General features: G+C 60.0%; 108 protein-coding genes and 2 pseudogenes (2 of these 110 running past the window's edge). 57 read left to right on the forward strand and 53 right to left on the reverse strand.

Annotated elements, in window-relative coordinates:
* The 9 genes from AEQ67_RS07290 to AEQ67_RS07330 all read right to left on the reverse strand — a co-directional run.
* A protein-coding gene (locus AEQ67_RS07290; protein WP_059403213.1) for an ABC transporter ATP-binding protein crosses the window boundary here: on the reverse strand, positions 1–158 show its 5' portion. Its footprint begins 811 nt before the window's first position; 158 of the gene's 969 nt are visible here — the first part of the coding sequence; its start codon is at positions 156–158; its stop codon lies off the left edge, out of view.
* A 10-nt stretch (positions 159–168) separates the two neighbouring features.
* Positions 169–1,080: an ABC transporter permease subunit gene (locus AEQ67_RS07295; RefSeq protein ID WP_059403214.1), complete on the reverse strand. Its 912-nt coding sequence runs from the start codon at positions 1,078–1,080 to the stop codon at positions 169–171.
* Positions 1,081–1,090: 10 nt separating this feature from the next.
* Positions 1,091–2,101 carry an ABC transporter permease subunit gene (locus tag AEQ67_RS07300; protein ID WP_059403215.1) on the reverse strand — a complete coding sequence of 337 codons (1,011 nt, stop codon included), beginning with the start codon at positions 2,099–2,101 and terminating at the stop codon, positions 1,091–1,093.
* 72 nt (positions 2,102–2,173) lie between these two features.
* A complete protein-coding gene (locus AEQ67_RS07305) occupies positions 2,174–3,769 on the reverse strand; it encodes an ABC transporter substrate-binding protein (protein ID WP_059403216.1) in 1,596 nt (531 codons plus the stop codon).
* A gap of 79 nt (positions 3,770–3,848) precedes the next feature.
* Complete coding sequence (locus AEQ67_RS07310; protein WP_059403217.1) at positions 3,849–5,282, reverse strand: OprD family porin; 1,434 nt, start codon at positions 5,280–5,282, stop codon at positions 3,849–3,851.
* 174 nt (positions 5,283–5,456) lie between these two features.
* Entirely contained in the window at positions 5,457–7,058 is a 1,602-nt protein-coding gene (locus AEQ67_RS07315) for an ABC transporter substrate-binding protein (RefSeq protein WP_059403218.1), read from the reverse strand.
* Positions 7,059–7,364: 306 nt separating this feature from the next.
* Complete coding sequence (locus tag AEQ67_RS07320; RefSeq protein WP_059403219.1) at positions 7,365–8,990, reverse strand: ABC transporter substrate-binding protein; 1,626 nt, start codon at positions 8,988–8,990, stop codon at positions 7,365–7,367.
* Positions 8,991–9,249: 259 nt separating this feature from the next.
* Complete coding sequence (locus AEQ67_RS07325) at positions 9,250–10,851, reverse strand: ABC transporter substrate-binding protein (RefSeq protein ID WP_059403220.1); 1,602 nt, start codon at positions 10,849–10,851, stop codon at positions 9,250–9,252.
* Positions 10,852–11,431: 580 nt separating this feature from the next.
* Positions 11,432–12,148: an SIMPL domain-containing protein gene (locus AEQ67_RS07330; RefSeq protein ID WP_059403221.1), complete on the reverse strand. Its 717-nt coding sequence runs from the start codon at positions 12,146–12,148 to the stop codon at positions 11,432–11,434.
* 340 nt (positions 12,149–12,488) lie between these two features.
* Between AEQ67_RS07330 and AEQ67_RS07335 the strand changes: the two genes are divergently transcribed.
* From AEQ67_RS07335 to AEQ67_RS07350, 4 genes are all read left to right on the forward strand, one after another.
* Positions 12,489–13,751: an ATP-binding protein gene (locus tag AEQ67_RS07335; protein ID WP_059403222.1), complete on the forward strand. Its 1,263-nt coding sequence runs from the start codon at positions 12,489–12,491 to the stop codon at positions 13,749–13,751.
* Entirely contained in the window at positions 13,744–14,310 is a 567-nt protein-coding gene (locus AEQ67_RS07340) for a response regulator transcription factor (protein ID WP_008148925.1), read from the forward strand. The genes AEQ67_RS07335 and AEQ67_RS07340 overlap by 8 nt, the downstream gene beginning before the upstream one ends.
* Before the next feature lie 97 nt (positions 14,311–14,407).
* Positions 14,408–16,135 (forward strand): ABC transporter ATP-binding protein/permease, encoded by a 1,728-nt coding sequence (locus tag AEQ67_RS07345; RefSeq protein ID WP_059403223.1) that lies wholly within the window; start codon positions 14,408–14,410, stop codon positions 16,133–16,135.
* Between the two features lie 180 nt (positions 16,136–16,315).
* Entirely contained in the window at positions 16,316–17,065 is a 750-nt protein-coding gene (locus AEQ67_RS07350; RefSeq protein ID WP_059403224.1) for a FadR/GntR family transcriptional regulator, read from the forward strand.
* Positions 17,066–17,209: 144 nt separating this feature from the next.
* On the opposite strand, the gene AEQ67_RS07355 is transcribed toward AEQ67_RS07350, so the two are convergent.
* On the reverse strand, positions 17,210–17,401 hold the full coding sequence (locus tag AEQ67_RS07355) for a hypothetical protein (protein ID WP_059403225.1): 192 nt from the start codon (positions 17,399–17,401) through the stop codon (positions 17,210–17,212).
* 14 nt (positions 17,402–17,415) lie between these two features.
* The gene (locus AEQ67_RS07360; protein ID WP_059403226.1) at positions 17,416–18,726 is read right to left on the reverse strand and encodes a hypothetical protein; all 1,311 of its coding nucleotides are present in this window, start codon (positions 18,724–18,726) and stop codon (positions 17,416–17,418) included.
* 234 nt (positions 18,727–18,960) lie between these two features.
* On the opposite strand from AEQ67_RS07360, the gene kdgD reads away from it, so the two are divergent.
* The 5 genes from kdgD (at position 18,961) to AEQ67_RS07385 (ending at position 25,624) form a co-directional block, all read left to right on the forward strand.
* Positions 18,961–19,872 carry a 5-dehydro-4-deoxyglucarate dehydratase gene (gene kdgD / locus AEQ67_RS07365; RefSeq protein WP_046045831.1) on the forward strand — a complete coding sequence of 304 codons (912 nt, stop codon included), beginning with the start codon at positions 18,961–18,963 and terminating at the stop codon, positions 19,870–19,872.
* Positions 19,873–19,932: 60 nt separating this feature from the next.
* The gene (locus tag AEQ67_RS07370; RefSeq protein WP_059403227.1) at positions 19,933–21,378 is read left to right on the forward strand and encodes an aldehyde dehydrogenase family protein; all 1,446 of its coding nucleotides are present in this window, start codon (positions 19,933–19,935) and stop codon (positions 21,376–21,378) included.
* Positions 21,379–21,590: 212 nt separating this feature from the next.
* Positions 21,591–22,958, forward strand: a complete 1,368-nt coding sequence (locus AEQ67_RS07375) for an MFS transporter (protein WP_059403228.1) — start codon at positions 21,591–21,593, stop codon at positions 22,956–22,958.
* Between the two features lie 11 nt (positions 22,959–22,969).
* On the forward strand, positions 22,970–24,523 hold the full coding sequence (gene garD / locus AEQ67_RS07380; protein WP_059403229.1) for a galactarate dehydratase: 1,554 nt from the start codon (positions 22,970–22,972) through the stop codon (positions 24,521–24,523).
* A gap of 159 nt (positions 24,524–24,682) precedes the next feature.
* Positions 24,683–25,624: an AEC family transporter gene (locus AEQ67_RS07385; RefSeq protein ID WP_059403230.1), complete on the forward strand. Its 942-nt coding sequence runs from the start codon at positions 24,683–24,685 to the stop codon at positions 25,622–25,624.
* 156 nt (positions 25,625–25,780) lie between these two features.
* Here the strand turns inward: AEQ67_RS07385 and AEQ67_RS07390 are convergent, their stop codons facing one another.
* The 6 genes from AEQ67_RS07390 to gatC form a co-directional block, all read right to left on the reverse strand.
* The gene (locus AEQ67_RS07390; protein ID WP_059403231.1) at positions 25,781–26,161 is read right to left on the reverse strand and encodes a carboxymuconolactone decarboxylase family protein; all 381 of its coding nucleotides are present in this window, start codon (positions 26,159–26,161) and stop codon (positions 25,781–25,783) included.
* Positions 26,148–27,218, reverse strand: a complete 1,071-nt coding sequence (locus AEQ67_RS07395) for a calcium/sodium antiporter (protein WP_059403232.1) — start codon at positions 27,216–27,218, stop codon at positions 26,148–26,150. Before AEQ67_RS07395 ends, AEQ67_RS07390 begins: the two co-directional genes overlap by 14 nt.
* Before the next feature lie 50 nt (positions 27,219–27,268).
* Positions 27,269–27,643 carry a septal ring lytic transglycosylase RlpA family protein gene (locus AEQ67_RS07400; RefSeq protein ID WP_059403233.1) on the reverse strand — a complete coding sequence of 125 codons (375 nt, stop codon included), beginning with the start codon at positions 27,641–27,643 and terminating at the stop codon, positions 27,269–27,271.
* Positions 27,644–27,780: 137 nt separating this feature from the next.
* On the reverse strand, positions 27,781–29,226 hold the full coding sequence (gene gatB / locus AEQ67_RS07405; protein ID WP_059403234.1) for an Asp-tRNA(Asn)/Glu-tRNA(Gln) amidotransferase subunit GatB: 1,446 nt from the start codon (positions 29,224–29,226) through the stop codon (positions 27,781–27,783).
* Positions 29,227–29,236: 10 nt separating this feature from the next.
* Complete coding sequence (gatA, locus tag AEQ67_RS07410; RefSeq protein WP_059403235.1) at positions 29,237–30,688, reverse strand: Asp-tRNA(Asn)/Glu-tRNA(Gln) amidotransferase subunit GatA; 1,452 nt, start codon at positions 30,686–30,688, stop codon at positions 29,237–29,239.
* Between the two features lie 16 nt (positions 30,689–30,704).
* Positions 30,705–30,992, reverse strand: coding sequence for an Asp-tRNA(Asn)/Glu-tRNA(Gln) amidotransferase subunit GatC (gatC, locus tag AEQ67_RS07415; protein WP_007901429.1), 288 nt, complete (start codon positions 30,990–30,992; stop codon positions 30,705–30,707).
* 210 nt (positions 30,993–31,202) lie between these two features.
* Here gatC and mreB point away from each other — a divergent pair, with 210 nt between their 5' ends.
* The 8 genes from mreB to tldD all read left to right on the forward strand — a co-directional run bounded on the left by mreB (position 31,203) and on the right by tldD (position 42,531).
* The gene (gene mreB, locus AEQ67_RS07420) at positions 31,203–32,240 is read left to right on the forward strand and encodes a rod shape-determining protein MreB (protein WP_002555108.1); all 1,038 of its coding nucleotides are present in this window, start codon (positions 31,203–31,205) and stop codon (positions 32,238–32,240) included.
* A gap of 143 nt (positions 32,241–32,383) precedes the next feature.
* Positions 32,384–33,517: a rod shape-determining protein MreC gene (gene mreC, locus AEQ67_RS07425; protein ID WP_082377789.1), complete on the forward strand. Its 1,134-nt coding sequence runs from the start codon at positions 32,384–32,386 to the stop codon at positions 33,515–33,517.
* The gene (gene mreD, locus AEQ67_RS07430) at positions 33,517–34,008 is read left to right on the forward strand and encodes a rod shape-determining protein MreD (RefSeq protein WP_059403237.1); all 492 of its coding nucleotides are present in this window, start codon (positions 33,517–33,519) and stop codon (positions 34,006–34,008) included. The genes mreC and mreD overlap by 1 nt, the downstream gene beginning before the upstream one ends.
* 44 nt (positions 34,009–34,052) lie before the next feature.
* Positions 34,053–34,649 carry a Maf family protein gene (locus AEQ67_RS07435; protein ID WP_059403238.1) on the forward strand — a complete coding sequence of 199 codons (597 nt, stop codon included), beginning with the start codon at positions 34,053–34,055 and terminating at the stop codon, positions 34,647–34,649.
* Positions 34,650–34,706: 57 nt separating this feature from the next.
* A complete protein-coding gene (gene rng, locus AEQ67_RS07440; RefSeq protein ID WP_059403239.1) occupies positions 34,707–36,164 on the forward strand; it encodes a ribonuclease G in 1,458 nt (485 codons plus the stop codon).
* 75 nt (positions 36,165–36,239) lie between these two features.
* Complete coding sequence (locus AEQ67_RS07445) at positions 36,240–40,043, forward strand: YhdP family protein (RefSeq protein WP_059403240.1); 3,804 nt, start codon at positions 36,240–36,242, stop codon at positions 40,041–40,043.
* 178 nt (positions 40,044–40,221) lie between these two features.
* Positions 40,222–41,076 carry a carbon-nitrogen hydrolase family protein gene (locus AEQ67_RS07450; protein WP_059403241.1) on the forward strand — a complete coding sequence of 285 codons (855 nt, stop codon included), beginning with the start codon at positions 40,222–40,224 and terminating at the stop codon, positions 41,074–41,076.
* Positions 41,077–41,088: 12 nt separating this feature from the next.
* The gene (gene tldD / locus AEQ67_RS07455; RefSeq protein ID WP_059403242.1) at positions 41,089–42,531 is read left to right on the forward strand and encodes a metalloprotease TldD; all 1,443 of its coding nucleotides are present in this window, start codon (positions 41,089–41,091) and stop codon (positions 42,529–42,531) included.
* A 115-nt stretch (positions 42,532–42,646) separates the two neighbouring features.
* Here the strand turns inward: tldD and yjgA are convergent, their stop codons facing one another.
* On the reverse strand, positions 42,647–43,171 hold the full coding sequence (gene yjgA, locus AEQ67_RS07460) for a ribosome biogenesis factor YjgA (RefSeq protein ID WP_059403243.1): 525 nt from the start codon (positions 43,169–43,171) through the stop codon (positions 42,647–42,649).
* A 108-nt stretch (positions 43,172–43,279) separates the two neighbouring features.
* Between yjgA and pmbA the strand changes: the two genes are divergently transcribed.
* The 6 genes from pmbA (at position 43,280) to AEQ67_RS07490 (ending at position 48,600) form a co-directional block, all read left to right on the forward strand.
* Positions 43,280–44,626 carry a metalloprotease PmbA gene (gene pmbA / locus AEQ67_RS07465; protein ID WP_059403244.1) on the forward strand — a complete coding sequence of 449 codons (1,347 nt, stop codon included), beginning with the start codon at positions 43,280–43,282 and terminating at the stop codon, positions 44,624–44,626.
* Between the two features lie 218 nt (positions 44,627–44,844).
* The gene (locus AEQ67_RS07470; RefSeq protein ID WP_059403245.1) at positions 44,845–45,252 is read left to right on the forward strand and encodes a hypothetical protein; all 408 of its coding nucleotides are present in this window, start codon (positions 44,845–44,847) and stop codon (positions 45,250–45,252) included.
* A complete protein-coding gene (locus AEQ67_RS07475) occupies positions 45,233–46,609 on the forward strand; it encodes a class II fumarate hydratase (protein WP_059403246.1) in 1,377 nt (458 codons plus the stop codon). Before AEQ67_RS07470 ends, AEQ67_RS07475 begins: the two co-directional genes overlap by 20 nt.
* A gap of 27 nt (positions 46,610–46,636) precedes the next feature.
* Positions 46,637–47,065: a hypothetical protein gene (locus AEQ67_RS07480; RefSeq protein ID WP_059403247.1), complete on the forward strand. Its 429-nt coding sequence runs from the start codon at positions 46,637–46,639 to the stop codon at positions 47,063–47,065.
* Between the two features lies 1 nt (position 47,066).
* Positions 47,067–47,678: a superoxide dismutase gene (locus AEQ67_RS07485; protein ID WP_059403248.1), complete on the forward strand. Its 612-nt coding sequence runs from the start codon at positions 47,067–47,069 to the stop codon at positions 47,676–47,678.
* Positions 47,679–47,706: 28 nt separating this feature from the next.
* The gene (locus AEQ67_RS07490; protein ID WP_059403249.1) at positions 47,707–48,600 is read left to right on the forward strand and encodes a ZIP family metal transporter; all 894 of its coding nucleotides are present in this window, start codon (positions 47,707–47,709) and stop codon (positions 48,598–48,600) included.
* 148 nt (positions 48,601–48,748) lie between these two features.
* Here AEQ67_RS07490 and AEQ67_RS07495 read toward each other — a convergent pair whose 3' ends face one another.
* The 10 genes from AEQ67_RS07495 to AEQ67_RS07540 all read right to left on the reverse strand — a co-directional run bounded on the left by AEQ67_RS07495 (position 48,749) and on the right by AEQ67_RS07540 (position 55,772).
* Positions 48,749–49,021 carry an HPr family phosphocarrier protein gene (locus tag AEQ67_RS07495; protein WP_059403250.1) on the reverse strand — a complete coding sequence of 91 codons (273 nt, stop codon included), beginning with the start codon at positions 49,019–49,021 and terminating at the stop codon, positions 48,749–48,751.
* 15 nt (positions 49,022–49,036) lie between these two features.
* Complete coding sequence (gene rapZ, locus AEQ67_RS07500; protein ID WP_059403251.1) at positions 49,037–49,894, reverse strand: RNase adapter RapZ; 858 nt, start codon at positions 49,892–49,894, stop codon at positions 49,037–49,039.
* Positions 49,895–49,896: 2 nt separating this feature from the next.
* Positions 49,897–50,361 carry a PTS IIA-like nitrogen regulatory protein PtsN gene (ptsN, locus tag AEQ67_RS07505; RefSeq protein WP_059403252.1) on the reverse strand — a complete coding sequence of 155 codons (465 nt, stop codon included), beginning with the start codon at positions 50,359–50,361 and terminating at the stop codon, positions 49,897–49,899.
* 12 nt (positions 50,362–50,373) lie between these two features.
* Positions 50,374–50,682, reverse strand: a complete 309-nt coding sequence (gene hpf / locus AEQ67_RS07510; RefSeq protein WP_054049907.1) for a ribosome hibernation-promoting factor, HPF/YfiA family — start codon at positions 50,680–50,682, stop codon at positions 50,374–50,376.
* Positions 50,683–50,756: 74 nt separating this feature from the next.
* Positions 50,757–52,250, reverse strand: coding sequence for an RNA polymerase factor sigma-54 (locus AEQ67_RS07515; RefSeq protein WP_032828652.1), 1,494 nt, complete (start codon positions 52,248–52,250; stop codon positions 50,757–50,759).
* Positions 52,251–52,433: 183 nt separating this feature from the next.
* On the reverse strand, positions 52,434–53,159 hold the full coding sequence (gene lptB / locus AEQ67_RS07520) for an LPS export ABC transporter ATP-binding protein (protein ID WP_045061453.1): 726 nt from the start codon (positions 53,157–53,159) through the stop codon (positions 52,434–52,436).
* Positions 53,159–53,707 carry a lipopolysaccharide transport periplasmic protein LptA gene (lptA, locus tag AEQ67_RS07525; RefSeq protein WP_059403253.1) on the reverse strand — a complete coding sequence of 183 codons (549 nt, stop codon included), beginning with the start codon at positions 53,705–53,707 and terminating at the stop codon, positions 53,159–53,161. Before lptA ends, lptB begins: the two co-directional genes overlap by 1 nt.
* Positions 53,694–54,266 carry an LPS export ABC transporter periplasmic protein LptC gene (gene lptC, locus AEQ67_RS07530; protein ID WP_059403254.1) on the reverse strand — a complete coding sequence of 191 codons (573 nt, stop codon included), beginning with the start codon at positions 54,264–54,266 and terminating at the stop codon, positions 53,694–53,696. Before lptC ends, lptA begins: the two co-directional genes overlap by 14 nt.
* A 7-nt stretch (positions 54,267–54,273) precedes the next feature.
* Positions 54,274–54,798 (reverse strand): KdsC family phosphatase, encoded by a 525-nt coding sequence (locus AEQ67_RS07535; protein ID WP_059403255.1) that lies wholly within the window; start codon positions 54,796–54,798, stop codon positions 54,274–54,276.
* Positions 54,798–55,772, reverse strand: coding sequence for a KpsF/GutQ family sugar-phosphate isomerase (locus AEQ67_RS07540; RefSeq protein WP_059403256.1), 975 nt, complete (start codon positions 55,770–55,772; stop codon positions 54,798–54,800). Before AEQ67_RS07540 ends, AEQ67_RS07535 begins: the two co-directional genes overlap by 1 nt.
* A gap of 272 nt (positions 55,773–56,044) precedes the next feature.
* Between AEQ67_RS07540 and AEQ67_RS07545 the strand changes: the two genes are divergently transcribed.
* From AEQ67_RS07545 to hisC, 10 genes are all read left to right on the forward strand, one after another.
* Positions 56,045–56,854, forward strand: coding sequence for an ATP-binding cassette domain-containing protein (locus tag AEQ67_RS07545; protein WP_059403257.1), 810 nt, complete (start codon positions 56,045–56,047; stop codon positions 56,852–56,854).
* The gene (gene mlaE / locus AEQ67_RS07550) at positions 56,854–57,651 is read left to right on the forward strand and encodes a lipid asymmetry maintenance ABC transporter permease subunit MlaE (protein ID WP_059403258.1); all 798 of its coding nucleotides are present in this window, start codon (positions 56,854–56,856) and stop codon (positions 57,649–57,651) included. Before AEQ67_RS07545 ends, mlaE begins: the two co-directional genes overlap by 1 nt.
* Positions 57,651–58,118, forward strand: coding sequence for an outer membrane lipid asymmetry maintenance protein MlaD (gene mlaD, locus AEQ67_RS07555; protein WP_059403259.1), 468 nt, complete (start codon positions 57,651–57,653; stop codon positions 58,116–58,118). Before mlaE ends, mlaD begins: the two co-directional genes overlap by 1 nt.
* A gap of 11 nt (positions 58,119–58,129) precedes the next feature.
* Positions 58,130–58,786 carry an MlaC/ttg2D family ABC transporter substrate-binding protein gene (locus AEQ67_RS07560; protein WP_059403260.1) on the forward strand — a complete coding sequence of 219 codons (657 nt, stop codon included), beginning with the start codon at positions 58,130–58,132 and terminating at the stop codon, positions 58,784–58,786.
* Positions 58,783–59,088 (forward strand): STAS domain-containing protein, encoded by a 306-nt coding sequence (locus AEQ67_RS07565; protein ID WP_059403261.1) that lies wholly within the window; start codon positions 58,783–58,785, stop codon positions 59,086–59,088. The genes AEQ67_RS07560 and AEQ67_RS07565 overlap by 4 nt, the downstream gene beginning before the upstream one ends.
* A 114-nt stretch (positions 59,089–59,202) precedes the next feature.
* A complete protein-coding gene (locus AEQ67_RS07570; protein ID WP_007912386.1) occupies positions 59,203–59,442 on the forward strand; it encodes a BolA family protein in 240 nt (79 codons plus the stop codon).
* 22 nt (positions 59,443–59,464) lie between these two features.
* Positions 59,465–60,730, forward strand: coding sequence for a UDP-N-acetylglucosamine 1-carboxyvinyltransferase (murA, locus tag AEQ67_RS07575; RefSeq protein WP_059403262.1), 1,266 nt, complete (start codon positions 59,465–59,467; stop codon positions 60,728–60,730).
* 129 nt (positions 60,731–60,859) lie between these two features.
* Positions 60,860–61,495 carry an ATP phosphoribosyltransferase gene (gene hisG, locus AEQ67_RS07580; protein ID WP_007901570.1) on the forward strand — a complete coding sequence of 212 codons (636 nt, stop codon included), beginning with the start codon at positions 60,860–60,862 and terminating at the stop codon, positions 61,493–61,495.
* 125 nt (positions 61,496–61,620) lie between these two features.
* On the forward strand, positions 61,621–62,946 hold the full coding sequence (gene hisD / locus AEQ67_RS07585; RefSeq protein WP_059403263.1) for a histidinol dehydrogenase: 1,326 nt from the start codon (positions 61,621–61,623) through the stop codon (positions 62,944–62,946).
* 2 nt (positions 62,947–62,948) lie between these two features.
* The gene (gene hisC / locus AEQ67_RS07590) at positions 62,949–64,001 is read left to right on the forward strand and encodes a histidinol-phosphate transaminase (RefSeq protein ID WP_059403264.1); all 1,053 of its coding nucleotides are present in this window, start codon (positions 62,949–62,951) and stop codon (positions 63,999–64,001) included.
* 123 nt (positions 64,002–64,124) lie between these two features.
* Here hisC and algW read toward each other — a convergent pair whose 3' ends face one another.
* Complete coding sequence (gene algW / locus AEQ67_RS07595) at positions 64,125–65,285, reverse strand: Do family serine endopeptidase AlgW (RefSeq protein ID WP_059403265.1); 1,161 nt, start codon at positions 65,283–65,285, stop codon at positions 64,125–64,127.
* A gap of 102 nt (positions 65,286–65,387) precedes the next feature.
* Here algW and AEQ67_RS07600 point away from each other — a divergent pair, with 102 nt between their 5' ends.
* From AEQ67_RS07600 to cysN, 3 genes are all read left to right on the forward strand, one after another.
* A complete protein-coding gene (locus tag AEQ67_RS07600) occupies positions 65,388–66,146 on the forward strand; it encodes a Nif3-like dinuclear metal center hexameric protein (protein ID WP_059403266.1) in 759 nt (252 codons plus the stop codon).
* A 239-nt stretch (positions 66,147–66,385) separates the two neighbouring features.
* On the forward strand, positions 66,386–67,303 hold the full coding sequence (gene cysD, locus AEQ67_RS07605; RefSeq protein WP_059403267.1) for a sulfate adenylyltransferase subunit CysD: 918 nt from the start codon (positions 66,386–66,388) through the stop codon (positions 67,301–67,303).
* Positions 67,304–67,312: 9 nt separating this feature from the next.
* Positions 67,313–69,211 (forward strand): sulfate adenylyltransferase subunit CysN, encoded by a 1,899-nt coding sequence (gene cysN, locus AEQ67_RS07610; RefSeq protein WP_059403268.1) that lies wholly within the window; start codon positions 67,313–67,315, stop codon positions 69,209–69,211.
* Between the two features lie 178 nt (positions 69,212–69,389).
* On the opposite strand, the gene AEQ67_RS07615 is transcribed toward cysN, so the two are convergent.
* From AEQ67_RS07615 to AEQ67_RS07625, 3 genes are read right to left on the reverse strand one after another with little or no spacing between them, the layout of a single operon-like run.
* Positions 69,390–70,295 carry an acyltransferase gene (locus AEQ67_RS07615; RefSeq protein ID WP_059403269.1) on the reverse strand — a complete coding sequence of 302 codons (906 nt, stop codon included), beginning with the start codon at positions 70,293–70,295 and terminating at the stop codon, positions 69,390–69,392.
* Positions 70,296–72,395 (reverse strand): phosphate acetyltransferase, encoded by a 2,100-nt coding sequence (gene pta / locus AEQ67_RS07620; protein WP_059403270.1) that lies wholly within the window; start codon positions 72,393–72,395, stop codon positions 70,296–70,298.
* 60 nt (positions 72,396–72,455) lie between these two features.
* Positions 72,456–72,782, reverse strand: coding sequence for a DUF3565 domain-containing protein (locus tag AEQ67_RS07625; protein ID WP_059403271.1), 327 nt, complete (start codon positions 72,780–72,782; stop codon positions 72,456–72,458).
* Between AEQ67_RS07625 and AEQ67_RS07630 the strand changes: the two genes are divergently transcribed.
* From AEQ67_RS07630 to AEQ67_RS07640, 3 genes are all read left to right on the forward strand, one after another.
* Positions 72,751–73,236 (forward strand): FKBP-type peptidyl-prolyl cis-trans isomerase, encoded by a 486-nt coding sequence (locus tag AEQ67_RS07630; protein WP_007901600.1) that lies wholly within the window; start codon positions 72,751–72,753, stop codon positions 73,234–73,236. The two genes, AEQ67_RS07625 and AEQ67_RS07630, sit on opposite strands and share 32 nt — an antisense overlap.
* 124 nt (positions 73,237–73,360) lie before the next feature.
* On the forward strand, positions 73,361–73,843 hold the full coding sequence (locus AEQ67_RS07635; protein WP_059403272.1) for a glutathione peroxidase: 483 nt from the start codon (positions 73,361–73,363) through the stop codon (positions 73,841–73,843).
* Positions 73,844–74,049: 206 nt separating this feature from the next.
* Positions 74,050–75,153, forward strand: a complete 1,104-nt coding sequence (locus AEQ67_RS07640; RefSeq protein WP_059403273.1) for an NADH:flavin oxidoreductase — start codon at positions 74,050–74,052, stop codon at positions 75,151–75,153.
* 68 nt (positions 75,154–75,221) lie between these two features.
* Here AEQ67_RS07640 and AEQ67_RS07645 read toward each other — a convergent pair whose 3' ends face one another.
* Together AEQ67_RS07645 and cysZ are read right to left on the reverse strand one after the other, a co-directional pair.
* On the reverse strand, positions 75,222–76,421 hold the full coding sequence (locus AEQ67_RS07645) for a glycosyltransferase family 4 protein (RefSeq protein WP_059403274.1): 1,200 nt from the start codon (positions 76,419–76,421) through the stop codon (positions 75,222–75,224).
* Positions 76,422–76,461: 40 nt separating this feature from the next.
* Positions 76,462–77,217 (reverse strand): sulfate transporter CysZ, encoded by a 756-nt coding sequence (gene cysZ / locus AEQ67_RS07650; protein ID WP_059403275.1) that lies wholly within the window; start codon positions 77,215–77,217, stop codon positions 76,462–76,464.
* Between the two features lie 314 nt (positions 77,218–77,531).
* Between cysZ and trxB the strand changes: the two genes are divergently transcribed.
* Positions 77,532–78,494, forward strand: a complete 963-nt coding sequence (gene trxB, locus AEQ67_RS07655; RefSeq protein ID WP_059403276.1) for a thioredoxin-disulfide reductase — start codon at positions 77,532–77,534, stop codon at positions 78,492–78,494.
* A 177-nt stretch (positions 78,495–78,671) separates the two neighbouring features.
* Here the strand turns inward: trxB and AEQ67_RS07660 are convergent, their stop codons facing one another.
* From AEQ67_RS07660 to AEQ67_RS07710, 11 genes are all read right to left on the reverse strand, one after another.
* On the reverse strand, positions 78,672–79,955 hold the full coding sequence (locus tag AEQ67_RS07660; protein ID WP_059403277.1) for an NAD(P)/FAD-dependent oxidoreductase: 1,284 nt from the start codon (positions 79,953–79,955) through the stop codon (positions 78,672–78,674).
* 148 nt (positions 79,956–80,103) lie between these two features.
* Positions 80,104–80,937 carry a transporter substrate-binding domain-containing protein gene (locus AEQ67_RS07665; protein WP_059403278.1) on the reverse strand — a complete coding sequence of 278 codons (834 nt, stop codon included), beginning with the start codon at positions 80,935–80,937 and terminating at the stop codon, positions 80,104–80,106.
* 40 nt (positions 80,938–80,977) lie between these two features.
* On the reverse strand, positions 80,978–81,706 hold the full coding sequence (locus tag AEQ67_RS07670) for an amino acid ABC transporter ATP-binding protein (RefSeq protein WP_152974815.1): 729 nt from the start codon (positions 81,704–81,706) through the stop codon (positions 80,978–80,980).
* 69 nt (positions 81,707–81,775) lie between these two features.
* Positions 81,776–82,750, reverse strand: coding sequence for an amino acid ABC transporter permease (locus tag AEQ67_RS07675; protein ID WP_059403280.1), 975 nt, complete (start codon positions 82,748–82,750; stop codon positions 81,776–81,778).
* Between the two features lie 249 nt (positions 82,751–82,999).
* Positions 83,000–84,250 (reverse strand): 2-aminoadipate transaminase, encoded by a 1,251-nt coding sequence (locus AEQ67_RS07680; RefSeq protein WP_059403281.1) that lies wholly within the window; start codon positions 84,248–84,250, stop codon positions 83,000–83,002.
* Positions 84,251–84,469: 219 nt separating this feature from the next.
* A complete protein-coding gene (locus AEQ67_RS07685) occupies positions 84,470–84,808 on the reverse strand; it encodes a HopJ type III effector protein (RefSeq protein ID WP_059403282.1) in 339 nt (112 codons plus the stop codon).
* A complete protein-coding gene (locus AEQ67_RS07690; RefSeq protein WP_059403283.1) occupies positions 84,801–85,097 on the reverse strand; it encodes a DUF1244 domain-containing protein in 297 nt (98 codons plus the stop codon). Before AEQ67_RS07690 ends, AEQ67_RS07685 begins: the two co-directional genes overlap by 8 nt.
* A 68-nt stretch (positions 85,098–85,165) precedes the next feature.
* The gene (gene folX, locus AEQ67_RS07695) at positions 85,166–85,537 is read right to left on the reverse strand and encodes a dihydroneopterin triphosphate 2'-epimerase (RefSeq protein ID WP_059403284.1); all 372 of its coding nucleotides are present in this window, start codon (positions 85,535–85,537) and stop codon (positions 85,166–85,168) included.
* Between the two features lie 2 nt (positions 85,538–85,539).
* The gene (folE, locus tag AEQ67_RS07700) at positions 85,540–86,100 is read right to left on the reverse strand and encodes a GTP cyclohydrolase I FolE (RefSeq protein WP_059403285.1); all 561 of its coding nucleotides are present in this window, start codon (positions 86,098–86,100) and stop codon (positions 85,540–85,542) included.
* Between the two features lie 21 nt (positions 86,101–86,121).
* The gene (gene folM / locus AEQ67_RS07705) at positions 86,122–86,832 is read right to left on the reverse strand and encodes a dihydromonapterin reductase (RefSeq protein WP_059403286.1); all 711 of its coding nucleotides are present in this window, start codon (positions 86,830–86,832) and stop codon (positions 86,122–86,124) included.
* Between the two features lie 156 nt (positions 86,833–86,988).
* Complete coding sequence (locus AEQ67_RS07710; RefSeq protein WP_059403287.1) at positions 86,989–87,558, reverse strand: antibiotic biosynthesis monooxygenase; 570 nt, start codon at positions 87,556–87,558, stop codon at positions 86,989–86,991.
* 211 nt (positions 87,559–87,769) lie between these two features.
* Here AEQ67_RS07710 and AEQ67_RS07715 point away from each other — a divergent pair, with 211 nt between their 5' ends.
* Positions 87,770–88,729: a MerR family transcriptional regulator gene (locus AEQ67_RS07715; protein WP_059403288.1), complete on the forward strand. Its 960-nt coding sequence runs from the start codon at positions 87,770–87,772 to the stop codon at positions 88,727–88,729.
* A 3-nt stretch (positions 88,730–88,732) separates the two neighbouring features.
* Here AEQ67_RS07715 and AEQ67_RS07720 read toward each other — a convergent pair whose 3' ends face one another.
* Complete coding sequence (locus tag AEQ67_RS07720) at positions 88,733–89,338, reverse strand: hypothetical protein (RefSeq protein WP_059403289.1); 606 nt, start codon at positions 89,336–89,338, stop codon at positions 88,733–88,735.
* Between the two features lie 54 nt (positions 89,339–89,392).
* A pseudogene (locus AEQ67_RS07725) lies at positions 89,393–89,868 on the reverse strand (PAS domain-containing protein).
* A gap of 144 nt (positions 89,869–90,012) precedes the next feature.
* Here AEQ67_RS07725 and AEQ67_RS07730 point away from each other — a divergent pair.
* A complete protein-coding gene (locus tag AEQ67_RS07730) occupies positions 90,013–90,468 on the forward strand; it encodes a flavodoxin (RefSeq protein WP_059403290.1) in 456 nt (151 codons plus the stop codon).
* On the opposite strand, the gene AEQ67_RS07735 is transcribed toward AEQ67_RS07730, so the two are convergent.
* Positions 90,449–91,345 (reverse strand): LysR family transcriptional regulator, encoded by an 897-nt coding sequence (locus tag AEQ67_RS07735; protein ID WP_059403291.1) that lies wholly within the window; start codon positions 91,343–91,345, stop codon positions 90,449–90,451. The two genes, AEQ67_RS07730 and AEQ67_RS07735, sit on opposite strands and share 20 nt — an antisense overlap.
* A 95-nt stretch (positions 91,346–91,440) precedes the next feature.
* Between AEQ67_RS07735 and AEQ67_RS07740 the strand changes: the two genes are divergently transcribed.
* The 9 genes from AEQ67_RS07740 to AEQ67_RS07780 all read left to right on the forward strand — a co-directional run bounded on the left by AEQ67_RS07740 (position 91,441) and on the right by AEQ67_RS07780 (position 102,517).
* Positions 91,441–91,827 carry a CidA/LrgA family protein gene (locus AEQ67_RS07740; RefSeq protein ID WP_059403292.1) on the forward strand — a complete coding sequence of 129 codons (387 nt, stop codon included), beginning with the start codon at positions 91,441–91,443 and terminating at the stop codon, positions 91,825–91,827.
* Positions 91,817–92,503 carry an LrgB family protein gene (locus AEQ67_RS07745; protein ID WP_059403293.1) on the forward strand — a complete coding sequence of 229 codons (687 nt, stop codon included), beginning with the start codon at positions 91,817–91,819 and terminating at the stop codon, positions 92,501–92,503. Before AEQ67_RS07740 ends, AEQ67_RS07745 begins: the two co-directional genes overlap by 11 nt.
* Positions 92,504–92,634: 131 nt before the next feature.
* The gene (locus tag AEQ67_RS07750) at positions 92,635–93,417 is read left to right on the forward strand and encodes a class II aldolase/adducin family protein (RefSeq protein WP_059403294.1); all 783 of its coding nucleotides are present in this window, start codon (positions 92,635–92,637) and stop codon (positions 93,415–93,417) included.
* Complete coding sequence (locus AEQ67_RS07755; protein ID WP_059403295.1) at positions 93,417–94,319, forward strand: alpha/beta fold hydrolase; 903 nt, start codon at positions 93,417–93,419, stop codon at positions 94,317–94,319. Before AEQ67_RS07750 ends, AEQ67_RS07755 begins: the two co-directional genes overlap by 1 nt.
* Before the next feature lie 239 nt (positions 94,320–94,558).
* Complete coding sequence (locus AEQ67_RS07760; protein ID WP_059403296.1) at positions 94,559–95,470, forward strand: SDR family oxidoreductase; 912 nt, start codon at positions 94,559–94,561, stop codon at positions 95,468–95,470.
* Positions 95,471–96,187: 717 nt separating this feature from the next.
* A complete protein-coding gene (locus AEQ67_RS07765; RefSeq protein WP_059403297.1) occupies positions 96,188–97,981 on the forward strand; it encodes a DUF1302 domain-containing protein in 1,794 nt (597 codons plus the stop codon).
* A 23-nt stretch (positions 97,982–98,004) separates the two neighbouring features.
* Complete coding sequence (locus AEQ67_RS07770) at positions 98,005–99,372, forward strand: DUF1329 domain-containing protein (protein WP_059403298.1); 1,368 nt, start codon at positions 98,005–98,007, stop codon at positions 99,370–99,372.
* Between the two features lie 139 nt (positions 99,373–99,511).
* Positions 99,512–102,064 (forward strand): LuxR C-terminal-related transcriptional regulator, encoded by a 2,553-nt coding sequence (locus AEQ67_RS07775; protein WP_059403299.1) that lies wholly within the window; start codon positions 99,512–99,514, stop codon positions 102,062–102,064.
* Positions 102,065–102,193: 129 nt separating this feature from the next.
* On the forward strand, positions 102,194–102,517 hold the full coding sequence (locus AEQ67_RS07780) for a hypothetical protein (protein ID WP_059403300.1): 324 nt from the start codon (positions 102,194–102,196) through the stop codon (positions 102,515–102,517).
* Positions 102,518–102,562: 45 nt separating this feature from the next.
* Here the strand turns inward: AEQ67_RS07780 and AEQ67_RS07785 are convergent, their stop codons facing one another.
* Positions 102,563–103,357, reverse strand: a complete 795-nt coding sequence (locus tag AEQ67_RS07785) for an IclR family transcriptional regulator (RefSeq protein ID WP_059403301.1) — start codon at positions 103,355–103,357, stop codon at positions 102,563–102,565.
* Positions 103,358–103,522: 165 nt separating this feature from the next.
* Between AEQ67_RS07785 and hmgA the strand changes: the two genes are divergently transcribed.
* The 3 genes from hmgA to maiA are packed head-to-tail and all read left to right on the forward strand — an operon-like array spanning position 103,523 to position 106,783.
* Positions 103,523–104,827 (forward strand): homogentisate 1,2-dioxygenase, encoded by a 1,305-nt coding sequence (gene hmgA / locus AEQ67_RS07790; RefSeq protein ID WP_059403302.1) that lies wholly within the window; start codon positions 103,523–103,525, stop codon positions 104,825–104,827.
* 3 nt (positions 104,828–104,830) lie between these two features.
* Positions 104,831–106,135, forward strand: coding sequence for a fumarylacetoacetase (fahA, locus tag AEQ67_RS07795; protein WP_059403303.1), 1,305 nt, complete (start codon positions 104,831–104,833; stop codon positions 106,133–106,135).
* A 12-nt stretch (positions 106,136–106,147) separates the two neighbouring features.
* A complete protein-coding gene (gene maiA / locus AEQ67_RS07800) occupies positions 106,148–106,783 on the forward strand; it encodes a maleylacetoacetate isomerase (protein ID WP_059403304.1) in 636 nt (211 codons plus the stop codon).
* Between the two features lie 257 nt (positions 106,784–107,040).
* Here the strand turns inward: maiA and AEQ67_RS07805 are convergent, their stop codons facing one another.
* Positions 107,041–107,844 (reverse strand): SirB1 family protein, encoded by an 804-nt coding sequence (locus AEQ67_RS07805; RefSeq protein WP_059403305.1) that lies wholly within the window; start codon positions 107,842–107,844, stop codon positions 107,041–107,043.
* Positions 107,845–108,027: 183 nt separating this feature from the next.
* Here AEQ67_RS07805 and AEQ67_RS07810 point away from each other — a divergent pair, with 183 nt between their 5' ends.
* The gene (locus AEQ67_RS07810) at positions 108,028–109,047 is read left to right on the forward strand and encodes a Glu/Leu/Phe/Val dehydrogenase family protein (RefSeq protein WP_059403306.1); all 1,020 of its coding nucleotides are present in this window, start codon (positions 108,028–108,030) and stop codon (positions 109,045–109,047) included.
* A 229-nt stretch (positions 109,048–109,276) separates the two neighbouring features.
* Here AEQ67_RS07810 and AEQ67_RS07815 read toward each other — a convergent pair.
* Positions 109,277–109,516 (reverse strand): annotated as a pseudogene (locus tag AEQ67_RS07815) (YebG family protein); the annotation flags it as partial.
* A gap of 358 nt (positions 109,517–109,874) precedes the next feature.
* On the opposite strand from AEQ67_RS07815, the gene AEQ67_RS07820 reads away from it, so the two are divergent.
* Entirely contained in the window at positions 109,875–110,375 is a 501-nt protein-coding gene (locus AEQ67_RS07820; protein WP_059403308.1) for a phosphate-starvation-inducible protein PsiE, read from the forward strand.
* On the opposite strand, the gene AEQ67_RS07825 is transcribed toward AEQ67_RS07820, so the two are convergent.
* Positions 110,372–110,689, reverse strand: coding sequence for a DUF3509 domain-containing protein (locus AEQ67_RS07825; RefSeq protein WP_059403309.1), 318 nt, complete (start codon positions 110,687–110,689; stop codon positions 110,372–110,374). The two genes, AEQ67_RS07820 and AEQ67_RS07825, sit on opposite strands and share 4 nt — an antisense overlap.
* Positions 110,690–111,014: 325 nt before the next feature.
* Positions 111,015–112,391 (reverse strand): L-serine ammonia-lyase, encoded by a 1,377-nt coding sequence (locus tag AEQ67_RS07830; protein ID WP_059403310.1) that lies wholly within the window; start codon positions 112,389–112,391, stop codon positions 111,015–111,017.
* A gap of 136 nt (positions 112,392–112,527) precedes the next feature.
* Between AEQ67_RS07830 and AEQ67_RS07835 the strand changes: the two genes are divergently transcribed.
* Positions 112,528–113,322 carry the 5' portion of a LysR substrate-binding domain-containing protein gene (locus AEQ67_RS07835; protein ID WP_059403311.1) on the forward strand. It continues 153 nt past the right edge of the window, so 795 of the gene's 948 nt are visible here — the first part of the coding sequence; the start codon lies at positions 112,528–112,530; the stop codon falls past the right edge of the window.

The following is a 113,322-nucleotide window of genomic DNA, read 5'->3' on the forward strand; positions in this document are numbered from 1 at the left end:
ATCAGCGCCATCATGGTCACGGACTTGCCGGAACCCGATTCGCCAACGATGGCCAGGACTTCGCCCTTGTCCACGGTGATGTCGAGACCGTCGACCACCGGAACGGCGTTCTTGTCGCCGAAGCGAACGTTGAGATTCTTGATTTCTAACAGTGACATTTGAATCTCCTCAGGCGGCGTTCTTGAGTTTCGGGTCCAGCGCATCGCGCAGGCCGTCGCCCATCAAGTTGATTGCCAGCACGCTGAGCAAAATGGTCAAACCAGGCAGGCTGACGACCCACCAGGCGCGTTCGATGTAGTCGCGAGCCGAAGCCAGCATGGTGCCCCACTCAGGGGTTGGCGGTTGTACGCCAAGGCCGAGGAAGCCCAGTGCGGCGGCATCGAGAATCGCCGAGGAGAAGCTCAAGGTCGCCTGAACGATCAGCGGCGCCATGCAGTTAGGCAGCACGGTGACGAACATCAGGCGTGGCAGAGTGGCACCGGCCAGGCGCGCGGCAGTCACGTAGTCGCGGTTCAGTTCGCCCATCACCGCGGCGCGGGTCAGACGGACATAGGACGGCAGGGACACCACGGCGATCGCAATCACGGTGTTGATCAGGCCAGGGCCGAGGATGGCGACAATCGCCACGGCCAGCAGCAGGGACGGCAGGGCCAGCATGATGTCCATCAGACGCATGATGGTCGGGCCGAGCACGCGTGGGAAGAACCCGGCTAACAGACCCAGCAGGATCCCTGGAATCAGCGACATCACCACCGACGACAAGCCGATCATCAAGGACAGCCGCGAGCCAGTGATCAGGCGCGACAGCAGGTCGCGACCCAGTTCATCGGTGCCGAGCAGGAATTGAATCTGCCCGCCTTCCAGCCAGGCCGGCGGGGTCAACAGGAAGTCGCGGAATTGCTCGCTCGGGTTATGCGGCGCAACCCACGGGGCGAAGATCGCGCAGAAAATCACCAGCAGCATGAACATCAGGCCGGCGACGGCACCTTTGTTCTTGGAGAACGCTTGCCAGAATTCTTTGTAAGGGGACGGATATAGCAGGCTTTGATCGACTGCTACCGATGGAATTGGAGTGGTCATGGTCATGATCTCAGCGCTGGTGACGGATGCGTGGGTTGGCAAAGCCGTAGAGGATGTCCACCACGAAATTGACCACAATCACCAGGCAGGCGATTAACAGGATGCCGTTTTGCACCACGGGATAATCCCGTGCGCCAATGGCTTCGATCAGCCATTTGCCGATGCCCGGCCAAGAGAAGATGGTTTCGGTCAGGACTGCACCGGCGAGCAATGTACCGACTTGCAGGCCGACCACGGTCAGTACCGGAATCAGCGCGTTGCGCAGGCCGTGGACGAACACCACGCGCGACGGCGACAGGCCTTTGGCGCGGGCGGTACGGATGTAGTCTTCACGCAGCACTTCGAGCATCGAAGAGCGGGTCATCCGCGCAATCACCGCCAGCGGAATGGTGCCCAGCACAATGGCCGGAAGGATCAGGTGATGCAGGGCGTCGAAGAACGCACCGACGTCATCGGCCAGCAGCGTATCGATGAGCATGAAGCCGGTGCGCGGCTCGATGTCATAGAGCAGGTCGATCCGCCCGGAGACCGGGGTCCAGCCCAGGGACACCGAGAAGAACATGATCAGGATCAGGCCCCACCAGAAGATCGGCATCGAATATCCCGCCAGGGAGATGCCCATCACCCCATGGTCGAACAGGGATCCTCGCTTGAGTGCCGCGATCACCCCGGCCAGGAGGCCCAGGATGCCGGCGAACAACAGGGCGGCCATGGACAGTTCCAGGGTCGCGGGGAATAGAGACGTGAATTCGCTCCACACACTTTCACGGGTACGCAGGGATTCACCGAGGTCGCCGTGGGCCAACTTGCCGATGTAGTCCAGGTATTGGGCATACAACGGTTTGTTAAGGCCAAGGCGTTCCATTGCCTGAGCATGCATTTCGGGGTCGACACGACGTTCGCCCATCATCACTTCCACGGGGTCGCCAGGAATCATGCGAATCAACGCGAAAGTCAGCAAGGTGATGCCGAAGAACGTGGGAATCAATAACCCCAGTCGGCGGGCAATAAAACTAAACATCTTGTGGTGTACCTCATCAGCCGGTTAGGCGTGCCCGGCATTCCTGGGTCAGGAATGCCGGTAGTTTCTTATCTACTTCACCTGGGTGGTGGCGAAGTTATTAGTGGTGAGCGGGCTAATGTGATAGCCCTCTACGTTGTTGCGCATTGCAGTGAACATACGGGTGTGCGCCATGCTGATCCATGGCTGGTCCTGGTTGAAAACCTCCTGGGCTTGCTCATAGAGCGCTGCGCGTTCCGCCGGGTTAACTTTAGCCCGGGCTTCATCGATCAGCGCCTGGAACTTCTCATTGCACCAGCGCGCGTAGTTTTCGCCGTTTTTGGCGGCCTCGCAACTGAGCATAGGCGTCAGGAAGTTATCCGGGTCGCCGTTATCGCCCGCCCATCCGGCGGAAACCATGTCGTGCTCGCCATTTTTCGCGCGTTTGAGCATTTCGCCCCATTCCATGACGCGAATATCGACCTTGATCCCGACCCGTGCCAGGTCCGACTGCATCATCTGCGCGCCGAGCATAGGGTTAGGGTTGGTCGGGCCGCCACCGTTACGGGTGAACAGGGTGAACGTGGTGCCTTCCGGTACGCCGGCTTCCTTGAGCAGGGCGCGCGCCTTGTCCAGGTCGTGGGCCGGGTTCTTCAGGGTGTGGTTGTAACCCAGCAGGGTGTCCGGGTACGGGTTGACCGCTGCCGTTGCATTGCCTTTGCCAAACAGTGCATTGACGTAGGCTTCCTTGTCGAAGGCGATGTCGATGGCTTTGCGCACCCGCACATCACTCATGTACTTGTGAGTGGTGTTCATGGCGACGTACGAAACGGTCATCGCGTTCAGTTCGTCGACTTTCAGGTTGGTGTCTTTCTTGATGCTCGGGATGTCATCCGGTTTCGGATACAGCGCGATCTGGCACTCGTTGGCCTTGAGCTTTTGCAGGCGCACGTTGTTGTCGGTGGCGATGGCCAGGATCAGCGCGTCAGCCGGTGGCTTGCCACGGAAGTAGTCCGGGTTGGCCTTGAAGCGAACCTGGGCGTCCTTGTTGTAGCGCTGGAAGACGAACGGGCCGGTGCCCACCGGTTTGTTGTTCAAGTCGCCGGTCTTGTTGGCCTTGAGCAACTGGTCGGCGTATTCGGCGGAGTAGATCGAGGAGAAGGCCATGGCGATGTCGGCCAGGAACGGCGCTTCACGACGGGTCAGGGTAAACGTGACCGTGTTGTCGTCGATCTTCTCGACACTTTTGAGCAGTTCTTTGAAGCCCATGCTTTCAAAGTACGGGAAGCCCACGCTCGACAGCTTGTGCCATGGATGGTTTGGGTCCAGCTGACGCTGGAAGCTCCAGACCACGTCGTCGGCATTCATGTCGCGGGTCGGCTTGAAGTATTCGGTGGTGTGGAACTTGACGCCTTTACGCAGGTGGAACGTGTAGGTCAAACCGTCTTCGCTGATGTCCCAGGAGTCGGCCAGTGCCGGAATCACTTCAGTGGTGCCGGGCTTGAAATCCGCCAGGCGATTGAAGATGGTTTCGGCCACTGCATCGGCGGTGACTGCAGTCGTGTACTGGACCATGTCGAAGCCTTCCGGACTGGCTTCGGTGCAAACCACCAGGGGTTTGGCCGAGACGCCAACAGCGACACTCAGCAACGCGGCCGCGATGGCCGCACGTAGGGGAAGCATTTTCATCAAGAACCCTCTGCAATCGGTTGAAAGGACAAAAGCCGAACGGCCGATTCATTACTGAATCAGCCGTTCGGCAGGTGCATTACAGGATGTTGAACGGGATGGTGGTCACGAGACGGAACTCGTTGATGCTGCCATCCGCCTGGTTTTCGCTGGCGCGGTGAGCGGTGTAGGTCGCCCGGATCGCGGTGGCTTTGAGCGGGCCACTCTGTACGGCGTACGAAGCACCGATGCCGTATTCATAGTGGTGTTCGCCGTCCTGGGACTGGATACCGTCGTAACCCTTGCCTGCTACACCTTCGTTGCCGGTGTAGTGAGTACCGTCGATGCCCCAGCCGCGAGCCTGGTAGATGTTGAACTTCAGGCCTGGCACGCCGTATTCGGCCATGTTCAGACCGTAGGCAATCTGGAAGGACTTCTCGTTCGGGCCGTTGAAGTCCGACAGCAGGGAGTTGGCCAGGTAGATGCCGTTGGTTTCGTGCAGGTAGTCGAAGTATTCGTTACCGTTCACTTCCTGATACGAGAAGGTCAGGCTGTGGGCCTGGTGGGTCAGGCCGAACGACAGGGAGTAAGTGTCGTTATCGATTTCGCCCAGTTTGGCCGAACCTGAATCGACAGTTTTGTAGTAGTTCAGGCCGGTGGTCAGGCTCAGAACCGAACTGTCACCCAGCACGTGAGTGGCGCCGAAGTAGTACTGGTTCCACAGGTCTTCAGCCTGGGTGCCCCACAGGCTGGTGGTCAGGCTGGCGAACGGGGTGTAGGTAATACCGGCCGTGTTGACGTGATCGGTTTCAGCATCCGAATTGCCGTATTCGGAGCGGAACTTGCTCAGGCTTTCTTCGGTACGCGGCGAAACGCGGTCAAAGGTTCCTGCGTCGAAGGACAGGTTGTTCAGCTCTTCGCTGTGGATCGCCACGCCTTCGAAGCTCGAAGGCAATGGACGGTTGCCGATCACATCGACCTGCGGACTGCTGAAGTTCATGCGGCCGGCGGTCAGGGTGGTGTTGGAGACACGGGCCTTGATGTTGGCCAGGCCGATTTTGCTCCACTGACCTTGAGCGTCGCCGCCTTCTTTGGTCAGGGTACGGTTGTTGCCTGCGCCTGGACGAGTGCCCGGTGCGCCGCCGTTGTTGGACGCCAGGTTCTCGCGGTCACGTTCCAGCGCGATGGCGTTGTAGGCCGCCACTTCAGTGCTGAAACCCACGGTGCCTTCGGTGAAGCCCGAGTTGTACTTGACGATGGTGCCCTGGACCCAGTTGATACGACGATCAGTCGGAGTCGAAACGCCATCTTTTTTATAGGCGAACTTGCCACCACGTTTCAGTTGTTCGTTGGCATACCAGTTACGGGTGCTGCCGGTCACTGTGCTGCCTTCGATAAAGCCGGTTGCATCGGCTTGAGCGCTTTTGGTGTTGACCGTAACCGGGGTGAATTCCTGGCTCTGGGTTTCTGCGTACGCCGAGGCGGTTACGCTGCTGATGGCCAAGGCCAATAACGCGGTGCTGCTCAGTTTCATGGGTGAAGCTCCTTACTTTCTTTTTTTTAATGCCGGTCTTTTTTGGTGATCCGGCTATTTGGTTTAGAACTCATACAAGGCATCGCAAACGTTTGCTGTAGACCGGTTTGGCGATTTACGGCAATACGCTTGCGTGAGGGCGCAAAGCGCCCCCAGCGGTTCTGGGCTAATCGGTTATTTTTCTATGCTGACACCCGAGAAGACGTTACGACCGAAAGGACTCACCTTGAATCCTTCGATTTTGGCGCTCAACGGCTGGTTGACCGTCGAGTGGGCGATTGGCGTGATCGGCACCTGCTGCTTGAGGTACTGCTGCGCCTGTTTGTAGAGCACGGTGCGCTGGTCACGGTCGGTGACGACCTTGGCCTGCTTGATCAATTTGTCGTACGCCGGATCACACCACATGGAGTAGTTGTTGCCACCAATGGCGTCGCAGCTGTACAGCGTGCCGAGCCAGTTGTCCGGGTCCCCATTGTCACCGGTCCAGCCGATCAGGCTGATGTCGTGCTCGCCATTCTTGGTGCGCTTGATGTACTCGCCCCATTCGTAGCTGACGATCTTGACCTTGAGACCGATCTTGGCCCAGTCAGCCTGGAGCATCTCGGCCATCAACTTGGCGTTGGGGTTGTACGGGCGCTGGACCGGCATGGCCCAGAGGGTGATTTCGGTGCCTTCCTTCACGCCCGCAGCCTTGAGCAGCTCCTTGGCTTTTTCCGGGTTGTAGGCGGCGTCTTTAATGGTCTCGTCGTAGGACCATTGGGTCGGCGGCATGGCGTTGACCGCCAGTTGCCCCGCGCCTTGGTAAACGGCGTTGAGAATGCTTTGCTTGTTCACCGCCATGTCCAGCGCCTGGCGCACTTCGAGCTGGTCGAAGGGCTTGTGCCGAACGTTATAGGCGATGTAGCCGAGGTTGAAACCGGGCTTCTCGATGAGCTTCAGGTTCGGGTCGCTTTTCAGCGCGGCCACGTCGGCAGGGCGCGGGCTCAGGGTGATCTGGCACTCGTTGGCCTTGAGCTTCTGCACCCGCACCGACGCGTCGGTGTTGATGGCGAAAATCAGGTTCTCGAGTTTGACCCGGCTCTGGTCCCAGTATTGCGGGTTGCCGGTGTAACGGATGTTGGAATCTTTCTGGTAGCTCTTGAAGGCAAACGGGCCAGTGCCGATCGGCTTCTGGTTGATGTCGCTCGGTTTGCCTTCGGCCAGCAGTTTGTCGGCGTATTCGGCGGACAGGATGGCGGCAAAGCTCATGGCGATATTCTGGATGAACGCGGCGTCGACGTTGTTGAGCGTCATGACCACGGTCAGCGGCCCGGTCTTCTCGACCTTGGCGATGTTCTTGTTCAGGCTCATCCCGTTGAAATACGGGAACTCGGTCGGATAAGCCTTACGGAAAGGTTGCTGTGGATCCAGCATGCGATTAAACGTGAACAGCACGTCATCGGCGTTGAAATCGCGGGTCGGCGTGAAGTATTTGGTCGTGTGGAATTTCACCCCTTCGCGCAGGTGAAAGGTGTACTTGAGACCGTCCTCGGAAATATCCCAGCGAGTGGCCAGGCCTGGTACGACGTTGGTGGCGCCTTTTTCAAACTCTGCCAGTCGGTTGTACAGCGGCTCGGCGGCGTCGTTATCGGTCGCGGTCGTGTACTGCGCGGTATCGAAGCCAGCAGGGCTGCCTTCGGAGCAGAATACCAGGCTGTTGTTGGCGGCCTGGCTGATTGAAGTGGCGGCCAACAGGCCGGTGCCCAGCAATGCGGATAAAACCAAGGTATGGCGCATGACGCTCCCTTTACTCTTTCTTAGTGTTATTCAATGCGCCGCCGTCCCGTCCGGGGACGAGGGGGGCTGCACTGATCTCAAACCATGACATGCAGCAAACCGATGGCCCACGCATGAACTGGTCAGATCCCGACGGTATGAACCGTGGGTCTGGCAGTAAATGCGAAAAGCCTGAAAGACTCGTAGGAAAAGGCAATGCGTCCTAACGCGCTGCTGTGGTACGCAGTGGCTTTGGACGTAGGCGGATTCCTGCTTTCTCGGTAGATAAAGCAACGGCGACGTCAAAAACGTCGCCGTTGCAAAACCTTATTTGCTGACGCTGACGCCGTAGAAGGAGTTCAAGCCGAATGGGCTGATCTTGAAGTCCTGCACGTTGTCGCGCATGGGTTGGAACACCGTCGAGTGAGCGATAGGTGTCATTGGAACGGCGTCTTTGAGGACGTGTTGCGCCTGTTTGTACAGTTCGGTGCGCTTGGCCTGGTCGGTTGTGCGCTTGGCTTCCTTGACGATGCCATCGAACTTTTTGTCGCACCACTTGGAGAAGTTGTTGCCTTGCAGCGAGTCGCAGCCGAACAGCACGTTCAGCCAGTTGTCCGGGTCACCGTTGTCGCCGCTCCAGCCAATCAGCATCGCGCCGTTTTCACCGCCTTTGGAGCGCTTGATGTACTCGCCCCACTCGTAGGTCACGATCTTGGCCTTGATACCGATCTTGGCCCAGTCGGACTGCAGCATTTCAGCCATCAGCTTGGCGTTCGGGTTGTACGGACGCTGTACCGGCATCGCCCACAGGTTGATCTCGGTGCCTTCCTTGATGCCGGCTTCCTTGAGCAGCTCCTTGGCTTTCTCAGGGTTGTACGGCGCATCCTTGATGGTGGTGTCGTAAGACCACTGGGTCGGTGGCATGGCGTTGACGGCCAGTTGACCTGCACCCTGGTAAACCGAGTCGATGATCTGCTGCTTGTTGACGGCCATGTCCAGTGCCTGACGCACTTTCAACTGGGCCATCGGGTTCGGCTGATCGCTGCCCTTGATCTTGTCCATCACGTTGTAGGCGATGTAACCCAGGTTGAAACCAGCCTGGTTAGGTACTTTCAGAGTCTTGTCTTCCTGAAGCGCCTTCAGGTCGGCCGGGCGTGGGAACAGAGTGATCTGGCACTCGTTCTTCTTCAGCTTCTGGATACGTACCGACGGGTCGGTGGTGATGGCGAAGATCAGGTTGTCGATCTTGACGTCGTCAGGCTTCCAGTAGTCCTTGTTCCCGGTGTAGCGGATGTTGGAATCTTTCTGGTAGCTCTTGAACACGAACGGACCCGTGCCGACCGGCTTCTGGTTGATGTCGGCGGCCTTGCCTTCCTTGAGCAGCTGGGCAGCGTACTCAGCGGATTGCACCGAAGCGAAACTCATGGCCATGTTCTGGATGAACGCGGCATCAACTTCTTTCAGGGTGAACTTGACGGTGTGGTCGTCGACTTTATCGATCTTGGTGATGTTGGTGTCCATCCCCATGTCGGTGAAGTACGGGAATTCGGTCGGGTACGCCTTACGGAACGGATCATCCTTGTTAATCATGCGATTAAAGGTGAACAGCACGTCGTCGGCGTTGAACTCACGAGTCGGTTTGAAATACGGGGTGGTGTGGAACTTGACGCCTTCACGCAGGTGGAAGGTGTAAGTCAGGCCATCATCGGAGATGTCCCACTTGGTCGCCAGACCAGGAATAACGGCGGTGCCGCCGCGCTCGAACTGAGTCAGGCGGTTGAACATGGTTTCTGCAGAGGCGTCGAAGTCGGTTCCGGTGGTGTACTGACCAGGATCAAAACCGGCCGGGCTCCCTTCGGAGCAAAACACCAGGTTAGTCGCCGCTTGGGCGAAAGGTGCGCTAGCTAACAAGCCTGCGCCGACTAAAAACGGAATGACCGCGTGTTTAAGCATGGTGGCCTCATGATTTGTTGTCATTTTTGGAATTAGAGGACGACCTCGTGAGTCGTGCCTGCGGATACTTATGCAGGGGCCGTACCCAATGCAAGATGCAGAGCGACCACAAGCCTTAAACAGTGGCACGAACGTACCTTAATGTCGCATATGTATAAATTGGAGCGCATTTGACCGTTTGCGCACGGTTTTTTCGGTGCAAACTGCGCACCCGCAAGGGGCAACCGGGGCGGCGTGCGCACCCGGTTGGGGCGGGGTGTTACTTATTTATACTCACCCCATAGAAGGGTGTGAGGCCGAACGGGCTGATCTTGAAATCAGTGACCTCTTTGCGCAAAGGCTGGAACACCGTCGAGTTCGCAATCGGTGTGATAGGTACTTGTTGTTTAAGGATTTGCTGTGCCTGTTGATACAGTTTGACGCGCTGCTGTCTGTCAGTGGACACCTTGGCTTCCTGCACGAGTTTGTCGTACGCCGGGTCGCACCATTTGGCGTAGTTGCTACCTTTCACCGCGGCGCAGCTGTAGAGCACGCCCAGCCAGTTGTCCGGGTCACCGTTGTCGCCGGTCCAGCCGTAAATCATCGCGTCGTGTTCGCCGTTCTTGGCGCGTTTGATGTACTCGCCCCACTCGTAGCTGACGATGTTGGCGTTGATCCCGACCTTGGCCCAATCCTGCTGGATCATCTGCGCCGACATCCGCGCGTTGGGGTTCGAGGCACGCTGCACGGTCATGGCCCATAAATTGATGGTAGTACCGGGTGCAACCCCTGCTTCTTTCAGTAGCGCCTTGGCTTTCGTCGGGTCGTGGGGCGCGTCCTTGATGCTTGGGTCATAAGACCATTGCGCCGGTGGCAAGGCGTTTTGCGCGAGTTGGCCGGCACTCTGGTAGACGGCTTTGATGATGGCGGGTTTGTCGATGGCCATGTCCAGGGCCTGGCGGACTTTGAGTTGGTCCAGCGGCGGATGGGTCACGTTGTAGGCCAGGAAACCGAGGTTGAAGCCGGCTTGCTTGAGCACGGTCAGGTTCGGGTCTTTCTCCATGATCTCGATATCCGCAGGGCGCGGGTAGCCGCTGACCTGGCATTCGCCGGCCTTGAGTTTTTGCAAACGAACGGCGGCGTCCGGGGTGATCGAGAAGATCAGGTTGTCGAGCTTCACGTCCTCGGGTTTCCAGTAGGCCTTGTTGGCGGCATAGCGGATTTGCGAGTCTTTCTGGTAGCGCTTGAATACGAACGGGCCGGTGCCGACGGGTTTCTGGTTGAGGTCGGCGGCTTTGCCTTCCTTTAGCAGTTGGGCAGCGTATTCGGCGGACTGCACCGAGGCGAAGCTCATGGCGAGGTTTTGCACGAACGCGGCGTCGACGTTGTTCAGGCTGAAACGCACGGTGTGTGGGTCGATTTTGTCGACGCTTTTGATGGTGGTGTTCAGGCCCATGTCGGTGAAGTACGGCGACTCGGCAGGGTAGGCTTTGCGGAAGGTATTCTCGGGGTCGAGCAGGCGTTGGAAGGTGAACAGTACGTCGTCGGCGTTGAAGTCGCGGGTCGGGGTGAAGTAGTCGGTGGTGTGGAATTTCACGCCGTCGCGCAGGTGGAAGGTGTAGCTGAGGCCGTCCTGGCTCACGTCCCAACTCGTCGCCAAACCGGGCTCGACTTCGGTGCCGCCGCGCTTGAATTGGGTGAGGCGGTTGAAGACGGGTTCGGCGGGGGCGTCGAAGTCGGTGCCGCTGGGGGTTTGGGTGGGGTCGAAGCCGGCGGGGCTGGCTTCGGAGCAGTAGACCAATGTCGTGGCCGCTTGGGCGATGGGGGCTGTGGTGGCTAAGGCGAGAGCAAGCAGAAGCGGTTTGACGGTGGTTCTTTCCATGGAATCCCCGGGGGGTTGGGCTGCGGGATTTTCCTGAGCGTAGCGTTGTTGGTGGGGTGTGCCCAAATATCCATTTGTGAGGGCGACCCCTTGGTTCGGGTATACGCCGATGTGCATTTTGATCTTGACGGCCTGATAGCCGACCATGCTCTTTCAGGTGTACATATCCGTTATTTGGTAACGGACGCTATTGGTTCCGCCCTTACGGCGGGTCACTTGGAAGAGCCCCAAGTAACCAAGGGCTTTTGCCCCTTTCGTTCGGTGCCTCGCCTAGGCTCGGCATGCCCTCGCTCCGGTCCTGCTCCGTGGGCCCACTGCGCAGAACCTGCGCTCGGCCTCTCGATGGGGCTGTGCGTCAAAATCAAAAGCGACAGGCGAGCTAACGCTCGACCTTGAGTGGGGGAAAGCAAAAGCGTACGCCGCTCTGCATCTGATTTTCTGTAGGAGCGAGGCTTGCCCGCGAAGGCGGCCTTATAGCCGACCAATCCCTCGCAGATGCACCCGGTTCAACTGTGGGAGCGAGGCTGCTCGCGATGGCGGTAGGCCAGTCAGCACACAACCCGACTGACCCACCCCGACATCAAGGCATCAACACTTCGATCGACCCATCCGCCGTCATGCTGACCTGGCTGGTGCCCGCTTCGACTTCCGGTGTCACCGGGGCGGAATCCATGCTCGCAGCCTTCATCATCATTGGCCCGCGCATGTACGGCTGTGGATAACCGTTGCTGTTCAGGTTCAGGTTGACGATTTTGTAGCCTTTGCCACCGAGGGCGTCGGTGGCCAATTGGGCGCGGGCCTTGAAGGCGGTAACGGCGTCTTTGAGCAGCGCGTCTTCGCTGGCCTTGCGGGTGGGTGTGGCGATGGCGAAGTCCATGCCGCCCATTTTCAGGTCGGTGAGCAGTTCGCCGGTGAGTTTCGACAATGCTGCGAAGTCCGAGCTTTCCAGGCGCAGTTCGGCGCGTTCGCGCCAGCCGGTGATTTTCTGGCCTTTGGTGTCGTAGATCGGGTAGCTGTTGCGGCTGCCCTGGCGCAGGGTGATGTCCTTGACTTGCTTGGCCTGGGCCAGTGCCTTGTTCATGGTGGTGCTGACGTCGGCGGCGAGTTTGGCCGGGTCGGTGTTCTGTTCTTCGGTGTAGAGGGTCACGATCATCAGGTCGCGGGCCACTTCCTGACTGACTTCGGCGCGCAGGGAAATCTGGTTGTAATGAAGCTCGTCGACGGCCAGGGCCGGGAGGCTGGCGACGGTGCCAACGCTGAGGGCAAGAAGGGCGGCGCTGCGGCGGAACGTGTGCATGAAAACTCCTTGGGCGATGCGCAGGGGCTAAAGTCCGAGCCTGCGTGAAACCATCAGACTCTAGCTTTAATGATCCGGTTCGCCCAGTTACAACTTCTATACAGATCGTAGGTGGCCGCTTCGCGACCATTCGCGGGCAAGCCTCGCTCCTACAAGTCCGTGTCGTTCCCACAATATTTAGCCGACGCGATCCTGTAGGAGCGAGGCTTGCCCGCGAAGGCATTTTTGCAGACGCAGCAAACCTCTCCGCCCTGTGGCCGTTTGCCGCACTTTTGCCTGCCAGCCCCTGCGCTTGGTTATACTCCCGGCGATCCGCCTGGAGCGCTCATCAGGAGAGCTCATGCTCGCCGCCGTTCAAATCACTTCCGCCACCCGCCAGAACCTCTGGCGGCTGACGTTCATCCGCACCTTGGTGCTGGCCGCCCAGGCCGGTTCCGTAGGCCTGGCCTACTGGCTCGACTTGCTGCCGCTGCCCTGGTTTCAACTGGCCGCGACCCTCGGTTGCTCGCTGCTGCTGTGCGCGTTCACGGCGATCCGCCTGCGCACCTCGTGGCCCGTCACCGAACTCGAATACGCCGTGCAACTGGCCTGCGACCTGTTTATCCACAGTGCCTTGCTGTATTTCTCCGGCGGTTCGACCAACCCCTTCGTCTCTTATTTCCTGGTGCCGCTGCCCATCGCCGCCGTGACCTTGCCGTGGCGTTATTCTGTGATTCTGTCCGGTATCGCGCTGACGATGTACACCCTGCTGCTGGCGCGCTTCTATCCGCTGCAAACCTTCCCGATCGCTCGGGAAAACCTGCAGGTCTACGGGATGTGGCTGAGTTTCGCCCTGGCCGCGGCGGTGATCACCTTCTTCGCTGCGCGCATGGCTGAAGAACTGCGCCGTCAGGAAGAATTGCGAGCCATTCGTCGAGAAGAAGGCCTGCGCGATCAGCAACTGTTGGCCGTCGCGACCCAGGCGGCCGGCGCCGCCCATGAACTGGGCACGCCGCTGGCGACCATGAGCGTGTTGCTCAAGGAAATGCGTCAGGACCATCATGACCCGCTGTTGCAGGACGACCTGAGCGTGCTGCAGGATCAGGTCAAGTTGTGCAAAGAGACCTTGCAGCAGTTAGTTCGCGCAGCGGAAGCCAATCGCCGTTTGGCGGTGGAGATGCAGGACGTCACCGACTGGCTCGACGAAGCGCTGAACCGCTGGCACCTGATGCGTCCGGAAGCCAGTTACCGCTTCCAGCGCCTCGGCCAAGGCACCGTGCCGCGCATGGCGCCGCCGCCGGACCTGACCCAGGCGCTGCTGAATTTGCTCAACAACGCCGCCGATGCGTGCCCCGAAGGGTTGCAGGGGACGCTGGACTGGAATGCCGAGGACCTGACGATCAGCATTCGCGACCACGGCGCCGGTGTGCCGTTGGCCATCGCCGAGCAGATCGGCAAGCCGTTTTTTACCACCAAGGGCAAAGGTTTCGGCCTGGGCCTGTTTTTGAGCAAGGCCAGCGTGACACGCGCCGGCGGCTCAGTGAAACTCTACAGTCATGAGGAAGGTGGCACGCTCACCGAGCTGCGCCTGCCCCGTGTCGCCCGAGGAGACGAACATGAGTGACGAGATTCAAGTCGAAGGTGAAGGCGAAGAACTGCCGCATTTGCTGCTGGTAGACGACGACGCAACGTTCACCCGCGTCATGGCCCGCGCCATGGCCCGTCGCGGTTTTCGCGTCAGCACCGCCGGTTCCGCCGAAGAAGGCCTGACCATCGCCCAGGCCGACCTGCCGGATTACGCCGCGCTGGACCTGAAAATGGACGGCGATTCCGGCCTGGTGTTGTTGCCCAAGCTGCTGGAGCTGGACCCGGAAATGCGCGTGGTGATCCTCACCGGTTACTCGAGCATCGCCACCGCCGTCGAGGCGATCAAGCGCGGCGCCTGCAATTACCTGTGCAAACCGGCCGACGCCGACGACGTGCTGGCGGCGCTGCTTTCCGAACACGCCGACCTCGACACCCTGGTGCCGGAGAACCCGATGTCGGTAGACCGCCTGCAGTGGGAACACATCCAGCGCGTGCTCACTGAGCACGAAGGCAACATCTCCGCCACTGCCCGCGCCTTGGGCATGCACCGCCGCACGCTGCAGCGCAAGTTGCAGAAGCGTCCCGTTCGTCGCTGAACCTGCGCTGAACGAATGCCGGCCGTTCCTCGCGACAAACCGAACCGATCATCTATGATCGGTTCGTGTGTGTTCTTTTCTTTATCGAGCCTTATCCATGAATCAGAACGCTGAATATTCCGCGGTCAACGATGCTGTGCGCGGGCAGTTTTTTCGCAAAGTCTGGGCGATGACCACGCCGTACTGGCGCAGCGAAGAGAAGGTCAAGGCCTGGACGCTGCTGATCGCCGTGATTGTGCTGTCGCTGGTCAGCGTAGGCATCTCGGTGTGGTTCAACACCTGGTACAAAGATTTTTACAACGCTTTGCAAAAGAAGGATGAAGCTGCGTTTTGGCAGTTGATTCTGTATTTCTGCGCGATTGCGGCAGTGGCGATTGTCGGTGCGGTGTACCGGCTCTATCTGACCCAAATGCTGACCATCCGCTGGCGGGCCTGGCTGACCGAAAAGCATTTCGCCCGTTGGCTCGGCAACAAGAATTACTACCAGCTGGAGCAGGGCGGTTACACCGATAACCCGGACCAGCGGATTTCCGAAGACCTCAACAACTTCACCTCCAACACGCTGGAGCTGGGCATTGGTTTGCTGCGCAACATTGTCAGCCTGGTGTCGTTCTCAATCATTCTGTGGGGCGTGTCGGGCAGTATCGAAGTGCTCGGTTTCACCATTCCCGGCTATATGTTCTGGTGTGTGCTGGTCTACGCCGTGATCGGTAGCTGGCTGACCCATTTGATCGGTCGTCGCCTGATCGGCCTCAACAACCAACAACAACGCTTCGAAGCCGACCTGCGTTTCTCCATGGTTCGTGTTCGCGAAAACGCCGAAAGCATTGCGTTGTACAACGGCGAGCCGAATGAAAACCGGCGCTTGAGCAGCCGTTTCGGCCTGGTCTGGCACAATTTCTGGGACATCATGAAAGTGTCCAAGCGCCTGACTTTCTTTACCGCCGGTTATAGCCAGGCCGCCATCATCTTTCCGTTCATGGTCGCCGCACCGCGTTATTTCGCGGGCAAGATCGAACTGGGTGAGCTGATGCAAATCAGTTCGGCGTTCGGCAACGTGCAAGAGAGTTTCAGCTGGTTTATCAGCGCGTATCAGAACCTCGCCGCGTGGCGTGCCACCTGTGATCGTCTGTTGAGTTTCCATCAGGCCATGCGCGACAACGAAGAGCGGGCGCCAGCGATCGATGTGCAGAACCAAGGGGACGCGCTGAAGGTGCACAACCTCGGGCTCGACCTGGCTGACGGTCGTCACCTGCTGACCAACGCCGACATGACCGTGGAGGAGGGCGAGCGCGTCATGCTCAGTGGTCGTTCCGGCAGCGGCAAGTCAACCTTGCTACGAGCGATGGGGCATTTGTGGCCGACGGGCCACGGCAGCATTCGTTTGCCAGCGGCGCGGTATCTGTTCCTGCCGCAAAAGCCGTATCTGCCGATTGGTACGTTGCGTGAGGCGCTGAGTTATCCACAGCCCGGCGAAACCTACCCGAACGAGCGTTATGTGCACGTGCTGGAAGCCTGTCGCTTGCCGCATTTGGTGGCGCGTCTGGATGAAGCGAATCACTGGCAGCGCATGCTGTCGCCGGGTGAACAACAACGGCTGGCCTTCGCTCGTGCGCTGCTGTATGCGCCGCAATGGCTGTACATGGACGAGGCGACCTCGGCGATGGATGAAGAGGATGAAGCGTCGCTGTATCAGGCGTTGATCGATGAGATCCCGGGGCTGAGCATTGTCAGCGTCGGCCATCGCAGCAGCCTGAAGCGTTTCCATCCACGGCACATTCGTATCGACAACGGCCATCTGGTGGATCAAACCGTAACCGCCTGAACACCACACCTCCTGTAGGAGCGAGGCTTGCCCGCGAAGGCCATCACACGGGTTCCACTAAGGACCGCGTGATCGTTCTTCGCGGGCAAGCCTCGCTCCTACAAGGGCGGTGGGTGATCGTACAACCCGCTTGCGCTATGATGCGGTTTCAGCCGAATTTTTCGAGAAAGAACGTTCACCATGGAAAACCCGATCGACGCACCTCGCCTCCCTCGCAAGCGCCGCAGCCTCGCTCAGGAACTGGTGACCGTGCTGTCCGAGCAGATCCGCGACGGTCACCTCAAACGTGGCGACAAATTGCCCACCGAGTCGGCGATCATGGATGCCCATGGCGTCAGCCGCACCGTGGTGCGCGACGCGATTCCCCGTTTGCGGGCGGCGGGGCAGGTGGAACCCCGCCACGGTATCGGCACCTTCGTGCTCGACACCCCGAGCCCGAGCGGTTTTCGGATCGACCCGGCTACCGTGGTGACCTTGCGTGATGTGTTGGCGATTCTGGAACTGCGCATCAGCCTCGAAGTGGAATCCGCCGGCCTCGCCGCGCAACGCCGCAGCCCTGAGCAGCTGGCGTTGATGCGCGCCGCGCTGGATGCGTTGAATGAAAGTGCATCGCATGCCAGTGATGCGGTGGCTTCGGACTTCCAGTTTCACCTGCAAATTGCCCTGTCGACCGGCAACCGCTACTTCACCGACATCATGACCCACCTGGGCACCAGCATCATTCCGCGCACGCGGCTGAATTCGGCGCGGCTGGCCCATGACGATCAGCAGCACTACATGAGTCGTTTGAGTCGCGAACACGAAGAGATTTACGACGCGATTGCCCGCCAGGATTCCGATGCGGCGCGCGCGGCGATGCGCTTGCACCTGACCAACAGTCGCGAACGGCTGCGGCATGCGCATGAAGAGGCAGAGGCGCAACGGGGCTGAGATTTTCGTTGCCAGAAAGGACGCCATCGCGGGCAAGCCCGGCTCCCACAGTGTTGTGTGTCGATCACAATAGTGCGAACACACATAAAACACTGTGGGAGCCGGGCTTGCCCGCGATGGGGCCAGCAGCCTTCAATTAATCTTTCAGGCGATCTTCAGAATCGAACGATCCACCCGCACCGCCAATTCACCAGCCCCGGGTTTGGCATCAAAAGCCGCCAGCCCCTGAGCATCCACCACCGCCCGAGCAATCGGCACGCCCTTGGCCAACAATTCCAGCGGCGCACCCTTCATCGATTGCCCCGAGGCCAATTCCAGTTTCAATGTGATAGTCATCTTCGATCTCCTTATCAGGCAACGTTGCCGGTCGGTTGATAGTCCTTGAGCAGCAGATACGTGCTCCAGCCCCACCAGTCGTCGACGGTGGCGGTGTCGTTCAGGTTGTTAACGTCCTTGCGCCGCAGCACCTTGCTGCCCTCGACCTTGAACAGCGGCGAGAAATTGCCCGCAGGGTTCAGCGCGGCTTGCAGATCCGGCAGCTTTTGCAGCGCGGCGAAGCTAGGGGGCGCGATACCGCTGAGGTACGCGGCGAAGATCTCATCCGCCGACACCTGCACCGCTTGATTGACCTGGACACGGTTGGCGTCGTCGATGGCATCGAAGTAGCGCTTGTCGCCATACACGCGCCACTGGTCGCCGTTGCCATTGCGCGCATTAAGGCCGAACTTGCTGTCTTCGTCGTGCATGAAACGGGTAATCAACGACCCCAGGTCGCTGGGCGTGACCACCGCCGCCAACTGTTTGCGCGGCACTCGCAGGTGGCCGGCGGAAAACAGGTCGGTCAGGTAATGATCGGCAAACGCGTTCATGGCATAGGCCAGTTCCAACTGCCGCTCATCGCCACTGTTGCGCGCCGCGACTGCTTGTTGCAACGCGGCCGTGTGCCCGGTGATGTACGCCAGCAGCGCCCACTCGCCAAAGTGGTCGGCATTGTTGGCGGCCAGCTTCAGGTAACGCCCCAACGGGAACAGCGCCGAGACGAAACTGCCGCCGCCGGTGATCGTGTTCCACTCTTCCGACAACGTATCACCCAGCGCGTCATAGGCTTCGTGTGCTTGTTTGCCGTCGTTGATCGCTTGCTTCACCGCGGCGATTTCCTTTTGCATCACGCCGAGAATCAACCTGGCCTCGGCATTGGCGGCCGGCAGCACCGCCAGGGAGTTGAAGGCGTTGGTAAACCGCTGGATTCGGTCGGTAGCTGTCGCGCCTTCGCTGACCGGTTGATCGGGGATTCCATAGAAATCACCGCCCAGCGCAACGATTTGGCCATAGGTCAGCGCCAGCCCATTCGGCAGGTGCAGCTCTACCTGCGAAGCCGCCATGGCCGGCGCATCCTTGACGAAACGCAGCAGGGTGTTGTCACCGATAGCGGTGTGTTCGCCACCCTCGAACCTCAGCTGTGGCCTGCCTTTCAAGGCTTTGCCGTGAGCGGTGGAGAGTGATGCGGATTTATTGGGCGCGTGGTTGTGCGGATCAGAGATCAGCAGCACCAGATGATGGTTGTCCGCGGAAATACCGATGCCTTGCTCGGTAAAAAGCTCATCCAGTTCGGCAATGACCGGTTTCGGGTTTTCCTGCGGTTGTGTGTGTAGACCTGACATTTCTAGCTCCTTGATATGTCGTCGGTATGAATCAATTAACTGTATGCATATACAGTCATTCCGAGCATAGAGGAGATTTTTCCTACGTCAAGAAAATACCTTTCCGACATGAAATCTTCAGATCGGCGATGAAATGCAGTTGACGGTTATTATTTAAGTTGTACGATGACCTACAACTTCGGCGCAGGCTGAACGGTTTTCTCACATAACGTCGCTACTCAGGGTGTTCGAATAATGAATCCACAAGAACTGAAGTCCATCCTCTCTTCCGGTCTGCTGTCCTTCCCGGTCACCGACTTCAATGCTCAGGGCGATTTCCATCGCGCCGGCTACATCAAACGTCTCGAATGGCTGGCCCCATACGGCGCCTCGGCATTGTTCGCCGCGGGCGGCACCGGTGAGTTCTTCTCTCTGGCGGCCAGCGAATATTCGGAAATCATCAAGACCGCCGTCGACACCTGCGAAACCAGCGTGCCGATCCTGGCCGGTGTTGGCGGTTCGACTCGTCAAGCCATCGAATATGCACAGGAAGCCGAGCGCCTGGGCGCCAAAGGCCTGTTGCTGCTGCCGCACTACCTGACCGAAGCCAGCCAGGACGGCGTTGCCGCCCACGTTGAAGCCGTGTGCAAGTCGGTAAAAATCGGCGTGGTGGTTTACAACCGTAACGTCTGCCGCCTGACCGCACCGCTGCTGGAACGTCTGGCCGAGCGCTGCCCGAACCTGATCGGCTACAAGGATGGCCTGGGCGATATCGAGTTGATGGTGTCGATCCGTCGCCGCCTCGGTGATCGCTTCAGCTACCTGGGCGGTTTGCCAACCGCCGAAGTGTACGCCGCTGCTTATAAGGCGTTGGGCGTGCCGGTTTACTCCTCGGCGGTGTTCAACTTCATTCCGAAAACCGCGATGGATTTCTACCACGCCATCGCCCGCGAAGATCACGCCACCGTCGGCAAGATCATCGACGACTTCTTCCTGCCGTACCTGGACATCCGTAACCGCAAAGCCGGTTACGCGGTGAGCATCGTCAAGGCCGGGGCAAAAATTGTCGGCTATGACGCAGGTCCTGTGCGTGCACCGCTGACCGATCTGACGGGCGAAGAGTACGAAATGCTCGCCGCGCTGATCGACAAGCAAGGTGCGCAATAACACACCCGATTAAACAAGGCCGCTGAGCAATCAGCGGCCTTTTGCGTGAGGAGAAATCTCGTGGCAGAAGCAAAGCGTTTTGACAACTACATCGGTGGCCAATGGGTTGCCGGCGCCGACTACTCCACCAACATCAACCCTTCGGAGTTGAGCGACACCATCGGTGAATACGCCAAGGCTGATCTGGCCCAGGTTCACGCCGCCATCGACGCCGCACGCGCCGCGTTCCCGGCGTGGTCGACCTCGGGCATCCAGGCTCGTCACGATTCACTGGATAAAGTCGGTACGGAAATCCTCGCCCGTCGCGAAGAACTCGGCACCCTGCTGGCCCGGGAAGAGGGCAAGACCCTGCCCGAAGCCATCGGCGAAGTGACCCGCGCCGGCAATATCTTCAAGTTCTTCGCCGGTGAGTGCCTGCGTTTGTCCGGCGACTACTTGCCGTCGGTACGTCCGGGTGTGAACGTCGAAGTCACTCGCGAAGCGCTGGGTGTGGTCGGCTTGATCACGCCGTGGAACTTCCCGATCGCGATCCCTGCCTGGAAAATCGCCCCGGCCCTGGCCTACGGCAACTGCGTCGTGCTGAAACCGGCTGATCTGGTGCCGGGTTGCGCCTGGGCGCTGGCCGAAATCATCTCCCGCGCAGGCTTCCCGGCTGGCGTGTTCAACCTGGTGATGGGCAGCGGTCGAGTGGTTGGCGATGCGCTGGTGCAGAGCCCGAAAGTCGACGGCATCAGCTTCACCGGTTCTGTCGGTGTCGGTCGTCAGATCGCCGTCAGCTGCGTGTCGCGCCAGGCCAAGGTTCAGTTGGAAATGGGTGGCAAGAACCCGCAGATCATTCTCGACGATGCCGACCTCAAACAAGCGGTCGAGCTGTCGGTGCAGAGCGCGTTCTACTCCACCGGCCAGCGTTGCACCGCTTCCAGCCGCTTCATCGTCACCGCCGGGATTCACGACCAGTTCGTTGAGGCCGTGGCCGAGCGCATGAAGTCGATCAAAGTCGGCCATGCGTTGAAAGCCGGCACCGACATCGGTCCGGTCGTCTCGCAAGCACAGCTTGAACAGGATTTGAAGTACATCGACATCGGCCAGTCCGAAGGTGCACGTCTGGTCAGCGGCGGCGGCTTGGTGACGTGCGATACCGAAGGCTACTTCCTCGCGCCCACCCTGTTTGCCGACAGCGAAGCGGCGATGCGCATCAGCCGTGAAGAGATCTTCGGCCCGGTGGCCAACGTGGTTCGCGTCGCGGATTACGAGGCGGCGCTGGCCATGGCCAACGACACCGAATTCGGTTTGTCGGCGGGCATTGCCACCACCTCGCTGAAGTACGCCAACCACTTCAAGCGCCACTCCCAGGCCGGGATGGTGATGGTCAACCTGCCGACCGCCGGCGTGGATTACCACGTGCCATTCGGTGGGCGTAAAGGTTCATCCTATGGCTCCCGCGAGCAAGGTCGCTACGCGCAAGAGTTCTACACCGTCGTAAAAACCAGCTACATCGGTTCGTAACAGCAACACCGCGGTGCCGGGTCCGACCGAGCACCGTGCCCTCTGTAGGAGCTGTCGAGAGAAACGAGGCTGCGATCTTTTGATCTTGATTTTTGGCGCCCTTAAAGGGGTTAAAGATCAAAAGATCGCAGCCTCGTTTCTCTCGACAGCTCCTACACAGGGAGCAAACCTGTTTCACCCCGCATAAAAATAATCAGTGGGAGTACATCTACATGCAAGCGACCAAGCCGACCCACGTCCGCTATTTGATTTTGCTCATGCTGTTTCTGGTGACCACGATCAACTACGCCGACCGGGCCACTATCGCCATCGCGGGCTCCAGCCTGCAAAAAGACCTCGGCATCGACGCGGTCACCCTCGGTTATATCTTCTCTGCATTCGGTTGGGCCTACGTGGCCGGGCAAATTCCCGGTGGCTGGCTGCTGGACCGTTTTGGCTCGAAAAAAGTCTACGCACTGAGCATCTTCACCTGGTCGCTGTTCACCGTGCTGCAGGGTTACGTCGGCGAATTCGGCATGTCCACGGCGGTCGTTGCGCTGTTCATGCTGCGCTTCCTGGTGGGCCTGGCCGAAGCGCCGTCCTTCCCTGGCAACGCGCGCATTGTCGCGGCCTGGTTCCCGACCGCTGAACGCGGCACGGCCTCGGCGATCTTCAACTCGGCGCAATACTTTGCCACCGTGTTGTTCGCACCCCTGATGGGCTGGATCGTCTACAGCTTCGGCTGGCAGCACGTGTTCATCGTCATGGGCGTGATCGGTATCATCTTCTCGGGCATCTGGCTGAAAGTTATCCACAGTCCGCGCCAGCACCCGATGATCAACGAGGCCGAGTTTCAGCACATCGCCGACAACGGCGGCATGGTCGACATGGACCAGGACAAAGGCAAAGGCAAAAAGGTCGACGGCCCGAAGTGGGACTACATTCGCCAATTGCTGACCAACCGCATGATGCTCGGCGTGTACCTCGGCCAATACTGCATCAACGGCATCACCTATTTCTTCCTGACCTGGTTCCCGGTGTACCTGGTGCAAGAACGCGGCATGACCATCCTCAAGGCCGGTTTCATTGCCTCGTTGCCGGCGATCTGCGGCTTCATCGGTGGCGTGCTCGGCGGGGTGATTTCCGATTACCTGCTGCGCAAGGGCCATTCCCTGACCTTCGCCCGCAAGGCGCCAATCATTGCCGGTTTGCTGGTTTCCAGCAGCATCGTGGCCTGTAATTACGTAGACATCGAATGGATGGTGGTCGGCTTCATGGCCCTTGCGTTCTTCGGCAAAGGCGTGGGCGCACTGGGCTGGGCTGTGGTGTCCGACACCTCGCCAAAACAGATCGCCGGTTTGAGTGGCGGCCTGTTCAACATGTTCGGCAACATCGCTTCGATCACCACGCCGATCGTCATCGGCTACATCATCAGCTCCACCGGTTCGTTCAAATGGGCGCTGGTGTTCGTCGGTTGCAACGCACTGGTCGCGGTATTCAGCTACCTGGTGATCGTTGGCCCGATCAAACGTGTGGTGTTGAAAGAGCCGCCCGTCAGCGGTCCTGAAATAAGCAATAAATTATCTGAAGCGCATTCCTGAGGAGCGGCGTCATGCAGTTGATTGAACATTCCGACTCGCCGCGCTACATCCGTCTGCACGAGCGGGACAATGTGGTGATCGTGGTCAACGACCAGGGCGTGCCGGCCGGCACCGAATTTCCGGACGGCCTGGTCACCGTGGACTTCGTGCCACAGAGCCACAAGGTCACTCTGGAAGACATTCCTGAGGGCGGCCAGGTGATTCGTTACGGCCAGACCATTGGCTACGCGTTGCAGCCGATTCCGCGCGGCAGCTGGGTCAAGGAAGATCAACTGCGCATGCCCACCGCGCCGCCGCTGGACAGCCTGCCGCTGTCCACCGAAGTGCCGGCGGCGCAGGCACCGCTGGAAGGCTTCACGTTCGAGGGTTATCGCAACGCCGACGGCACCGTCGGCACGCGCAATATTCTGGGGATTACCACCACGGTTCAATGCGTCACGGGCGTGCTGGATCATGCCGTCAAGCGCATCAAGGACGAACTGCTGCCGCAGTACCCGAACGTCGATGACGTGGTGGCGCTGACCCACAGTTATGGCTGTGGCGTGGCGATCACCGCCGCTGACGCGTACATCCCGATCCGCACCGTGCGCAACCTGGCACGCAACCCGAACCTCGGCGGCGAAGCGCTAGTGATCAGCCTGGGCTGCGAGAAATTGCAGGCCGGGCAGGTGATGCATGAAAACGACAGTTCGGTGGATCTGAGCGAGCCGTGGTTGTACCGCTTGCAGGATTCGAGTCACGGTTTCACCGAGATGATCGAGCAGATCATGGCGTTGGCCGAGACCCGTTTGAAGAAGCTCGATCAACGTCGCCGGGAAACCGTGCCGGCGTCCGAGTTGATCCTCGGCATGCAGTGCGGCGGCAGCGATGCGTTCTCCGGGATCACCGCCAACCCGGCGCTGGGTTTTGCTTCGGACCTGTTACTGCGGGCCGGTGCGACGGTGATGTTTTCCGAAGTCACCGAAGTGCGCGATGCGATTTACCTGCTGACGTCCCGGGCGGAAACCAAGGAAGTCGCCGAGGAACTGGTGCGCGAAATGGACTGGTACGACCGTTACCTGGCCAAGGGCGAAGCGGATCGTAGCGCCAACACCACGCCGGGGAACAAGAAGGGCGGGTTGTCGAACATTGTCGAGAAGTCGTTGGGCTCGATCGTCAAATCCGGCAGCAGCGCGATCAACGGGGTGCTGGGCCCTGGCGAGCGCTTCAAGCGCAAAGGGCTGATTTTCTGCGCGACGCCGGCCAGCGATTTTGTCTGCGGCACGTTGCAACTGGCGGCGGGGATGAACCTGCATGTGTTCACCACCGGGCGCGGCACGCCGTATGGTTTGGCGATGGCGCCGGTGGTGAAGGCCTCGACCCGTACCGAACTGGCGCAGCGCTGGCCGGACCTGATCGATATCGATGCCGGGCGGATGGCCCCCGGGCGGGCGACGATTGAGGATTTGGGCTGGGAGTTGTTCCACTACTACCTGGACGTCGCCAGCGGCAAGAAACAGACGTGGGCCGAGCGGCACAAGCTGCATAACGACATCACCTTGTTCAACCCGGCGCCGATTACCTGAGACCGCGTTATCGTTCTTCGCGGGCAAGCCTCGCTCCTACAGGTTTAGCGCAATCCTTGTAGGAGCTGGCTTGCCAGCGAAAGCGGTCTACCAGACGCCAACGTCCCGGGTGGCTTATCATTAGCCGCCTATCGACGCTCACCCAAGGTTCCCTCCGGCATGCTGGCTATCTTCCTCGAAACCCTGAACATCACCGCGCCGGTGTTTGCCATGCTGTTTCTGGGTGTGCTGCTCAAGCGCATCGAGTGGATTAACGACAACTTCATCCACACCGCCTCGGCGCTGGTGTTCAACGTCACCATGCCGGCGTTGCTGTTTCTGGGCATCCTGCATGCCGACCTGCACGCCGCGTTGCAGCCGGCGCTGCTGATCTATTTCTCGATTGCGACGCTGCTGTGTTTTGCCATCGCCTGGGGCTGGGCGATCTTGAAGTGCCCGCTTGAAGACCGGGGGATTTACACCCAGGGCGCGTTTCGCGGTAACAACGGGGTAATCGGGCTGGCGCTGGCGGCGAGCATGTACGGCGACTACGGGATTTCCCTCGGGGCGATCCTCGCGGCGTTGGTGATCCTGTTTTACAACACGCTCTCGACCATCGTGCTGGCGGTGTACAGCCCGGTGATCAAGTCCGATCCGTGGAGCATCTGCAAGAGCGTGTTCAGCAATCCGCTGATCATCAGTGTGTTTGCAGCGGCGCCGTTTGCCTACTTCAAGCTCAGCTTGCCGGGATGGCTCGAAACGTCCGGCCAGTACCTGGCGCAAACCACCTTGCCGCTGGCACTGATCTGTATCGGCGGCACGCTGTCGCTGGCGGCGTTGCGCAAAAGCGGCGACATGGCGTTGAGCTCAAGTCTGGTGAAGATGATCGGCCTGCCGGTACTGGCGACGCTCGGCGCGTGGTTGTGGGGCTTTCGTGGGGCGGAGTTGGGGATTCTGTTTCTGTACTTCGGCAGCCCGACGGCGGCGGCCAGTTTTGTCATGGCCCGTCAGGCCAATGGCAATCATGAACTGGCGGCTGCGATCATTGTGATTACGACGTTGATGGCGGCGGTGACCACTAATATCGGGATCTTTGTGTTGCAGTGGGGCGGGTGGATTTAGCTTCGGGATGTAGGGTGTTCGTAAGGGCCTTATCGCGGGCAAGCCCGCTCCCACAGGGTTGTGCTTTGTTGCACAGATTGCATGTACACCAAAGACAACTGTGGGAGCGGGCTTGCCCGCGATAGCGATCCCACTGTCACTGCAAAAGCCAGGCTGTTACTCCGGCTTCTGATAGCTATCAATCACTTCCTGCGCCGCCCGAAACGCATCGATCGCCGCCGGCGCACCGGCATACACCGCGCAATGCAGCAATGTCTCGCGAATCTCTTCCACGGTGCAGCCATTGTTCAGCGCGCCGCGCACATGGCCTTTCAACTCTTGCGGGCACTTCAACGCGGTCAGCGCGGCGAGGGTGATCAGGCTGCGGGTTTTCAGCGGCAATCCCTCACGATTCCAGACGCTGCCCCACGCGTGCTCGTTGACGAAGTCTTGCAGCGGCTGGCTGAACTCGGTGGCGTTGCCCAGTGCGCGGTCGACGAAGGCATCGCCCATCACTTGGCGGCGGACTTCAACGCCAGGTTTTTTATTCTCGGTCATGCAATTCCCTCTTTTGGTGTTGGCGACGCCAGGCGCGCAGCGACGTGAACAGCAAAAACGCCACCAGCGCCGGCAGGACGAAAAACAGCATCAGGTGTTCAAGCTTGCCGGCGAGCGGCATGCCGGTGGTGAATGACACCACGTGCAGACCGTAAGCCAGATACAAACCGAGGAACAGCAGACCTTCGGCGCGGGTCACCCGGTAACCGGAATAGAACACCGGCAGGCACAGCGTCGCGACGCCGAGCATCACCGGCAGGTCGAAATCCAGGGCGTTGGGCGAGACCGACAATGGCGACGGGGCGACCAGCGCGGTGAAACCGAGCACGCCCAGCAGGTTGAACAGGTTGCTGCCGATCACGTTGCCCACGGCGATCTCCCGCTCACCGCGCAACGCGGCGATCAACGAGGTGGCCAGTTCCGGCAGGGACGTGCTGACGGCAACGATGGTCAGGCCGATGATCCGTTCCGACAGCCCCAGGTCGGTGGCGACCGCCACCGCAGCGCCCAACAACAAGTGCCCGGCATACACCAGCATCGCCAGTCCGGCTACGATCATCAGCAGGCTGCTGATCCAGGGCGCTTGCGGGGTATCGTGGGTGGTCGATTGCGGACGGGCCGAGTGCCGCGACTGGCGCAGCAGCAAGCCCAGATACAGCACCATGGCTGCCAGTAATAGAACGCCATCGGTTCGGGTCAGCTCTTCATTCCACGCCAGTACGAACACCAACAGGCTGGCGCCAATCATCAGCGGAATATCCAGGCGCACCAGTTGCCGCGACACCCGCAGCGGGATGATCAGCGCCGAGAGGCCGAGGGTCACGAGGATGTTGAAAATGCTGCTGCCGATCACGCTACCGACAGCGATGTCAGCGTTTTGCGCCAGGGTCGCTTGCAGGCTGACCGCCATCTGCGGTGCGCTGCTGCCAAGGGCGACGATGGTCAGGCCGATAATCAGCGGTCGCACGTGCAACCGCGCAGCCAGGCGCACGGCAGCGCGCACCATCAGCTCGGCGCCGGCGATCAGCAAGACCAGGCCGCTGAGCAATTCGATCAGGCTGATCAGGGGGATATCGGCTAGTCCGAAAATGGTCGGGGCTCCGTCTGTCAGTCGTCGAGGGCTTGCACGCGCACCCGTGCGGTGCCGCTCCTGAGCATACCCAGTTGTTCGGCGGCCTCGTGTGAAAGATCGATCAGGCGCCCACGGGTATGTGGCCCACGATCGTTGATGCGCACCACGCAGGATTTGTCGTTATTGAGATTGGTGACCTTCACCCGCGTACCAAAGGGTAGCTGGCGATGGGCAGCGGTCAGGGAATTCTTGTTGAAACGCTCGCCACTGGCGGTGCGCTTGCCTTGGTGTTTGGCGCCGTAATAGGACGCCATGCCGGTCTTGTCGTAGCCGTGCGGATCGATGACATCGTTACTGGCACAACCGGCCAGCAAAGAGAGCAGGGCGCAGGCACTGAGCAGACGCTTCATAAACGGTTTCCCTGAAACAAATGTGGGAACGGGCTTGCCCGCGATGGCAATGTATCTGATACACCGCCATCGCGGGCAAGCCCGCTCCCACGGGGTTTGAGTCGGACGCAACATCCCACCCGCACCATTGATTGCAATCAGCCTTCGAGCTTGCTTTTCAGCAGTTCGTTGACCTGTTGCGGGTTGGCCTTGCCTTTGGAGGCTTTCATGGCCTGGCCGACGAAGAAGCCGAACATCTTGCCGCGTTTGGCTTCGTCGGCCGCGCGGTATTGCTCGACCTGCTCGGCGTTGGCCGCGAGCATTTCGTCCAGCACCGCCGAGATCGCACCCGTGTCGGTCACTTGCTTCAAGCCGCGCTTGTCGATGATCTCGTCCGCGCTGCCTTCGCCGTTGGCCATCGCTTCAAACACCACCTTGGCGATTTTGCCGGAGATGGTGTTGTCCTTGATGCGCAGCAACATGCCGCCCAGTTGCTCGGCCGAGACCGGCGACTGCTCGATGTCCAGGCCTTGCTTGTTCAACAGGCTGCCCAGTTCAACCATCACCCAGTTGGCCGCCAGCTTGGCGTCGCCGCTGATGCTCACGACTTTCTCGAAGTAATCGGCTTGCTCACGGCTGGTGGCCAGGACGCTGGCGTCGTAGACCGACAGGCCGAACTGTTCCTGGAAGCGCTCGCGTTTCTGTGGCGGCAATTCCGGCAGGGTCGCGCGCACGTCGTCGAGGAACGAGTTCTCGATGACCACCGGCAGCAGGTCCGGATCCGGGAAGTAACGGTAGTCGTTGGCTTCCTCTTTGCTGCGCATCGGACGGGTTTCGTCCTTGTTCGGATCGTACAGGCGAGTCTGCTGGATCACCCGGCCGCCGTCTTCGATCAACTCGATCTGACGCTGCACTTCGGTGTTGATCGCCTTCTCGATGAAACGGAACGAGTTGACGTTCTTGATCTCGCAGCGCGTACCGAATTCAACCTGGCCTTTCGGACGGATCGACACGTTGCAGTCGCAACGCAGCGAACCTTCGGCCATGTTGCCGTCGCAGATGCCCAGGTAACGCACCAGCGCGTGGACCGCCTTGACGTAAGCTACGGCTTCCTTGGCGCTGCGCATGTCCGGCTCGGAAACGATTTCCAGCAGCGGTGTGCCGGCGCGGTTCAGGTCGATGCCGGTGGCGCCGTTGAATTCTTCGTGCAGGCTTTTACCGGCGTCTTCTTCCAGGTGCGCGCGGGTGATGCCGACGCGTTTGACCGTGCCGTCTTCCAGGGCGATGTCCAGGTGGCCCTTGCCGACGATCGGCAATTCCATCTGGCTGATCTGGTAGCCCTTGGGCAGGTCCGGGTAGAAATAGTTTTTGCGGGCGAACACGTTGTGCTGGCCGATCTCGGCATCGATCGCCAGGCCGAACATCACCGCCATGCGCACCGCTTCCTGGTTCAGCACCGGCAGTACGCCGGGCATGCCCAGGTCTACCAGGCTGGCCTGGGTGTTCGGCTCGGAGCCAAACGTGGTGGAGCTACCGGAAAAAATTTTCGACCGGGTGGTGAGCTGGGTATGAATCTCCAGCCCGATCACGACTTCCCATTGCATGTGTTTCTCCTCAGAAGCCGGTTGGGGTGCGGGTGTGCCAGTCAGTGTTTTGCTGATACTGATGGGCAACGTTCAACAGGCGACCTTCCTGGAAATACGGGGCAAGCAGTTGCACGCCGACCGGCAGGCCATCGACAAAACCGGCTGGCATGGACAAGCCCGGCAGACCGGCGAGGTTGGCGGTGATGGTGTAGACGTCTTCCAGGTACGCAGCGACCGGGTCGCTGTTCTTGGCGCCAAGCTTCCAGGCCGGGTTCGGCGTGGTTGGGCCGAGGATGATGTCGACCTCATTAAAGGCAGCCATGAAGTCGTTCTTGATCAGACGACGAATTTTCTGCGCCTTCAGGTAGTAGGCGTCGTAGTAACCGGCGGACAGCGCGTAGGCACCGACCATGATCCGGCGCTGCACTTCCGGGCCGAAACCTTCGCCACGGGAACGCTTGTACAGGTCGATCAGGTTTTTCGGGTCTTCGCAGCGATAGCCGAAACGCACGCCGTCGAAACGCGACAGGTTGGAAGAAGCTTCAGCGGGCGCAATCACGTAGTACGCAGGAATCGCGTGCTGCATGTTCGGCAGGCTGATTTCCTTGACCACGGCGCCGAGCTTTTCCAGCTCCTTGACGCTGTTGTGGATCAGATCGGCGATGCGCGGGTCGAGACCGGCGCTGAAGTATTCCTTCGGCACGCCAATGCGCAGGCCTTGCAGCGAACCGTTGAGGCTGGCGCTGTAATCAGGCACGGGCTCGTCGATGCTGGTGGAGTCTTGCGGGTCGAAACCGGCCATGCCTTGCAGCAGGATGGCGCAGTCTTCGGCGGTGCGCGCCAACGGGCCGCCCTGGTCGAGACTGGAGGCGTAAGCGATCATGCCCCAGCGCGAAACACGACCGTACGTCGGTTTCAGGCCGGTGAGGTTAGTCAGTGCAGCGGGCTGACGGATCGAGCCGCCGGTATCGGTACCGGTGGCCGCAGGCAGCAGACGAGCGGCAACCGCCGCCGCCGAACCACCGGACGAACCGCCCGGGACGTGTTCCAGGTTCCACGGGTTTTTCACCGGGCCGTAGTAGCTCGACTCGTTGGCCGAACCCATGGCGAATTCGTCCATGTTGGTCTTGCCCAGGGTCACGGCCCCGGCAGCGGCCAGCTTGGCGACCACGGTCGCGTCGTACGGTGCCTTGAAGTTGTCGAGCATCTTCGAGCCGCAGCTGGTGCGGATGCCCTGGGTGCAGAACAGGTCTTTGTGGGCGATCGGCGCGCCGAGCAGGGCGCCGTTCTCACCGTTGGCCCGGCGTGCGTCAGCGGCTTTCGCCTGCGCCAGCGCCAGGTCTTCGGTGAGGCTGATGAAGCTGTTGAGCTGCGGATCGAGCTGGGCGATGCGCGCCAGCAGGACTTTGGTCAGCTCTTCGGAAGAAAACTTTTTATCGGCGAGTCCGCGGGCGATCTCGGCCAGAGTCAATTGATGCATTGCAGGCTCTTTCCCTTTAGTCGATGACTTTCGGAACCAGGTACAGGCCGTTTTCGACCGCTGGTGCGATGGACTGATAGGCCTCGCGATGATTAGTCTCGGTCACGACGTCTGCACGCAGGCGCTGGCTGGCTTCCAGTGGGTGGGCGAGCGGCTCGATACCGTCAGTATTGACCGCCTGCATTTCGTCGACCAGCCCGAGAATGCTGTTCAGGGCCGAAGTGATGTGTGGAAGATCGGCATCATTGAGGCCAAGACAGGCCAGATGAGCGATTTTTTCCACGTCGGAGCGTTCAAGCGCCATGGGAATCTCCAGTGGAAAACAGAACGGACGGCGTCCGTGTGTTAGATTGTCGGAACACTACCGCATTTCTACGGTCATAAGGCCGCGATTGTGGGGGTTGGTGCACAGAAAAGCGGCCAATTTAACATATTGGCGCCTTGCCCAAAATCCCTGTCGTTGTTAGAGTTTGCCGCACTTTTTTACCCACGCGTTGCCTAGGGTCCTTTCCCCATGTTCAAGAAACTGCGTGGCATGTTTTCCAGCGATCTTTCCATTGACCTGGGCACTGCCAACACCCTTATTTACGTGCGCGAGCGCGGAATCGTTCTGAATGAGCCATCGGTTGTGGCTATTCGGACACACGGTAACCAGAAAAGTGTCGTTGCTGTCGGCACCGAGGCCAAGCGCATGCTCGGCCGTACGCCGGGCAACATTGCTGCCATTCGTCCGATGAAGGACGGCGTGATTGCCGACTTCAGCGTTTGCGAAAAGATGCTGCAATACTTTATCAACAAGGTTCACGAAAACAGCTTCCTGCAGCCTAGCCCTCGTGTGCTGATCTGCGTTCCATGCAAGTCCACCCAGGTTGAGCGTCGTGCCATCCGCGAATCGGCCCTCGGTGCCGGTGCCCGTGAAGTGTTCCTGATCGAAGAGCCAATGGCCGCTGCGATCGGTGCCGGCCTGCCGGTTGAAGAAGCACGCGGTTCGATGGTTGTCGATATCGGTGGTGGTACTACTGAAATCGCGCTGATCTCCCTGAACGGTGTGGTTTACGCTGAATCCGTACGGGTTGGCGGCGACCGCTTCGACGAAGCGATCATCACCTACGTGCGTCGCAACTACGGCAGCCTGATCGGCGAATCCACCGCCGAGCGCATCAAGCAGGAAATCGGTACTGCCTACCCGGGCGGCGAAGTTCGCGAAGTCGACGTTCGTGGCCGTAACCTGGCCGAAGGCGTTCCACGCGCATTCACCCTGAACTCCAATGAAGTGCTGGAAGCTCTGCAAGAGTCCCTGGCCACCATCGTTCAGGCTGTGAAAAGTGCGCTGGAGCAATCGCCTCCGGAACTGGCTTCCGATATCGCCGAGCGTGGCCTGGTGCTGACCGGTGGTGGCGCCTTGCTGCGTGACCTCGACAAGTTGCTGGCCCAGGAAACCGGTCTGCCGGTCATCGTTGCCGAAGACCCGCTGACCTGCGTTGCTCGCGGCGGTGGCCGTGCTCTGGAAATGATGGATAAACACACCATGGACCTGCTCTCCAGCGAATAAATCGCCGGTTTGCCTCTATGCTGTTGAGCGCGCAGGCAGCACTTTGCAGTGCTGCCTGTTGGCGTTTATCTTCTGTCAGTCTGCATCCAGGCCGGTTTGATGCCGTATGAGTAAAGAGAACATTTGCCTGGGAGGAGCGGCTTATTAAACCGCTTTTCTCGAAAGGTCCCTCACTGGGCGTGCGCTTGTTGGTGCTGGTCGTGCTTTCGATCGCGTTGATGGTGGTCGATGCCCGCTTCACACTGCTCAAGCCAGTGCGTAGCCAAATGTCGCTGGTATTGATGCAGTCTTACTGGATCACCGACCTGCCGCAGCGGCTATGGCAAGGTGTGGCCAGCCAGTTTGGCAGCCGTACCGAACTCGTCGCCGAAAACGAAAAACTCAAGACTGAAAACCTGCTGTTGCAGGGGCGCATGCAAAAGCTTGCCGCCCTCACCGAGCAGAACGTTCGGCTGCGCGAGTTGCTCAACTCTTCCGCGCTGGTCAACGAGAAGGTCGAAGTGGCCGAGTTGATCGGCATGGACCCCAACCCCTTCACCCATCGCATCATCATCAACAAAGGTGAGCGCGACGGTGTGGTCCTCGGCCAACCGGTGCTGGATGCCCGCGGTCTGATGGGCCAGGTGGTGGAGTTGATGCCGTACACCTCCCGCGTCCTGCTGCTGACCGACACCACCCACAGCATTCCGGTTCAGGTGAACCGCAACGGTCTGCGGGCGATTGCCAGCGGCACCGGTAACCCGGAGCGCCTGGAGTTGCGTCACGTTGCAGACACTGCCGATATCAAGGAAGGCGATCTGCTGGTCAGCTCGGGTCTCGGTCAGCGGTTCCCGGCGGGCTACCCGGTGGCGACGGTCAAGGAAGTGATTCACGATTCCGGTCAGCCGTTTGCCATTGTCCGCGCCGTGCCGCCCGCCGCTTTGAACCGCAGCCGTTACTTGCTGCTGGTGTTCAGTGACGGCCGTACAGCCGAAGAGCGCGCCAATGAAGCCGCCCAGGCTCAGGAAGCTTTGGACCAGCACGGTGGTGGGCCGATCATTCCGGCGACTGTGCCGAAACCGGCCATCGTCCCGGCTGCAGTTGCCGCGCCAGCAGCACCCGCAGCGCCAGCCGCGGCCCCTGCTGCAACGCCGGCCAAACCTGCTGCCGCAGCACCGGCCCAGCCCGCTGCCCCGAAACCTGCCGCAACCAAGCCGCCCGCAGCGCAACCCGCTGCCGTGAAGCCTGCTGCCAAACCGCCTGTCTCCGCGCCGGCTACCACTGGGGGACGAGAATAATGGTCGGTGCTACTGCATCCCGAAACGGCTGGATCGTCTGGGTGACCTTCGCCATCGGCATGCTGCTCAGCGTTTCGCCGCTGCCGCAATTCATGGAAATCCTCCGCCCGTTGTGGCTGGCCTTGCTGTTGGCCTTCTGGGCGTTGGCCATGCCACAGAGAGTCGGCATGGTCACCGCGTGGTGCCTGGGCCTGGCCGAAGACGTGCTCTACGGCACGCTGCTCGGGCAGAACGCGCTGATCCTGACACTCATCACGTTCCTGGTGCTGTCGCTGCAACAGCGCCTGCGCATGTTCCCGATGTGGCAACAGAGCCTGGTGATCCTGGTGATTTTCGGTCTCGCGCAACTGGTTCAACTGTGGCTCAGTGCGTTGACAGGCAACCGTCAACCGACGCTGGCGCTGGTCCTGCCGGCACTGGTCAGTGCATTGCTCTGGCCCTGGATCAGCTACGGTTTGCGTGGTTTGCGTCGACGCTACAAAATCAACTAATTCGGTCAGGCATGGGCCCGCACCTCGACAAGGGAGATGTCTTGATGAAACAGCTATACCTCGCTTCAGGCTCACCGCGTCGACGTGAGCTGCTCACGCAGGTCGGCGTGCCGTTCTCCGCCATCAGTGCGGACATCGATGAAACCCCTTTAAACAATGAATCCCCTTCGGCCTATGTCGAGCGCCTCGCGCGCGGCAAGGCTGAAGCCGGACGCGGCGCGGTCGTGTCCGACGCAGCGTTTTGCGTGCTGGGTGCTGATACCGCTGTGGTGCTGAACGGGAAAATTCTCGGCAAGCCAGTGGACGAAGCCGATGCGTGCGCCATGCTTATGATGCTGGCCGGTCAAGAACATGAAGTGCTGACGGCCATTGCCGTGCTTGATGGTGAACGTTGTGAGTCACGGGTTGTGCGAAGCCTGGTGCGTTTTCGCCCCATTGCTCGCGATGAAGCAGCGGCCTATTGGGCCAGTGGCGAACCGCGAGACAAGGCCGGTGGTTATGGGATTCAAGGACTGGGTGCGGTGTTTGTCGCCGGGCTCAATGGCAGCTACTCGGCGGTGGTCGGATTGCCGCTGTGCGAAACCTCGGAGCTGCTCGGCCATTTCGGCATACCCTGTTGGCAAACCCTTAACGCGCGCTGAGCGTCGTACTGACAAGATGCGGCCATTATCGTGAACATGCCTGAACGAGACCCTGCCATGAGTGAAGAGATCCTGATCAACATCACGCCGATGGAATCGCGCGTGGCGGTGGTTGAAAACGGTGTTCTGCAAGAGGTCCACGTCGAACGCACGCAAAAGCGTGGGATCGTCGGCAACATCTATAAAGGCAAAGTCGTGCGGGTTTTGCCGGGCATGCAAGCGGCATTCGTCGACATCGGCCTGGACCGCGCCGCGTTCATTCATGCCTCGGAAATTTCCCTGCGCGAAGGCCCGGCCGTGGAAAGCATCAGCTCGCTGGTTCACGAAGGCCAGAGCCTGGTGGTGCAAGTCACCAAGGACCCGATCGGCTCCAAAGGTGCGCGCCTGACCACGCAGCTGTCGATTCCCTCGCGCTATCTGGTGTACATGCCGCGCACCGCCCACGTCGGCATTTCCCTGAAGATCGAAGACGAAGCCGAGCGCGAACGCCTCAAGCAAGTGGTCACCGATTGCGTGGCCAAGGAAGGCATCAAGGAGGCCGGCGGTTTTATCCTGCGCACCGCCGCCGAAGGTGCCGGCGCCGATGAAATCCTCATGGACATCCGCTACCTGCGCCGCCTCTGGGACCAGATCAACGAGCAGATCAAAACCATCAGCGCGCCGAGTGTGATCTACGAAGACCTCGGTCTGGCGTTGCGCACCCTGCGTGACCTGGTGAGCCCGAAGATCGAGAAGATCCGCATCGATTCCCGGGAAACCTTCCAGAAAACCACACAGTTCGTCGCCGAACTGATGCCGGAAATTGCCGATCGTCTGGAGCATTATCCGGGCGAGCGGCCGATTTTCGACCTGTACGGCGTCGAAGACGAAATCCAGAAAGCCCTCGAACGCAAAGTCCCGCTGAAGTCCGGCGGTTACCTGGTGGTGGACCCGGCGGAAGCCATGAGCACCATCGACGTCAACACCGGGGCGTTCGTCGGTCATCGCAATCTGGAAGAAACCATCTTCAAGACCAACCTCGAAGCCGCCACCGCAATCGCCCGCCAACTGCGCCTGCGCAACCTCGGCGGGATCATCATCATCGACTTCATCGACATGGAAGATGAAGAACACCAGCGTCAGGTGCTGCGCACGCTCGAGAAGCAACTGGAGCGCGATCACGCCAAGACCAACATCATCGGCATCACCGAGTTGGGCCTGGTGCAGATGACCCGCAAGCGCACCCGCGAAAGTCTCGAACAAGTGCTGTGCGAACCGTGCAGCAGTTGTCAGGGCCGCGGCAAGCTGAAGACCCCGGAAACCGTTTGCTACGAAATTTTCCGCGAAATCCTCCGTGAGGCGCGTGCCTATCAGGCGGAAGGCTATCGTGTATTGGCGAACCAGAAAGTGGTCGACCGTTTGCTAGATGAAGAATCGGGCAACGTCGCCGAGCTGGAAGGTTTTATCGGCCGCACCATTCGGTTCCAGGTGGAAACCATGTATTCCCAGGAACAATACGACGTGGTGCTGCTCTGAATCCCTGTGTTTTAACCCGACTAGAACAGCTGGCTTCAGCTTTTTGCACTAATTTCGCCATGGGAGCCAACTGACATGGAACGTCTGACACGCATTTTGGCCGCACTGACCCGCTGGGGTCTGGGCCTGTGCGCGTTGGTCTTGGTGTTGATGGCGTTGTACGTCAGCCTCGGCCGAGAGCTGACGCCATTAGTGGCCGAATACCGTGCCGAAGTTGAAATCAAGGCCAGCGCGGCCTTGGGCATGCCGCTGCATATCGGCGAACTGGACGGCAACTGGAGCGGTTTTGCGCCGATCCTGCTGGCTCACGACGTGATGGTCGGCGAGGGCGCCAATGCCCTGCGCCTGGATCAAGTGCGTGCGGTGCCGGATCTTTGGGAAAGTCTGCTGGCCCGCGAAGTGCGCATCGCGCATCTGGAACTCAGCGGCTTGAAGATCAGCCTAAAGGAAGGTGAAGACGGTCAATGGGCGCTGGAAGGTTTGCCGGTGCAGCAAGACCAGCCGCTGGACCCGGAGCAGCTGCTCAATCGCATGCAGATGGTCCAGCAGTTGTCGGTGCTCGACAGCCAGGTCACCTTGCAGCCGTTGGATCATCCGCCGCTGACCTTGACCTACGTCGGTCTGAATCTGAAAACCGGTGCCTCCCGCCAGCGCCTCGACGCTCGATTGACCCTGCCCGACGGCCAGCCAGTGGCGATGAGTCTGCGTACTCGTTTACGCGCCAGCGAGTGGAAGGACGGCGAGGCGGATGCCTATCTGAGCCTGCCGCAAAGCGATTGGTCGAAATGGTTGCCCGGGCGTGTGACCCGGCAATGGAATTTTTCCGAGATCAAGGCTGGCGGCGAGCTCTGGGTGAACTGGGACAAAGGCGCGCTGCAAAGTGCTGCGATCCGCTTGAATGCGCCGCAACTCAAGGGCGCCTACGCCGAGCGCAAGCCGATCCAGATCAACAATCTGGCGCTCAACGGTTATTTCCAGCGCAGTTCCGAAGGCGTGCTGGTGACGCTGGATTCCCTGGCGATGAACTTCGGCGAGACCCGCTGGGAGTCGCACCTGCAACTCAAGCAAAGCGCCGCCACCGACAAAACCGAAGAGCTCTGGCATCTGCAAGCCGACCGCTTGGACCTGACCCCGATCACTCCGTTGCTGAATGCCTTGGGGCCGCTGCCGGAAGGCGTCGCCACCGCCGTCGAGAAACTCAAGGTAACGGGTGGTTTGCGCAACGTGCTGATCGACTTCCGGCCCAACGCCACCGACGACAGCAAGTTCAGCTTTGCCGCTAACCTCGACCGGGTCGGCTTCGACGCCTATCACGGCGCGCCGGCGGCACGAAATGTCAGCGGCAGCATCAGCGGCGACCTCGGCAAGGGCGAGCTGCGCATGGACAGCAAAGACTTCGTCTTGCACCTCGACCCGATTTTCGCCAAGCCATGGCAATACCTTCAAGCCAACGCCACGTTGACCTGGAAGCTCGACAAAGAAGGCTTCACCCTGATCGCGCCGTACCTGAAGGTGCTGGGTGAAGAGGGCAAGATTGCCGGCGACTTCCTGATCCGCCTGCATTTCGATCACACCCAGGAAGATTACATGGACTTGCGGGTCGGCCTGGTGGACGGTGACGGCAAGTACACCGCCAAATACCTGCCGACAATGCTCAGCCCGGCGCTGGACGAATGGCTGCGTACCGCGATTCTTAAAGGCGCGGTGGACCAAGGCTTCTTCCAGTACCAGGGTTCGCTGAACCATGGGGCGGAGGACACCGCCCGCAGCATCAGCCTGTTCTTCAAGGTTCACGATGCCGAGTTGGCCTTCCAGCCTGGCTGGCCGCATGTCAGCAAAGTCACGGGTGACGTGTTTGTCGAAGACAGCGGCGTGCGGATCCTGGCCAGCAAGGGCCAGTTGCTCGATACCCAGGTCAGCGATATTTACGTCAACATTCCCCACGCGCCTGCCGGGCAAAGCGTGCACCTGTTCCTCGATGGTGGATTCGCCGGAGGACTGGGCGATGGCCTGAAAATTCTTCAGCAAGCACCGATTGGCACCGCCGAGACCTTTGCCGGTTGGGAAGGCGAGGGTGATCTGCAAGGCAAACTGAAGCTTGATATTCCACTGGTCAAAGGAGAGGAGCCGAAGATCCTGGTCGACTTCAAGACGGCCAAGGCGCGGCTGAAACTGGCCGAACCAGCGCTGGAGCTGACTCAGCTCAAAGGCGATTTCCGCTTCGACAGCGCCAAGGGGTTGAGCGGGCAGAACATCACCGCGCGGGCCTTCGATAAACCGGTCACTGCACAGATTTTTGCCGATGGCAGCCCGGGTAATATCAAGACCCGTGTCACTGCCTCCGGTCAGGTCGAGGTCAAGAAGCTCACCGACTGGTTGAGCGTCACTCAGCCGTTACCGGTGTCCGGTTTGATTCCCTATCAGCTGCAACTGAACCTCGATGGCGCCGACAGCCAGTTGACGGTCAATTCGAACCTGAAAGGCGTGGCAGTGGATTTGCCGGCGCCGTTCGGCATGGCGGCGGATGTCGGGTGTGACACTACGTTCCGCATGACGCTGCAAGGGCCGGAGCGGCGCTATTGGGTGAACTACGGTGAGCTGGCGAGCTTCACGTTTGCGGCGCCGCCCGGCAATTTCGCCGACGGTCGCGGTGAGTTGTACCTAGGTGGCGGCAATGCCGTGTTGCCAGGCGCCAAGGGCCTGCGCGTGCGCGGCGTGCTGTCGGAACTGGATGTGGGGCCGTGGAAGGATCTGGTCGACAAGTATGCCGGCCAGGATCCGGGCGGCAGCGCCAAACAGTTGCTCAGCAGTGCGGATTTCAAGGTCGGCAAGCTCAGCGGTATCGGCACCACTCTTGATCAGGCGTCGGTGCAGTTGAACCGCAAGCCGGCGGCGTGGGCCTTGCAACTCGACAGTCAGCAGGTCAAGGGCACCGCCAACCTCCCTGATGCGAAAGCCACGCCGATTGCAATCAATCTGCAATACGTACGTTTGCCGGCGCCTGATCCGACGGTGTTGGCCGACGAAAACTCGCCGGATCCGCTGGCTACGGTGGACCCGACGAAAATCCCGGCGCTGGATATCACCATCAACCAGTTGTTCCAAGGGCAGGACCTGGTCGGCGCCTGGTATCTGAAAGTCCGTCCGACGGCCAAGGGCATTGCGCTCAACACGCTGGACCTGGGTCTCAAAGGCATCCTCTTGCAGGGCACCGGTGGCTGGGAAGGCACGCCGGGCTCCAGCAGCAGTTGGTACAAGGGCCGGATCAGCGGCAAAAACCTCGCCGATGTGCTCAAGGGCTGGGGCTTTGCGCCGAGTGTCACCAGCGAAGACTTTCATATGGATGTCGATGGACGCTGGCCCGGTTCGCCAGCCTGGCTGGCTTCCAAGCGCTTCTCCGGAACCCTCGATGCTTCGTTGAATAAAGGCCAGTTTGTCGAGGTCGAGGGCAGTGCTCAGGCGTTGCGGGTATTTGGATTGCTCAACTTCAACTCCATCGGCCGCCGCCTGCGCCTGGACTTCTCCGACCTGTTTGGCAAAGGCCTGAGCTATGACCGGGTCAAAGGGTTGCTGGTTGCGACCAATGGGGTTTATGTGACCCGTGAGCCGATTCAGATGACCGGCCCTTCGAGCAATGTCGAACTCAATGGCACCCTGAACCTGGTGGGCGATCAGATCGATGCCAAATTGCTGGTGACCTTGCCGGTGACCAACAACCTGCCGATTGCCGCGCTGATCGTCGGCGCACCGGCCATCGGCGGGGCGCTGTTCCTGATCGGCAAGCTGATCGGGGATCGCGTGGCCCGTTTTGCCAGCGGCAAATACACCGTCAAAGGTCCTTGGAAAGAGCCGAAAATCACCTTCGACAAGCCTTTTTGAAAAGCCTCTTTCCACGCCTATGGAGTAGCATGGGTCTGGGCTCTGATGCCCCGTCCCTGATTCCTGTAGGAGCGAGGCTTGCCCGCGAACCGACGCACCGCGGTGTGTCAGGCAAGATGCCTTCGCGGGCAAGCCTCGCTCCTACAGGGATGTATTGATTCCCGATAAGGAAACGGCCATGTCAGTTGCGGTGATTCAAATGGTCAGCCAGAGCGATGTGCTGGCCAATCTGGCCCAGGCCCGTCGTCTGCTTGAACAAGCGGCCGCCGGTGGCGCGAAGCTGGCTGTGCTGCCGGAAAACTTCGCCGCCATGGGCCGTCGCGACATCGCCGAGATCGGCCGCGCCGAGGCGTTGGGTGAAGGTCCGATCCTGCCATGGTTGAAACAGACCGCCCGCGACCTCAAGTTATGGATAGTGGCCGGTACATTGCCGTTGCCGCCGGTGGATCAGCCGACGGCCAAAGTGCATGCCTGCTCGTTGCTGGTGGACGATCAGGGCGAGACAGTGGCGCGCTACGACAAGCTGCATCTGTTTGATGTCGACGTGGCGGACACTCGCGGGCGTTATCGTGAATCCGATGACTATGCTTATGGCAGTGGGGTGGTCGTGGCGGACACGCCCGTTGGTCGGGTTGGCCTGACGGTCTGTTATGACCTGCGCTTCCCCGAGCTCTACAGTGAATTACGCGCTGCCGGGGCGGAATTGATTACCGCGCCGTCAGCGTTTACAGCGGTGACCGGCGCGGCGCATTGGGATGTGCTGATTCGCGCGCGAGCCATCGAGACTCAATGTTATGTGCTCGCGGCTGCCCAGGGCGGGACCCATCCGGGACCGCGAGAAACCTGGGGGCATGCCGCAATCATCGACCCGTGGGGTCGTGTGCTGGCGCAACAGGATCAAGGCGAGGCCGTGCTGCTGGCCGAACGCGACAGCAGCGAACAGGCGTCCATCAGGGCGCGGATGCCGGTGTCCAGTCACCGGCGCTTTTTCTCGCAGGGCGCCCAGCGACCTGCCTCAGAACGACGAATTTAAGGCGTAAAGCATATGAGCGAGTTGTTGTCCTCAGTCAGTGAACACCTCCTGGCGCCCGGCGGCGTAACGATCGAGAGCCTGCAAGGCGTGCTCGGCGATCTGGCCGGCCCGGGCATCGACGCTGCCGACCTGTATTTCCAGGGGCAGATTTCCGAGTCCTGGGCGCTGGAAGACGGCATCGTCAAGGAAGGCAGTTTCAACCTCGACCAAGGCGTCGGCGTGCGGGCGCAATCGGGTGAAAAAACCGGTTTTGCCTACAGCAATGCGATCACCCTGGAAGCCTTGGGCGCGGCGGCTCGCGCGGCCCGCTCGATCTCCCGCGCCGGGCAAAACGGCACCGTGCAGGCGTTCACCACCCAGGACGTCGCCCAGTTGTACGGGCCGGACAATCCGCTGGAAGTGATGACCCGCGCCGAGAAAGTCGAATTGCTCAAGCGCATCGACGTTGCGACTCGCGCGCTCGACCCGCGTATCCAGCAAGTCACCGTGAGCATGGCCGGTGTCTGGGAACGTATTCTCGTGGCGTCCACCGATGGCAGCCTGGCGGCGGATGTGCGGCCGCTGGTGCGTTTCAACGTCAGTGTGATCGTCGAGCAGAACGGCCGTCGCGAGCGCGGCGGTCATGGCGGTGGCGGTCGTACCGATTACCGTTATTTCCTCGGCGAAGACCGCGCCATGAGCTATGCCCGTGAGGCGCTGCGTCAGGCGCTGGTCAATCTTGAGGCCATTCCGGCGCCGGCCGGTACGTTGCCGGTGGTGCTCGGTTCCGGCTGGTCCGGCGTGCTGCTGCACGAGGCAGTTGGCCACGGTCTGGAAGGCGATTTCAACCGCAAGGGCAGTTCCGCCTACAGCGGGCGCATGGGCGAGATGGTTGCGTCCAAGCTCTGCACCATCGTCGATGACGGCACCCTCGCCGGGCGTCGCGGCTCCTTGAGCGTCGACGATGAAGGCACCCCGACCGAGTGCACCACGCTGATCGAAAACGGCGTACTCAAGGGTTACATGCAGGACAAGCTCAATGCCCGCCTGATGGGCGTGGCCCGCACCGGTAACGGTCGCCGCGAATCCTACGCGCACCTGCCGATGCCGCGCATGACCAACACTTACATGCTGGCGGGCGAAAGCGATCCGGAAGAAATCATCAAGTCGGTCAAGCGCGGCATCTACTGCGCCAACCTCGGCGGCGGACAGGTGGACATCACCAGCGGCAAGTTCGTGTTCTCCACCAGCGAGGCGTACCTGATCGAAGACGGCAAGATTACCGCCCCGGTCAAAGGCGCGACGTTGATCGGCAACGGGCCGGAAGCCATGAGCAAAGTGTCGATGGTCGGTAACGATCTGGCGCTGGACAGCGGCGTCGGGACGTGTGGCAAGGATGGGCAGTCGGTGCCGGTGGGTGTCGGCCAGCCAACGCTGAAAATCGATGCGATCACTGTGGGTGGCACAGGCGCATGAAGATATCCCTGTAGGAGCTGCCGCAGGCTGCGATCTTTTGACGTTGGTTTTACGAAATCAAAAGCAGAATCAAAAGATCGCAGCCTGCGGCAGCTCCTACAGGGATGGGCGGGGCTCAGCGCAGACCGCGTTGAGTCTCGTCCAGCTCACGGATGTACTTGAAGATTTTACGGCTCGATGCCGGTGGCTTGTTGGTCGCCAGTTCGTGCTGGGCCTGACGGATCAGGGAGCGCAATTGCTGGCGATCAGCCTCCGGGTAGTCGACAACGAACTTCTCCAGGACGCCGTCGTCGCCTGCGATCAAACGATCGCGCCAGCGTTCCAGGCCATGGAAACGTTCGTTGTACTGCCGAGTGGAGGCATCGAGTTGATCGAGCAAAGTCAGAATGGCGTCAGTGTCCTGATCGCGCATCAGTTTGCCGATGAACATAAGGTGCCGTTTACGCGCGATATTCGCGGTGTGCTTGGGCGCATCGGCCAGGGCCCGGCGCATGGCGTCGGTCAACGGCAGTTTTGCCAGCAAGTCAGGCTTGAGCGTTGTAAGGCGTTCGCCGAGGTCAACCAGAGCATGCAGCTCGCGTTTAACCTGGGATTTGCTTTTTTCTCCCGTATCGAGGGAGTCGTCGTAAGAATCAACCATGGTGGCCGTCCGCAAAGAAACGCCGCCATGATAACCAGTCGGGGGCCGCTTGTCCGGCCCGGTCGCTCGAAGGCCTTAACCGAAAGCAGAATTTGAGTGGAGAACAGCATGAGTGCAGTTGAAAGCGTCGGCCCACAAGCGTTGCCGGCACTGCAAGAGCAAGTCGAGCAGATCATCGCTGAAGCCAAGCGCCAGGGCGCCAGTGCCTGTGAAGTGGCGGTGTCCCTGGAGCAGGGCCTGTCGACCTCGGTGCGTCAGCGTGAAGTCGAAACCGTCGAATTCAACCGCGATCAGGGCTTTGGCATCACCTTGTACGTCGGTCAGCGCAAGGGCTCGGCCAGCACCTCGGCCAGTGGTCCTGAAGCGATTCGCGAAACCGTCGCGGCGGCGCTGGCCATTGCCAAGCACACCTCGGAAGACGAAGCCGCAGGCCTGGCCGATGCCGCGTTGATGGCCAAGGACCTGCAGGATTTCGACCTGTTCCACGAATGGGACATCACCCCGGAACAAGCCATCGAGATGGCCCTGGCGTGTGAAGCGGCGGCGTTTGCCACCGACAGCCGCATCAAGAACGCCGACGGCACTACCCTCAGCACGCATCAGGGCTGCCGCGTCTACGGCAACAGCCACGGTTTCATCGGTGGTTATGCCTCGACGCGCCACAGCTTGAGTTGCGTGATGATCGCCGAGGCCGATGGCCAGATGCAGCGCGATTACTGGTACGACGTGAACCGTCAGGGCACCTTGCTGGCCGACCCGGTGAGTATCGGCCAGCGTGCCGCACAACGGGCGGCGAGCCGACTGGGCGCGCGTCCGGTGCCGACTTGCGAAGTGCCGGTGTTGTTTTCCGCGGAACTGGCCGGGGGCTTGTTCGGCAGTTTCCTCTCGGCGATTTCCGGCGGCAGTCTGTATCGCAAATCGTCGTTCCTTGAAGGTACGCTGGGTCAGAAACTGTTCCCGGAATGGCTGACCATCGATGAGCGTCCGCACTTGATGCGCGCGATGGGCAGTTCGGCCTTCGATGGTGATGGCCTGGCCACCTACGCCAAACCGTTCGTCGAAAAGGGCGAATTGGTGTCGTACATTCTCGGCACGTACTCCGGTCGTAAGCTCGGTATGCCGAGCACTGCCAACGCCGGTGGCGTGCACAACCTGTTCGTCACCCATGGCGACGAAGACCAGGCAGCCCTGTTGCGGCGCATGGGCCGTGGTTTGCTGGTCACTGAGCTGATGGGCCAGGGCCTGAACATGGTCACCGGCGATTACTCCCGTGGCGCGGCGGGTTACTGGGTCGAGAATGGCGAAATCCAGTTCGCGGTCCAGGAAGTGACCATTGCCGGCAACATGCGCGACATGTTCAAGCAGATTGTTGCGGTGGGTAATGACCTGGAACTGCGCAGCAACATTCGCACCGGTTCGGTACTGATCGAGCGGATGACCGTGGCCGGTAGCTAAACCTCCCGACCGATAAGCAAAAAGGCGCGCCATCTTACGGGATGGCGCGCCTTTTTTTTCAGGATCAAAAGATCGCAGCCTTCGGCAGCTCCTACAGAAAATTCACCATTCCTTGTAGGAGCTGCCGAAGGCTGCGATCTGTTGATCTTCGTTTCGGGGTTGTTTTGGTTCTCATTATCATCTAATAATAAATCTCATTACCGAATGAGCCCCGGATCATGAGTTCTGCCTTGCACGAGCAGCCTTACCTCGAAAGCTGGCGCTGGATGAGTCGCCAGATCCGTTGCGCAATGGACCCTGACGAGCCCCGCCTGATCGAACATTACCTGGCTGAAGGCCGGTATCTCGCCTGTTGCACGGCAACGTCGGCCTGGACCATCGCTGAAACCTCCTTCCGTTTATTGCTCGACACCGCCGCCGACGTCGCGCTGCCGTGGCACTGGCGTACTTATTGTCTCGACCAGGCTTGGCGCCCACTGCGCGAACTCGAACGCCTCTCTCTGTGCAAATGCCGCCTCAAGCGCTGGCAAAGCTACACCTGGCAACTGGCGACCTGCGAGTTGCAGCCCTCGATTCCCCTAAACGAACTGGTGCAAGGATTTTCTGATGAACAAGACTCGTATTGAGCGCGACAGCATGGGCGAGCTTCAGGTCCCGGTAGACGCCCTCTACGGCGCACAGACCCAGCGTGCGGTGGATAACTTCCCGATCAGCGGTAAACCGATGCCCGTGCAGTTCATTCGCGCGTTGATCCTGGCAAAAGCCGCCGCCGCCCGGGCCAACGTCGAACTCCAACAAATCAGCGAATCCCAGGGAAAGGCCATCGTTGATGCGTCCCTGGGCCTTCTCCAGGGCGACTTCATGCAGCACTTCCCGGTGGATATTTTCCAGACCGGTTCCGGCACCAGTTCCAATATGAACGCCAACGAAGTCATCGCGACCCTGGCCAGCCGTTTGCTTGGCGAGCCGGTGAACCCCAACGATCACGTCAATTGCGGCCAAAGCAGCAACGACATCATCCCGACCACGATCCATGTCAGCGCCGCACTGGCGTTGCATGAGCAACTGCTGCCGGCGTTGGTGCGCCTGGTGCAGGTGATCGAGCGCAAGGCAGAGGAAGTACATCACCACGTCAAAACCGGTCGTACTCACTTGATGGACGCGATGCCGGTGCGCATGAGCCAGGTGCTCAACGGTTGGGCGCAACAGCTCAAGGCCAACATCGGCCATCTGCAGGATTTGCTGCCGAGTCTGCAATCCCTGGCTCAGGGCGGCACGGCGGTGGGCACCGGGATTAACGCGCATCCGCAATTTGCCGGGCGTTTCAGTCAACAACTGAGCGAGCTGACTCGCGTTCAATTCACCCCAGGCAAGGATCTGTTTGCGCTGATTGGCTCTCAAGACACGGCCGTTGCCGTTTCCGGGCAGCTTAAAGCGACAGCGGTCTCGTTGATGAAAATCGCCAACGACCTGCGCTGGATGAACTCCGGCCCGCTGGCCGGTCTCGGTGAAATCGAACTCGAAGCCTTGCAGCCGGGTTCTTCGATCATGCCTGGCAAGGTCAACCCGGTGATCCCGGAAGCCACCGCCATGGTCGCCGCGCAGGTTATTGGCAATGACACGGTCATCACCATCGCCGGTCAGTCGGGCAATTTCGAACTGAACGTGATGCTGCCGATCATCGCCCAGAACCTGCTGAGCAGTATCGAGTTGCTGGCCAATTCCAGCCATCTGCTTGGCGAGAAGGCCATTGCCAGCTTCAAGGTCAATGAGTCCAGGCTCAAGGAAGCGCTGTCGCGCAACCCGATTCTGGTGACCGCACTCAACCCGATCATTGGTTACCAAAAAGCCGCGGAGATCGCCAAGAAGGCCTATCAGCAAGGCCGTCCGGTGATTGATGTCGCCCTGGAACACACCGACCTGTCGCGCAGCCAACTGGAAGAGTTGCTCAATCCGGAAAAGCTCACCGCAGGCGGCGTGTAATCACCGCAACCGCTTTGGAGGCTCACCATGGAGCACTGGAAACGCACGATCGAACGAGCAAATCGCTGTTTCATGCTGGGTGAACTGGTCGATGCCCGCGAGGCTTACTTGCAGGCATTGGCCCTGGCCCAGGTGCTGTTCGAGCGCTGGGCGGATGCCGACGAAGCGGTGGCGGCCTGCGTGATTTCTCACCACAACCTGGCCGACCTGCATTTGCGTCTTAACCAGCCGGAGGAGAGCGCCGAGTATCTCTGCGCCATCCATCAGCGATTGCTACAGACCATGCAGGACTCACGGCTGGCACCGGCACTGCGTGAAGCAGCGCTGCGCCAGAGCAGCAAAACCTACGTCGAGCTGCTGAATTTCATCAGCGAACACGGCGAGTACCCGCGCACCCATCGCTTGCTGCATATGGGCGCCGCCTCGCCTGCGCCCCTACATCATGGAGTTCATTGAAATGGCTTTTACCTTACCTGCCTTGCCTTACGCCTACGATGCCCTGGAACCGCATATCGATGCGCAGACCATGGAAATCCACTACACCAAACATCACCAGACCTACATCAACAACCTCAACGCCGCAGTCGAAGGCACCGAGTTTGCCGAATGGCCGGTGGAAAAACTGGTGGCCGCCGTGCAGCAACTGCCAGAGAAACTGCGCGCTGCGGTGATCAACCAGGGTGGCGGGCATGCCAACCATTCGCTGTTCTGGGAAGTGATGGCACCGCACGGCGGCGGCAAACCTGAAGGCGAGTTGGCCAAGGCCATCGATGAGCAACTGGGCGGCCTCGAGCGTTTCAAGGAAGCCTTCACCAACGCCGCGTTGACCCGTTTCGGTAGCGGCTGGGCGTGGCTGAGCGTGACCCCGCAAAAGACTCTGGTCGTGGAAAGCAGCGGCAACCAGGACAGCCCGTTGATGAACGGCAATACGCCGATCCTCGGCCTGGACGTCTGGGAGCACGCGTACTACCTGCAATATCAGAATCGCCGCCCTGAATACATCAACGCGTTCTACAACGTGATCAATTGGCCCGAAGTCGCCGCGCGCTATCAGGCTGCGCTGGTTTAAGTCTTCTATAAAAATTCCAAGGCTGACTATGGGCACTGAAACACTGGCGATTGGCAGCGGACGAATGTTTCGTTACGCGTTCGGATCGCTGTTACTGCTGGCGGGCATGAGTCTATTCGTTGCCCAGGGATTGGCGTGGCTGGACCTTGAGCCGAAACTGCTGCGCGCTTTACAAGGCGGGGCGATCTGCGCCTTGGGTACAGCGTTGGGCGCGGTGCCGGTGTTGGTGATTCGGCGCATGCCGCAGGCGGTCAGCGATTCGCTGCTCGGCTTCGGTGCCGGGGTTATGCTGGCGGCGACGGCGTTTTCGCTGATCGTCCCAGGCATCTCCGCCGCTGAAGGCCTGGGGCTGACGCCTTGGGCGGCCAGCGGCCTGATCAGCTTCGGCATCATGCTCGGCGCGTTCGGGCTATATCTGGTGGACCGCAAAGTCTCCGGGGCCAGTCCGGAAATGTTGGTGGGCACGTTGGAGCGACCGGTGATCCCGCCGCGGATCTGGTTGTTTGTGTTTGCCATCATTGCCCACAACATCCCTGAAGGCATGGCGGTCGGTGTGTCGGCCGGTGGCGGTATGCCGGACGCCGACAGTCTGGCCATGGGCATTGCCTTGCAGGATGTGCCGGAAGGACTGGTGATCGCGTTGGTATTGGCCGGGGCCGGGATGTCGCGGGTCAAGGCGTTCCTGATCGGTGCTGCATCAGGGTTGGTCGAACCGGTCTTTGCGTTGTTGTGCGCATGGCTGGTGAGCCTGGCCGAACTGCTCTTGCCCCTGGGCTTGGCACTGGCAGCCGGGGCGATGCTGTTGGTGGTCACCCACGAAGTCATTCCCGAGTCGCGCCGCAATGGTCACGACAAACTGGCCAGCCTGGGGCTGCTGATCGGGTTTTGCCTGATGATGGTCATGGACACCGCATTGGCCTGACGCGGACCGTGTAGCAGTTGGCGAAGCCTGCGTTCGGCTGTGCAGCAGTCGTAAATCCGCAATGCACGGTTTCGCTGTAAGACCGCGAGATCTGATTTTACGACTGCTGCGCAGCCGAAGGCAGGCTTCGCCAGCTGCTACAGAGTGTTTACTCGCCTTCGTCGAAGAAGTTGTTGATCAACGCGACCAGCGCAGCCAGCGCTTCCTGTTCCTGTTCGCCTTCGGTGCTCAGATGGATTTTGGTGCCCTTGCCGGCGGCCAGCATCATCATGGCCATGATGCTTTTACCGTCGACCATGGACTCAGGCGTGCGCCCGGCCCTGATCTGGCACGGGAACTGACCCGCGACCCCAACGAATTTTGCAGATGCACGGGCATGCAGGCCCAGCTTGTTGATGATTTCAATTTCCAGAGCAGGCATCGCGATGTGAATCCTTTAGCTGAGGTCGCGGTGGCGGACCTGGACGTTCTTCAGGGTGTTTTGCAGGGTCTGACCCAGACGTTCGGTCAGGTAGACGGAGCGGTGATGCCCGCCGGTACAGCCAATGGCAATGGTGACATAAGCGCGGTTGCTGGCGGCAAAGCGGGGCAGCCACTTGAGCAGGTACGTGGAGATGTCCTGGAACATTTCTTCCACGTCCGGTTGTGCCGCCAGGTACTCGGCAACCGGTTGATCGAGTCCGGATTGCTCACGCAGCTCCGGCTTCCAGTAAGGGTTTGGCAGGCAGCGCACGTCGAACACCAGATCGGCGTCCACCGGCATGCCACGCTTGAAACCGAAAGACTCCACCAGGAACGCAGTGCCGGGTTCCGGCTGGTTCAACAGGCGCAGCTTGATGGTGTCGCGCAGTTGATACAGGTTCAGGTTGGTGGTGTTGACTTTGAGATCGGCAAGGTCGGCAATCGGCCCGAGCAAGCTGGTTTCATCGTTGATCGCTTCGGCCAGCGAGCGATTGGCGTTGCTCAGCGGGTGACGACGGCGGGTTTCCGAAAAGCGCTTGAGCAGGGTTTCTTCGTCGGCATCCAGATACAAGACATCGCACTGGATATGCCGGCTGCGGACTTCTTCGAGCAGTTCCGGAAAGCGCGACAGGTGGCTAGGCAAGTTGCGTGCATCAATCGATACGGCAACCAGCGGCTGTGCCAGCTCAGTGTGAATCAGTGCGCGTTCGGCCAACTCCGGCAGCAGGCCGGCGGGCAAGTTATCGATGCAGTAGTAGCCGTTGTCCTCGAGGACATCGAGCGCGGTACTTTTACCTGAGCCGGAACGGCCACTGACGATGATCAAACGCATGATTACTGACCGTTTTGCTCGTCCAGGACAACCTGATACAAGGCTTCATTGCTCGGGGCGCTGCGCAGTTTTTCGCGCACTTCCTTGCGATCGAGCATGCTGGCGATCTGGCGCAGTAGCTCCAGGTGCGCATCGGTGGCGGCTTCCGGGACCAACAGCACGAACAGCAGGTCAACCGGGGCGCCGTCGATGGCGTCGAAATCGATAGGGGCGTCGAGGTGCATCAAGGCGCTGATGGGTGCGGTGCAGCCCTTCAGACGGCAGTGGGGGATGGCGATGCCGTTGCCAAAACCGGTCGAACCGAGTTTTTCACGGGCGACCAGACTCTCGAAGACATCCTGCATAGCCAGATCCGGCACTTCGCGGTGGATTAGGTTGGCAATTTGTTCGAGGGCTTTCTTTTTACTGCCGCCCGGCACGTTCACGAGGGAACGGCCGGGGGTCAGGATGCTTTCAAGTCGGATCATGGGTTGGGAGTGTTAACGACCGGTTGCGCCCTGGAGGAGGCTCTGGGTCTTTTCCTTATGCTTTTTGAGTTGTTTATCCAGCTTGTCGGTCAGTGAGTCGATCGCCGCGTACATATCGGTATGCTCCGCGTTTGCGACCACTTCACTGCCGGGAATATGCAGGGTGGCTTCGATTTTCTGCTTCAGCTTTTCGACCGTCATCGTCACTTGAACATTGGTGATCTTGTCGAAATGCCGCTCCAATCGTTCAAGTTTTTCGCCGATGTAGGCGCGCAGGGGTTCGGTCACTTCCAGTTGGTGTCCACTGATGTTGACTTGCATACAGCTTCTCCTTCGTTGCCAGTGCATAAAGCGGCAGGTAAAAGTACCTGCCACTGGAACGCTGTGGCGTGGCTCTACATCAACCGCTTACGTTCGCTCGAAGGCGCGATTCCTAAGGACTCGCGGTACTTGGCGACGGTGCGGCGAGCCACCTGAATGCCTTGTGCCTCCAGTAAACCAGCGATCTTGCTGTCACTCAACGGCTTTTTCTGATTTTCCGCGGCAACCAGTTTTTTGATGATCGCGCGAATCGCCGTGGACGAGCATTCACCGCCCTCGGAGGTGCTGACGTGGCTGGAGAAAAAGTATTTCAATTCATAGATGCCCCGTGGGGTATGCATGAATTTTTGCGTGGTCACCCGGGAAATCGTCGACTCGTGCATGCCGACCGCTTCGGCGATGTCATGCAGGACCAGCGGTTTCATGGCTTCGTCGCCGTATTCCAGGAAGCCGCGTTGATGCTCGACGATCTGGGTGGCCACTTTCATCAGGGTTTCGTTGCGGCTTTGCAGGCTCTTGATGAACCAGCGGGCCTCTTGCAACTGATTGCGCATGAAGGTGTTGTCGGCACTGGTATCGGCGCGACGCACAAAACCGGCGTATTGGGCGTTGACCCGCAGCCGTGGCACCGACTCCTGATTGAGCTCTACCAGCCAGCGTTCGTTGTCCTTGCGCACGATCACGTCGGGAACGACGTATTCGGCTTCGCTGGACTCGATCTGCGAGCCGGGGCGCGGGTTGAGGCTCTGTACCAGCTCGATCACCTGGCGCAGTTCATCTTCCTTGAGCTTCATGCGGCGCATCAGCTGGCTGTAGTCGCGGCTGCCGAGCAAGTCGATGTAATCGGTGACCAGGCGCTTGGCCTCGGCCAGCCAAGGTGTTTTGGCGGGTAGCTGGCGCAATTGCAGCAGCAGGCATTCGCCCAGGTTGCGGGCGCCAATGCCGGCCGGTTCGAATTGCTGGATGCGATGCAGGACGGCTTCGATTTCGTCCAGTTCGATGTCCAGTTCCGGATCGAAGGCTTCGAGGATTTCCTCAAGGGTTTCGTCCAGGTAGCCCTGATTGTTGATGCAGTCGATCAGGGTCACGGCGATCAGGCGATCGGTGTCGGACATCGGTGCCAGGTTCAGTTGCCACAGCAGGTGGCTTTGCAGGCTTTCGCCGGCCGACGTGCGGGTGGTGAAATCCCACTCGTCGTCATCGTTGCTCGGCAGGCTGCTGGCGCTGGTCTGGTAGACGTCTTCCCATGCGGTATCGACGGGCAGCTCGTTGGGAATGCGCTCGTTCCAGTCGCCTTCTTCGAGGTTATCCACCGTCGGGGCGGTTTCCTGATAGGAGGGTTCCGAAACATCGGCATTGGGTTGCTGTTCGGCTTTGTCGGCCAAGGGGTCGGCGTTATCGAAGTCGTCGCCTTCTTCCTGGCGTTCGAGCATCGGATTGGACTCCAGGGCCTCCTGGATTTCCTGTTGCAGGTCCAGGGTCGACAATTGGAGCAGGCGGATGGCCTGTTGCAGCTGCGGTGTCATCGTCAGCTGCTGGCCCATTCTCAAGACTAGCGATGGTTTCATGGCAGGGGCTTAACACCTTATTCGCCGGCGCACATGCGCCATCCACTACAGGGCGCCGAAGCGCCAAACATAAGCAAATTATATGCCCGAAACTGCAGCGTTTGCCTAGAGCGCCGTAACAATAAAAAAATGTTGATTTTTATCGAGACAAGCGCTCGGTCGACTAGCCAGGCACCTCAGCGCTTACAGGCGGAACTCATGGCCCAGGTACACTTCCTTGACCAGGTCGTTGGCCAGGATGGTGGCAGAGTCACCTTCGGCGATCAGCTGGCCATCGTTGACGATGTAGGCGGTTTCGCAGATATCCAGGGTTTCACGGACGTTGTGGTCAGTGATCAGCACGCCAATGCCCTTGGCCTTGAGGTGATGGATGATCTGCTTGATGTCGCCCACCGAAATCGGGTCAACACCGGCAAAGGGTTCGTCGAGAAGGATGAATTTCGGGTTGGTCGCCAGTGCCCGGGCAATTTCCACGCGGCGGCGTTCACCACCGGACAGGCTCATGCCGAGGTTGTCGCGGATGTGGCTGATGTGGAATTCCTGCAGCAGGCTTTCCAGCTCCTTGCGACGACCGGCCTTGTCGAGTTCCTTGCGGGTCTCGAGGATCGCCATGATGTTATCGGCCACCGAGAGTTTGCGGAAGATCGACGCTTCTTGCGGAAGATAGCCGATACCGGCCTTTGCGCGACCGTGCATCGGCTGGTGGCTGACGTCCAGATCGTCGATCAGAACGCGGCCCTGATCCGCCTGAACCAGGCCGACGATCATATAGAAACAGGTGGTTTTGCCGGCGCCGTTCGGGCCAAGCAGGCCGACGATCTGACCGCTGTCGATGGACAGGCTGACGTCGCGCACGACCTGGCGGCTCTTGTAGCTCTTGGCCAAGTGCTGAGCTTTCAGAGTTGCCATTACTGGGCCTTCTGCTCGTCGGTTTTCTTCTTCGGCTGGATCACCATGTCGATGCGCGGACGCGACTCGGTAACCTTGTTGCCTGTGGCGCGACCGGCGCTCGCAAGCTTTTTGACCGTGTCGTAGACGATTTTTTCGCCCTGGGTGGTGTTGTTGTCCTTGTCGATGACTTTGGCGCGATCGATCAGCACGACACGGTTTTGCGAGGCGTGGTACTGGATGGTCACGCCCCAGCCCTGAACAGGCTTGGTGTCGCCAGCAGTTTGCAGTTGCTCGAAGTAGGCGAGGTTGCCCACCGAGGTCACCACGTCGATATCGCCGGTCGAGGTGCGGGTGATCGTCACGGTGTTGCCGGTGACCTTCATCGAACCCTGGGTAATGATCACGTCACCTTTATAGGTGGCAACGCCATTTTTGTCGTCCAGCTGGGCATCGTCGGCTTGAATGCGGATAGGCTGCTCTTGATCGTTCGGCAGAGCCCAGGCGCTCACGCTTCCCAGTGCTGCGCCCAGACTGAGCAAAATAGGGAGAGTTTTAACGAGCCTCATACTGTCCTCTTACGTTCGATAGCAGGTGTATCCTGCTTTCTTTCAAGTACGCTTTCATGCCGTTGCCTGTCGATACACCGCCAGCGCCGTCGATTCTAACGGGTTGATCGGTCTGCGCATATTGCTGCTGCGGGAACACAGTCATACGGGTGGTGGTAATCAGGGTTTTGCGGTTCTTCTCGTCGAAACGTGTGATGCGTACCGAGTCGATCAGTTCGACTTGAGTGCCGTCGGGATTGACTTCGCCGCGCTCACTCTGGACATGCCAGGGAAACTCGGTGCCGCGAAACATGTTCAGGTCCGGGTTGGTCAGCAACGTCACTTCAGTCGCTTTCAGGTGCTCGACCTTGTCGGACGTCATTTCGTATTGCAGGCCACCATCGGGCAGGTACTGCACGCTGTGGGCGTTGATGGCGTAATAGTCGATCGCGGTTTCATCGACTTTGACCACCGGTTTGTCGAGGAAGCGTTCCGGGCTGATGTTCCAGTAGCCGACCGCAGCGAATATCGCTGCGATGCTACCGAACACCAGGATGTTGCGAATCTTTTTGCTCAGCATAGTTGGCTCACAGGTACGCAGCGTTGGCCGCATCGAGGCGGCCCTGGGCGCGCAGGATCAATTCGCAGAATTCGCGAGCGGCACCCTCGCCACCACGGGCCTGGGTGATGCCGTGAGCGTGTTCGCGCACGAAGCTGGCGGCATTGGCCACCGCCATGCCCAGGCCGACACGGCGAATCACCGGCAGGTCGGGCAGGTCGTCGCCGAGATAGGCCACTTCTTCATAGCTTAGGTTGAGCTGGGCAAGAAGCCCGTCGAGTACCACCAGTTTGTCTTCGCGGCCCTGGAACAGGTGTGGAATGCCGAGGTTCTTCGCACGTCGCTCCACTACCGGCGTCTTGCGGCCGCTGATGATAGCCGTCTGCACGCCGGCTGCCATCAACATCTTGATGCCCTGGCCGTCGAGGGTGTTGAACGTCTTGAATTCGCTGCCGTCTTCGAGGAAGTACAGGCGTCCGTCGGTCAGCACGCCATCGACGTCGAACACCGCCAGTTTGATGTGCTTGCCGCGTTGCAGTAGATCGGTGCTCATTACATTACTCCTGCGCGCAGCAAGTCGGAGAGGTTGAAGGCACCAATAGGACGGTCCTCCTTGTCCACCACCACCAGCGCATTGATTCGATGGTCTTCCATGATTTTCAGGGCCTCGGCCGCCAACATGTCGGGACGGGCGGTCTTGCCGTGAACGGTCATGACCTCGTCGATGGTCGCGTGATGGATATCGATGGTGCGGTCCAGCGTGCGACGCAAATCACCGTCGGTGAAGATCCCGGCAAGTTTGCCATCGGCTTCGAGGATCGCCGTCATGCCCAGGCCTTTGCGGGTCATTTCCATCAGCGCGTCCTTGAGCAGGGTGCCGCGCGGAACTTGCGGCAGCTCTTTTCCGGCGTGCATGACGTTTTCCACTTTCAGCAGCAGGCGTCGGCCCAGTGCGCCGCCCGGGTGGGAAAAGGCGAAATCTTCAGCTGTAAAACCACGGGCTTCCAGTAGCGCAACGGCCAGGGCGTCGCCCATGACCAATGCGGCGGTGGTCGACGAGGTCGGCGCGAGGTTCAGCGGGCAGGCTTCGTGCTCGACGTGAACGTTCAGGTTGACCTCGGCAGCCTTGGCCAGCGGTGAATCGGGGTTGCCGGTCAGGCTGATCAGCTGAATGCCCAGGCGCTTGATCAGCGGCAGCAGGGTAATGATTTCGTTAGTGGAGCCGGAATTCGACAGGGCCAGGATAATGTCGTCGCGGGTAATCATGCCCATGTCGCCGTGGCTGGCTTCGGCGGGGTGCACGAAAAAGGCCGTGGTGCCGGTGCTGGCCAGGGTGGCGGCGATCTTGTTGCCGATGTGCCCGGATTTGCCCATGCCGACCACGACTACGCGGCCCTTGCTGGCCAGAATCAACTCGCAAGCGCGTACGAAATCTGCGTCGATACGGGGTAGCAAGCCTTGTACGGCTTCCAGTTCGAGGCGGATGGTGCGTTGTGCAGATTGAATCAGGTCGCTGGATTGGCTCATGTTAGAAATCGTATAGCCTGAAAAGGCGGCGATTATAACGGTAATGATCGAAACCCTCACGCAAGTTCGTCGCGCATTGTAATCCGTTGTTACTGAATCCCTCTAAATGAAGCGTTTTACCTGTCATGTTGCTGAATATGGCCCGGCTTGGGCCTTTGGCGCTTGGCCTGCGCAGTGATATAGTTCGCCGCCAGTTCGGCCTGCCCGGGAGGTATGTGCTTTCGCCAGAAAGTCAGGCGTCCGAGTGAGAGGCTGCATCGCAAGGAGTTTAGATGAGTGCCGATAAAGCCTACGCGGTCGAGCTGAAGGGACTGACCTTCAAGCGCGGCGCGCGCAGCATTTTCAATAACGTCGATATCCGTATCCCGCGCGGCAAGGTCACCGGCATCATGGGACCTTCCGGGTGTGGCAAGACCACGCTGTTGCGGCTGATGGGCGCACAGTTGCGCCCCACCAAGGGCGAAGTCTGGGTCAACGGCCAGAATCTGCCGAAATTGTCGCGCAGCGATCTGTTCGATGCGCGCAAGCACATGGGCGTGCTGTTTCAGAGCGGCGCGCTGTTTACCGACCTCGATGTGTTCGAGAACGTCGCCTTTCCGCTGCGCGTTCATACCGAACTGCCGGAAGAAATGATCCGGGACATCGTGCTGCTCAAATTGCAGGCCGTAGGTTTGCGTGGCGCCATCGACCTGATGCCTGACGAGCTGTCCGGCGGCATGAAGCGCCGTGTCGCGCTGGCCCGGGCGATTGCACTCGATCCGCAGATCCTCATGTATGACGAGCCCTTTGTCGGCCAGGACCCGATCGCCATGGGCGTGCTGGTGCGCCTGATCCGCCTGCTCAACGATGCGCTGGGCATCACCAGTATCGTGGTTTCCCACGACCTGGCCGAGACGGCGAGCATCGCCGATTACATCTATGTTGTCGGCGAAGGCCAGGTGTTGGGGCAGGGCACTCCCGAGGAACTGATGAACTCGCAGGAACCACGCATCCGTCAATTCATGACAGGCGAACCCGACGGTCCGGTCGCATACCACTTTCCAGCGACGGATTACCGCGCAGATCTTCTGGGGAAGCGTTGATGCGCAAGATTTCACTGATAGAACGCGTTCGCCGCTTCGGTCACTCCGGCATTGATGTGCTCGGGGTGTTCGGTCGTTCGGCGATCTTCCTGTTTCATGCCCTGCTCGGCCGTGGTGGCATCGGTGGCGGGTTTGGCCTGCTGGTCAAGCAACTGCATTCGGTGGGCGTGATGTCCCTGGTGATCATTGTGGTCTCCGGGGTGTTCATCGGCATGGTGCTGGCGCTGCAAGGGTTCAACATCCTGTCCAGCTACGGTTCGGAACAGGCGGTCGGGCAGATGGTTGCGCTGACACTGCTGCGTGAACTGGGCCCGGTGGTCACGGCCTTGCTGTTCGCCGGGCGTGCCGGTTCGGCCCTGACCGCCGAAATCGGCAACATGAAATCGACCGAGCAGTTGTCCAGCCTGGAAATGATTGGTGTCGACCCGCTCAAGTACATCATTGCCCCGCGCCTGTGGGCCGGCTTCATTTCCCTGCCGGTGCTGGCGATGATTTTCAGCGTGGTGGGTATCTGGGGCGGTTCGTGGGTGGCCGTCGACTGGCTGGGTGTCTATGAAGGTTCCTACTGGTCGAACATGCAAAACAGCGTGACGTTTACCGACGATGTGCTCAACGGCATCATCAAAAGCGTCGTTTTCGCCTTTGTCGTGACCTGGATCGCCGTATTCCAAGGCTATGACTGCGAGCCCACTTCCGAGGGGATCAGTCGTGCCACTACCAAGACCGTGGTGTATGCCTCTTTGGCTGTACTCGGCCTGGACTTTATTCTGACCGCCTTGATGTTTGGAGATTTCTGATGCAAAACCGCACCCTGGAAATAGGTGTCGGCCTTTTCTTGCTCGCTGGCATCCTGGCTTTGCTGTTGCTGGCGTTGCGGGTAAGTGGCCTGTCCCCGAGCGCAACCACCGATACGTATAAACTTTATGCCTATTTCGACAATATCGCCGGTTTGACGGTCAGAGCTAAAGTGACCATGGCCGGTGTGACCATCGGCAAGGTCACGGCAATCGATCTGGACCGCGACAGTTTCACCGGTCGAGTGACCATGCAGCTGGAAAAGAGTGTCGATAATCTGCCGACTGACTCCACTGCATCTATTCTGACCGCTGGCCTGTTGGGCGAGAAGTACATCGGCATCAGCGTGGGCGGGGAACAAGCCCTGCTCAAGGATGGTGGGACTATCCACGACACCCAGTCGTCGCTGGTGCTTGAGGACCTGATCGGTAAATTCCTGCTCAATACCGTTAGCAAAGACGCCAAATGAGGAGCTTTTGAATGATCTCTACCTTGCGACGTGGCCTGTTGGTATTACTCGCGGCCGTGCCGTTGATGGCTAACGCCGTGGCGGCGCCTTCCGCGCATGATCTGGTACAGGACACCACGACCCGGATGCTGGCCGATCTGGCCGCCAACAAAGAAAAGTACAAGCAGGATCCGAAAGACTTTTATGCAGCACTGGATACTATCGTCGGGCCCGTTGTGGATGCCGAAGGTATTTCCAAGAGCATCATGACCGTCAAATACTCGCGCAAAGCCACACCTGCGCAAATGAAGACGTTCCAGGAAAACTTCAAAAAGGGCCTGTTCCAGTTTTATGGCAACGCCTTGCTTGAGTACAACAACCAAGGCATCGTCGTCGAACCTGCCAAGGACGAGTCCGGAGACCGTACAAGCGTTGGCATGACGGTCAAAGGCAGCAGTGGCGCGATCTATCCTGTGTCTTACACACTGGAAAAGATCAATGGCGAGTGGAAGCTGCGTAACGTCATCATCAATGGCATCAACATCGGCAAGCTGTTCCGCGATCAGTTCGCTGATGCGATGCAGCGCAATGGCAACGACCTGGACAAGACCATCAACAATTGGGCCGGGGAAGTCGCCAAAGCCAAGGAAGCTACCGAGAAGCAAGCTCCAGCGAAGCAAGCCCAATGAGTGTGTCGGCGATTCGCATGAGCGAATCCGGCGAGCTGATGCTCAGTGGCATGCTGGATTACCGCACCGGCCCTGGCTTGCGCAAGCAGGGTGAGGCGCTGATCAAGTCCAGCAAAGCCGCTACGCTGGTGGTCGATTGCACGGCAGTGTTGAAGTCCAGCAGTGTCGGCTTGTCGCTATTGCTGTGCTTCATGCGTGACGCAGAAGCGGCCGGCAAGGCGTGGAGCATCCGCGGGATGCCAGAAGACATGCGTGAAATCGCTCAGGTCAGCGAGCTGACCGAGCTGTTGGCGCATCCCTAACCAGCATCTATAAAGAAGCCCCCCGTCAGAGTCCTGCTTCGCGGGGTTCGCAGGCGCGGGGCTTTTTTGTATGATGTCCGACCCGCGCGCACAGGGCGCCGATTGAGGTTGAGCATGCAGGCCGTAGAAGTGAAGAGCTTCCTTGAAGGAAAGCTGCCCGGAACGCTGGTAGAAGTTGAGGGCGAAGGCTGCAACTTTCAGCTGAACGTGATTAGCGATGAACTGGCGGCGTTGAGCCCGGTGAAGCGTCAGCAGCAGATCTATGCCCATTTGAACCCATGGATCACCGATGGCAGCATCCATGCGGTCACTATGAAATTTTTCAGCAGCGCGGCCTGGGCCGAGCGCACCTGAGCCCAAGGGCGTCGAGATTCTTATGGATAAATTGATTATTACCGGTGGCGTTCGTCTTGATGGCGAAATCCGCATCTCCGGGGCAAAGAACTCTGCCCTGCCGATCCTGGCTGCCACGCTGCTGTGCGATGGCCCGGTTACCGTTGCCAACCTGCCGCACCTGCACGACATCACCACCATGATCGAGCTGTTCGGTCGCATGGGCATCGAGCCGGTGATCGACGAGAAACTCAGCGTCGAAATCGACCCGCGCACCATCAAGACCCTGATCGCTCCGTACGAACTGGTCAAGACCATGCGTGCGTCGATCCTGGTGCTGGGCCCGATGGTTGCCCGTTTCGGTGAAGCCGAAGTCGCACTGCCTGGCGGTTGCGCCATCGGTTCGCGTCCGGTTGACCTGCACATCCGTGGTCTCGAAGCCATGGGCGCGGTCATCGACGTCGAAGGCGGCTACATCAAGGCCAAGGCGCCTGAAGGTGGCTTGCGCGGCGCGCACTTCTTCTTCGACACCGTCAGCGTGACCGGTACTGAAAACATCATGATGGCGGCCGCTCTGGCCAAGGGCCGTAGCGTTCTGGCCAACGCCGCTCGCGAGCCTGAAGTCATCGACCTGGCGAACTTCCTGATCGCCATGGGCGCGAAGATCACTGGCGCCGGCACCGACACCATCACCATCGATGGCGTCGAGCGTCTGCACCCGGCCACTTACAAAGTCATGCCTGACCGTATCGAAACCGGCACCTACCTGGTGGCGGCGGCGGTGACGGGCGGCCGCGTGAAGGTCAAGGACACCGATCCGACCATTCTCGAAGCCGTTCTGGAAAAACTCCGCGAAGCCGGTGCCGAAATCACCTGCGGCGAAGACTGGATCGAGCTGAATATGCACGGCAAGCGGCCGAAAGCCGTCAACGTGCGGACCGCTCCGTACCCGGCGTTCCCGACCGACATGCAAGCGCAGTTCATCTCCCTCAACGCCATTGCCGAAGGCACGGGTGCAGTGATCGAGACGATCTTCGAAAACCGCTTCATGCACGTTTACGAACTGCACCGCATGGGCGCCAAGATCCAGGTTGAAGGCAACACCGCCATCGTCACCGGCACCGAAAAGCTCAAGGGCGCGCCAGTCATGGCCACCGACCTGCGTGCTTCGGCCAGCCTGGTCATCTCGGCGTTGATCGCCGAAGGCGACACCCTGATCGACCGCATCTACCACATCGACCGTGGTTACGAGTGCATCGAAGAGAAACTGCAGATGCTCGGCGCCAAGATCCGCCGCGTACCGGGCTAGTTTCTGCTGCATGGGCGCAGGGACGTGCCCGACGATTTCGTTTTGAATCGGGGCTGGCAACAGCCTCGATGTGTGTCCGGCGCCATTTGCGACCGGGCATGAGTACCTTGATAAGGACTGACGTTTCCCATGTTGACCATCGCACTGTCCAAGGGCCGCATCCTTGACGACACCCTGCCGCTTCTGGCTGAAGCGGGCATCGTGCCGACCGAGAATCCGGACAAGAGCCGCAAGCTGATCATCCCCACGACCCAGGCCGATGTACGCCTGCTGATCGTGCGCGCCACCGATGTGCCGACTTACGTCGAGCATGGGGCCGCGGACCTGGGCGTCGCCGGTAAAGATGTGCTGATGGAATATGGCGGCCAGGGTTTGTATGAGCCTTTGGACCTGAGAATTGCCCTCTGCAAGCTGATGACTGCTGGCCGTGTCGGCGATGTCGAACCCAAGGGCCGCTTGCGGGTGGCGACCAAGTTCGTCAACGTTGCCAAGCGCTACTACGCCGAACAGGGTCGCCAGGTCGACATCATCAAGCTCTATGGCTCGATGGAACTGGCGCCGCTGATCGGTCTGGCGGACAAGATCATCGACGTGGTCGACACCGGCAACACCCTGCGCGCCAATGGCCTGGAACCCCAGGATTTCATTGCCGACATCAGCTCCCGGCTGATCGTTAACAAAGCTTCGATGAAAATGCAGCACGCCCGTATCCAGGCGTTGATCGACACCCTGCGCAAGGCAGTGGAGTCTCGACACCGCGGCTGATTCACCTGCGCGACCCTTGAGTCGCGCCGTCTATCCGCCTCATAGCCAGAATTCTCAGGTGCCCAAGCGGATCGAATGTTAGCTTCGGGCGCCTGAGTTTTTGCCATTCCTATGAGGCTCTCGCTATGACCGCACCGACTGCAATTCGCCGACTCAACGCTGCTGACCCGGATTTCGCGCATCATCTGGATCATCTGCTGAGCTGGGAAAGTGTGTCTGACGACTCGGTCAATCAGCGGGTGCTGGACATCATCAAGGCTGTGCGCGAGCGTGGCGATGCGGCGCTGGTGGAATTCACCCGGCAGTTCGACGGCCTGGACGTTGCGTCCATGGCGGACCTGATCCTGCCGCGCGAACGCCTGGAACTGGCGCTCACGCGCATTACCGTGCCCCAGCGCGAAGCCCTGGAAGTCGCCGCGACCCGCGTGCGCAGCTACCACGAAAAACAGAAACAGGATTCCTGGAGCTACACCGAAGCCGACGGCACGGTGCTGGGCCAGAAGGTCACGCCGCTGGACCGCGCCGGTCTGTACGTACCGGGCGGTAAGGCGTCGTACCCGTCCTCGGTGCTGATGAACGCGATTCCGGCCAAGGTCGCGGGCGTGACCGAAGTGGTCATGGTCGTGCCGACTCCACGCGGTGAAATCAACGAGCTTGTGCTGGCTGCCGCGTGCATCGCCGGCGTCGACCGCGTGTTCACCATCGGCGGCGCGCAAGCGGTCGCCGCGCTGGCCTACGGCACCGAAAGCGTGCCGAAGGTCGACAAGGTGGTCGGCCCGGGCAACATCTATGTCGCCACTGCCAAGCGCCACGTGTTTGGCCAGGTCGGCATCGACATGATTGCCGGCCCATCGGAAATCCTCGTGGTCTGCGACGGCAAGACCGATCCGGACTGGATCGCCATGGACCTGTTCTCCCAGGCCGAGCACGACGAAGACGCCCAGGCGATTCTGGTCAGCCCGGACGCCGAGTTCCTCGACCAGGTCGCGGCCAGCATCGCCAAGCTGCTGCCGACCATGGAACGCGCCGAGATCATCCAGACCTCGATCAATGGTCGTGGTGCGCTGATCAAGGTTCGCGACATGGAGCAAGCCATCGAAGTGGCCAACCGCATCGCGCCGGAGCACCTGGAGTTGTCGGTGGCCGACCCGCAAGCCTGGCTGCCGCAGATCCGCCACGCCGGTGCGATCTTCATGGGCCGTCACACCTCCGAAGCCCTGGGCGACTACTGCGCCGGTCCGAACCACGTGTTGCCGACTTCCGGCACGGCGCGGTTTTCCTCGCCGCTGGGTGTGTATGACTTCCAGAAACGCTCGTCGATCATCTTCTGCTCCGAGCAGGGTGCGTCCGAACTGGGCAAGACCGCTTCCGTGCTGGCCCGTGGCGAGTCCTTGACCGCCCACGCCCGCAGCGCCGAATACCGCATCGTTGACGATCAAGAGGGAAACTGAACATGAGTAAATTCTGGAGCCCGTTCGTCAAGGATCTGGTGCCTTACGTGCCGGGCGAGCAGCCGAAACTGGCGAAACTGGTGAAGCTCAACACCAACGAAAACCCGTACGGCCCGTCGCCCAAAGCGTTGGCGGCGATGCAAACCGAACTGAATGACAACCTGCGTCTGTACCCGGACCCGAACAGTGACGTGCTCAAGCAAGCCGTTGCCAAGTACTACGGCGTGCAGGGCAATCAGGTGTTCCTCGGCAACGGTTCCGATGAAGTCCTGGCGCACATCTTCCACGGTCTGCTGCAACACGATAAGCCGCTGCTGTTCCCGGACATCAGCTACAGCTTCTACCCGGTGTACTGCGGTTTGTACGGCATCAAGTTCGACGCGGTGCCGCTGGACGAGCAGTTCCAGATCGACCCGGCGGATTACGCCAAGCCGAACGGCGGGATCATTTTCCCGAACCCGAACGCGCCGACCGGTTGCCTGTTGGCACTGGACGCGGTCGAGCAAATCCTCAAGGCCAGCCCGGATTCGGTGGTGGTCGTGGATGAGGCGTACATCGACTTCGGCGGCGAAACGGCGATCACGCTGGTGGACCGTTATCCGAATCTGTTGGTCACTCAGACACTGTCCAAGTCGCGCTCGCTGGCCGGTTTGCGGGTAGGGCTGGCGGTGGGGCATCCAGACTTGATCGAAGCGCTGGAGCGGATCAAGAACAGCTTCAACTCCTATCCGCTGGATCGCCTGGCGATTGTCGGGGCGGCAGCGGCGTTCGAGGATCGTGATTACTTCGACAAGACGTGCCGACTGGTGATCGAGCACCGTGACAAGGTGGTCGGGGAGTTGCAGGCGAAGGGGTTTGAAGTGTTGCCGTCGGCGGCGAACTTCATCTTCGCCCGGCACCCGCAGCACGATGCGGCTGGCCTGGCGGCGAAGTTGCGTGAACAAGGGGTGATCGTTCGGCACTTCAAGCAGGAACGGGTTGCCCAGTTCCTGCGGATCTCCATCGGCACGCCAGAGCAGAATCAAGCCCTCATCGACGGCCTGAGCGACCTGTAACTCAACACTAGTCCTGTGGGAGCGTGGCTTGCCCGCGATGAACGATAATGCGGTGCATCTGTTGCACCGCGGCGTTCCCATCGCGGGCAAGCCACGCTCCCACAGTGGTTTTGTGTCGAGTGCTTACTCTTCTTCTTTCTCTTTGACCGGTGCCGGTGGCGGACGCAAGCCGATTTCTGCGGTGAGCTTGAGTTCTTTGCCGTTGCGCATCACCTGAATCGTGACCTTGTCGGTCGGTTTGATCCGCGCCACCTGGTTCATCGAACGGCGACCATCGCCAGCCGGTTCACCGTCGATGCTGAGGATCACGTCGCCCAACTGCAGCCCGGCCTTCTGCGCCGGACCGTCGCGGAAAATCCCCGCGACCACAATCCCCGGACGCCCCGACAGACCAAACGACTCAGCCAGTTCCTGGCTCAGCGGCTGCACTTCAATGCCCAGCCAGCCACGAATCACCTGGCCGTGCTCGATGATCGACTTCATCACTTCCATGGCCAGTTTGACCGGGATCGCAAAACCGATGCCCTGCGAGCCGCCGGACTTGGAGAAAATCGCTGTGTTAATGCCGGTCAAGTTACCGTTGGCGTCCACCAGCGCACCACCGGAGTTGCCCGGGTTGATCGCTGCGTCGGTCTGGATGAAGTCTTCGTAGTTGTTCAGGCCCAACTGATTGCGCCCGGTGGCACTGATGATGCCCATGGTCACGGTCTGGCCGACGCCGAACGGGTTGCCGATGGCCAGGGCCACGTCGCCGATGCGGATGTTGTCGGAACGGCCAACGGTGATCGCCGGAAGATTCTTCAAGTCGATCTTAAGAACCGCGAGGTCGGTCTCCGGGTCGCTGCCGATCACGCGGGCCAGGGTTTCGCGGCCGTCCTTGAGCGCGACGACGATCTGGTCGGCGCCGCTGGTCACGTGGTTGTTGGTCAGCAGGTAGCCTTCCGGGCTCATGATCACGCCGGAGCCGAGGCTCGACTCCATGCGTTTCTGCTTGGGCGAGTTGTCGCCGAAGAAGCGGCGGAACTGCGGGTCTTCGAACAACGGATGATTCGGTTTGTTGACCACTTTGGTGGTGTACAGGTTGACCACCGACGGCGCGGCGGTTGTCACCGCGTCGGCATAGGACACCGGGCCTTGTTGCATGGTGGTGGTTTGCGGCGCTTGCTGCATGTTGACGTCGAGGCTCGGAAGCCCGACCCACTGCGGGTAACGCTGGATGATCAACAGAGCGATAAGCACGCCGGCCAACAGCGGCCAGCCGGAAAAACGCAGCGCCTTGAGCATTAAGCACGTCCTGAAAGGTTGCAGGCGGTATGAGACCGCCCATAATGTCGCGCATTATACGAGGCCGCGCGCGCCTCTGAACGGGATATTTAGGAGTCTTTTATGGCCGTTGCCCTGAGCACCCTCGTCGAAGAAGCCGACCGTTACCTCAACAGTGCCAAGATTGCTGATTACTGCCCCAACGGCTTGCAGGTTGAAGGCCGGCCGCAGGTGATGCGCATCGTCAGTGGCGTCACCGCCAGCCAGGCTTTGCTCGATGCCGCCGTGGAGGCCAACGCCGATTTGGTGCTGGTGCATCACGGCTACTTCTGGAAAGGCGAGAACCCGTGCATCACCGGCATGAAGCAGCGTCGTTTGAAAACCCTGCTCAAGCACGATATCAGCCTGCTGTCCTACCACCTGCCGCTGGACCTGCACCCGGACGTCGGCAACAACGTGCAACTGGCGCGTCAGTTGGACATCACGGTCGAAGGTCCGCTCGATCCGGATAACCTCAAGGTGGTCGGCCTGGTCGGTTCATTGAACGAACCGGTGACGCCACGGGATTTCGCCCGCCGCGTGCAGGAAGTCATGGGCCGCGAGCCGTTGCTGATCGAAGGCAGCGAGATGATTCGCCGGGTCGGCTGGTGCACCGGTGGCGGCCAGGGTTACATCGATCAGGCGGTTTTGGCCGGCGTCGATCTGTACCTCAGCGGTGAAGCCTCCGAGCAAACCTTCCACAGCGCCCGGGAAAACGACATCAGCTTCATCGCCGCCGGTCACCACGCCACCGAGCGCTACGGCGTGCAGGCGTTGGGCGATTACCTGGCGCGACGCTTTGCCCTTGAGCACATCTTCATCGATTGCCCAAACCCGATCTAATCACACGCCCCCTGTAGGAGCTGGCTTGCCAGCGAAGACGGCCTCGAGAACGCTGCAAGATTCAAGGCACTCTTCGCTGGCAAGCCAGCTCCTAGGTCCCGGTTGTGCCCAAACGAGGGGGTATATTCATATACCCTTTCGATCTAGCCCACGTCCTGATTAGAAGAGGTCGCTGTGCTAGGATTCCCCGCTCGAACACGGCCCGCTGGCCGTCCATAAGATCGTTTTCGTGAGTAGCCATGGTCGACAAACTGACGCATCTGAAACAGCTGGAGGCCGAAAGCATCCACATCATCCGCGAGGTCGCCGCCGAGTTCGATAACCCGGTGATGCTGTACTCCGTCGGTAAAGACTCCGCCGTGATGCTGCACCTTGCGCGCAAGGCATTCTTCCCGGGCAAGCTGCCGTTCCCGGTGATGCACGTCGACACCCGGTGGAAGTTCAAGGAAATGTACGCGTTCCGCGACCGCATGGTCGAAGAACTGGGCCTGGACCTGATTGTGCATGTCAATCCCGAGGGCGTTGCGCAGGGTATCAACCCGCTCACCCACGGTAGCGCCAAGCACACCGACATCATGAAAACCGAAGGCCTCAAGCAGGCCCTCGACAAGCATGGTTTCGACGCCGCTTTCGGCGGTGCCCGCCGCGACGAAGAGAAGTCCCGTGCCAAAGAGCGCGTGTACTCCTTCCGCGACACCAAGCACCGCTGGGACCCGAAAAACCAGCGTCCGGAGTTGTGGAACGTCTACAACGGCAAGGTCAACAAGGGCGAATCCATTCGTGTGTTCCCGCTGTCGAACTGGACCGAGCTGGACATCTGGCAGTACATCTACCTCGAAGGCATCCCGATCGTGCCGCTGTATTTCGCCGCCGAGCGCGACGTCATCGAGATGAATGGCACCTGGATCATGATCGACGACGAACGCCTGCTCAATCACCTGAGCGATGAAGACAAGGCGCGCATCGTCAAGAAGAAGGTCCGTTTCCGTACGCTCGGCGATTACCCGCTGACCGGTGCGGTCGAGTCCGAGGCCACCAGCCTGACCGACATCATTCAGGAAATGCTCCTGACGCGAACTTCCGAACGCCAGGGCCGGGTCATCGATCACGATGGCGCAGGCTCGATGGAAGAAAAGAAACGTCAGGGTTATTTCTAAGGGGTTGTCATGTCGCACGTATCTGATTTGATCAGCGAGGACATCCTCGCCTACCTGGGCCAGCACGAACGCAAGGAAATGCTGCGCTTCCTGACCTGTGGCAACGTCGACGACGGCAAGAGCACCCTGATCGGGCGCCTGCTGCACGACTCCAAAATGATCTACGAAGATCACCTGGAAGCCATTACCCGCGACTCGAAAAAAGTCGGCACCACCGGTGATGACATCGACCTGGCATTGCTGGTCGACGGCCTGCAGGCCGAGCGGGAGCAGGGCATCACCATCGATGTCGCTTACCGTTATTTCTCCACCGCCAAGCGCAAATTCATCATCGCCGACACCCCTGGCCATGAGCAGTACACCCGCAACATGGCCACCGGTGCCTCCACCTGTGACCTGGCGATCATTCTGGTGGACGCCCGTTACGGCGTGCAGACCCAGACCCGTCGCCACAGCTTCATCGCCTCGTTGCTCGGCATCAAGCACATCGTGGTCGCCATCAACAAAATGGACCTCAACGGCTTCGATGAAACAGTCTTCGAGTCGATCAAGGCCGATTACCTGAAGTTCGCCGAAGGCATCGCGTTCAAGCCGACCACCATGGCCTTCGTGCCGATGTCCGCCCTGAAGGGCGACAACGTGGTGAACAAGTCCGAGCGTTCGCCGTGGTACACCGGCCAATCGCTGATGGAGATTCTCGAGACCGTCGAAATCGCCAGCGACCGCAACTACACCGACCTGCGTTTCCCGGTGCAGTACGTCAACCGTCCAAACCTGAACTTCCGTGGTTTCGCCGGCACCCTGGCCAGCGGTGTCGTGCACAAGGGCGACGAAGTGGTTGTGCTGCCGTCGGGCAAGAGCAGCCGCGTGAAATCCATCGTCACCTTCGAAGGTGAACTGGAACACGCCGGTCCGGGTCAGGCGGTAACGCTGACCATGGAAGACGAAATCGATATCTCTCGCGGTGACTTGCTGGTGCACGCCGACAACCTGCCGCAAGTGACTGACGCCTTCGACGCCATGCTGGTATGGATGGCTGAAGAACCGATGCTGCCGGGCAAGAAATACGACATCAAACGCGCGACGACTTACGTGCCGGGTTCGATCACCAGCATCGTCAACCGGGTTGACGTGAACACCCTGGAAGAAGGTGCGGCCAGTTCGTTGAACCTGAACGAGATCGGTCGCGTCAAGATCAGCCTCGACGCGGCCATCGCGCTGGACGGTTACGCGAGCAACCGCACCACCGGTTCGTTCATCGTCATTGACCGTTTGACCAACGGCACCGTCGCCGCCGGCATGATCATCGCTCAGCCATTGAGCCATGGCACCAGCACGCACCACGGCAAACTGGCTCACGTTGCTACCGAAGAACGTGCCCAGCGCTTCGGCCAGCAACCGGCCACCGTGTTGTTCAGCGGTTTGTCGGGCGCCGGTAAAAGCACCCTGGCCTACGCGGTTGAACGCAAGCTGTTCGACATGGGCCGTGCGGTGTTCGTACTCGATGGCCAGAACCTGCGTCACGACCTGAACAAAGGTCTGCCACAGGATCGCGCCGGGCGTACCGAGAACTGGCGTCGTGCGGCGCACGTTGCGCGTCAGTTCAACGAAGCCGGTTTGCTGACGCTGGCGGCCTTCGTGGCACCGAGTGCCGAAGGTCGTGAGCAGGCTCGGGAGCTGATCGGCAAGGAACGTCTGCTGACGGTCTATGTCCAGGCTTCGCCAACGGTCTGTGCCGAGCGTGATCCACAAGGTCTGTACGCGGCGGCTGGCGATAACATCCCGGGCGAATCTTTCCCGTTCGATGTGCCGCTGGATGCCGATCTGGTGATCGCCACCCAGTCGCTGTCGCTGGAAGAAAGCGTCAAGGAAGTGCGGGATCTGCTGCGCAGGGGTGGCGCGATCTAAGGGGTAGCCGTTAAAAAAAAACCCGCCGATGAGTGATCATCGGCGGGGTTTTTTTTGTGTGGGGGGGCGCGGGCGCGGGCAAGCCCGCTCCCACAGGAATCGCGTCGTGCGCGAGCGATATGAACACCTCAAACCCTGTGGGAGCGGGCTTGCCCGCGATGAGGCCGGTACTGGCAACTCAAACCCTGGCGGGATACTCCCGATGCATCTGCGCCAGCAACGCATCCTTGTCTTCCCACAGCTGATTGATCCAGCCCTGAAACTGCAAGCGATACTCGCCATCCTGGTCGTAATTCTTGCCAATGAACTGCGGCGGAATCTTCAGTTCCTGAAAATGCACCACCACATCTTTCACATTGCCACAGAGCAAATCCCAATACCCCGGACGCCCGCCCGGATAGTGAATGGTCACGTTGACGATCGATTCCAGTTGCTCACCCATCGCATCCAGCACAAACGCAATGCCGCCAGCCTTGGGTTTCAATAAGTAGCGGAACGGTGATTTCTGCTGCGCATGCTTGCCCTCGGTGAAGCGCGTGCCTTCGACGAAGTTGAAAATCCCTACCGGGTTATTGCGGAACTTGTCGCAGGTCTTGCGGGTGGTTTCCAGGTCTTTGCCTTTCTTCTCCGGGTGCTTTTCCAGGTACGCCTTGGAGTAGCGCTTCATGAACGGAAAGCCCAGGGTCCACCAGGCCAGGCCAATCACCGGGACCCAGATCAGCTCTTGCTTGAGAAAGAACTTCAGCGGCTGGATGCGACGGTTGAGCACGTATTGCAGGACCATGATGTCGACCCAGCTCTGATGGTTGCTGGTGATCAGGTACGAGTGCTGATAGTCCAGCCCTTCAAGGCCGCTGAGGTGCCAGCGGGTGCGGCAGACCAGGTTCATCCAGGCCTTGTTGTTGCTGATCCAGGCTTCATGGGTATGGCTCATCAGCCAACGGGTGAAACGTTGGGTGAGGGCGAAGGGCAACACTTTGAAGATCGCCACGCAGAACAGAAACGAGCACAGCAAAATCGTGTTCAGTGCCAACAGCAACGAGGCAATCACGCCTCGCAGCGGTGCAGGGAGGGAAGCCAGCATTTAAAGATCCAAAGGTCGGTTGGCAGCTTGAATCGCGGTCAACGCGATGGTGTAGACGATGTCGTCGACTTGCGCGCCGCGCGGCAAATCGTTCACCGGTTTGCGCAGGCCTTGCAGCATCGGCCCGAGGCTGACGCAGTCGGCGCTACGTTGCACGGCTTTGTGGGTGGTGTTGCCGGTGTTCAGGTCGGGGAACACGAACACCGTGGCGCGGCCGGCCACCTGGCTGTTCGGCGCCAGTTGCCGGGCCACGGTTTCGTTGGCGGCGGCGTCGTACTGCAACGGACCGTCGATCAGCAGCGAGTGCTGTTGTTCGTGGGCGAGCAGGGTGGCTTCGCGCACTTTCTCGACTTCTTCGCCGCTGGCCGATTCACCGCTGGAGTAGCTGATCATCGCCACGCGCGGGGTGATGCCGAACGCTGCTGCCGAATCCGCGCTTTGCAGGGCGATTTCCGCCAGTTCGCTGGCGCTCGGGGGCGGGTTCATCACGCAGTCGCCGTAGACCAGCACTTCCTCCGGGAAGAGCATGAAGAACACCGACGACACCAGCGTGCAGCCGGGTGCCGTTTTAATCAGCTGCAAGGCCGGGCGGATGGTGTTGGCGGTGGAGTGAATGACGCCGGACACGAGGCCGTCGACTTCATCCAGCGCCAGCATCATGGTGCCGATTACCACGGTGTCTTCCAGTTGCTGCTCGGCCATCGGCGCGTTGAGGCTTTTGCTCTTGCGCAGTGCAACCATCGGTTCGACGTAGCGTTCGCGGATCAGGTCCGGATCAAGAATTTCCAGCCCTGGCGGCAGCTCGATATCGTGAGCCCGAGCGACGGCTTCGACGTCGGCCGGTTTCGCCAGCAACACGCAACGGGCAATCCCGCGCGCCTGACAGATCGCCGCCGCTTGCACGGTCAACGGCTCGCTGCCTTCGGGCAGGACGATGCGTTTGTTGGCGGCCTGGGCGCGCTGGATCAATTGATAACGGAACACCGCGGGCGACAGGCGCATTTCCCGTGGGGTGCCGCAGCGCTGGTGCAGCCAGTTGGCGTCGAGGTGGCTGGCGACGAAATCAGTGATGATCTCCGCGCGCTCACGGTCGTCGATCGGGATTTCCTTGTTCAGGCCATTCAACTGGTTGGCGGTGTCGTAGGAGCCGGTGCTCACCGACAACACTGGCAAGCCCGCCTGCAACGCGCCACGGCACAGGTCCATGATGCGCGGGTCGGGCAGGGTGTCGCTGGTCAGCAACAGGCCGGCCAGCGGCACGCCGTTCATGGCGGCGAGGCTGACGGCGAGGATGATGTCGTCGCGGTCACCGGGGGTCACCACCAGCACGCCGGGCTTGAGCAGCTCCACGGTGTTGCGCATGGTCCGGGCGCAGATGATGATTTTGGTCATGCGCCGGGTTTCGTAATCGCCGGCATTGAGGATTTGCGCGCCCATCAGGTCAGCCACGTCACGGGTGCGTGGCGCGTTCAGTTCCGGTTGGAACGGGATGCAACCCAGCAAGCGGAAATCGCCGCTGCGCAGTAATGGCGAATGCTCTTTCAGGCGCGCGGCGAAGGCGTCCATGCTTTCGTCGGTCTTGACCTTGTTGAGAATCACGCCGAGGACTTTCGGGTCTTTCGGCCCGCCGAACAATTGCGCCTGCAATTCCACGCGGCCCGAGAGTTCGGTCAGCACTTCGTTTTCCGGTGCCGACACCAGAATCACATCGGCGTCGAGGCTCTTGGCCAAATGCAGATTGACCCGCGCGGCGTAGCTGGCGCTGCGGGTCGGGACCATGCCTTCGACGATCAGCACGTCCTTGCCGATGGCGGCTTGCTGATAGAGGGTGATGATTTCTTCGAGCAACTCATCCAGCTGACCGTCACCGAGCATGCGCTCGACATGCGCCAGGCCCAGCGGCTGGGGCGGTTTCAGACCGTGGGTGCGCGCCACCAGCTCGGTGGAGCGCTCAGGCCCGGTATCACCCGGATGGGGCTGGGCAATCGGTTTGAAAAAGCCGACTTTGAGGCCGGCCCGCTCAAGGGTACGTACCAGCCCGAGGCTGATGGAGGTCAGACCCACACCAAAATCGGTGGGTGCGATAAAAAAAGTTTGCATGCGGATTCTCTGGAGGTGCATGGCAGTGGTGAACGCCTATGACTGGCCTTCTACCGAATTTCAGTCGCCAAGGTTATCGCTAACCGAGCCTTGTGCGCACCAACCGCAATCAAAGGGCTGGCCTATTTTTTCATTGCGCAGCAAAGGCTCCATCACCCAGGCCCGGGATTGCCATGGCGGCTGGTGGCGCAGGTGCTGTGTGTGGCCGCAGGAAAGCTCGGCCACCCAGTGGCCGTCCTCGTCTTGATGGAAGCCTGTGATCGTCGCACCCCGTCTGTCCGGGTTGTGTTCGCTTTCGGACGATTGCTTCGCTAAACTTGGACATTCTTCATTCTTATGCAAAAGGTCTCGCCCCATGCTGATCGCCGCCAATAAGGCTGTCTCCATCGACTATACCCTGACCAACGACGCTGGTGAGGTCATCGACAGCTCCGCCGGCGGCGCGCCGCTGGTCTACCTGCAAGGCGCAGGTAACATCATTCCGGGCCTGGAAAAGGCACTGGAAGGCAAAGCAGTCGGTGACGAACTGACTGTCGCCGTAGAACCTGAAGATGCCTACGGCGAATACGCTGCCGAACTGGTCAGCACTTTGAGCCGCAGCATGTTCGAAGGCGTCGACGAACTGGAAGTGGGCATGCAGTTCCACGCTTCCGCTCCGGACGGCCAGATGCAGATCGTCACCATTCGCGATCTGGACGGCGACGATGTCACCGTCGACGGCAACCACCCGTTGGCCGGTCAGCGCCTGAATTTCCAGGTCAAGATCATCGACATCCGTGATGCCAGCCAGGAAGAAATCGCTCATGGCCACGTCCATGGCGAAGGTGGCCATCACCACTGATTTTCTGCGCTAAGCTTTCGAGAACTGGAGAGGCGCCCGAGGGCGCCTTTTTTAGTCCGCGGCTGTCCCCGGCGGCGCCGCCAAGAGGCTGTTTCGAGAAGAACACGGGAATTTGGAGTTCGTCATGAGTGCTTTTCACGACCTTAAATTGACAGCCCTGGATGGTCAGGAGCTCCCACTGGCGCCCTTCAAGGGGCACGTAGTGCTGGTGGTCAACGTCGCCTCCAAATGTGGCTTGACCCCACAATATGCGGCGCTCGAAAACCTTTACCAGCAATACAAAGGTAAAGGCTTCAGCGTGCTGGGCTTGCCGTGCAACCAGTTTGCCGGGCAGGAACCAGGCACCGAGCAAGAGATCCAGGAGTTTTGCAGCCTCAACTATGGCGTGACCTTTCCGTTGTCCAGCAAGCTGGAAGTCAACGGTCATGATCGTCATCAGTTGTACCGTCTGCTGGCGGGCGAGGGTGCCGAGTTCCCGGGCGACATTACCTGGAACTTCGAGAAATTCCTGCTGGGCAAGGACGGGCGTGTTCTGGCGCGGTTCTCGCCGCGCACGGCGCCGGATGATCCGACGGTCGTTCATGCGATCGAAAAAGCCCTGAGCTAAGAGAAAGATCAAAAGATCGCAGCCTCGTTTCACTCGACAGCTCCTACACATGCGCGCGATTCATGTAGGAGCTGTCGAGTGAAACGAGGCTGCGATCTTTTGTTTCTGTCTTTTGATCCTTAATCACCCAAATCAATAGTGCTGTTCAAGGCGCTTCAGCCTCCATATTATACCCGTCATAAAGTTATTCCCCGTGGAGCGCCCTCATGCCTGTCAAAGCCCTGTTCAAACCGTTCCACCTCGGCACCCTCGAACTGCCGACTCGCGTCGTCATGGCGCCGATGACCCGCTCGTTTTCGCCGGGTGGCGTACCCAATTCCAAAGTCATCGAGTATTACCGTCGCCGCGCGGCTGCGGGCGTTGGCCTGATCATTACCGAAGGCACCACCGTCGGTCACCAGGCTTCCAATGGCTACCCGAACGTTCCGCATTTCTACGGTGAAGCGGCATTGGCCGGCTGGAAGAAAGTGGTCGACGCGGTCCACGCCGAAGGCGGCAAGATCGTTCCGCAACTGTGGCACGTCGGCAGCGTGCGCCGCATCGGCACCGAGCCGGATGCCAGCGTGCCGGGTTACGGTCCGTCGGAAAAATTGAAGGATGGTCAGGTCGTGGTGCACGGCATGACCCAACAGGACATCCAGGACGTGATCGCCGCATTCGCCCAGGCGGCTAAAGACGCCCAGAGCATCGGCATGGACGGCGTGGAAATCCACGGCGCCCACGGCTACCTCGTCGACCAGTTCTTCTGGGAAGGCAGCAACCAACGCACCGATGAATACGGTGGCAGCCTGGCCAACCGTTCGCGCTTCGCCATCGAATTGATTCAAGCGGTGCGTGCGGCCGTCGGCGAAGGTTTCCCGATCATCTTCCGTTTCTCCCAGTGGAAGCAGCAGGACTACACCGCGCGTCTGGTGCAAACCCCGCAAGCGCTGGGTGAGTTCCTCAAGCCGTTGTCCGACGCGGGCGTGGACATTTTCCACTGCTCGACGCGCCGTTTCTGGGAACCGGAGTTCGACGGTTCCGAGCTGAACCTGGCAGGCTGGACACGCAAACTGACCGGCAAGCCAACCATTACCGTGGGCAGCGTCGGTCTGGATGGCGAGTTCCTGCAATTCATGGTCAACACCGACAAGATCGCGCAGCCGGCCAGCCTGGAAAAACTGCTGGAGCGTTTGAACAACGATGAGTTTGACCTGGTTGCCGTGGGGCGTGCGTTGTTGGTCGACCCGGACTGGGCGCAGAAAGTGCGTGACGGTCGCGAGGAAGACATCCTGCCGTTCAGCCGTGAGGCGTTGATGACGCTGGTTTAAGCGCCGTCAGGTCTGGCCCCTTCGCGGGCAAGCCCGCTCCTGTAGGAGCTGGCTTGCCAGCGAAGCTTTCAAGGCAACAACGCTGCATCCGGCAATACCTGCTCCTGCGAACAAGCCCCGCGCAACTGCCCCTCAAACTGCTCGATGATCGCCGCCCAACCCTGCCGACTCGCATGCTGGCGCGCATTCAGCCGCACGCACCGCAAGGTTTCGTCCTCTTCCAGCAACCACACCGCCGCATCGCAAAACGCCGCTTCATCCCCCGGCATCGCCAACACGCCGTTGTAACCATGGCGAATATGCTGGGCGGCCGCTGCCTGATCGTATGCCACCACACCCAGCCCAGACGCGAGCGCCTCCAGCACCACATTGCCGAAGGTTTCGGTCAGGCTCGGAAAAACAAACATATCCCCCGACGCATAGTGGCTGGCCAGGGCTTCGCCGCGTTGTGAACCGCAGAAAATCGCGTCGGGCAGTTCCTTCTCCAGGAACATTCGTTGCGGACCGTCGCCGATCACAATCAACTTGATGATTCGCTGGGGATAAGTCGCTTTCAGCGTGTCGAAACAGCGCTTGAGCAGGCCTAGATTTTTCTCCTGTGCGAGGCGTCCGACGTGAATGACGGCGATGTCATCGTCGGCCAGCCCCCACTGTTCGCGCAGCGCCTTCAGGCGTTTGCGCGGGTGGAACAACTGACTGTCGACCCCTCGGGACAGCAACGCCAGGCGTTCGAAATGCCGGCGTTCCAGCTCCAGTCGCTGGCTGACACTCGGCACCAGGGTCAGGGTCGAGCGATTGTGAAACCAGCGCAGGTAGTGGGTCAGCAAGCGCGCCAGCAATCCGAGCCCGTACTGGCTGGAATACTGCTGGAAATTGGTGTGAAAGCCACTGACCACCGAGATGCCCAAGCGTCGAGCCGCGCGTAATGCCGACAAGCCCAAAGGGCCTTCGGTGGCGATGTACAGCACGTCCGGGCGATGACGTTTCCAGCGCCGCAGCAGCTTGTGCATCGACGACTGGCCCCATTGCAAACCGGGATAACCCGGCAGTGGCCAGCCCCGGCACAGCAGCAGTTCATCGTCGCTGCCCATCTGCTGGTCGCAACCCTGACGAGGCCGTACCAGCTCCACCTGATGCCCGCGCGCGCGCAATCCATCGCACAAGCGGCCGAGGGTATTGGCCACGCCGTTGATTTCGGGAGGGAAGGTTTCGGTGATCAGGGTGATATGCAGAGCTGTCGTCATGACCCCAGTGTCGACCGGGGCCATGTCGTCGTTGTGACGATAGGATGATGGATTTGTGACCGGATCAGCGTTGCGCCACCACCAGGTTTTCGGCACCGCGCTCACGCACCCAGAATAAGGTCGCCCCGGCCACGGCAGCCGGCATCATCAGGATGTTGACCACGGGAATCAGCAACACCAGGTAGACGATCCCGCCGAAGCTCATGCTCTGCCAACGTTTTTCGCGCAGCCAGGCGAGCATTTCGTTCCAGCCCAGTTTGTGGTTGTCCGCCGGGTAGTCGATGTACTGGATCGCCATCATCCACACCCCGAACAGCAGCCACAGCGGCGCGGCAATGATGTTTACCACAGGGATGAACGAGAGGATCAGCAGCCCGAGCGCACGCGGCAGGAAGTAGCCGAGTTTGCGCATCTCCCGGGCGAACGTGCGCGGGATCATGGCGATCAGCTCACCCCAACTGAAGGACGGGAAATCGTCGGTGCCACGCACCACCACTTCGACTTTTTCCGCGAGGAAGCCATTGAACGGCGCGGCGATGACGTTGGCGAGCATGGTGAAGGTGAAAAACACCATCAACACCACCAGCACGACAAAAATTGGCCAGAGGATGTAACTGAGAAAACTCAGCCAATCGGGCAGGGACGGCATCAGCGTATCGACCCACAGGCTGAATTGATGGCTGGCCAGGTAGATCAATCCGACGAACAGCACCAGGTTGATCGCCAGGGGCAACAACACGAACAAACGCAGGCCTGGGCTCAGGACCAGCTTGAGGCCTTCGCGCAGGTATTGCGGGCCGGACAGAACGGGGGCGGGCATAACGTGCTCCGAACAAAGGGAAAACGCGCCGACCTTACCGGCTTTGCCAGATGGGCGATAGCGCGGTTTGGGTATCGACATTAACTGTAACAAAGGCGTCTATAAATTCATCGCAACGGAATAGAGACCGCCTATGAGCTGGATTGTTAAACCGTATTTCCTTAATCTTCGCCCCCTCGATACGCTGCACCCATTCCTTTACAGGACTGTCGAGTTCAAGCCCTTCCCCAAGTGCTTTCAACGGTCCTTTTTTATTCCCGCCGGCAAGCCGGCGTTCCGCCCCAGATGCTTGGGCCGGTCAACAGGAGCAGGTCATGTCTGAAGTCCGTCATTCGCGAGTGATTATTCTCGGTTCCGGCCCTGCCGGTTACAGCGCCGCGGTCTATGCCGCCCGTGCCAACCTCAAGCCACTGCTGATCACCGGCATGCAGGCCGGCGGTCAACTGACCACCACCACCGAAGTCGACAACTGGCCGGGCGACGTCCACGGTCTGACCGGCCCGGCGTTGATGGAGCGCATGAAAGAGCACGCCGAACGCTTTGAAACCGAGATCGTCTTCGATCACATCAATGCCGTCGACTTCGCTTCCAAGCCGTACACCCTGACCGGCGACAGCGCGACTTACACCTGCGACGCCCTGATCATCGCCACTGGCGCCAGCGCTCGTTACCTGGGCCTGCCGTCGGAAGAAGCGTTCATGGGCAAAGGCGTTTCGGCCTGCGCCACCTGTGACGGTTTCTTCTACCGCAACAAGCCTGTGGCTGTGGTCGGTGGCGGCAACACGGCTGTCGAAGAAGCGCTGTACCTGGCCAACATCGCCAGCACCGTGACCCTGATCCACCGTCGCGAAACCTTCCGCGCCGAGAAGATCCTGATCGACAAGCTGAATGCCCGCGTTGCCGAAGGCAAGATCATCCTGAAGCTGAACGCGACCCTGGACGAAGTCCTGGGCGACAACATGGGCGTAACCGGTGCGCGCCTGAAGAACAACGACGGCAGCTTCGACGAGCTGACCGTCGACGGCGTGTTCATCGCCATCGGCCACACGCCGAACACTTCGCTGTTCGAAGGCCAGTTGACCTTGAAAGACGGTTACCTGGTAGTGCAGGGCGGCCGTGACGGCAACGCGACGGCGACCAGCCTCGAAGGCATCTTCGCTGCCGGTGACGTGGCTGACCACGTTTACCGTCAGGCCATCACCTCGGCCGGCGCCGGCTGCATGGCGGCACTCGACGCCGAGCGCTACCTCGACGACCTGCAGAACGCTTCGTTCTGATATCGTTGAAATGAAAAAACCGGCTTCGGCCGGTTTTTTTGTGCCCAAAAAATGCGTTCACCACATCCCCTGTAGGAGCGAGGCTTGCCCGCGAAGGCGATTTAATATTCAGCATTGATGTCGACTGACACGACGCCTTCGCGGGCAAGCCTCGCTCCTACAGGTGGGGGGTGTTGATCAGCCGCGAAAGCGTTCCTGGACGAAGTCCATGAGCTTTAGCGATTGATAGATCGCATTCGCGGCAACCCGCCCAAACGGCCCGCCGTTCCAGTCCAGCAAGTACGGCTTGAACACTTCATAACGGGCACTTTCCCCGCACACCGCTTCGGCGATGACCCTGCCGCCGATCGAGCCGGTATTCAAACCGTGTCCGCCAAACGAGGTGCAGGCCCATACGCCCGGTTCCAGCAATCCCAGGTTGGGCATTTTGTTGGTGGAGTACCCCATCAGGCCGGACCAGGCGAGTTCGATTTTGACCGGGGCCAGTTGCGGGTAAACCGCGACCATATCCGCCTTGAGCATCGCGGCCAGGGCTTTTTCGTTTTGCTCGTTGCGGGTGGTGATGCGTGCGCCCCACAGCAGCCGGTCGCCTTCGACAATGCGGTAATAGTCCGAGGCGCGACGATCGTCGGAGAAGGCGGCGCCGGAGTCGAGGACGTTTTTGATCGAGTCGCCCAAGGGTTCGGTTAACACCACGTAGGTGGCGATGGGCAGGTATGCGCGACTGAGTTTTTGCAGCTCTGGCCCGCCGTAACCGCCGGCGCAAAACACCAGGTCCTGGCAACGCACAGTGCCGTGAGCGGTCTCGACGATTTTGTGCGCGCCTTTGCGATGCCAGGCGAGCATTTTTGATTGTTCGAAAATTCTCCCGCCAGCGGCTTCGATGGCGAGGGCCAAGCCCAGGCAATAATTCAGTGGGTGAAAGTGCAAAGCGTTCGGGTCCTCGATGCCCTGGAAATAGCGCAAGGTGTGCGCCCGTTCGCGGACCTGGGCGGTGTCGAGGAAGTTGAGTTCATAACCGAAGTCGCGGCGCATGGTTTCAATGTGGTTTTTCACACCGGCGCTGTCGTCGTAACGCTTGACCTGAGTCGTCCCGGCGGATGGATCGCAACCCGCCAGAGCCAGTTCGGCAATGTTGTGGCGGACGATTTCCACGCCCTCGACCGACATCTTGAACAGCGCCCTGGCCTGTTCCAGCCCGAGTTTTTTGCGAATCGCTCCCGACCCTTCAGCCCAGCCCGGCGAGACCACGCCGCCGTTACGGCCTGACGCACCCCAGGCCACTTGATGGGCTTCGAGGATGATCACGCGTTTACCGCGTCGGGTCAGTTCCAGGGCGGCCGTGAGGCCGGCGATACCGGCGCCGATGATGCAGACATCGCAGTTTTTGTCCGCGGCCAGTTGCGGCCTGGCCGGGCGGGGCTGCGAGGTTTGGGAGTACCAGGGGTTGGGAAAGGACATGGTCAATCCTTGAGAAATGGCCGGTAAATCAAACACTGTAGGAGCGAGCTTGCTCGCGAAAAACGTAAGAGCGACGCGGGCATTCAGAAAAAACTGCGTCATCGTTGACGTTCTTCGCGAGCAAGCTCGCTCCTACAGGTGGGAGGGGTTACTTGATGGTCGAGTAGTCCACGCCGTACCACTTGTCCGAGAGCTTGGTCAGCGTGCCGTCCTTGTGCATCTGACCGACGATTTCATTGAGTTTGCTGGTCAGTTCCGGGTCACCCTTGTCGGTGGCAATGGCCAGTGGTTCGTAGAACGCCACGGCATTGTCGACGGCGCGCAGCGGGTAGCCTTTCTTGACGGCTGCGTCGAGCGTGCTGCGTTGCGTGAGGATGGCGTCCAGGCGGGTGCCGTCGCCCAGGCGCAGATCGTCCAGCGGTCCGACGGAACCGGAGTAGGTTTTCATTTTTTTGGTTTTTACGTCGTAGACCACCGGCGGCACATCCGAGGTCTCGATGGCCAGCGCCTGGTTGAGGAAGTCCTCTGACGTGGTGCCACCTTCGACGCCGATGGTTTTGTCATTGAGGGCTTTGTGGTCGGTGACTGTGGATTTGTTGTGAACCGCAAACACGTACGGCACGTAGTAATACGTCGCCGGGAAATCGAGAATTCGCGCGCGACTTTTAGTAGCGGTCATCGAGCCCACGGACATGTCCCAGCGCCCATTCCACTTGCCCGCGGTGATCACATCCCAATCGGGCGTGATGAACTTGACCTCGACGCCGAGACGCTTGGCGATCTCCTTGGACACGTCGATATCAAACCCGTCGATTTCATTCTTGTCGTTGATAAAACCCTGGGGTGGCCAGGTCGCCGACGTGGCGACGGTCATGGTTTTGCTGTTCTGGATTTTATCCAGGACGGCACCGGCGTTGGCGGCGCCGACGAACACCAGCGAGAGTGCGGCTGCGATTACGTGTTTTTTGCTGACCATGTCCATCTCCACTTATCGTTATTGTTATGAAGGGGCAAAACGGTACTCAGTGACCAATGATCTGTGACAGGAACTTCTGTGCGCGTTCGGTTTGCGGGTTGTTGAAAAACTCGGCAGGGGTGGCTTGTTCGATGACCTGGCCCTGGTCCATGAACAGCACACGGTCGGCGACCTTGCTGGCAAAACCCATCTCGTGGGTCACGCAAATCATGGTCATGCCATCGGTGGCCAACTCGCCCATGACGTCCAGCACTTCGTGGACCATCTCCGGGTCCAGGGCTGAGGTCGGTTCGTCGAACAGCATCACTTTGGGGTTCATGCACAGCGCCCGGGCAATCGCCACGCGTTGCTGCTGGCCGCCGGAGAGCTGCGATGGATACTTGTGTGCATGCTCGGCAATGCGCACCCGCTCCAGATAAACCTGAGCGCGTTTTTTCGCTTCAGTGCTCGACACGCCTTGCACCAGCTGCGGCGCCAGGGTCAGGTTGTCCATCACGCTCAAATGCGGGAACAGATTGAAGCTCTGGAACACCATGCCGATTTCCCGGCGCACCGCGCTGACACTTTCTGCCTCGCTGGTGAGGGTGATGCCGTTGACTTGAATGTGGCCTTTCTGGAAGTTTTCCAGGTGGTTGATGCAGCGAATCATCGTCGACTTGCCCGAGCCCGATGGCCCGCACACCACCAGGATTTCGCCGGTGGCGACGGTCAGATCGACGTCGCGCAAGGCGTGAAAATCGCCGTACCACTTGTTCAGGCCGGTGATCGAGATCATTGATGGGCTGGCCTGCGAAACAGGCGCCAGGTCGAGTCGTTCAGCGGTATTGGTTCGAGTCATCACGCATCAACCCCTTGCGATGGATCGGTTGACCCGTTTTTCGATCCGCGCTTGCACCCGTTCGAGGATGAACGACAGGGCCCAGTAAATCATCGCGGCGGTGATCAGCATTTCCAGGTGGCGGAAGTCCGCGCGACCCTGGGTCTTGGCCAGGTACATCAATTCCCAGACACCGATGACCGACACCAGTGAACTGTCCTTGAGCATGGCGATGAACTGGTTGCCGGTGGGCGGAATGATCACCCGCAAGGCTTGCGGCATGATCACCCGGCTCAGGGTCTTGAACGGGCTGATGCCCAAGGCGCGTGAGGCTTCCCACTGGCCGACCGGAATGCTCTGGATGCCCGCGCGGAAAATCTCGGTCATGTAGGCGCCGTAGCACAGGGACAACGCGAGGATGCCGGCGGGCACCGCGTCGACCACATAACCGAGTTGCGGCAGTCCCAGGTAAATCAGGTAGATCTGAATCAGCAGCGGCACCCCGCGAAAGAACGAGGTGTAGAACGAGGCGATGGCGTTGGCCAGGCCGTTGTTCGACAGCTTGGCCACCGCGCCGATCAGCGCCAGTACGAAGGCAATCACAATCGCGATGGCGGAGATGTACAGCGTGGTTGCCGCGCCCTGGATGATCAGGAAGCCGATCTTGTCGAGGATGAAGCTGTAGGAGAGGTCGAAGGTGTCGAAGAATGCCAGGAACAGGATCAGCAATTCGATCCAGACCACCGTGGTCTGCACCTTGAACTTCAAGCGTCCGAGGACGTGGAAGTTCAGCGTGCCCAGTAAAGCGATTGTCAGGCCGATGGCGATATTGCGTGCGGTCAGGCTGTCGGGTGCATTGCCCAACAGCGGATGCAGGAAATGACTGAGGGCGCTGTTGCCCAGGTTCATCAGGTAGGAGCCGAGGAACAGCACCACGGCTACGCCAAGCAGGAATTGAGGATCATTGGACTTTTTTTTATAAATTATATTGTCGTGATACATGAATGCCTCAGGCTTGTAGGTGGTCGTGATCTCGCAATGAAGTAGGCAGAATCTGTAGGAGCGAGCTTGCTCGCGAAAAACGTAAGGGCGACAACGTTTAGTCAGACAGCCCGCGTTATCGTTAACGTACATCGCGAGCAAGCTCGCTCCTACAAGGGGCAAAGGGTCTTTGGTCAGTATTGCGACGCTAAATCGGCGACTACAAGCGAACATAATTCGCTATGTCAGTCCCTGATCGTAGTTTGCTTTTCAGGAAAGTTTCGCCAGGCAAGCCTCAAGAATATCCAGCCCTTCCTCCAGCACAACCGCTTCGGTGGTCAATGGAGCCAGGAGCCGGATGATGTGCCGCGACTTGCCGCTGGGCATCAACAGCAAACCGGCGTCTCGCGCCAGCGCCAGTAGCTGGGTCAATTGAGCCGATGCCGGTGTGCCGTCGGCGTTGATCAACTCGATGCCGCGCATCGCCCCGACGCCGGTCAAGCGGCCCAGATACGGCGACAGCTTGCTGGCGCGCCAGGATTGGTAACGGCTGACAATCGCTTCTTCCTGCTGCGTGCCCCAGGCTTGCAGATTTGCATCAGTCATTTCATCCAGCGTTGCCAACGCTGCGGCGCAGGCAATGGGATTGCCCGAATAGGTTCCGCCCAATCCGCCCTTGGGCAAGGTGTCGAGCAGCGACTTGCGCCCGACGACCGCACCGAGCGGCACGCCGCCGGCGATGCTTTTGGCCAGCAGGATCAGGTCCGGCTCGATGCCCAGTCGCGAGAACGCAAAACGCTGGCCGGTGCGACCGAAGCCGGACTGGATTTCATCGGCGACCAGCAGGATGCCTTTCTGGTCACAGAAGCGCCGCAGTGCCTGGGCGAACTCGATGTCCATCGCCAGGAAACCCGCTTCGCCCTGCACCGGTTCGAGGATAAAACAGGCGACGTCCTCGACGTCGATCTCGACGCTGAACAGACGATCCATGGCCTTGAGCGCCTCGGCGCAGGTCACATCGTTGTCCTCGCTGGGGAAGGGCAGGTGGTACACCGGGCCTGGCAGCACGCCGACTTTCTGTTTGTAGGGCGCGACTTTGCCGTTGAGGTTGAGGGTGGCGAGTGTGCGGCCGTGGAAGGCGCCGTCAAAGGCAATCACCGCCGTACGGCCGGTGGCGCCACGGACGATTTTCAGGGCGTTTTCCGCCGCTTCGGCGCCGCTGTTGGTGAGCATGCCGCTGACCGGGTAATTCACCGGGATAAATGCTGTCAGGCGATCCATGAGTTCGATGTACGGCACATGTGGCGCGGCATTGAACGCGTAGTGGGTCAGCCGGGTGGCCTGTTCGCGAATGGCTTCGACGATGCGCGGATGGCAATGGCCAAGGTTGAGCACGCCGATACCGCCGACAAAATCGATGTAGCGTTTGCCATCGGTGTCCCAGAGCTCGGCATTTTTGCCGTGGCTGAGTGTGACGGGATGAACGATGTTGATCGACTGGCTGATGGTTTCGCTGCTCATGGATACCTGACTCAGAAGAAGGGATGCTTCTATTTATCTAAGCCGTGAGCAGCGGTGCCCGGCAAACGAAATAAAGTCGCCGGGTCAATCTTAAAAGTCGGGATGTGCCTTGGAAGGTCAAAAGATCGCAGCCTCGTTTCACTCGACAGCTCCTACAGGGATCGTGTTTCTCTGTAGGAGCTGTCGAGTGAAACGAGGCTGCGATCTTTTGATTTTGAATCAGCGGCGAGTCAGCGGCTGCTGAGTGAACTTCACACCGGCCAATCCATGAGCGATCAATGCGCGAATGTTGCCGTGGTCGCTGCCCTCAGGCGTCGACACCACCGAGCGGTAATGTTCGCCGAACGCCAGCAGCGCTTCTTCATCACTCAAGCCTTCCAGCAGTGCCAGACCCAAGATCTTGCACGAACCTTCGTTCTGCCCGGCGGCGTTTTCCACGCCACCATTGGTGAAAGCCTGTGGCTGGTATTCGTAACCGGCGGCGATGAACGCCAGGGTGTCGGCAAAAACGTGTTCGCCGCTCTTGAGGCTGGCGCGCAGGGTGTTCAAATCACTCATTGGGTTTTCCTTTGGCGAACGCCGCTTGTTGTTCGGCGTTGGCTTCTTGCTGGTATTGGGCTTTCCACTCGGCGTACGGCATGCCGTAAACCACTTCGCGGGCATCGTCGAGGCTGACCTCGATCTGGCGTTCATCGGCCGCGGCCTTGTACCACTTGGACAGGCAGTTGCGGCAGAAACCGGAGAGGTTCATCAGGTCGATGTTCTGCACATCCTTGCGGCTGTCCAGGTGCGCGACCAGCCGGCGGAAGGCGGCGGCTTCGAGTTCCAGGCGTTGTTGCTCGGTCATGATGGGCTCTGTGCTTTCAATTCGTGCGCGGGATGATAAAAGCCTGGCGAACAATGCGCCAGACGCCGTCAGCGGCTCGCGGCCAGGGTAATCGACACTGACTCGGCGAATCGCAAGGCGTGGGGCTTGTCGACTTCGACCTCGGCGTACAACACCGACTCGTTGGCCATGACCAGGTCGAGAATTTCCTGGGTCAGGCGTTCGAGCAGGGCAAAGCGATTGCCTTCCACGTGGGCGATGATCGCCTTGGTGATGGTTCGGTAATTCAGCGCGTGATCGATATCGTTATCACGCACCGCGTCCTGGGCCGCATACAGGATGGTCAGGTTGATCAGCACATCCTGCTTGTTGAGGATTTCATCCTCGTTGATCCCGATGAACGTCCGCAGGCACAGGTCCTTGACCCGGATGCGTGCCATACCTGGTTGAAGTTGTGGCATTGCTACTTGCTCCGTCCAATCAATTGCAGGAACTCCTGGCGGGTGTTGCTCGACTCGCGGAAGGCGCCGAGCATGACCGAGGTGTTCATGGTCGAATTCTGTTTCTCGACGCCGCGCATCATCATGCACATGTGCTTGGCTTCGATGACCACCGCGACGCCCGCCGCGCCGGTCACTTGCTGCACCGCATCGGCGATTTGCCGGGTGAGGTTTTCCTGGATTTGCAGGCGACGGGCGAACATGTCCACCAGCCGTGCAATCTTCGACAGGCCCAGCACCTTGCCCGTTGGAATATAAGCCACGTGCGCCTTGCCGATGAAGGGCAGCATGTGATGTTCGCAGAGCGAGTACAGCTCAATGTTGTCGACGATGATCATTTCATCGTTGTCGGACGCGAACAGCGCGCCGTTGACGATCTCTTCGACACTTTGTTCGTAACCATGACACAGGTACTGCATGGCCTTGGCCGCGCGCACCGGGGTGTCGAGCAGGCCTTCGCGATCGGGATTTTCACCGAGGCCGATGAGGATTTCGCGGTAATTTTGGGGCAGGGATAACGTCATGGAACATCCTCGCGGGGCAGCTTATTTGACGTGCCGTCCGCCGTTGACGGTCAGGGTCGTGCCGGTGACATAAGGGTTGTCGAGCAAATAACGCAGGCTCTGGTAGATCACTTCGCTGCCGGGTTCGATGCCCAGCGCGGACTTGGCCAGCACCTTGGCGCGGTACGCCGCGTCGTCGTCGGGATTGAACAGTAGCAGGGCCGGCGCGATCCCGTTGACCTTGATTGTCGGCGCATATTTCGCGGCAAAGGACAGGGTCAGGCTGTCGAGCCCGGCTTTGCTGGCGCAGTAGCCAATGTGCTGGCTGCTGCCCCTGCGGGTCACATCGTCGCTGATGTGCACGATGTCGGCAGGGCTTGAGCGCTGCAGCAAGTCCACACAATGCAGGTTGATCAGGTAGGGCGCAAGCATATGCACGTTGAACATGCGGGTGAACGCCGTGGCGTCGGTGTCCGGCGTTTCGGCCAACCATTCGGAGGCGTTATGGACGATCGCGCGCAGGCTGTCGGTGTGGGTTTTAAGTTCGCTGATGAACGCGAAGATCCCCGCTTCGGTGGAAAAGTCGGCAAACACCGCGGTCGCTCCCAGGTCGCGCAAAGTTTGCACGCCGGGGCGTTCGCGGCGGTAGCTGAAGATCAGCGGATGGCCGTCTTCGAGCAAGCGCTGCGCGCAATGCAGGCCGACACGCTGGCCGGCACCGGTGATAAGGATCGGAGCTGCGGAAGAGGTCATGAACGGCTCGCGTCGCGGTGAGAGCAAAACTATACCAGCGACGGTCGATGTTCACCTACGTCCTGTAGGAGCGAGGCTTGCCCGCGAATGGTACGACGCGGTCTATTGGTTAAACCGCGTCATCGTTCTTCGCGGGCAAGCCTTGCTCCTACAGGGTTAGGGGTTTTGGGTCGAGGGCTCGACGGGCAATCGACGCGTGGGTGTGCTGTTCAGCCAGCCGGCCAGCAGGCGGGTCGACAGCGGAATGAAGAAGTAGACCATCAGCGGGGTCAGGCACAGCGTGCTGATCAACACGCGAGGCAGCAGCGTCATCTCGCCGAGCAACGGCCCGAGCGCAAAGTTGAACAGCAACGAAACCGGGAAGAACGCCAGCCAGATCGCCACGGCCTGCTTCCAGCGTGGTGGGCGTTGACCGACAGCGCCGAACCAGCCTTCGATGCCGCTGACCCGATGCTCCGTAGGATGGGCAAACAGGTCGCTACCGCGCCCGAGCCAGGCTGTGCGCGAGACGGAATGCTCCCAGGCGTGCAGGGTCTGCTCATCGGCGAAGCGGAAAATAATCTGGAACTCGTCATCGTCGGGCGGCGGAGCGAGCACGCCAGAGCCGAGATAACCGGGAAAATCGGTGGCCAGTTGTTCGCCTTCGCGCAGCCAGGCGATCAAGTCCTGATAACGTCCATCGGCGACGCGGCGCGCAACCATCAGCGTGACGGGTGAGGTAGACATTGTGTATCTCCGTATGACAAACGCGTCACTCCGGGTAGGAGTTCCGCCAAGCGCAGCGCCGGGGTGGTGGGCTGCGTCTTGGGACAAGCAAGGATTATTCCTGATTCGGCCTGTGGCGTCAGTGACATTCGTCGCGATCAAGGTGTTGAAGGGGGATGGGGCAAGAGAGGTAGAATGGGATCCAATTCATGTGCGGACGTACACCGACCCAATGCCTGTCCTGACTGACGCTAACCCAGGTGTGCCAAATGCTCTCTCAGTTGAGCGGGAAGAACTCTTTCCAATTCGTGAGGTGGCACGCCTGACCGGGGTCAACCCGGTCACGCTACGCGCATGGGAGCGTCGTTATGGTCTGATCCAGCCAACACGCACCGAAAGCGGGCATCGACTGTACTCGATGACCGATATCGACCGGGTCCGCAGCATTATCGGCTGGATTGATCGCGGGGTTGCCGTCAGCAAAGTCGGCAAGATATTGGCCAAGACCGAGCCGCTCAGGGCATTGGCACAGATCATTCCCAATGAACGGGTGCAGGCTGACTACGCGCAATGGCAGCAGCAAGTTCAGGCGGCAGTGAATGCCTTTGACGAGGTTCAACTGGAGCAGGTCTATGGCCAGATCTTTTCCAGTTATCCACTGACGGTAGTGTTTCAGGACATCCTGATTCCGCTCTGGACCCGATTGCTGTTGCGCCAGGAAGCGTTCGGTCAGGCCAGCGAGTGGCTTTTCCTGGACGGCTTTTTGCGATCTCGAGTGTTGCAACGACTGCTGCTGGTGCGGGTCATGCAGCCGCGGCGAATAATTGTCTGCGCCTTGGACGATCAGTGTCGTGAACTCGACGTGCTGGTAACGGCGCTGTTTTTAAGCAGTGTCGATTCGGCTATTCAAGTGCTGGCTATCGGTCAGCCATTCGACGAGTTGACCCTGATCTGCGAGAGGATCAAGCCCAAGGCGCTGGTGTTGGTTTCCAATCACGCACCCACCGCCGAATTGCCAAGGCGCTTGAATCGCCTGGCCTTGAGCCTCGATTGCCAGTTGATGCTGGTCGGTGATGCGGCAGATTTGGCCCAGGAAAGCCTGGCCGGTTCATCGGTCGGTTGTCTGGGGAACGAGGGAATGGTGATGCGTCAGCGCCTGAAACAGTTCCTGGCCGGTAACCTGGATACCTGAAATTCAGAGATGCATGGCAGGATGAGTCAGGCGATGCTGCTGAAGGATGTACTGGCGCAGGCGCTCGGTTTCGTCCTTGTCGCTTTGACTCAACTGGTAAGCATAGAAACCCTGCTCGGTTTCTTTTTCAAACGTGCCGCGCATCGCGATCCGCTCATAGCCTGACGGGCTGAACCACAAGGCGAAATGTTTTGGCGGTTTGGTCCGGTTGCGAACTTCCAGCAAAACCCCTTTGAACGACACTTCGTGCACCCACATCGTGCCAGGTTGGCCGCTGGCGTTTTCGAGCGCCACTGGCTCCTCGAGAACCAGCCGCCATGGCCGTACCAACGGCCCGTCTTCATAGATACTGGGGACGCCGAGGCGCAAATGCAGCGCATGGAACTCGTCTTCCACGAGGTGTAGCGGGAAAGTCATTTGCTGATTTTCGAAATTGGCTTGAATAGTGACTTGCTCATGCGCGGCAAGGCGCGTGAGCAAATCACGGATCTGCGAACCACCGTTGACGAGCAGGCTCGACGTCGCATCCCGCACATTGAGTTGCGGGTTGTGTTGCATGGTCTGGATAAAATCCAGCTCATCCTGTGTCAGGAGTGCGTCGCGCTGCATGATCTGCTCGAAAGAAAAAGTTACAAACCCATCGGTGATTGTAGTTAATGACAATTAATTCGTTGTTTTGTTTTTACCGTTCGTCGCTTTCAGAGCGGCAAGCTCAGCCTGAATTTCCGCCAGTTGCGCTTCGAGCTGCGCTACACGTTGCTGCGCCTTGACTTGAACGGTGACGTCTTTCTGTACTCCGACAAAATAAGTTTGCCCATCGCTTGGGTTTTTCACCGTCGAAAGGGACAGCTCATTCCAGAACGGCGTGCCGTCCTTGCGGTAATTTCTGAGGATTTCCCGACAGGAGCCGCCCCTTTGCAACGCCTCGCGAATCAACGGTAGGGCTTCCTGGTCACGGTCTCCGGATTGCAGGAAGCGGCAATCCTGGTAGAGGATTTCTTCGCTGGTGTAACCGGTCAGGCGCTCGAACGCCGGGTTGACGTAAATCAGATGTTGTCTTGTTCGCCTTCCTTTTCGGCAATCACGATTCCGTCATTGGAGGCGTTGATCACCATTTGCAGCAATTGGGCGTTGATCATCAGAGAATCCTTTCCACGTTGATTGAGCGGTGCATTCTAGAAGCGCACCAGGCACTGGCCGCCAGCGCTTATTGAGAGCGTATCGCATCTTCTTGGCTGCGGCTGTTAATATCCCCTCTTTTACTCAGCTTCAGGATCAGATTGATGAAAGTCGCCATCCTTTCCGGCTCGGTGTACGGCACGGCTGAAGAAGTCGCTCGCCATGCCGCGAGCATTTTGAAAACCGCAGGTTTCGAAACCTTTCACAACCCGCGCGCGAGCCTCGCCGATATTCAGGCCTTTGGCCCCGAAGCTTTTCTGGCGGTGACGTCGACCACGGGCATGGGTGAGTTGCCGGACAACCTGCAACCGTTGTATTTCGCGATTCGCGACCAGTTGCCGGCAACCTGGCGTGGTTTGCCGGGCGCGGTGATCGGCCTGGGCGATGCGAGTTATGGCGACACGTTCTGCGGTGGCGGCGAGTTGATGCGCGAATTGTTCGGCGAACTGGGCATCCGCGAAGTGCTGCCAATGTTGCGCCTGGATGCCAGTGAAAGCGTGACCCCGGAAACCGACGCCGAGCCTTGGCTGGCAGAGTTGGTCAGCGCTCTGCAGGGCTGACCGGCTGCTCGCGCAACAGGGCGAGCCAGGCTTGCGCGGCTTTGGACAAGTACGCGCCCTGACGCCAGATGAAGGCGATGTCCCAACGTAGATAGCTCGGCGCATTCAAGGTCAGGCGCACCACGCCTGGCCGCACCAGTGCGCGAGCCACCACCCGTGGCAACAGCACGACGCCTTGCCCGGCGGCCACCAGCGCCGCAAGAAAATCCGCCTGGCCGCTGCGACCGCCTTCTTTGGGCGTAAATCCCATCTGCTGACAGGCTTGCAGCAAGCGGTCGTTGAGCACGAAGCTGCGTTGATAAAGCAAAAACGGCGTATCAGCCAATTCCTCCAGTCCAATCACCGTCTTCGTCGCCAGCGGATGATCGGTTGGCAGCAAGGCGTCCATCGGTTCGTCGCAGAATGGCTGGAAAGCGAATTGCGGGTCCTTGGTCAACAGGCTGCCACCCAGTTCCAGTTCACCGCTCAACACCGCCTGTTCGATGTTCAGGCTGCCACCCTCAAGCAATTGAATGCTGATGTTCGGGTAGCGTCGCCGGTATTCGGCGAACAGCCCGGCAAACAGCGCATCGCTGCCCAGCAGTGGCAAGCCCAGGCGTAATTCGCCTCGGGCCAGTTGGCTCAAATCATCCAGCTCACTGAGCAGTTCGTTACGCAACCGCAGCATGCCTTCGGCGCGTTGCAGCACCACGCTGCCGGCGGCGGTCAGGCGCAGCTGCGACCCCAAGCGTTCGAGCAGTGGCGTGCCGAGGCTCTGTTCCAGTTGCGCGACCTGCTTGCTTACCGCCGATTGGCTGATGTGCAGGGTCTTGGCGGCTTGAGTAAAGCCACCTTGATGCATCACTTCGACAAAGCTGCGGAGCTGTTTGAATTCCATGGCATGATTCCATTATGGAATGGCTTTGAGTCTAACAATTCGCTTCGGGGATAGCAGCCCGCTCCGTAAAATGAGCGCCTGTGAGGACCGAAATCATGCATGCATCAACCCTGAAAAACCTGGCTCGCCTGTTCGCAGAACTGGCCGTACTGCTGGCCATCTACCTGCTCGGCTGCCAAATGGCCGCGTGGTTTTCCTGGCCGATTCCGGGGGGTGTGATTGGCATGGTCTTGTTACTGCTGGCGTTTGCCCTTGGGCTGGTCAAGCCAGTCGCGTTGCAAACGGGCGCCGGCCTGTTGATGGCCGAGATGCTGTTGTTCTTCATCCCGGCGCTGATGAGCTTGCTCGATTACGGCGCCCTGCTGCGCAGTGACGGCTGGCGGATTCTGCTGGTGATCGGCATCAGCACCTTGATGGTGATGCTGGTGACGGCCTTTACCGTGGAACTGGTGGTGCGGTTGAGGAGGTCCCATGAAGCTTGAACTGATGCCGATGTTCTGGCTGGCCTTCACGCTGCTGGCCTACCTGTTCAGCCGCTGGATCTACCGGCGCACCGGACGCTATGTGCTGTCGCCGCTGATTCTGGTTCCGGCCCTGTTGTTGGCGCTCGCCGTGCCACTGCACACCGCGTATGCCGAATATTCGAGCAACACCCATTGGCTGATGCTGGTGCTGGGCCCGGTCACCGTCGCCTTCGCGGTGCCTATCTGGCAACAGCGGCGAATGTTGATGCGGCACTGGTCGGCGTTGTTGCTCGGGATGCTGGCGGGCAGTGCGGCGTCCATCGGCAGTTCGTTCGGACTGGCCAAGGTGTTGGCGCTGGACAGTTCGGTGACGATGTCGCTGGTGCCACGTTCGATCACCACGCCCTTTGCCATGCCGCTGGCACACGACCTTGGCGGCGTGCCGGAACTCACGGCAGTGTTCGTGATGTTCACCGGCGTTTTCGGGGCGCTGCTCGGCGGCATCCTGCTCAAATGGTTGCCTTTACGCAGTGCCTTGGCTCGAGGTGCATTGTTTGGCGTCGGGGCGCACGGCGCCGGGGTCAGTCGGGCCCATGAAGTGGGCGGTGAAGAAGGCTCGGTGGCAGGGCTGGTCATGGTTCTGACGGGGCTGCTGAATCTGTTCGCGGCGCCGTTGCTGGCGGCAATACTTTGACACGGAGCCACACTCGACGGCGCACTGACTCGCTAGGCCATCAAGCTGGCTGCCAATGCAACTACACGAACCTTGGGGGGTGACTAGACTGATTCACGTGAGCAAAACAATAAGAACAGGAGTTCCTTGCCGTGAATGTAGCGCCCGTCCAATCCCCCAACACTGTCAAAGACCACGTCAGCGCCGCCGAGTGGCAAACCCGCGTCGATCTGGCTGCCTGCTACCGTCTGGTCGCCCTGCATGGCTGGGATGATCTGATCTTTACGCACATCTCTGCCAAGGTGCCAGGCACCGAAGACTTCCTGATCAACCCGTTCGGGCTGATGTTCCACGAAATCACCGCGTCGAGCCTGGTCAAGGTCGATCAGGCCGGTAACAAGCTGATGGACAGCCCCTACGAGATCAACCCTGCCGGGTACACCATTCACAGCGCGGTGCATGAAGTGCGTCACGACGTGGTTTGCGTGCTGCACACGCACACGGCTGCCGGCGTCGCGGTGTCGGCGCAGAAACAAGGCGTTTTGCCGATCAGCCAGCAATCACTGTTTGTCTTGTCGAGCCTGGCGTATCACGCCTACGAAGGCGTGGCGCTGAACCACGAAGAAAAGGCGCGACTGCAAGCCGACCTCGGTGAAAACAATTTCCTGATGCTGCACAACCACGGCTTGCTGACCTGTGGCAGCACCATCGCCGATACGTTCCTGATGATGTTTACCTTCCAGCGCGCCTGCGATATCCAGGTGCTGGCGCAGAACGGCGGCGCCGAACTGATCGCCATCGAACCGCAGATTCTGGCGGGCGCCAAGGCGATGATTGCCGGCGTCACCAAAAGCGCTCAAGGGATGGGCGGTGCACTGGCCTGGCCAGCGTTGCTGCGTAAACTCGATAAACAAGACGCGGGATATAAACTCTGATGCCTCTCGCCGAGATCCCTCTGTGTGTCTGGCGCAAACGCGGCCAGACGTTCGTCTTCCATGGCCAGACCATCCGTTACTGGACGGCGGGGCAGGGGGAGCCGCTGCTACTCATTCATGGCTTTCCAACCGCCAGTTGGGACTGGCATTACCTGTGGCAGCCGTTGACTCAGCGTTTTCGTGTGATTGCCTGCGACATGCTGGGCTTCGGCGACTCCGCCAAACCGGTGAACCACGAGTACAGCCTGCTGGGGCAGGCCGATCTGCAACAGGCCTTGCTGGAACACTTGAAGGTCGAGCAGCCGGTGCATGTGCTCGCCCACGATTACGGTGACAGCGTCGCCCAGGAACTGCTGGCCCGGCATTACGAAACGCGCATTGATATCGCCAGTTGCGTGTTCCTCAATGGCGGCCTGTTTCCCGAAACCCATCGCCCGATACTGATGCAAAAACTGCTGCTCAGCCCGTTGGGCTGGATGATTGGCCGCGCCTTTTCCCGGGACGGTCTGGTGAAGAGTTTTCGGCAGATATTCGGTCCGCAGAGTCGCCCCACCGAGAGCGAGATGGACGATTTCTGGAGTCTGGTCGAGAGCAATCACGGGCCACGGATCATGCACAAGCTGATCACCTATATTCCTGAGCGACGTGCCCAGCGCGAGCGGTGGGTCAGCGCGATGCAGCGCGATGAAGTGCCGCTGCGGGTGATCGAGGGCGAGGTCGATCCGATATCCGGCGGGCACATGGTCCATCGTTATCAGGAGCTGATCCCGAATCCGGACACGGTCCTGTTGCCCGGCATTGGCCACTACCCGCAGACCGAGGCGCCGGGGCAGGTGCTCAAGCATTACCTGGAGTTTCGCGACCGGCTGGTTGCAGCGCCACGCAAGGCCGCTTGTTCCTGAGCCTGACCGGAAAGATCGCAGCCTCGTTGCACTCGACAGTTCCTACAGGGTGTACGCCATCCCAATGTAGGAGCTGTCGAGTGCAACGAGGCTGCGATCTTTTACATTCACCCCGATTTCAAACTCATCATCCCTCTGCCTTATCGCACACCATTCAGCCCCACCCCTGTTCGTTGTGACCCGCATCGCCGTGCCTGACACTGGACTTCATTGTCCCCTGGCCTGCTGGAGTCCCCCCAATGAATGAGTCTGTGCGCTTCGAAGATAAAGTCGTGATCATCACGGGGGCGGGTGGCGGCCTTGGCCGGGCGCATGCACTGCTGTTCGCCAAACAGGGCGCCAAAGTGCTGGTCAATGATCTCGGTGGCTCGGCTCAGGGCGAAGGCGCCAACGCTTCGGCGGCAGACCGTGTCGTGGCGGAAATTCGCGAGGCGGGCGGCATCGCCGAGGCCAACCACGACTCCGTCACCGACGGCGACAAAATCGTCCAGAACGCCCTCGACGTTTTCGGCCGTGTCGACGTGGTGGTCAACAACGCCGGGATCCTGCGGGACAAGACCTTCCACAAAATGGAAGACGGCGACTGGGACCTGGTTTACCGCGTCCACGTCGAAGGTGCCTACAAAGTCACCCGCGCCGCCTGGCCGCACCTGCGCGAGCAAAACTACGGGCGCATCATCTTCACTGCGTCGACCTCGGGCATTTACGGCAACTTCGGCCAGTCCAACTACGGCATGGCCAAACTCGGCCTCTACGGCCTGACCCGCACCCTCGCCATCGAAGGCCGCAAGAACAACATCCTGGTCAACGCCATCGCCCCCACCGGCGGCACCCGCATGACCGAAGGCCTGATCCCGCCGCAGGTGTTCGAACAACTCAAACCGGAACTGGTCAGCCCGCTGGTTGTGTACCTCGCGAGTGAGAACTGCCAGGAAACGTCCGGGCTGTTTGAAGTCGGAGGTGGCTGGATGGGCAAGGTGCGCTGGGAGCGCAGCCTGGGCGCCGGGTTTGATCCGCGGGTGGGCTTCTCGCCGGAAGATGTGGCGGCGCATTGGCAGCAGATCTGCGATTTCGAAGGGGCGGCGCATCCGAAGGACAATATTGAAGCGCTGAAGGAAATGATGGGGAATTTGCAGAAGTATTCGCTCTAATTCCGCTGTCTCGGCAGGGCTGGTCCAAGCCCTGACATTCCCTCGGTTACTCCTCCCGCTGAAAAACCATCGCCCATAAAAAAGGCCGCTGCAAACGCAGCGGCCAAAGTAAGACGATTGATCAGGAGCTATAAATCAACGTCAGTGAACACGGGGTGATGAGTCGAAAATATTCAATTCATCTGAAATCTGTCGCTGATGGAGCGGGCGGGTCACGCGCCATTGCGTTGTGCTTTCCGGCCGTTTGCCTTGAAAGCCCGGTAAGCATAAGCGCTTGCCGGCAAAGGAAAAACAGCGATTCCAGACATGCACTGTTGCAGTCTGAGCAACAGTCCCGTCCTCGTGGGTGATCACCCTCTTTGTAGCAGCTGTCGAGCTTGCGAGGCTGCGTTCGGCTGCGCAGCAGTCGTGAAATCAGCCGCCTCGGTATTTCAGGAAAACCGTGCATGCCGGGTTTACGACTGCTGCGCAGCCGAACGCAGCCTCGCAAGCTCGACAGCTGCTACAGAGTCAAAGCTGCTACAGAGTCGGTTGCTACAAGCGCCGATGCGTCTGGCTGATAACCCGCCATCCAGCCCGTCCATACCTCGCGCAAAACGCCGCGCCATGCGGGCATTCATCCTTTAGAGGTACACCACGAATACCTCCTTGGTGCGCTTATCGCTCCCGGCATGCGGCAGTAGGGTGTGGCCTTCTGTCACTCACCGGGGAAGACGCATGACAAAAACAACAATGCGCGCCATCTTCAAGCCGCAGGCGCTGGCCGCTGCGGTTGCCTTGGGTTGCTGTGCCCAGGCGCAGGCTGTTTCATTCAATATCGGGGAAATCGAGGGGCAGTTCGATTCCTCGCTGTCTGTAGGCGCGAGCTGGGGCATGCGTGATGCCGACAAGTCCCTGGTAGGCACCGTCAACGGTGGGACCGGCCAGTCTTCGACCGGTGACGATGGCCGCCTGAACTTCAAGAAAGGCGAAACCTTCTCGAAGATCTTCAAGGGTATTCACGACCTTGAACTGAAGTATGGCGACACCGGTGTGTTCGTCCGTGGCAAATACTGGTACGACTTCGAACTCAAGGACGAGGATCGCGAGTTCAAGCAGATCAGTGACAACGGCCGCAAGGAAGGCGCCAAGTCCTCCGGCGCGCAACTTCTCGATGCCTTCGTCTATCACAACTATTCCATCGCCGATCTGCCGGGCACCGTGCGTGCCGGTAAACAGGTGGTCAGCTGGGGTGAAAGTACGTTCATCGGCAACTCGATCAACAGCATCAACCCGATCGACGTTTCCGCGTTCCGCCGTCCCGGTGCCGAGATCAAGGAAGGCCTGATACCGGTGAACATGCTGTTCGCCTCCCAGGGCCTGACCGACCAGCTCTCTGTGGAAGGTTTCTATCAACTGGAGTGGGACCAGACCGTTCTCGACAACTGCGGCACGTTCTTCGGTGTCGACGTGGCAGCGGACGGTTGCAACAAGAATTACACGGTAGCCAGCCCGGCGATCGCACCGTTGCAGCCGATCGCTGCGGCGTTTGGCCAGGGCTTCGAAGTCGGCAAGGAAGGCGTGATCGTTCCTCGTGGCGGCGACCGCGATGCCCGCGATTCCGGGCAATGGGGGACCGCGTTGCGCTGGCTCGGCGACGACACCGAGTACGGTCTGTATTTCATGAATTACCACAGCCGTTCCCCAACGGTCGGCACCGTCACCGCTGGCCTGAGTACGTTGGCGAGCATTCCGGGCATCGTCACCACCGCCAACCGCATTGCACCCGGCAGCGGAGCGGGCCTCGCCCAGAGTGTGATGCTCGGTCGTGGGCAGTATTACCTCGATTACCCGGAAGACATTCGCCTCTACGGCGCGAGCTTCTCCACCACCTTGCCTACAGGCACCGCGTGGACCGGCGAGATCAGCTATCGCCCCAACGCTCCGGTACAAGTCAACACCAACGACCTGACGCTGGCCTTGCTCAACCCGATCGCGGGCGGTGCGGCCTCGCCGATCGCCACCACACCAGGCGCCGACAACAAAGGCTATCGCCGTAAGGAAGTCACGCAGGTCCAGAGCACCCTGACGCACTTCTTCGATCAGGTACTGGGTGCCCAACGGCTGACGCTGGTCGGTGAAGCGGCAGTGGTGCGCGTCGGTGGATTGGAGTCCCGGACCAAACTGCGTTACGGCCGCGACTCGGTCTATGGCCAATACGGTTTTGGTGGCGATACCGAAGGCTTCGTCACCTCGACGTCCTGGGGCTACCGCGCCCGGGCCATCCTCGATTACGCCAACGTGATCGGCGGGATCAACCTCAAACCCAACCTGTCCTGGTCCCATGACGTCGCCGGCTATGGCCCCAACGGGCTGTTCAACGAAGGCGCCAAGGCGGTCAGCGTCGGCGTCGATGCCGACTACCGCAACACCTATACCGCGAGCCTCAGTTACACCGACTTTTTCGGGGGTGACTACAACGTCCTGGAAGACCGCGACTTCCTGGCGCTGAGCTTCGGCGTGAACTTCTGATCTGGCTGAGAAGGATGACTTTAATGCGCAAGATGATTCTGCAATGCGGCGCCCTGGCCCTGAGCCTGCTGGCTGCCAACGTGATGGCGGCGGTGTCGCCGGACGAAGCGAACAAGCCCGGCACCAGCCTCACGCCACTCGGCGCCGAGAAGGCCGGCAATGCCGACGGCTCGATTCCGGCCTGGACCGGCGGCATCCCGAAAAACGCTGGCGCGGTGGACAGCAAAGGCTTTTTGGCTGACCCGTTTGCCAGTGAAAAACCGCTGTTCGTCATCACTCCCGCGAACGTCGACAAGTACAAGGACAAGCTCTCTGAAGGCCAGGTGGCGATGTTCAAGCGCTACCCGGAAACCTACAAGATTCCGGTCTACCCGACTCACCGCACGGTGGCCGTGCCGGCGGAAATCTACGAGTCGGCCAAGCGCAGTGCGCTGAACGTGAACAGCATCAACGACGGTAACGGCCTGGCCAATTTCACCGGCAACCGTTACTACGCGTTCCCGATTCCGAAGACTGGTGTGGAGGTGCTGTGGAACCACATCACCCGTTATCACGGCGGCAACCTGCGCCGCATCATCACTCAGGTGACGCCGCAGACCAACGGCAGCTACACGCCGATCCGCTTCGAAGAAGAGATCGCCGTACCGCAACTGATGAAGGACCTGGACCCGGAAAAAGCCGCCAACGTCCTGACCTTCTTCAAGCAGTCGGTGACTGCGCCGGCGCGTCTGGCGGGCAACGTGCTGCTGGTGCACGAAACCCTCGATCAAGTGAAAGAACCACGGTTGGCGTGGATCTACAACGCCGGTCAACGTCGCGTACGTCGTGCACCGCAAGTGGCCTACGACGGGCCGGGTACTGCCGCTGACGGTCTGCGTACCTCCGACAACTTCGACATGTTCTCCGGCGCGCCGGATCGCTACGACTGGAAGCTGATCGGCAAGAAGGAAATGTACATCCCCTACAACAGCTACAAACTCGACTCGCCGAGCCTCAAGTACGATGACATTGTGAAAGCAGGGCACATCAACCAGGACCTGACCCGCTATGAATTGCACCGGGTCTGGGAAGTGATCGGTACGGTCAAGCCGAGCGAACGGCACATCTACGCCAAACGCCACATGTACCTCGACGAAGACAGCTGGCAAGTGGCGCTGGCCGACCATTACGACGGTCGCGGCCAGCTGTGGCGAGTGGCTGAAGGTCACGCTCAGTACTACTACGATCACCAGGCCCAGGCCTACACCCTTGAAGCGCTCTACGACATCATCGCTGGCCGATACATTGCCCTGGGAATGAAGAACGAAGAGAAGCACAGTTTCGAATTCGGCTTCGAAGCCAAGGCCGCCGACTACACACCATCGGCCTTGCGTGCCGAGGGCGTGCGGTAAGGGTTTTGTTACATTGATGATGGGCGAGGCGACCTTCGGGTCGCCTTTTTTATGGGCGCCAATCAGCGTGCTGAATACTTCTCAACAAGCCGCCCGGAGAGGGCTAGGGTGGCCTCACAACTATAAAAAGGCACACCCGATGACCGCCATGAGTCTGTGTCTGGACCGCCCTGGATTTTTACCTCGCTTGTCGTCCCATCACCTGTCGCGCCTGCGATTGAGCGAACCGCTGCTCGCCTCGACCGCCCGGGTGAAACTGCTCTGTGCACCCGCCGGCAGTGGCAAAAGTGCGTTGCTCGCCGAATGCCTTTTACAAGCGCCGCCGCAGCGCGTTGTTCACTGGTTGCCATTGGCCGGGGCGGCATTGAGTTGCGCCGATTTGTGCGGTCGCTTGGCGGAAGCCTTGGGGTTGCCATCGAAGGATGAAGGGGCGCTGCTCAGGCATCTGGCCCGTGTGCAGGTGCCGACCTGGCTGTTTCTGGATGATTACTGCCGTGTCCCAAACCCGGAACTCGACACCTTGCTGGATCGTTTGCTGGCGGTCAGCAGCCCGGCGCTGAGTTGGTGGTTGAGCGTGCGTCGACGTCCGCAATGCAACTGGCCACGGCTGCTGCTCGATGATGAATTGTACGAGTGCGAGGGGCGAACGCTGGCGTTCACCGAGGGCGAGATTGAGCAAGTGCTCCGCCATGTCGCACAGCCCGTGGCGGCGAAAACCGCCAGAAGGATCATCCAGCGCAGTGGTGGTTGGTGTGCTGGCGTGCGGCTTGCGTTGCTCAACGGCTGTCAGTGGGCGAGTGAGCAGGAAAAACAGGGGCGCTCGGCGACCCTGCTCGATTACTTGCAGCATGAACTGTTCAACGGCCTGCCACCGGAGCTGGCTGAAGCCTGGCAGGTACTGGCCCATTTGCCGCGATTCAATGCCAGCCTGTGTGAGCATCTGTTCGGTGCCGGAGAGGGCGCAAAGGGTTTGCACGCCTTGCAGGAGATGGGGTGTTTCATCGAGCCCTGGGAGGACTCTGCCAACTGGTTGCGAGTCTTCGTGCCACTGGCCCAGGCGATGCGCGACGAACAACGCTCGGCGGGCCGTTCCTGGCATCGACGCGCCTGCCAATGGTTTGCCGCCGAGGAGGATTGGCAGGCAGCGTTTGAACAAGCGTTGTTGGCTGAAGAGTTCGAGGTCGCGGTCAGTCTGTTGCAGCACTTCAGTTTCGAACATTTATTCATGGGCCAGAACGTGACCTTGTTGCTGAGCCTGCACGAGCGCCAGGGTGAGGAGTTGACCCTCGGCACGCCGCAACTGGTGGGGTTGATCACCGCTGCGCTGCTGTTCGCCGGCCGCTTCGATCAGGCCGCTGTGTGCATCGAGCAACTGGTACGGTTCGCGCCGCAGCCGACGGCGACATTGCAACGGCAGCTGTTGGCACGTTGGCAGGCGCTGCAAGGCTGGCTCCTGCATTTACAGGGGCGTATGGAAGCGGCGCGCGCGCACTTTATCGATGCGCTGCGCGAACTCGGCACCGACGCCTGGCCGGCGCGGCTGCTGTGCCTGTCCGGGTTGACCCAGCAAGCCCTGCTCAACGCTGACCTCGACGCCGCCCAGGCGATCAATCGTGAGGCGCTGTGCCTGGCGCGGGCGCAAGGCTCGCTGCTGTTCGAAGGGCTGCTGGAACTCGATCACGCCCAGTTACTGGAGCAGCGCGGTGTGCCCCGACGCGCCGAGAGTTTGCTGGCCAACATTCATGAGTTACTGAGTCGACAGGCCAATCGACCTGTGCCGCTGCTGGGTCGAATTGCCCTGCGGCGCGGACGATTGGCGCTGTGTCAGGGCCAAGACGAGGAGGCTAGCGAGTTCTTCCAGTCCGGCCTCGAGGACTGCCTGCACAGCCAGGACAAGCGCGCGTTGTACGGTTTTCTCGGACAAGCGCAGATGGCCGCCAATCAAGGGGATTACGCCCATGCATTCGTCCGCTTGCGCGATGCCGAGCGGCTGATGCAACAGCGGCAGATTCCCGACACGGTCTATCGTGGGGTGTTGCTGCAGGTCAGTAGTCAGTTCTGGTTGCAGCAGGGGCGACCGGAACTGGCACGCGAGGCGCTGAGTCGTGTGCTGCGTCACTACCGTGGACCGAACGCGCGTCAGGCGCCACCGGCAACACTGGAGTTGATTGCGCGTATCGAGTACCTGTTGGTGCTGGCAGAGACCTATCTGCACCAGGCGAAAAATCCGCTGGATCAGCTCAAGGCCTTGCTTGATCACGCGCAACGCCATGCCCTTCTGGCATTGGAAACCGAACTGCACCTTGCGATCAGCGAAGTGGCCGACCTCACTGGCGAACCCGCGCTCGCCAGATCGGCACTGGAGGCAGGCCTGGAATTGGTGAACCGCTGCAACTTGCAGCAAGCGTTGCGCGAAGTGCGCCTGCGCCAGCCGAGTCTGCTGTGTCGCCTCGGTGAAGAGGGGCAATTGCACCCGGAGGCGCTGGAGTCCAACCCGCTGAGTGGGCGAGAGCTGGAGGTGCTGGGCCTGATCGCCCAAGGCAGCTCGAATCAGCAGATTGCCGAGCAGTTGTTTATTTCATTGCATACAGTAAAAACCCATGCGCGACGCATACATAGCAAGTTGGGTGTCGAGCGTCGAACACAAGCCGTGGCTACAGCGAAGAAGTTGGGGCTTATATTGCAAGCCTGATAGTTGGGCAGCGAATAACGGTAACTAATGCAAACAGACTGTCGCGTGCATTAGTTGTGATTGCCGTTAATATGCCAATCAGCGCCTGACGTCAGTCGCTATCAACTATTAGTTATGGAGTTTTAAATCATGGAAGATCTGAATATCGAACGCGTGCGTGCCATTCTGCATGCGAAAGTCGGCGGTCGCGGAATTGATGTCGATAACGTCTACATCAACGGCGTTAACACCCCTGAGGACCCATTGGTCACCTATTCCCAAACACTGGTGTGGGCTTTTTTCCTGAAGTTACAGGACGGCGAAGTACCGTATTTCGAAGGCGAGCAGTTGGGGCTGTTTTCCGAAGCCTATACGTTCGATTCGCAGTATCGATTCAAAGGTCTGGAGTTTGACGAAGTGAATGGACTGGGCGCCGATATGGCAAAGATTTTTTTGGCTGAATCGGTGATTTAATAAAAAGCGGTTGTGCAACGTATGTTGATGCACAACCGTTTTTTTTTATGATGTTGGAGCCGCAGGTTCAAACCCCATTCGCCAACTAACGGCGCGGGTGGCGGATAACAGGCGTTGGGCGGCGGGGCCGTTTTCATCGGCATGAAACAGCGACGTCGGCCCAACCACTGTCAGTACCGCGGCGACTTTGCCGACTGCGTTAAACACAGGCGCCGACAATGCATCCACGCCCGGCATCAACAAACCATGCACATGATGCAGGCCGCGCTCGCGGATCTGTTCGCACAACGCCGCATAAGTCTGGTCGTCCGCCAGGGCATGGGCGCTCGCGGCTTGCAGTTCCTGCTCGCGCAAGTCGACGGTTTCACGCTTGGGCAGGTACGCGCCGAACACCAGGCCAGTGGATGAACTGAGCAACGGCAACACCGAGCCCAATTGTGTCACTACCGTCACCGCACGTATTGCCGGTTCGATATGCACCACGGTCGCGCCCTGATTACCCCAGACCGCCAAAAAGCAGGTCTCGTTCAAGTCATCGCGCAACTCGGCCAAGGGCAGGGCGGCGACTTTCAGCACGTCCATACTGTTGAGTGCGGCCAGGCCCACGCGCAGGGCTTCGCGGCCCAGGCCGTAATGGTTGGTGGCGGTGTTCTGCTCGGCAAAGCCGCTGGCGATCAAGGCCTGCAAATAGCGATGAACCTTGCTCGCCGGCATTTGCACGTGTTCGGCCAGACGCGACAGCGATGTCGAGGGCGACAACTCGGCCAAGGCCTTGAGAATGTCGGTGCCGACCTCGGCCGAGCGGACTTTCTGTTTACCGTTGCTGAGCGGCTTTTCCATGGAGGCGGTGTGATCCCGGGACGAATGGGCGTCTTTATAGCTTGACGGTCAATACCAATCAAATTACGTTATGCGTAATCGAATTACGATAAAAATAACCCGGGCGTGCCGAGAGCTCTTCGACGGAGTGACAGGCCATTGCCTGTTCCCTGTTCAGGAGGCTCCATGAACCTCGATTCAACGGCGCCCGCGCTGGCTTATCAGTCCGGCTTCGGCAATGAATTCAGCAGCGAAGCGTTGCCCGGCGCACTGCCTGTCGGCCAGAACTCCCCGCAAAAAGCCCCGTACGGTCTCTACACCGAATTGTTCTCCGGCACCGCGTTCACCATGGCCCGCAGTGAAGCGCGGCGCACCTGGATGTACCGCATTCAGCCGTCGGCCAATCACCCGGCGTTCGCCAAACTGGATCGGCAACTGGCCGGTGGTCCATTGGGTGAAGTGACTCCCAATCGACTGCGCTGGAACCCGTTGGACATCCCGAGCGAGCCGACCGATTTCATCGACGGCCTGGTGAGCATGGCCGCCAACTCGGGCCCGGAAAAACCGGCCGGGATCAGCATCTACAGCTACCGCGCCAACCGCTCCATGGAGCGCGTGTTCTTCAATGCCGATGGCGAATTACTGTTGGTGCCGCAACTGGGGCGTCTGCGTATCGCCACCGAGTTGGGTGTGCTGGAACTGGAACCGCTGGAAATCGCCGTGCTGCCGCGCGGTCTGAAGTTCCGCGTTGAACTGCTCGACCCACAAGCGCGCGGCTACCTTGCCGAGAACCATGGCGCGCCGCTGCGTCTGCCGGATCTCGGGCCCATCGGTAGCAATGGCCTGGCGAATGCGCGGGATTTTCTGACCCCGGTCGCCCATTACGAACACCTCAAGCAACCGACCACGCTGGTGCAGAAATTCCTCGGTCAGTTGTGGGGCTGCGAGCTCGATCATTCGCCGCTGAACGTGGTCGCCTGGCACGGTAATAACGTGCCGTACAAATATGACCTGCGCCGTTTCAACACCATCGGCACGGTGAGTTTCGATCACCCGGATCCGTCGATTTTCACCGTCCTGACCTCGCCGACCAGCGTCCACGGTCTGGCCAATCTCGACTTCGTGATTTTCCCGCCGCGCTGGATGGTTGCCGAAAAAACCTTCCGTCCACCGTGGTTCCACCGCAACCTGATGAACGAATTCATGGGCCTGATCAAGGGCGAGTACGACGCCAAGGCCGAAGGTTTTGTGCCCGGCGGCGCGTCCTTGCACAGTTGCATGAGCGCCCACGGCCCGGACGGCGAGACCTGCACCAAGGCGATCAACGCCGAACTGGCGCCGGCGAAAATCGACAACACCATGGCTTTCATGTTCGAGACCAGCCAGGTGCTGCGCCCGAGTCGATTCGCCCTAGACTGCCCGCAACTGCAAACCAACTACGATGCCTGCTGGGCCACGCTGCCCGCCACTTTCGACCCGACCCGGAGATAACCCATGACTCAGACAACCATCACTCGTAGCTGGGTTGCCTCCGCCAACGGCCACGCTGATTTCCCGCTGCAAAACCTGCCCTTGGGCGTGTTCAGCGTGAAGGGCTCCGCGCCTCGCAGCGGTGTGGCCATCGGCGAACACATCTTTGATCTGGAAGCGGCACTGGATGCGGGTCTGTTCGACGGCATCGCGAAAACTGCAGTCGACGCCACCCGTGGCGGCCAGCTGAATGCTTTTTTTGAGTTGGGGCGCGAAGCGCGAGTTGCGTTGCGCGAACGTCTGCTGGAGCTGCTGAAAGAAGGCAGTACCCTGCACGGCAAGATCGAGGCACAAGGTTCGAAGTTGCTGCCACTGGCGGCAAACTGCGAGATGCACCTGCCGGCGAAAATCAACGACTACACCGACTTCTACGTCGGCATCGAGCACGCACAAAACGTCGGCAAATTGTTCCGCCCAGACACCCCGCTGCTGCCGAACTACAAGTACGTGCCGATCGGTTATCACGGTCGTGCCTCGACCATTCGCCCGTCCGGCACCGACGTGCGCCGCCCTAAAGGCCAGACTTTGCCAGCCGGTCAGACCGAGCCGACGTTTGGTCCGTGCGCGCGTCTGGATTACGAGCTGGAACTGGGCATCTGGATCGGCCAGGGCAACGACATGGGCGACTCGATCGCCATTGGCGACGCGGCCGATCACATTGCCGGCTTCTGCCTGCTCAACGACTGGTCGGCACGCGATATCCAGGCTTGGGAATACCAGCCACTGGGGCCGTTCCTGTCCAAGAGTTTCATCACCAGCATCTCGCCGTGGGTGGTGACCGCCGAGGCGCTGGAGCCGTTCCGTGGTGCCCAGCCTGCGCGCCCGGAAGGCGATCCGCAGCCGCTGCCGTACTTGTTCGACAAACGCGATCAGGCCGCGGGCGCCTTCGACATCGAACTGGAAGTGCTGCTGCTCACCGAAGGCCTGCGCGAGCAAAAACTCCCGGCTCATCGCCTGACCCTCAGCAATACCAAACACATGTACTGGACCGTGGCGCAAATGGTCGCGCACCACAGCGTCAACGGCTGCCAGTTGCAGGCCGGCGACCTGTTCGGTTCAGGCACGCTGTCGGGACCTGAAAACGGTCAGTTCGGCAGCCTGCTGGAAATCACCGAGGGCGGTAAAAGGCCGATCGAACTGGCGTCCGGTGAAGTGCGCAAGTTCCTTGAGGACGGCGACGAAATTATCCTGCGCGCCCGTTGTAGCCGTGAGGGTTTTGCCTCTATCGGTTTCGGCGAATGCCGCGGCAAAGTGCTGCCAGCGCGCTAAGGAGATCGGGTCATGGAACTCTATACCTACTACCGTTCGACATCGTCCTATCGGGTACGTATCGCGCTGGCGCTCAAGGGGCTGGACTACCAGGCGCTGCCGGTCAACCTGATCGCGCCGCCAGGTGGCGAGCACCGGCAGCCGGCGTATCTGGGCATCAATCCGCAAGGCCGGGTGCCGGCCTTGCGGACCGACGAAGGCGACCTGCTGATCCAGTCGCCAGCGATCATCGAGTACCTGGAGGAGCGTTATCCACAGGTGCCGCTGCTGTCCAGGGACCTCGTCGCGCGCGCCCGTGAGCGCGGTGTCGCGGCGCTGATCGGTTGCGATGTGCACCCGCTGCACAACGTCAGCGTGCTGAACAAACTGCGCCAGTTGGGCCACGACGAACCGCAGGTGGTGGAGTGGATCGGCCACTGGATCAGCCAAGGGTTGGCGACGGTGGAACGGTTGATTGGTGATGAGGGTTACTGCTTTGGTCCAGTGCCAGGGTTGGCGGACCTGTACCTGATCCCGCAGTTATACGCGGCGGAGCGATTTAACATTTCCCTCGACGCGTACCCGAGGATTCGCCGGGTCGCGACACTGGCGGCCAAACACCCAGCCTTCATCAAGGCCCACCCGACCAACCAGCCAGACACCCCCTAAAAAAACTCACACCGAACGAAATGTGGGAGCGGTCTTGCCCGCGAATGCAATCTGCCAGTCAACATCGATGCTGACTGACACACCGCTTTCGCGAGCAGGCTCGCTCCCACAATCGGCCGATGCCGCACACCAGATTCACGGTCAACCCACCGCCCTTGTAGGAGCGAGGCTTGCCCGCGAAGACGGTGGTACATCCAGCATCGATGTGACGGACAGATCGCTTTCGCGGGCAAGCCTCGCTCCTACAAAAGGCGGGATCAGTGGACGATGGAATTGGGCGGCAAATGCCCCAACCGTTCAGTCAGGCGAATCCGCTGGATCGGGTCGTCGCTGAGCAACAGTGCATGCTCCAGGTCGAAGCGCTCGGCGTTCGGGCAGTCCAGCCGTTGATAGAGACTGGCCCGGGCCAGGTAATCGGCAGCACTGGCGTTGCCCAGTTCCAGCACACGCTCGGCGTCGATCAGGGCGCCGATGTAATCGTCGTGGGAAAGGTGCAACTGGCGCAGGTTGCGTGACAGCCGTTGCAACATCTGCACCGGTTCGGCGGTGAGCAAATGTTCGGCGCTGAGCTTCATGTTCGGACCGTACTGGCGTTGCAGCAATTCGCGGCAATCGTTGGGGTACAGACGACGGCCGCCGCAAGGGTCGAGCAGGTGATCGGCACCCGGAACCCGCAGCAGGAAATGCCCGGGGAAGTTGACCCCGACCATGGGGATTTCCAGACCTTTTGCCAGCTCCAGAGCAATCAGCCCCAAGGCAAGCGGTTGGCCGCGCCGGCGTTCCAGCACTTTGTTGACCAACGCCACTTGCGGGCGCAATGGCGTGAAATCGTCCTGGGCGAAGCCCAGATCATTCAGGCGCCGTAACAACGGTTGGGCCAGTTCGCTCACCGGCAACATCGGCAAGCCAGAACTGACCCGCTGTTGCAGGTCCTTGAAGTCTGTGAGCACCGCCTCGGGATTCACCTCTTTATCGTGTTCGGCAGCCATCCACAGCGCGGCCTCGAACAGCGCGGGCGGTGAACGTTGCAGGCAGTCGAAAAAGCGTTGGCGGGGGGTCATCAAAATCTCCGGGCAATGCCTCGTTTTAGCCCCGTCTCCGGCATTCGTCCAGTGCCGCACACAGGCCGGTGCGGGTTATTTCCGAAAGCCTGCATGGCGGCGTCGCTTATTCCGGTGCGCTTCAGCAAATTTTGGGCGCAAGCCTATACTGGCGACTACAAGAAGTGATTCGGGAGCCCCACGATGTTCGCTCTCATGCAAAGCACTCGCCTTGAATCGCTGCATCTGAGCGTCGATCCGGTCACCGGGTTGAAGGCGGTCATTGCCATCCATAACAGCCGTCTGGGGCCTGCCCTGGGTGGTTGTCGTTACCTTGCCTACCCCAGCGACGAATCCGCCGTCGAGGACGCTGTGCGCCTCGCCCAAGGCATGAGCTACAAGGCGGCGCTGGCCGGCCTGGCCCAGGGCGGCGGCGTGGCCGTGATTGTGCGTCCGGTCCATGTGGAAAATCGCGCCGCGCTGTTCGAAGCCTTCGGGCGCTGTATCAATCAGCTCGACGGCCGCTACATCACCGCAATCGACAGCGGCACATCGGTGGCGGACATGGATTGCATCGCCCAGCAAACTCAACACGTCACCAGCACCACGTCAGCGGGCGACCCTGCACCCCACGCGGCGATGGGCGTGTTCACCGGCATTCGTGCCACCGCCATCGCCCGACTGGGCAGCGATAACCTTGAAGGTTTGCGAGTGGCCATTCAAGGTTTGGGCAACGTCGGTTTTGCCCTGGCAGAACAGCTGCACGCCGCCGGTGCCGAGCTGCTGGTCAGCGACATCGATCACGGCAAAGTGCAACTGGCGATGGAGCAACTCGGCGCGCATCCGATCGCCAACGATGCGCTGCTCAGCACGCCCTGCGACATTCTCGCGCCCTGCGGCCTGGGTGGCGTGCTCAACAGCCACAGCGTCACGCAGTTGCGCTGCGCGGCGGTGGCCGGTTCGGCGAACAACCAGCTGACCCATCTGGAGGTCGCCGATCAACTGGAACGGCGGGGCATTCTGTATGCACCGGATTACGTGATCAACGCCGGCGGGCTGATCTACGTCTCGCTCAAACACCGTGGCGAAGCGCTGACGACCATTACCGCGCACCTGTCGAAAATCAGCTCACGGCTGACCGAAGTCTTCGCCCATGCCCAAGCGGAAAAACGCTCGCCTGCGCGTGTGGCGGATGAATTGGCGGAGAGAGTGCTGTACCGATGAAATAGCGGAGGGCGCTGGTCGAGGCGCTGGAGCAACCCGACATCCAGTTTCCTGCGGGCATGAAAAAGGCCCTGAGCCATTTGACTCAGGGCCTATTCAATTCGGGCATTGCTTACTTTGCTGTTTTGGCAGCCTTGGCTGGCTTGGTCGGCTCCGCGCTTGCCACTTCAACAGGTGCAGCCACTTCTACGGGGGCTGCTTTTTCAACGACTTCAACCGGGGCATTGAGCAGTTCGGACAGGGCGTCCGGCTGGCTCTTGAACGCCTTGGCGAACACATCGCGATTCTTCGCCATGTAGATCCCGGCTTCTTCCACTTGCTGCTCGGTCAGGGACGGAACGGCTTTTTGCAACACTTCAGCCAGCAATTCGGCCAGTTCGAGCATTTTGTCATGACGGTCAGCTTCGGCTTTATCCATGAACAAGCGCTCCAGATCTCGGCTGCTGCGGTATACCACTTCGACGGCCATTCACCACCTCACATGCCTTCACATTAAGTTGTCTATTCGACTACTGTATTTATATACAGCGAAAAGGATAAGCGAATCCCTTCGGTTTGGGTAGTGGCTTTTCAATGTAGACCGATTTTGACGTTTGTCAGGCGAACCGTGTCGGCCGCAATCGCGGGCAAGCCCGCTCCCACAGGTTTAGCGCTGAACTTGTGGGAGCGGGCTTGCCCGCGATTGCGCCAGTACAAACACCACAAAAGTGTCCAGTAACAGCCAATCGCCATCTCAACTCACAACCCCTGGCCTTTTTTCTGCATGCAGAACAACCGTCACGTCCAACCCGCATCATCCGGTCGAGCCGACCTAAGGAAGAATCATCGTGAAAATAAACTGGGCCGAGAACCTGCGGCAGAACGTGCACCAACTGGCCGAGTCCCTGGGCAACCTGTTCGTCGAGACCTTCCATTACCTGGCGCTGTTTGCCATCGGTGCGGTGACCGCGTGGGCTGCGGTAATGGAATTTTTGCAGATGATCGAGGAAGGGCACATCAAGATCGATGACATCTTGCTGCTGTTCATCTACCTGGAACTGGGGGCGATGGTCGGGATTTACTTCAAGACCAATCACATGCCGGTGCGTTTTCTGATCTACGTAGCGATCACCGCGCTGACGCGGCTGCTGATCTCCAACGTTTCGCACCACAACCCGCCAGACCTGGGGATCATCTACCTGTGCGGTGGGATTCTGCTGTTGGCGTTTGCAATCCTGGTGGTGCGTTACGCGTCGTCGCAATTCCCTTCGGTGAAGATCGAACACCCGCAGCGCAAGATTGGTGCGGGTTCCGGTGAGCATCCCGAAGTGGAGAAGGGCGAGATTTAAAGCCGCATGGCCGGACGGCTGTGGCGCTTGGCTTGTGGCGGCGGCAGGTTACGATTGTCGCCGTCGGTCATGGCTTCGAGGATAGCCACGGCGCTGTGGCCCTGTTCGATGGCGATGCCGAACTGAATGCTTTGCACCAGGCGCTTGAGGCGTTGGGGGTCATTGCGTTGATCGGCGCTGATCATCCGTTTGGCGACGACGTGGCCGCTGTTGGACAGGGTCAGCATGATGCTGCCATCGAGCCCCTGAATGCTCAGGTTGATCTGGTAATCCGGTGCAAAGGCATCGGTAATGATCTGAAAAGGGTTGTCCATGATGCGTCACCGCCTGATTGAACGTGCAGTAATTGACTGGCCATGATCGGGATTAGTTCGCAACACCAGACCATCGGCCATTCCGTAGCCATATCGCCATCATCGCGTTTGTTTTTTGTACAAAGGGGATGTAGCAAGGGGCATGCCGGAAAAAAGAGTGCCCCTGTAGGAGCGAGCTTGCTCGCGATGGACGTCAACGATAACCCGTGTTTGCTGGATAAACGCGTCACCCTCAGGTCCATCGCGAGCAAGCTCGCTCCTACAGTCCGGCTGCTTTTTGCCTGCCCGTTTCAGGGCAATAAACAACCGCGTGCAACTTAACCGGTCAGCATTCCACCCAGCTCACCGCCAGGCCGCCCCGTGAAGTCTCTTTGTATTTGTCGGGCATGTCGGCGCCGGTATCGCGCATGGTGCGGCTCACCCGGTCCAGGGAAATGAAGTGCTTGCCGTCGCCGCGCAGGGCCATTTGCGTGGCGTTGATCGCCTTCACGGCGGCAATCGCGTTGCGCTCGATGCACGGCACTTGCACCAGCCCGCCGACCGGATCGCAGGTCAGGCCGAGGTTGTGTTCCAGGCCGATTTCGGCGGCGTTTTCCAGTTGCTCCGGGGTGGCGCCGAGTATGTCCGCCAGACCGGCGGCGGCCATCGCGCAGGCGGAACCGACTTCGCCCTGGCAGCCGACTTCGGCGCCGGAGATCGACGCGTTTTTCTTACAGAGAATGCCGACGGCTGCAGCGCCCAGAAAGAAATTCACCACGTCATCGTCCGACGCGTCCGGGTTGAATTTCATGTAGTAGTGCAGCACCGCCGGAATGATCCCCGCCGCGCCATTGGTGGGGGCCGTGACCATTCGGCCGCCGGCAGCGTTTTCTTCGTTCACGGCGAGGGCGAACAGGTTCACCCACTCCATGGCTGACAGCGTCGAAGTGATGACATTCGGCTTGCCGATTTCCAACAGGCTGCGGTGCAATTTCGCCGCGCGACGCGGAACATTCAGACCGCCGGGCAGGATGCCTTCGTGACGCAAACCTTGCTCGACGCACTCACGCATCACCGACCAGATGTGCAGCAAACCCTGACGGATATCGGCTTCGCTGCGCCAGGCCAGTTCGTTGGCCATCATCAACTCGGAAACCCGCAAGCCATGCTGATTGCAGAGCTTAAGTAGTTCGGCGGCGCTGGAGAAATCGTACGGCAGCACTACGTCGCTGGTGGGCGCGATGCCGGACGCGGCTTCCTCTGCTTCGATGATGAAACCGCCACCGATCGAGTAGTACGTTTGCTCCGACAGTTCACCGGTTTCGCCAAAGGCTGTCAGGGACATGGCGTTGGGATGGTAGGGCAAACTCTCGTCGAGCAGCAGGAGATCGCGTTGCCAGTTGAAGGCAATGGTCGATTTACCTGCCAGGTTCAGTTCGCCGGTTTCGCGCAGGGTTTGAATCCGGGTTTCGATGCAGGTCGGGTCGATGCTGTCGGGCCATTCACCCATCAGCCCCATGACGCAGGCACGGTCGGTGGCATGGCCGACGCCGGTGGCGGAAAGGGAGCCGTAGAGGCGGATTTCTACCCGCCGTACGTCATCCAGTAAACCTTGATCGATAAGGGCCTGGGCGAAGGTCGCGGCGGCGCGCATTGGGCCGACGGTGTGGGAACTGGACGGACCGATGCCGACTTTGAAGAGATCGAAAACACTGATAGCCATGCTAAAGCCTATACAAGCAATGGAAGAGGAATCGCTGCCATGTTTTGTAGGACAAGCGCAATGTCGGCGATACTGCCCGTCTCGGTCCTACGTGACCAACGAAACTTCCTAAGACAGCCTTTAGCAGGACTAAACGATGAGTCGTCAATTGCACGCCCAGACCTACGTCTGGCTGCACGTGTTTTCCTGTGCCGCGCGGCACTTGTCGTTCACCCGTTGCGCCGAAGAGCTGCACATCACGCCGGGTGCAGTCAGTCAGCAGATTCGGCAACTGGAAGAACGGTTGGGTTTTCGCCTGTTTCATCGTCGCGCTCGGGGTGTTGAATTGAGCGCCGAAGGCCAGCGACTGGCCATCACCGTGAACGAGGCTTACGGCAGCATCGACGCAGAATTGCGACGACTGGACGCGGGAATGATCAGCGGGACGCTACGCTTGCGTTCGATTCCATCGTTCCTGGGCAAGTGGCTGACTCCGCGTTTGCCACGGTTGCAACAGCGTTTTCCGGACATTCAGCTGCGTCTGGTGGCCGAGGACAGCAGCGTACCCTTGCACGAGGGCGATTTCGATCTGGCCATCGACCTGAACGACGGCAGTTATCCCGGCTTGTTATCCACAGCCTTGCTCGACGAGCAGATTTTTCCGGTCTGTGCCCCAAGCCTGTTGCGCGGGCGTCCGCCTCTGCACGGCCCGGCGGACCTGGTGCATTTTCCGTTGCTGCACGACATCACTGCCTGGCGTGGCAGTTATGAGTATGCGGAATGGGAGTTCTACCTCAATGCCATCGGCTTCGAAGGCGCGGACGTGCGGCGCGGGCATACCTTCAATCGCAACCACCTGACCATCGAAGCGGCGATTGCCGGGATGGGCGTGGCGATTGCGCGGCGAACGTTGCTCAACGATGAGCTGGAGCGGGGGACGTTGATCGTGCCG

It is taken from the genome of Pseudomonas sp. RIT-PI-q (assembly GCF_001297125.1).
Classification (GTDB): domain Bacteria; phylum Pseudomonadota; class Gammaproteobacteria; order Pseudomonadales; family Pseudomonadaceae; genus Aquipseudomonas.

Bases quoted from the DNA above. Each gene is read 5' to 3' on its own strand.
- AEQ67_RS07810 (WP_059403306.1), top strand. From the start codon at position 108,028: ATGTTCGCTCTCATGCAAAGCACTCGCCTTGAATCGCTGCATCTGAGC.
- AEQ67_RS07375 (WP_059403228.1), top strand. From the start codon at position 21,591: ATGCAAGCGACCAAGCCGACCCACGTCCGCTATTTGATTTTGCTCATG.
- folE (WP_059403285.1), bottom strand. From the start codon at position 86,100: ATGACGTTATCCCTGCCCCAAAATTACCGCGAAATCCTCATCGGCCTC.
- murA (WP_059403262.1), top strand. From the start codon at position 59,465: ATGGATAAATTGATTATTACCGGTGGCGTTCGTCTTGATGGCGAAATC.
- AEQ67_RS07360 (WP_059403226.1), bottom strand. From the start codon at position 18,726: ATGTCAGGTCTACACACACAACCGCAGGAAAACCCGAAACCGGTCATT.
- lptA (WP_059403253.1), bottom strand. From the start codon at position 53,707: ATGAGGCTCGTTAAAACTCTCCCTATTTTGCTCAGTCTGGGCGCAGCA.
- AEQ67_RS07675 (WP_059403280.1), bottom strand. From the start codon at position 82,750: ATGTATCACGACAATATAATTTATAAAAAAAAGTCCAATGATCCTCAA.
- AEQ67_RS07490 (WP_059403249.1), top strand. From the start codon at position 47,707: ATGGGCACTGAAACACTGGCGATTGGCAGCGGACGAATGTTTCGTTAC.
- AEQ67_RS07535 (WP_059403255.1), bottom strand. From the start codon at position 54,798: ATGAGCACCGATCTACTGCAACGCGGCAAGCACATCAAACTGGCGGTG.
- rapZ (WP_059403251.1), bottom strand. From the start codon at position 49,894: ATGCGTTTGATCATCGTCAGTGGCCGTTCCGGCTCAGGTAAAAGTACC.
- AEQ67_RS07740 (WP_059403292.1), top strand. From the start codon at position 91,441: ATGCATGCATCAACCCTGAAAAACCTGGCTCGCCTGTTCGCAGAACTG.
- yjgA (WP_059403243.1), bottom strand. From the start codon at position 43,171: ATGGTTGATTCTTACGACGACTCCCTCGATACGGGAGAAAAAAGCAAA.
- AEQ67_RS07780 (WP_059403300.1), top strand. From the start codon at position 102,194: ATGGAAGATCTGAATATCGAACGCGTGCGTGCCATTCTGCATGCGAAA.
- AEQ67_RS07685 (WP_059403282.1), bottom strand. From the start codon at position 84,808: ATGAGTGATTTGAACACCCTGCGCGCCAGCCTCAAGAGCGGCGAACAC.
- AEQ67_RS07645 (WP_059403274.1), bottom strand. From the start codon at position 76,421: ATGGCCCCGGTCGACACTGGGGTCATGACGACAGCTCTGCATATCACC.
- AEQ67_RS07565 (WP_059403261.1), top strand. From the start codon at position 58,783: ATGAGTGTGTCGGCGATTCGCATGAGCGAATCCGGCGAGCTGATGCTC.
- AEQ67_RS07665 (WP_059403278.1), bottom strand. From the start codon at position 80,937: ATGGACATGGTCAGCAAAAAACACGTAATCGCAGCCGCACTCTCGCTG.
- hmgA (WP_059403302.1), top strand. From the start codon at position 103,523: ATGAACCTCGATTCAACGGCGCCCGCGCTGGCTTATCAGTCCGGCTTC.
- AEQ67_RS07485 (WP_059403248.1), top strand. From the start codon at position 47,067: ATGGCTTTTACCTTACCTGCCTTGCCTTACGCCTACGATGCCCTGGAA.
- AEQ67_RS07495 (WP_059403250.1), bottom strand. From the start codon at position 49,021: ATGCCTGCTCTGGAAATTGAAATCATCAACAAGCTGGGCCTGCATGCC.
- AEQ67_RS07540 (WP_059403256.1), bottom strand. From the start codon at position 55,772: ATGAGCCAATCCAGCGACCTGATTCAATCTGCACAACGCACCATCCGC.
- AEQ67_RS07320 (WP_059403219.1), bottom strand. From the start codon at position 8,990: ATGCTTAAACACGCGGTCATTCCGTTTTTAGTCGGCGCAGGCTTGTTA.
- garD (WP_059403229.1), top strand. From the start codon at position 22,970: ATGCAGTTGATTGAACATTCCGACTCGCCGCGCTACATCCGTCTGCAC.
- AEQ67_RS07680 (WP_059403281.1), bottom strand. From the start codon at position 84,250: ATGAGCAGCGAAACCATCAGCCAGTCGATCAACATCGTTCATCCCGTC.
- AEQ67_RS07345 (WP_059403223.1), top strand. From the start codon at position 14,408: ATGAATCAGAACGCTGAATATTCCGCGGTCAACGATGCTGTGCGCGGG.
- AEQ67_RS07300 (WP_059403215.1), bottom strand. From the start codon at position 2,101: ATGTTTAGTTTTATTGCCCGCCGACTGGGGTTATTGATTCCCACGTTC.
- mreB (WP_002555108.1), top strand. From the start codon at position 31,203: ATGTTCAAGAAACTGCGTGGCATGTTTTCCAGCGATCTTTCCATTGAC.
- AEQ67_RS07635 (WP_059403272.1), top strand. From the start codon at position 73,361: ATGAGTGCTTTTCACGACCTTAAATTGACAGCCCTGGATGGTCAGGAG.
- AEQ67_RS07435 (WP_059403238.1), top strand. From the start codon at position 34,053: ATGAAACAGCTATACCTCGCTTCAGGCTCACCGCGTCGACGTGAGCTG.
- AEQ67_RS07315 (WP_059403218.1), bottom strand. From the start codon at position 7,058: ATGCGCCATACCTTGGTTTTATCCGCATTGCTGGGCACCGGCCTGTTG.
- cysZ (WP_059403275.1), bottom strand. From the start codon at position 77,217: ATGCCCGCCCCCGTTCTGTCCGGCCCGCAATACCTGCGCGAAGGCCTC.
- AEQ67_RS07350 (WP_059403224.1), top strand. From the start codon at position 16,316: ATGGAAAACCCGATCGACGCACCTCGCCTCCCTCGCAAGCGCCGCAGC.
- rng (WP_059403239.1), top strand. From the start codon at position 34,707: ATGAGTGAAGAGATCCTGATCAACATCACGCCGATGGAATCGCGCGTG.
- trxB (WP_059403276.1), top strand. From the start codon at position 77,532: ATGTCTGAAGTCCGTCATTCGCGAGTGATTATTCTCGGTTCCGGCCCT.
- AEQ67_RS07690 (WP_059403283.1), bottom strand. From the start codon at position 85,097: ATGACCGAGCAACAACGCCTGGAACTCGAAGCCGCCGCCTTCCGCCGG.
- AEQ67_RS07600 (WP_059403266.1), top strand. From the start codon at position 65,388: ATGGCCGTTGCCCTGAGCACCCTCGTCGAAGAAGCCGACCGTTACCTC.
- AEQ67_RS07445 (WP_059403240.1), top strand. From the start codon at position 36,240: ATGGAACGTCTGACACGCATTTTGGCCGCACTGACCCGCTGGGGTCTG.
- AEQ67_RS07770 (WP_059403298.1), top strand. From the start codon at position 98,005: ATGCGCAAGATGATTCTGCAATGCGGCGCCCTGGCCCTGAGCCTGCTG.
- AEQ67_RS07390 (WP_059403231.1), bottom strand. From the start codon at position 26,161: ATGACCGAGAATAAAAAACCTGGCGTTGAAGTCCGCCGCCAAGTGATG.
- hisC (WP_059403264.1), top strand. From the start codon at position 62,949: ATGAGTAAATTCTGGAGCCCGTTCGTCAAGGATCTGGTGCCTTACGTG.
- cysD (WP_059403267.1), top strand. From the start codon at position 66,386: ATGGTCGACAAACTGACGCATCTGAAACAGCTGGAGGCCGAAAGCATC.
- AEQ67_RS07470 (WP_059403245.1), top strand. From the start codon at position 44,845: ATGAGTTCTGCCTTGCACGAGCAGCCTTACCTCGAAAGCTGGCGCTGG.
- AEQ67_RS07625 (WP_059403271.1), bottom strand. From the start codon at position 72,782: ATGGAGACAGCCTTATTGGCGGCGATCAGCATGGGGCGAGACCTTTTG.
- folX (WP_059403284.1), bottom strand. From the start codon at position 85,537: ATGCCACAACTTCAACCAGGTATGGCACGCATCCGGGTCAAGGACCTG.
- pta (WP_059403270.1), bottom strand. From the start codon at position 72,395: ATGCAAACTTTTTTTATCGCACCCACCGATTTTGGTGTGGGTCTGACC.
- AEQ67_RS07335 (WP_059403222.1), top strand. From the start codon at position 12,489: ATGCTCGCCGCCGTTCAAATCACTTCCGCCACCCGCCAGAACCTCTGG.
- AEQ67_RS07330 (WP_059403221.1), bottom strand. From the start codon at position 12,148: ATGCACACGTTCCGCCGCAGCGCCGCCCTTCTTGCCCTCAGCGTTGGC.
- AEQ67_RS07640 (WP_059403273.1), top strand. From the start codon at position 74,050: ATGCCTGTCAAAGCCCTGTTCAAACCGTTCCACCTCGGCACCCTCGAA.
- folM (WP_059403286.1), bottom strand. From the start codon at position 86,832: ATGACCTCTTCCGCAGCTCCGATCCTTATCACCGGTGCCGGCCAGCGT.
- AEQ67_RS07515 (WP_032828652.1), bottom strand. From the start codon at position 52,250: ATGAAACCATCGCTAGTCTTGAGAATGGGCCAGCAGCTGACGATGACA.
- AEQ67_RS07825 (WP_059403309.1), bottom strand. From the start codon at position 110,689: ATGGACAACCCTTTTCAGATCATTACCGATGCCTTTGCACCGGATTAC.
- AEQ67_RS07775 (WP_059403299.1), top strand. From the start codon at position 99,512: ATGACCGCCATGAGTCTGTGTCTGGACCGCCCTGGATTTTTACCTCGC.
- gatC (WP_007901429.1), bottom strand. From the start codon at position 30,992: ATGGCGCTTGAACGCTCCGACGTGGAAAAAATCGCTCATCTGGCCTGT.
- AEQ67_RS07615 (WP_059403269.1), bottom strand. From the start codon at position 70,295: ATGCTGGCTTCCCTCCCTGCACCGCTGCGAGGCGTGATTGCCTCGTTG.
- lptB (WP_045061453.1), bottom strand. From the start codon at position 53,159: ATGGCAACTCTGAAAGCTCAGCACTTGGCCAAGAGCTACAAGAGCCGC.
- AEQ67_RS07720 (WP_059403289.1), bottom strand. From the start codon at position 89,338: ATGCAGCGCGACGCACTCCTGACACAGGATGAGCTGGATTTTATCCAG.
- hisG (WP_007901570.1), top strand. From the start codon at position 60,860: ATGTTGACCATCGCACTGTCCAAGGGCCGCATCCTTGACGACACCCTG.
- AEQ67_RS07630 (WP_007901600.1), top strand. From the start codon at position 72,751: ATGCTGATCGCCGCCAATAAGGCTGTCTCCATCGACTATACCCTGACC.
- cysN (WP_059403268.1), top strand. From the start codon at position 67,313: ATGTCGCACGTATCTGATTTGATCAGCGAGGACATCCTCGCCTACCTG.
- AEQ67_RS07310 (WP_059403217.1), bottom strand. From the start codon at position 5,282: ATGAAACTGAGCAGCACCGCGTTATTGGCCTTGGCCATCAGCAGCGTA.
- AEQ67_RS07355 (WP_059403225.1), bottom strand. From the start codon at position 17,401: ATGACTATCACATTGAAACTGGAATTGGCCTCGGGGCAATCGATGAAG.
- gatB (WP_059403234.1), bottom strand. From the start codon at position 29,226: ATGCAATGGGAAGTCGTGATCGGGCTGGAGATTCATACCCAGCTCACC.
- AEQ67_RS07710 (WP_059403287.1), bottom strand. From the start codon at position 87,558: ATGTCTACCTCACCCGTCACGCTGATGGTTGCGCGCCGCGTCGCCGAT.
- AEQ67_RS07295 (WP_059403214.1), bottom strand. From the start codon at position 1,080: ATGACCACTCCAATTCCATCGGTAGCAGTCGATCAAAGCCTGCTATAT.
- AEQ67_RS07560 (WP_059403260.1), top strand. From the start codon at position 58,130: ATGATCTCTACCTTGCGACGTGGCCTGTTGGTATTACTCGCGGCCGTG.
- fahA (WP_059403303.1), top strand. From the start codon at position 104,831: ATGACTCAGACAACCATCACTCGTAGCTGGGTTGCCTCCGCCAACGGC.
- AEQ67_RS07735 (WP_059403291.1), bottom strand. From the start codon at position 91,345: ATGGAATTCAAACAGCTCCGCAGCTTTGTCGAAGTGATGCATCAAGGT.
- algW (WP_059403265.1), bottom strand. From the start codon at position 65,285: ATGCTCAAGGCGCTGCGTTTTTCCGGCTGGCCGCTGTTGGCCGGCGTG.
- AEQ67_RS07830 (WP_059403310.1), bottom strand. From the start codon at position 112,391: ATGGCTATCAGTGTTTTCGATCTCTTCAAAGTCGGCATCGGTCCGTCC.
- AEQ67_RS07660 (WP_059403277.1), bottom strand. From the start codon at position 79,955: ATGTCCTTTCCCAACCCCTGGTACTCCCAAACCTCGCAGCCCCGCCCG.
- AEQ67_RS07765 (WP_059403297.1), top strand. From the start codon at position 96,188: ATGACAAAAACAACAATGCGCGCCATCTTCAAGCCGCAGGCGCTGGCC.
- AEQ67_RS07755 (WP_059403295.1), top strand. From the start codon at position 93,417: ATGCCTCTCGCCGAGATCCCTCTGTGTGTCTGGCGCAAACGCGGCCAG.
- gatA (WP_059403235.1), bottom strand. From the start codon at position 30,688: ATGCATCAATTGACTCTGGCCGAGATCGCCCGCGGACTCGCCGATAAA.
- AEQ67_RS07745 (WP_059403293.1), top strand. From the start codon at position 91,817: ATGAAGCTTGAACTGATGCCGATGTTCTGGCTGGCCTTCACGCTGCTG.
- mlaD (WP_059403259.1), top strand. From the start codon at position 57,651: ATGCAAAACCGCACCCTGGAAATAGGTGTCGGCCTTTTCTTGCTCGCT.
- AEQ67_RS07385 (WP_059403230.1), top strand. From the start codon at position 24,683: ATGCTGGCTATCTTCCTCGAAACCCTGAACATCACCGCGCCGGTGTTT.
- AEQ67_RS07785 (WP_059403301.1), bottom strand. From the start codon at position 103,357: ATGGAAAAGCCGCTCAGCAACGGTAAACAGAAAGTCCGCTCGGCCGAG.
- AEQ67_RS07475 (WP_059403246.1), top strand. From the start codon at position 45,233: ATGAACAAGACTCGTATTGAGCGCGACAGCATGGGCGAGCTTCAGGTC.
- AEQ67_RS07715 (WP_059403288.1), top strand. From the start codon at position 87,770: ATGCCTGTCCTGACTGACGCTAACCCAGGTGTGCCAAATGCTCTCTCA.
- lptC (WP_059403254.1), bottom strand. From the start codon at position 54,266: ATGCTGAGCAAAAAGATTCGCAACATCCTGGTGTTCGGTAGCATCGCA.
- AEQ67_RS07570 (WP_007912386.1), top strand. From the start codon at position 59,203: ATGCAGGCCGTAGAAGTGAAGAGCTTCCTTGAAGGAAAGCTGCCCGGA.
- hisD (WP_059403263.1), top strand. From the start codon at position 61,621: ATGACCGCACCGACTGCAATTCGCCGACTCAACGCTGCTGACCCGGAT.
- AEQ67_RS07325 (WP_059403220.1), bottom strand. From the start codon at position 10,851: ATGGAAAGAACCACCGTCAAACCGCTTCTGCTTGCTCTCGCCTTAGCC.
- pmbA (WP_059403244.1), top strand. From the start codon at position 43,280: ATGAGTGCAGTTGAAAGCGTCGGCCCACAAGCGTTGCCGGCACTGCAA.
- tldD (WP_059403242.1), top strand. From the start codon at position 41,089: ATGAGCGAGTTGTTGTCCTCAGTCAGTGAACACCTCCTGGCGCCCGGC.
- AEQ67_RS07760 (WP_059403296.1), top strand. From the start codon at position 94,559: ATGAATGAGTCTGTGCGCTTCGAAGATAAAGTCGTGATCATCACGGGG.
- ptsN (WP_059403252.1), bottom strand. From the start codon at position 50,361: ATGATCCGACTTGAAAGCATCCTGACCCCCGGCCGTTCCCTCGTGAAC.
- kdgD (WP_046045831.1), top strand. From the start codon at position 18,961: ATGAATCCACAAGAACTGAAGTCCATCCTCTCTTCCGGTCTGCTGTCC.
- AEQ67_RS07730 (WP_059403290.1), top strand. From the start codon at position 90,013: ATGAAAGTCGCCATCCTTTCCGGCTCGGTGTACGGCACGGCTGAAGAA.
- AEQ67_RS07340 (WP_008148925.1), top strand. From the start codon at position 13,744: ATGAGTGACGAGATTCAAGTCGAAGGTGAAGGCGAAGAACTGCCGCAT.
- AEQ67_RS07805 (WP_059403305.1), bottom strand. From the start codon at position 107,844: ATGACCCCCCGCCAACGCTTTTTCGACTGCCTGCAACGTTCACCGCCC.
- AEQ67_RS07670 (WP_152974815.1), bottom strand. From the start codon at position 81,706: ATGATCTCGATCACCGGCCTGAACAAGTGGTACGGCGATTTTCACGCC.
- hpf (WP_054049907.1), bottom strand. From the start codon at position 50,682: ATGCAAGTCAACATCAGTGGACACCAACTGGAAGTGACCGAACCCCTG.
- maiA (WP_059403304.1), top strand. From the start codon at position 106,148: ATGGAACTCTATACCTACTACCGTTCGACATCGTCCTATCGGGTACGT.
- AEQ67_RS07400 (WP_059403233.1), bottom strand. From the start codon at position 27,643: ATGAAGCGTCTGCTCAGTGCCTGCGCCCTGCTCTCTTTGCTGGCCGGT.
- AEQ67_RS07545 (WP_059403257.1), top strand. From the start codon at position 56,045: ATGAGTGCCGATAAAGCCTACGCGGTCGAGCTGAAGGGACTGACCTTC.
- AEQ67_RS07305 (WP_059403216.1), bottom strand. From the start codon at position 3,769: ATGAAAATGCTTCCCCTACGTGCGGCCATCGCGGCCGCGTTGCTGAGT.
- mlaE (WP_059403258.1), top strand. From the start codon at position 56,854: ATGCGCAAGATTTCACTGATAGAACGCGTTCGCCGCTTCGGTCACTCC.
- AEQ67_RS07480 (WP_059403247.1), top strand. From the start codon at position 46,637: ATGGAGCACTGGAAACGCACGATCGAACGAGCAAATCGCTGTTTCATG.
- AEQ67_RS07450 (WP_059403241.1), top strand. From the start codon at position 40,222: ATGTCAGTTGCGGTGATTCAAATGGTCAGCCAGAGCGATGTGCTGGCC.
- mreD (WP_059403237.1), top strand. From the start codon at position 33,517: ATGGTCGGTGCTACTGCATCCCGAAACGGCTGGATCGTCTGGGTGACC.